At 61.8% G+C, this 112,201-nt stretch carries 103 protein-coding genes and 1 pseudogene (2 of these 104 running past the window's edge); 54 read left to right on the top strand and 50 right to left on the bottom strand.

Annotation, left to right across the window (positions count from 1 at the left end):
* Positions 1-490, top strand: the 3' portion of a protein-coding gene (locus J2887_RS03685) for a helix-turn-helix transcriptional regulator (RefSeq protein ID WP_227174129.1). Its footprint begins 26 nt before the window's first position; 490 of the gene's 516 nt are visible here — the last part of the coding sequence; its start codon lies off the left edge, out of view; its stop codon occupies positions 488-490.
* Between the two features lie 12 nt (positions 491-502).
* On the opposite strand, the gene fabB is transcribed toward J2887_RS03685, so the two are convergent.
* Both fabB and fabA read right to left on the bottom strand, forming a co-directional pair.
* Complete coding sequence (gene fabB / locus J2887_RS03690; RefSeq protein WP_227174131.1) at positions 503-1,714, bottom strand: beta-ketoacyl-ACP synthase I; 1,212 nt, start codon at positions 1,712-1,714, stop codon at positions 503-505.
* Positions 1,715-1,723: 9 nt separating this feature from the next.
* On the bottom strand, positions 1,724-2,251 hold the full coding sequence (gene fabA, locus J2887_RS03695) for a bifunctional 3-hydroxydecanoyl-ACP dehydratase/trans-2-decenoyl-ACP isomerase (protein WP_227174132.1): 528 nt from the start codon (positions 2,249-2,251) through the stop codon (positions 1,724-1,726).
* Between the two features lie 247 nt (positions 2,252-2,498).
* Between fabA and J2887_RS03700 the strand changes: the two genes are divergently transcribed.
* Complete coding sequence (locus J2887_RS03700; RefSeq protein ID WP_227174134.1) at positions 2,499-3,035, top strand: SRPBCC family protein; 537 nt, start codon at positions 2,499-2,501, stop codon at positions 3,033-3,035.
* An 8-nt stretch (positions 3,036-3,043) separates the two neighbouring features.
* On the opposite strand, the gene J2887_RS03705 is transcribed toward J2887_RS03700, so the two are convergent.
* A complete protein-coding gene (locus tag J2887_RS03705; RefSeq protein WP_227174135.1) occupies positions 3,044-4,228 on the bottom strand; it encodes an NnrS family protein in 1,185 nt (394 codons plus the stop codon).
* Positions 4,229-4,355: 127 nt separating this feature from the next.
* Here J2887_RS03705 and J2887_RS03710 point away from each other — a divergent pair, with 127 nt between their 5' ends.
* A complete protein-coding gene (locus J2887_RS03710; protein ID WP_227174136.1) occupies positions 4,356-4,733 on the top strand; it encodes a SirB2 family protein in 378 nt (125 codons plus the stop codon).
* A gap of 6 nt (positions 4,734-4,739) precedes the next feature.
* On the opposite strand, the gene J2887_RS03715 is transcribed toward J2887_RS03710, so the two are convergent.
* The 5 genes from J2887_RS03715 to J2887_RS03735 all read right to left on the bottom strand — a co-directional run bounded on the left by J2887_RS03715 (position 4,740) and on the right by J2887_RS03735 (position 10,167).
* Positions 4,740-6,452 carry a bifunctional protein-serine/threonine kinase/phosphatase gene (locus J2887_RS03715; RefSeq protein ID WP_227174138.1) on the bottom strand — a complete coding sequence of 571 codons (1,713 nt, stop codon included), beginning with the start codon at positions 6,450-6,452 and terminating at the stop codon, positions 4,740-4,742.
* Positions 6,449-7,918: a NarK family nitrate/nitrite MFS transporter gene (locus J2887_RS03720; RefSeq protein ID WP_227174140.1), complete on the bottom strand. Its 1,470-nt coding sequence runs from the start codon at positions 7,916-7,918 to the stop codon at positions 6,449-6,451. The genes J2887_RS03715 and J2887_RS03720 overlap by 4 nt, the downstream gene beginning before the upstream one ends.
* A 360-nt stretch (positions 7,919-8,278) precedes the next feature.
* Positions 8,279-9,106, bottom strand: coding sequence for an ion transporter (locus J2887_RS03725; protein WP_227174141.1), 828 nt, complete (start codon positions 9,104-9,106; stop codon positions 8,279-8,281).
* 82 nt (positions 9,107-9,188) lie between these two features.
* Positions 9,189-9,650, bottom strand: coding sequence for an EVE domain-containing protein (locus J2887_RS03730; protein WP_227174143.1), 462 nt, complete (start codon positions 9,648-9,650; stop codon positions 9,189-9,191).
* A gap of 70 nt (positions 9,651-9,720) precedes the next feature.
* Complete coding sequence (locus J2887_RS03735) at positions 9,721-10,167, bottom strand: hypothetical protein (protein WP_227174144.1); 447 nt, start codon at positions 10,165-10,167, stop codon at positions 9,721-9,723.
* 236 nt (positions 10,168-10,403) lie between these two features.
* Here J2887_RS03735 and J2887_RS03740 point away from each other — a divergent pair.
* The 3 genes and pseudogenes from J2887_RS03740 to J2887_RS03745 all read left to right on the top strand — a co-directional run.
* Positions 10,404-12,077: pseudogene (locus J2887_RS03740) on the top strand (ribonucleoside triphosphate reductase); the annotation flags it as partial.
* 46 nt (positions 12,078-12,123) lie between these two features.
* Complete coding sequence (gene nrdD / locus J2887_RS21705) at positions 12,124-12,264, top strand: anaerobic ribonucleoside-triphosphate reductase (RefSeq protein ID WP_267461610.1); 141 nt, start codon at positions 12,124-12,126, stop codon at positions 12,262-12,264.
* Complete coding sequence (locus J2887_RS03745) at positions 12,261-13,004, top strand: anaerobic ribonucleoside-triphosphate reductase activating protein (protein WP_227174146.1); 744 nt, start codon at positions 12,261-12,263, stop codon at positions 13,002-13,004. The genes nrdD and J2887_RS03745 overlap by 4 nt, the downstream gene beginning before the upstream one ends.
* 38 nt (positions 13,005-13,042) lie before the next feature.
* Here the strand turns inward: J2887_RS03745 and J2887_RS03750 are convergent, their stop codons facing one another.
* The gene (locus tag J2887_RS03750; protein WP_227174147.1) at positions 13,043-13,831 is read right to left on the bottom strand and encodes a lipase secretion chaperone; all 789 of its coding nucleotides are present in this window, start codon (positions 13,829-13,831) and stop codon (positions 13,043-13,045) included.
* Between the two features lie 332 nt (positions 13,832-14,163).
* Positions 14,164-15,126 (bottom strand): esterase/lipase family protein, encoded by a 963-nt coding sequence (locus J2887_RS03755; protein ID WP_227174148.1) that lies wholly within the window; start codon positions 15,124-15,126, stop codon positions 14,164-14,166.
* A 284-nt stretch (positions 15,127-15,410) separates the two neighbouring features.
* Here J2887_RS03755 and J2887_RS03760 point away from each other — a divergent pair, with 284 nt between their 5' ends.
* Positions 15,411-16,229 (top strand): helix-turn-helix domain-containing protein, encoded by an 819-nt coding sequence (locus tag J2887_RS03760; RefSeq protein ID WP_227174150.1) that lies wholly within the window; start codon positions 15,411-15,413, stop codon positions 16,227-16,229.
* 48 nt (positions 16,230-16,277) lie between these two features.
* Here the strand turns inward: J2887_RS03760 and J2887_RS03765 are convergent, their stop codons facing one another.
* The gene (locus J2887_RS03765; RefSeq protein ID WP_227174151.1) at positions 16,278-17,651 is read right to left on the bottom strand and encodes a nicotinate phosphoribosyltransferase; all 1,374 of its coding nucleotides are present in this window, start codon (positions 17,649-17,651) and stop codon (positions 16,278-16,280) included.
* A 156-nt stretch (positions 17,652-17,807) separates the two neighbouring features.
* Complete coding sequence (locus tag J2887_RS03770; RefSeq protein WP_227174153.1) at positions 17,808-18,866, bottom strand: bifunctional nicotinamide-nucleotide adenylyltransferase/Nudix hydroxylase; 1,059 nt, start codon at positions 18,864-18,866, stop codon at positions 17,808-17,810.
* Positions 18,867-18,984: 118 nt separating this feature from the next.
* Between J2887_RS03770 and J2887_RS03775 the strand changes: the two genes are divergently transcribed.
* Entirely contained in the window at positions 18,985-19,728 is a 744-nt protein-coding gene (locus J2887_RS03775) for an NUDIX hydrolase (protein WP_227174154.1), read from the top strand.
* Between the two features lie 4 nt (positions 19,729-19,732).
* Here the strand turns inward: J2887_RS03775 and J2887_RS03780 are convergent, their stop codons facing one another.
* A complete protein-coding gene (locus J2887_RS03780; RefSeq protein WP_227174155.1) occupies positions 19,733-20,644 on the bottom strand; it encodes a LysR family transcriptional regulator in 912 nt (303 codons plus the stop codon).
* A 169-nt stretch (positions 20,645-20,813) separates the two neighbouring features.
* Here J2887_RS03780 and J2887_RS03785 point away from each other — a divergent pair, with 169 nt between their 5' ends.
* Positions 20,814-21,455, top strand: coding sequence for an NAD(P)-dependent oxidoreductase (locus J2887_RS03785; RefSeq protein ID WP_227174157.1), 642 nt, complete (start codon positions 20,814-20,816; stop codon positions 21,453-21,455).
* Positions 21,456-21,539: 84 nt separating this feature from the next.
* Entirely contained in the window at positions 21,540-22,304 is a 765-nt protein-coding gene (locus J2887_RS03790) for a type 1 glutamine amidotransferase domain-containing protein (RefSeq protein WP_227174159.1), read from the top strand.
* 41 nt (positions 22,305-22,345) lie between these two features.
* Here the strand turns inward: J2887_RS03790 and J2887_RS03795 are convergent, their stop codons facing one another.
* The 3 genes from J2887_RS03795 to J2887_RS03805 form a co-directional block, all read right to left on the bottom strand.
* Positions 22,346-22,798 carry a hypothetical protein gene (locus J2887_RS03795; RefSeq protein WP_227174160.1) on the bottom strand — a complete coding sequence of 151 codons (453 nt, stop codon included), beginning with the start codon at positions 22,796-22,798 and terminating at the stop codon, positions 22,346-22,348.
* Positions 22,791-23,348, bottom strand: a complete 558-nt coding sequence (locus tag J2887_RS03800; protein ID WP_227174161.1) for a hypothetical protein — start codon at positions 23,346-23,348, stop codon at positions 22,791-22,793. The genes J2887_RS03795 and J2887_RS03800 overlap by 8 nt, the downstream gene beginning before the upstream one ends.
* 78 nt (positions 23,349-23,426) lie before the next feature.
* Positions 23,427-24,599: an MFS transporter gene (locus J2887_RS03805; protein WP_227174162.1), complete on the bottom strand. Its 1,173-nt coding sequence runs from the start codon at positions 24,597-24,599 to the stop codon at positions 23,427-23,429.
* Between the two features lie 127 nt (positions 24,600-24,726).
* On the opposite strand from J2887_RS03805, the gene J2887_RS03810 reads away from it, so the two are divergent.
* Positions 24,727-25,695: a LysR family transcriptional regulator gene (locus J2887_RS03810; protein WP_227174163.1), complete on the top strand. Its 969-nt coding sequence runs from the start codon at positions 24,727-24,729 to the stop codon at positions 25,693-25,695.
* 178 nt (positions 25,696-25,873) lie between these two features.
* A complete protein-coding gene (locus tag J2887_RS03815) occupies positions 25,874-26,638 on the top strand; it encodes a sterol desaturase family protein (protein ID WP_227174164.1) in 765 nt (254 codons plus the stop codon).
* Positions 26,639-26,775: 137 nt separating this feature from the next.
* On the opposite strand, the gene J2887_RS03820 is transcribed toward J2887_RS03815, so the two are convergent.
* From J2887_RS03820 to J2887_RS03830, 3 genes are all read right to left on the bottom strand, one after another.
* On the bottom strand, positions 26,776-27,804 hold the full coding sequence (locus tag J2887_RS03820; protein WP_227174166.1) for an IS630 family transposase: 1,029 nt from the start codon (positions 27,802-27,804) through the stop codon (positions 26,776-26,778).
* A gap of 155 nt (positions 27,805-27,959) precedes the next feature.
* The gene (locus J2887_RS03825) at positions 27,960-28,754 is read right to left on the bottom strand and encodes a hypothetical protein (protein ID WP_227174168.1); all 795 of its coding nucleotides are present in this window, start codon (positions 28,752-28,754) and stop codon (positions 27,960-27,962) included.
* Positions 28,751-30,040 (bottom strand): hypothetical protein, encoded by a 1,290-nt coding sequence (locus tag J2887_RS03830; protein WP_227174169.1) that lies wholly within the window; start codon positions 30,038-30,040, stop codon positions 28,751-28,753. Before J2887_RS03830 ends, J2887_RS03825 begins: the two co-directional genes overlap by 4 nt.
* Before the next feature lie 458 nt (positions 30,041-30,498).
* On the opposite strand from J2887_RS03830, the gene J2887_RS03835 reads away from it, so the two are divergent.
* Both J2887_RS03835 and J2887_RS03840 read left to right on the top strand, forming a co-directional pair.
* Positions 30,499-31,089 carry a Crp/Fnr family transcriptional regulator gene (locus J2887_RS03835; protein WP_227174170.1) on the top strand — a complete coding sequence of 197 codons (591 nt, stop codon included), beginning with the start codon at positions 30,499-30,501 and terminating at the stop codon, positions 31,087-31,089.
* Positions 31,090-31,161: 72 nt separating this feature from the next.
* Positions 31,162-31,608 (top strand): methyltransferase family protein, encoded by a 447-nt coding sequence (locus J2887_RS03840; protein ID WP_227174172.1) that lies wholly within the window; start codon positions 31,162-31,164, stop codon positions 31,606-31,608.
* A gap of 6 nt (positions 31,609-31,614) precedes the next feature.
* Here J2887_RS03840 and J2887_RS03845 read toward each other — a convergent pair whose 3' ends face one another.
* Complete coding sequence (locus J2887_RS03845) at positions 31,615-32,514, bottom strand: LysR family transcriptional regulator (RefSeq protein ID WP_227174173.1); 900 nt, start codon at positions 32,512-32,514, stop codon at positions 31,615-31,617.
* A 371-nt stretch (positions 32,515-32,885) separates the two neighbouring features.
* On the opposite strand from J2887_RS03845, the gene J2887_RS03850 reads away from it, so the two are divergent.
* The 3 genes from J2887_RS03850 (at position 32,886) to J2887_RS03860 (ending at position 36,405) form a co-directional block, all read left to right on the top strand.
* Entirely contained in the window at positions 32,886-33,785 is a 900-nt protein-coding gene (locus tag J2887_RS03850; protein WP_227174174.1) for an NmrA family NAD(P)-binding protein, read from the top strand.
* Between the two features lie 253 nt (positions 33,786-34,038).
* Positions 34,039-35,541, top strand: a complete 1,503-nt coding sequence (locus J2887_RS03855) for a tyrosinase family protein (RefSeq protein WP_227174175.1) — start codon at positions 34,039-34,041, stop codon at positions 35,539-35,541.
* 51 nt (positions 35,542-35,592) lie between these two features.
* The gene (locus J2887_RS03860) at positions 35,593-36,405 is read left to right on the top strand and encodes a DUF2182 domain-containing protein (RefSeq protein ID WP_227174177.1); all 813 of its coding nucleotides are present in this window, start codon (positions 35,593-35,595) and stop codon (positions 36,403-36,405) included.
* A gap of 106 nt (positions 36,406-36,511) precedes the next feature.
* Here J2887_RS03860 and J2887_RS03865 read toward each other — a convergent pair whose 3' ends face one another.
* The gene (locus J2887_RS03865) at positions 36,512-37,495 is read right to left on the bottom strand and encodes an Lrp/AsnC family transcriptional regulator (RefSeq protein ID WP_227174178.1); all 984 of its coding nucleotides are present in this window, start codon (positions 37,493-37,495) and stop codon (positions 36,512-36,514) included.
* A gap of 98 nt (positions 37,496-37,593) precedes the next feature.
* Between J2887_RS03865 and J2887_RS03870 the strand changes: the two genes are divergently transcribed.
* Positions 37,594-38,886, top strand: a complete 1,293-nt coding sequence (locus J2887_RS03870) for an MFS transporter (protein ID WP_227174179.1) — start codon at positions 37,594-37,596, stop codon at positions 38,884-38,886.
* 83 nt (positions 38,887-38,969) lie between these two features.
* Positions 38,970-40,382 (top strand): amidase, encoded by a 1,413-nt coding sequence (locus J2887_RS03875; RefSeq protein ID WP_227174180.1) that lies wholly within the window; start codon positions 38,970-38,972, stop codon positions 40,380-40,382.
* A 127-nt stretch (positions 40,383-40,509) separates the two neighbouring features.
* Here the strand turns inward: J2887_RS03875 and J2887_RS03880 are convergent, their stop codons facing one another.
* The 8 genes from J2887_RS03880 to J2887_RS03915 all read right to left on the bottom strand — a co-directional run bounded on the left by J2887_RS03880 (position 40,510) and on the right by J2887_RS03915 (position 51,426).
* Entirely contained in the window at positions 40,510-41,403 is an 894-nt protein-coding gene (locus tag J2887_RS03880) for a hydroxymethylglutaryl-CoA lyase (RefSeq protein WP_227174182.1), read from the bottom strand.
* Positions 41,400-43,415 (bottom strand): acetyl/propionyl/methylcrotonyl-CoA carboxylase subunit alpha, encoded by a 2,016-nt coding sequence (locus J2887_RS03885; RefSeq protein ID WP_227174184.1) that lies wholly within the window; start codon positions 43,413-43,415, stop codon positions 41,400-41,402. The genes J2887_RS03880 and J2887_RS03885 overlap by 4 nt, the downstream gene beginning before the upstream one ends.
* Before the next feature lie 3 nt (positions 43,416-43,418).
* Entirely contained in the window at positions 43,419-44,210 is a 792-nt protein-coding gene (locus tag J2887_RS03890) for an enoyl-CoA hydratase/isomerase family protein (protein ID WP_227174186.1), read from the bottom strand.
* 11 nt (positions 44,211-44,221) lie between these two features.
* Positions 44,222-45,829 carry a carboxyl transferase domain-containing protein gene (locus tag J2887_RS03895; protein ID WP_227174187.1) on the bottom strand — a complete coding sequence of 536 codons (1,608 nt, stop codon included), beginning with the start codon at positions 45,827-45,829 and terminating at the stop codon, positions 44,222-44,224.
* A gap of 17 nt (positions 45,830-45,846) precedes the next feature.
* Entirely contained in the window at positions 45,847-47,016 is a 1,170-nt protein-coding gene (locus J2887_RS03900) for an isovaleryl-CoA dehydrogenase (RefSeq protein ID WP_227174189.1), read from the bottom strand.
* A gap of 55 nt (positions 47,017-47,071) precedes the next feature.
* Positions 47,072-48,751: an AMP-binding protein gene (locus J2887_RS03905; protein ID WP_227174191.1), complete on the bottom strand. Its 1,680-nt coding sequence runs from the start codon at positions 48,749-48,751 to the stop codon at positions 47,072-47,074.
* An 86-nt stretch (positions 48,752-48,837) separates the two neighbouring features.
* A complete protein-coding gene (locus tag J2887_RS03910; RefSeq protein ID WP_227174193.1) occupies positions 48,838-49,251 on the bottom strand; it encodes a MerR family transcriptional regulator in 414 nt (137 codons plus the stop codon).
* A gap of 165 nt (positions 49,252-49,416) precedes the next feature.
* On the bottom strand, positions 49,417-51,426 hold the full coding sequence (locus tag J2887_RS03915; RefSeq protein WP_227174195.1) for a bifunctional 2',3'-cyclic-nucleotide 2'-phosphodiesterase/3'-nucleotidase: 2,010 nt from the start codon (positions 51,424-51,426) through the stop codon (positions 49,417-49,419).
* Positions 51,427-51,638: 212 nt separating this feature from the next.
* Between J2887_RS03915 and J2887_RS03920 the strand changes: the two genes are divergently transcribed.
* The gene (locus J2887_RS03920; RefSeq protein ID WP_227174197.1) at positions 51,639-52,556 is read left to right on the top strand and encodes an AEC family transporter; all 918 of its coding nucleotides are present in this window, start codon (positions 51,639-51,641) and stop codon (positions 52,554-52,556) included.
* 23 nt (positions 52,557-52,579) lie between these two features.
* Here the strand turns inward: J2887_RS03920 and J2887_RS03925 are convergent, their stop codons facing one another.
* Both J2887_RS03925 and cadR read right to left on the bottom strand, forming a co-directional pair.
* Entirely contained in the window at positions 52,580-53,212 is a 633-nt protein-coding gene (locus J2887_RS03925) for a cation transporter (protein WP_227174199.1), read from the bottom strand.
* A 122-nt stretch (positions 53,213-53,334) separates the two neighbouring features.
* Entirely contained in the window at positions 53,335-53,778 is a 444-nt protein-coding gene (cadR, locus tag J2887_RS03930; protein WP_227174201.1) for a Cd(II)/Pb(II)-responsive transcriptional regulator, read from the bottom strand.
* A gap of 119 nt (positions 53,779-53,897) precedes the next feature.
* Here cadR and J2887_RS03935 point away from each other — a divergent pair, with 119 nt between their 5' ends.
* The 8 genes from J2887_RS03935 to J2887_RS03970 all read left to right on the top strand — a co-directional run bounded on the left by J2887_RS03935 (position 53,898) and on the right by J2887_RS03970 (position 63,101).
* A complete protein-coding gene (locus J2887_RS03935; RefSeq protein ID WP_227174203.1) occupies positions 53,898-54,626 on the top strand; it encodes a UTRA domain-containing protein in 729 nt (242 codons plus the stop codon).
* 100 nt (positions 54,627-54,726) lie between these two features.
* Positions 54,727-55,959 carry an NAD(P)/FAD-dependent oxidoreductase gene (locus tag J2887_RS03940; RefSeq protein ID WP_227174205.1) on the top strand — a complete coding sequence of 411 codons (1,233 nt, stop codon included), beginning with the start codon at positions 54,727-54,729 and terminating at the stop codon, positions 55,957-55,959.
* A gap of 14 nt (positions 55,960-55,973) precedes the next feature.
* Complete coding sequence (locus tag J2887_RS03945) at positions 55,974-57,125, top strand: 2-aminoethylphosphonate--pyruvate transaminase (protein WP_227174207.1); 1,152 nt, start codon at positions 55,974-55,976, stop codon at positions 57,123-57,125.
* A 34-nt stretch (positions 57,126-57,159) separates the two neighbouring features.
* Positions 57,160-57,987: a phosphonoacetaldehyde hydrolase gene (gene phnX / locus J2887_RS03950; RefSeq protein ID WP_227174209.1), complete on the top strand. Its 828-nt coding sequence runs from the start codon at positions 57,160-57,162 to the stop codon at positions 57,985-57,987.
* Positions 57,988-58,177: 190 nt separating this feature from the next.
* Positions 58,178-59,191, top strand: coding sequence for a putative 2-aminoethylphosphonate ABC transporter substrate-binding protein (locus tag J2887_RS03955; RefSeq protein ID WP_227174210.1), 1,014 nt, complete (start codon positions 58,178-58,180; stop codon positions 59,189-59,191).
* A gap of 127 nt (positions 59,192-59,318) precedes the next feature.
* Entirely contained in the window at positions 59,319-60,389 is a 1,071-nt protein-coding gene (locus J2887_RS03960; protein WP_227174212.1) for a putative 2-aminoethylphosphonate ABC transporter ATP-binding protein, read from the top strand.
* A 44-nt stretch (positions 60,390-60,433) separates the two neighbouring features.
* Positions 60,434-62,173, top strand: coding sequence for a putative 2-aminoethylphosphonate ABC transporter permease subunit (locus J2887_RS03965; protein ID WP_227174214.1), 1,740 nt, complete (start codon positions 60,434-60,436; stop codon positions 62,171-62,173).
* A gap of 22 nt (positions 62,174-62,195) precedes the next feature.
* Positions 62,196-63,101 carry an EamA family transporter gene (locus J2887_RS03970; RefSeq protein ID WP_227174216.1) on the top strand — a complete coding sequence of 302 codons (906 nt, stop codon included), beginning with the start codon at positions 62,196-62,198 and terminating at the stop codon, positions 63,099-63,101.
* Positions 63,102-63,199: 98 nt separating this feature from the next.
* Here J2887_RS03970 and J2887_RS03975 read toward each other — a convergent pair whose 3' ends face one another.
* From J2887_RS03975 to J2887_RS03985, 3 genes are all read right to left on the bottom strand, one after another.
* Entirely contained in the window at positions 63,200-63,361 is a 162-nt protein-coding gene (locus J2887_RS03975; protein WP_227174218.1) for a hypothetical protein, read from the bottom strand.
* Positions 63,358-64,020 carry an HAD family hydrolase gene (locus tag J2887_RS03980; RefSeq protein ID WP_227174225.1) on the bottom strand — a complete coding sequence of 221 codons (663 nt, stop codon included), beginning with the start codon at positions 64,018-64,020 and terminating at the stop codon, positions 63,358-63,360. Before J2887_RS03980 ends, J2887_RS03975 begins: the two co-directional genes overlap by 4 nt.
* A gap of 211 nt (positions 64,021-64,231) precedes the next feature.
* A complete protein-coding gene (locus J2887_RS03985; protein ID WP_227174227.1) occupies positions 64,232-64,984 on the bottom strand; it encodes a hypothetical protein in 753 nt (250 codons plus the stop codon).
* Between the two features lie 155 nt (positions 64,985-65,139).
* Between J2887_RS03985 and rhuM the strand changes: the two genes are divergently transcribed.
* Both rhuM and J2887_RS03995 read left to right on the top strand, forming a co-directional pair.
* Positions 65,140-66,120: a RhuM family protein gene (gene rhuM, locus J2887_RS03990; protein ID WP_227174229.1), complete on the top strand. Its 981-nt coding sequence runs from the start codon at positions 65,140-65,142 to the stop codon at positions 66,118-66,120.
* 13 nt (positions 66,121-66,133) lie between these two features.
* The gene (locus J2887_RS03995) at positions 66,134-66,676 is read left to right on the top strand and encodes a DUF6933 domain-containing protein (RefSeq protein ID WP_227174231.1); all 543 of its coding nucleotides are present in this window, start codon (positions 66,134-66,136) and stop codon (positions 66,674-66,676) included.
* Positions 66,677-66,684: 8 nt separating this feature from the next.
* On the opposite strand, the gene J2887_RS04000 is transcribed toward J2887_RS03995, so the two are convergent.
* Complete coding sequence (locus J2887_RS04000; protein WP_227174233.1) at positions 66,685-67,209, bottom strand: helix-turn-helix transcriptional regulator; 525 nt, start codon at positions 67,207-67,209, stop codon at positions 66,685-66,687.
* Positions 67,210-67,746: 537 nt separating this feature from the next.
* Here J2887_RS04000 and J2887_RS04005 point away from each other — a divergent pair.
* Positions 67,747-68,088: a hypothetical protein gene (locus J2887_RS04005; RefSeq protein ID WP_227174235.1), complete on the top strand. Its 342-nt coding sequence runs from the start codon at positions 67,747-67,749 to the stop codon at positions 68,086-68,088.
* Between the two features lie 26 nt (positions 68,089-68,114).
* Positions 68,115-69,941, top strand: coding sequence for a DUF4153 domain-containing protein (locus tag J2887_RS04010; protein ID WP_227174237.1), 1,827 nt, complete (start codon positions 68,115-68,117; stop codon positions 69,939-69,941).
* On the opposite strand, the gene J2887_RS04015 is transcribed toward J2887_RS04010, so the two are convergent.
* Entirely contained in the window at positions 69,898-70,500 is a 603-nt protein-coding gene (locus J2887_RS04015) for a TetR/AcrR family transcriptional regulator (protein WP_227174239.1), read from the bottom strand. The genes J2887_RS04010 and J2887_RS04015 overlap by 44 nt on opposite strands.
* A gap of 247 nt (positions 70,501-70,747) precedes the next feature.
* On the opposite strand from J2887_RS04015, the gene J2887_RS04020 reads away from it, so the two are divergent.
* From J2887_RS04020 to J2887_RS04040, 5 genes are all read left to right on the top strand, one after another.
* Entirely contained in the window at positions 70,748-71,434 is a 687-nt protein-coding gene (locus J2887_RS04020) for a DUF4336 domain-containing protein (RefSeq protein ID WP_227174241.1), read from the top strand.
* Between the two features lie 153 nt (positions 71,435-71,587).
* Positions 71,588-72,247, top strand: a complete 660-nt coding sequence (trhA, locus tag J2887_RS04025; protein WP_227174243.1) for a PAQR family membrane homeostasis protein TrhA — start codon at positions 71,588-71,590, stop codon at positions 72,245-72,247.
* Positions 72,237-73,082: an NAD-dependent protein deacetylase gene (locus J2887_RS04030; RefSeq protein WP_227174245.1), complete on the top strand. Its 846-nt coding sequence runs from the start codon at positions 72,237-72,239 to the stop codon at positions 73,080-73,082. The genes trhA and J2887_RS04030 overlap by 11 nt, the downstream gene beginning before the upstream one ends.
* A 111-nt stretch (positions 73,083-73,193) precedes the next feature.
* Positions 73,194-73,988: a siderophore-interacting protein gene (locus J2887_RS04035; protein ID WP_227174247.1), complete on the top strand. Its 795-nt coding sequence runs from the start codon at positions 73,194-73,196 to the stop codon at positions 73,986-73,988.
* 88 nt (positions 73,989-74,076) lie between these two features.
* On the top strand, positions 74,077-74,541 hold the full coding sequence (locus tag J2887_RS04040; protein WP_227174255.1) for a DUF302 domain-containing protein: 465 nt from the start codon (positions 74,077-74,079) through the stop codon (positions 74,539-74,541).
* 41 nt (positions 74,542-74,582) lie between these two features.
* Here J2887_RS04040 and J2887_RS04045 read toward each other — a convergent pair whose 3' ends face one another.
* Complete coding sequence (locus J2887_RS04045; protein WP_227174257.1) at positions 74,583-75,002, bottom strand: universal stress protein; 420 nt, start codon at positions 75,000-75,002, stop codon at positions 74,583-74,585.
* Between the two features lie 188 nt (positions 75,003-75,190).
* On the opposite strand from J2887_RS04045, the gene yghU reads away from it, so the two are divergent.
* Complete coding sequence (gene yghU, locus J2887_RS04050; protein ID WP_227174259.1) at positions 75,191-76,057, top strand: glutathione-dependent disulfide-bond oxidoreductase; 867 nt, start codon at positions 75,191-75,193, stop codon at positions 76,055-76,057.
* Here the strand turns inward: yghU and J2887_RS04055 are convergent.
* From J2887_RS04055 to J2887_RS04070, 4 genes are read right to left on the bottom strand one after another with little or no spacing between them, the layout of a single operon-like run.
* Entirely contained in the window at positions 76,054-76,764 is a 711-nt protein-coding gene (locus J2887_RS04055; RefSeq protein ID WP_227174261.1) for a DUF2894 domain-containing protein, read from the bottom strand. The genes yghU and J2887_RS04055 overlap by 4 nt on opposite strands.
* The gene (locus J2887_RS04060; protein ID WP_227174262.1) at positions 76,757-77,482 is read right to left on the bottom strand and encodes an OmpA family protein; all 726 of its coding nucleotides are present in this window, start codon (positions 77,480-77,482) and stop codon (positions 76,757-76,759) included. The genes J2887_RS04055 and J2887_RS04060 overlap by 8 nt, the downstream gene beginning before the upstream one ends.
* The gene (locus J2887_RS04065; protein WP_227174264.1) at positions 77,482-79,779 is read right to left on the bottom strand and encodes a DUF802 domain-containing protein; all 2,298 of its coding nucleotides are present in this window, start codon (positions 79,777-79,779) and stop codon (positions 77,482-77,484) included. The genes J2887_RS04060 and J2887_RS04065 overlap by 1 nt, the downstream gene beginning before the upstream one ends.
* The gene (locus J2887_RS04070) at positions 79,776-80,459 is read right to left on the bottom strand and encodes a DUF3348 family protein (protein ID WP_227174266.1); all 684 of its coding nucleotides are present in this window, start codon (positions 80,457-80,459) and stop codon (positions 79,776-79,778) included. The genes J2887_RS04065 and J2887_RS04070 overlap by 4 nt, the downstream gene beginning before the upstream one ends.
* A 313-nt stretch (positions 80,460-80,772) precedes the next feature.
* Here J2887_RS04070 and J2887_RS04075 point away from each other — a divergent pair, with 313 nt between their 5' ends.
* Entirely contained in the window at positions 80,773-81,618 is an 846-nt protein-coding gene (locus J2887_RS04075; protein ID WP_227174268.1) for a CPBP family intramembrane glutamic endopeptidase, read from the top strand.
* A gap of 115 nt (positions 81,619-81,733) precedes the next feature.
* Positions 81,734-82,342: a transcriptional regulator BetI gene (gene betI, locus J2887_RS04080; RefSeq protein WP_227174270.1), complete on the top strand. Its 609-nt coding sequence runs from the start codon at positions 81,734-81,736 to the stop codon at positions 82,340-82,342.
* Positions 82,343-82,398: 56 nt separating this feature from the next.
* Here the strand turns inward: betI and J2887_RS04085 are convergent, their stop codons facing one another.
* On the bottom strand, positions 82,399-83,619 hold the full coding sequence (locus J2887_RS04085) for an MFS transporter (protein WP_227174272.1): 1,221 nt from the start codon (positions 83,617-83,619) through the stop codon (positions 82,399-82,401).
* Between the two features lie 250 nt (positions 83,620-83,869).
* Here J2887_RS04085 and J2887_RS04090 point away from each other — a divergent pair, with 250 nt between their 5' ends.
* Positions 83,870-85,291 carry an esterase-like activity of phytase family protein gene (locus J2887_RS04090; RefSeq protein WP_227174274.1) on the top strand — a complete coding sequence of 474 codons (1,422 nt, stop codon included), beginning with the start codon at positions 83,870-83,872 and terminating at the stop codon, positions 85,289-85,291.
* 351 nt (positions 85,292-85,642) lie between these two features.
* The gene (locus tag J2887_RS04095) at positions 85,643-87,307 is read left to right on the top strand and encodes an OFA family MFS transporter (RefSeq protein ID WP_227174276.1); all 1,665 of its coding nucleotides are present in this window, start codon (positions 85,643-85,645) and stop codon (positions 87,305-87,307) included.
* Between the two features lie 29 nt (positions 87,308-87,336).
* Here J2887_RS04095 and J2887_RS04100 read toward each other — a convergent pair whose 3' ends face one another.
* Positions 87,337-88,419 (bottom strand): substrate-binding domain-containing protein, encoded by a 1,083-nt coding sequence (locus J2887_RS04100; protein ID WP_227174278.1) that lies wholly within the window; start codon positions 88,417-88,419, stop codon positions 87,337-87,339.
* A gap of 202 nt (positions 88,420-88,621) precedes the next feature.
* Here J2887_RS04100 and J2887_RS04105 point away from each other — a divergent pair, with 202 nt between their 5' ends.
* From J2887_RS04105 to J2887_RS04120, 4 genes are all read left to right on the top strand, one after another.
* A complete protein-coding gene (locus J2887_RS04105; protein ID WP_227174279.1) occupies positions 88,622-89,158 on the top strand; it encodes a hypothetical protein in 537 nt (178 codons plus the stop codon).
* 52 nt (positions 89,159-89,210) lie between these two features.
* Positions 89,211-89,906 carry a hypothetical protein gene (locus tag J2887_RS04110; RefSeq protein ID WP_227174281.1) on the top strand — a complete coding sequence of 232 codons (696 nt, stop codon included), beginning with the start codon at positions 89,211-89,213 and terminating at the stop codon, positions 89,904-89,906.
* Between the two features lie 12 nt (positions 89,907-89,918).
* Complete coding sequence (locus J2887_RS04115) at positions 89,919-90,248, top strand: antibiotic biosynthesis monooxygenase family protein (protein ID WP_227174283.1); 330 nt, start codon at positions 89,919-89,921, stop codon at positions 90,246-90,248.
* Between the two features lie 141 nt (positions 90,249-90,389).
* On the top strand, positions 90,390-90,887 hold the full coding sequence (locus J2887_RS04120) for a DUF2059 domain-containing protein (protein ID WP_227174285.1): 498 nt from the start codon (positions 90,390-90,392) through the stop codon (positions 90,885-90,887).
* Between the two features lie 28 nt (positions 90,888-90,915).
* On the opposite strand, the gene J2887_RS04125 is transcribed toward J2887_RS04120, so the two are convergent.
* Positions 90,916-91,950, bottom strand: a complete 1,035-nt coding sequence (locus J2887_RS04125; protein ID WP_227174287.1) for a lipid A deacylase LpxR family protein — start codon at positions 91,948-91,950, stop codon at positions 90,916-90,918.
* Positions 91,951-91,989: 39 nt separating this feature from the next.
* Between J2887_RS04125 and J2887_RS04130 the strand changes: the two genes are divergently transcribed.
* The 4 genes from J2887_RS04130 (at position 91,990) to J2887_RS04145 (ending at position 97,771) form a co-directional block, all read left to right on the top strand.
* Entirely contained in the window at positions 91,990-92,439 is a 450-nt protein-coding gene (locus J2887_RS04130; RefSeq protein ID WP_227174289.1) for an N-acetyltransferase, read from the top strand.
* A gap of 26 nt (positions 92,440-92,465) precedes the next feature.
* Positions 92,466-95,258 (top strand): hypothetical protein, encoded by a 2,793-nt coding sequence (locus J2887_RS04135; RefSeq protein ID WP_227174291.1) that lies wholly within the window; start codon positions 92,466-92,468, stop codon positions 95,256-95,258.
* A 145-nt stretch (positions 95,259-95,403) separates the two neighbouring features.
* Positions 95,404-96,456: a hypothetical protein gene (locus J2887_RS04140; RefSeq protein WP_227174292.1), complete on the top strand. Its 1,053-nt coding sequence runs from the start codon at positions 95,404-95,406 to the stop codon at positions 96,454-96,456.
* A 271-nt stretch (positions 96,457-96,727) separates the two neighbouring features.
* Positions 96,728-97,771, top strand: coding sequence for a pre-peptidase C-terminal domain-containing protein (locus J2887_RS04145; protein ID WP_227174294.1), 1,044 nt, complete (start codon positions 96,728-96,730; stop codon positions 97,769-97,771).
* 202 nt (positions 97,772-97,973) lie between these two features.
* Here J2887_RS04145 and J2887_RS04150 read toward each other — a convergent pair whose 3' ends face one another.
* A complete protein-coding gene (locus J2887_RS04150; RefSeq protein WP_227174296.1) occupies positions 97,974-99,506 on the bottom strand; it encodes an FAD-binding domain-containing protein in 1,533 nt (510 codons plus the stop codon).
* Positions 99,503-99,646 carry a DUF2256 domain-containing protein gene (locus J2887_RS04155; protein ID WP_227174298.1) on the bottom strand — a complete coding sequence of 48 codons (144 nt, stop codon included), beginning with the start codon at positions 99,644-99,646 and terminating at the stop codon, positions 99,503-99,505. Before J2887_RS04155 ends, J2887_RS04150 begins: the two co-directional genes overlap by 4 nt.
* Before the next feature lie 148 nt (positions 99,647-99,794).
* On the opposite strand from J2887_RS04155, the gene J2887_RS04160 reads away from it, so the two are divergent.
* The gene (locus J2887_RS04160; protein ID WP_227174300.1) at positions 99,795-101,483 is read left to right on the top strand and encodes an HAD family hydrolase; all 1,689 of its coding nucleotides are present in this window, start codon (positions 99,795-99,797) and stop codon (positions 101,481-101,483) included.
* Position 101,484: 1 nt separating this feature from the next.
* Entirely contained in the window at positions 101,485-102,072 is a 588-nt protein-coding gene (locus tag J2887_RS04165) for a DUF2845 domain-containing protein (protein WP_227174302.1), read from the top strand.
* Positions 102,073-102,100: 28 nt separating this feature from the next.
* Here J2887_RS04165 and J2887_RS04170 read toward each other — a convergent pair whose 3' ends face one another.
* Positions 102,101-103,633 carry a cryptochrome/photolyase family protein gene (locus J2887_RS04170; protein ID WP_227174304.1) on the bottom strand — a complete coding sequence of 511 codons (1,533 nt, stop codon included), beginning with the start codon at positions 103,631-103,633 and terminating at the stop codon, positions 102,101-102,103.
* A 93-nt stretch (positions 103,634-103,726) separates the two neighbouring features.
* A complete protein-coding gene (locus tag J2887_RS04175) occupies positions 103,727-105,091 on the bottom strand; it encodes a phospholipase effector Tle1 domain-containing protein (protein WP_227174306.1) in 1,365 nt (454 codons plus the stop codon).
* A 326-nt stretch (positions 105,092-105,417) separates the two neighbouring features.
* Here J2887_RS04175 and hemN point away from each other — a divergent pair, with 326 nt between their 5' ends.
* Complete coding sequence (gene hemN / locus J2887_RS04180) at positions 105,418-106,839, top strand: oxygen-independent coproporphyrinogen III oxidase (RefSeq protein ID WP_228752841.1); 1,422 nt, start codon at positions 105,418-105,420, stop codon at positions 106,837-106,839.
* A gap of 35 nt (positions 106,840-106,874) precedes the next feature.
* Here the strand turns inward: hemN and J2887_RS04185 are convergent, their stop codons facing one another.
* Both J2887_RS04185 and J2887_RS04190 read right to left on the bottom strand, forming a co-directional pair.
* Entirely contained in the window at positions 106,875-108,890 is a 2,016-nt protein-coding gene (locus J2887_RS04185; protein WP_227174307.1) for a YncE family protein, read from the bottom strand.
* A gap of 161 nt (positions 108,891-109,051) precedes the next feature.
* The gene (locus tag J2887_RS04190; RefSeq protein ID WP_227174309.1) at positions 109,052-111,073 is read right to left on the bottom strand and encodes a methyl-accepting chemotaxis protein; all 2,022 of its coding nucleotides are present in this window, start codon (positions 111,071-111,073) and stop codon (positions 109,052-109,054) included.
* A 284-nt stretch (positions 111,074-111,357) separates the two neighbouring features.
* On the opposite strand from J2887_RS04190, the gene ubiU reads away from it, so the two are divergent.
* A protein-coding gene (gene ubiU, locus J2887_RS04195; protein WP_227174311.1) for a ubiquinone anaerobic biosynthesis protein UbiU crosses the window boundary here: on the top strand, positions 111,358-112,201 show its 5' portion. The gene runs 152 nt beyond the window's last position; 844 of the gene's 996 nt are visible here — the first part of the coding sequence; its start codon is at positions 111,358-111,360; its stop codon lies off the right edge, out of view.

Genomic DNA, 112,201 nt, shown 5'->3' on the forward strand with positions numbered 1-112,201 from the left:
GGCGGCCGCCATGATGGCTTATCTGGCGCGTGAAGATGGCAGCGGCGATCTCGACTCGCTGGCCGAGCTGGGCATGCTGACGTCGTATCCCGGTCAGGGCACGGCGCCCACCAGCGGTCAGTTAGAGCAGTTGTGGCAGTTGGTGCAGCTGCGATTGTCCCGCGCCAGTACCATCACTGCGCGGGTGCGGAAACTGATCCGCGCGCAGCTTGCCCGTGGGCGGATCGGTATGGACTCGGTGGCCTGTCAGCTCCACATCAGCCGCCATACCCTCTACCAGCGCCTGAAGGCCGAGAACCAGTGTTTTGCCGGACTGCTCGAGCAAGAGCGGCGGGAGCAGGCCATGCGTTACCTGGCGATGCCTGACCCGCCACTGGTGATTGTGGCGGAGCGGCTGGGGTTCTCGGAACTGAGCGCCTTCAGCCGCGCCTTCAAGCGCTGGGCCGGGCTGTCGCCGGCAGCGTACCGGGCCAGGATGCTGGCCGGCTGACTGAACGGGACACTAGCCCCGTTCAAACACCAGCGTGCCGTTGGTTCCGCCAAAGCCGAAGCTGTTGCTCATGACCCGCCGCAGCGGGGCATCGGTGACCGGCTGCCGCAGGATCGGGTAGCCCTCGGCGGCTGGGTCCAGCTCATCGATATGGGCCGATGGTGTCAGGAAACCGTGCTGCAGCATCAACAGGCTGTAGATTGCCTCATGGACACCGGCAGCGCCAAGGGCATGGCCACTCAGGGGCTTGGTGGAGCTGATCGGCGGCATGCGTTCACCGAAGACCGAGCGGATGGCCGCCAGCTCAGTGATGTCTCCGGCGGGTGTGCTGGTGCCATGGCTGTTGATGTAGTCAATGTCGCCCTCGACGTTGGCCAGCGCCTGGCGCATGCAGCGTTCGGCGCCCTCACCACTGGGAGCGACCATATCGGCACCGTCAGAGGTGGCACCGAAGCCTACCAGTTCCGCGAGGATGGTGGCGCCCCGGGCCTCGGCGTGTTCCAGGGCCTCCAGCGCCAGCACGCCGGCGCCACCTGAGATCACGAAACCGTCGCGGTGGCGGTCGTAGGTACGGGAGGCCCGGCTGGCCTGGTCGTTGTAGCGGGAAGACAGGGCGCCCATGGCGTCGAACAGCAGGCTCAGGGTCCAGTGGATATCCTCTCCGCCGCCGGCGAACATCACATCCTGGCGGCCCCAGGCAATCAGGTCCCGGGCATGACCAATGCAGTGGGCGCTGGTGGCGCAGGCCGAAGTGATGCCGTAGTTCACGCCACGAATGCCAAACGCTGTGGCCAGGTTGGCGTTGATGGTGCTGCCCATGGTGCGGGGGACCCGATAGGGGCCAACCCGACGCAACCCGCGATCCCGGTGAGTGTCCACGGCGTCGGTCAGTTCCACCGTGGAGGCGCCGCCGGTGCCCATGACAATGCCGGTACTGTCGGCGTGCAGGTGCTGGTCACCCAGTCCCGACTGGGTCAATGCTTCCCGCATGGCCAGGTAGCTGTAAGCGGAGGCGGGACACATGAACCGCATCAGCTTGCGATCAATGTGATCCGCCGGCTCCAGGTCGATCTGGCCGCAAACCTGGCTGCGCAACCCGGCATCCCTGGCCTGTTCACTGAATCCAATGCCACTGCGCACCTGGCGCAGGGCGTCTTCCACTTCGGCCAGGTTGCGGCCCAGGCTGGAGACAATGCCCATTCCGGTAACGACGACACGACGCATAACGCTTCCTCAGAACTGATCGGTATTGGTGAAGAGGCCAACCCGCAGGTCAGCGGCGGTGTAGATCTCACGGCCATCCACCAGCATGCGGCCGTCGGCAATGGCCATGGTGAGCTTGCGGCGGACTACCCGCTTGATGTCGAGTTGGTACTGCACCAGACGGGCTTCGGGGAGCACCTGGCCGAAGAAGCGTACTTCCCCGGCGCCCAGCGCCCGCCCACGGCCTTCGCCGCCACCCCAGGCAAGGAAGAACCCCAGCAGTTGCCAGAGTGCGTCCAGTCCCAGGCAACCGGGCATGACCGGGTCATCCTGAAAGTGGCAGCCGAAGAACCAGAGGTCGGGACGGATGTCGAGTTCCGCTTCCACCAGGCCCAGGCCATGAGAACCACCGTCGGCATTGATGTTCTGGATGCGGTCCATCATCAGCATGGGGCCGGTGGGCAGTCGCATGTCGCCGGTGAACAGCTCGCCCCGGCCACAGGCTTCCAGGGCGGCTTTGTCGAATTGATTGGGGCCGAGTTGATTGGGCTTGGACATACGGTGGTCTCCCGGGGAGGCAGGAATGTGTGATTTCGATGTATTCGACTCTAACCCGCGGCCCGCGCAACGCTGTTGACCGCTGGTGGCAGATTGTTGACCGCCGGTTGCTAATCAGAGGCTCTTCAAGGTTGTGGTGGTCACCGCTGCGGCTTTGACAGTGATCAAGGCGTAACCAGCGCTTTGCCCCGTAGGCTGCTTGCAACCCCTCCGGATGGACCGGTGGGCCGGGCAAGGAGACAGAACTGTGAAGGTGGTGAACGAGTGGGGCGCCCTGGTTTGGCGGGACGATGTCGTTGAAGTGGGCCTGCAACGACGGCTGGAGCATCCCCGTGGGCGGGTATGGGCGATGCTTACTGAGTCTGCTGAGCTGGCCCAGTGGCTGGCGCCAGGAAAGCTGGAAGGCGGCCAAGGGGGCCGGGCGCGGATCGATTTCGGGAACAGCGGTCGCCCGATCGATTCGATCATTCGGGTGTGGCAGCCTCCGGCACAGCTGGCCTATTCCTGGAGTGCCGGATCAGAGACCGAACGACCGCTACGCTGGCATCTCGCAGAGTGCGGCGATACCTGCACTGACCTCAGCCTGACGTTGCAGCTGCCGGATGATGACCTTCTGGCCATTGCCTGCGCCGGCTGGGACGCCCATCTGGAGATGCTCGCAGCGGCGCTGGAAGGTATTGCCATTCATTTCCCGCGGGACCGTTTTCAACAGGCCCGCTCCGCGTTCTCCGCCATGCGGGGGCTGGCTCTGGCGCCCCGCGCGACCGCTAATACCGGCGGCTGATTCGCGAGTCAGCCGGGTCGGCCATCGGCGCGCGGGCTGGCGAGGATGCCGCCGTAGCGCCACAGGAAGATTCCGAAGGCCAGGCACCACAGCAAGGTGGCGGTGCCAATGCCGGGGTGCCAGGGCAGCGTCCCCAGGGCGGTGAGTACCCGCAGCACCGCCGCCAGTTGCAGGGCCAGGAACGCGGTGACCAGGCCCCGGGGCAGGGTCAATGGCCGACCGGTATGGCCCAGGGCCACGCGGGCCATCACACCGAGAATCAGGCAGGCGATGGCCCCGGTACCGGCGGCATGGCTCCACGCATTACCTGGCCAGGCCAGCAACTGGTGGCCGGCAAACAGCGCCAGCGCCACCGGAACCCACAGAATGGACAGGTGCAGCACCCACAGCAACGGTTCGCCCCGGGTGCGCCAGCCCTGCCAGCCTGCCAGGCGGATCAGTGTCAGCAGTGCGGCGGGGATGGCCAGCACGCCACTGACGATGGCCAGGCCGGCCACGGTTGTGGCCAGCAGCGCCACCAGGTTGATCAGCACGGCACGGTCCAGCCAGGGCCTCATTTTCACCGCGTCGCCATCATCATGCTGCTGACGCAACCAGTTGCGGGTGAACGCGGGGGTGATGCGACCGCCGATGATGCCGATCAGCGCCAGCGCCATGATCAGTGCGCCATCGATGAACACCGGTTGCAGGGTGAGCACAAAGCCCGCCTGCATGGCCCACAGCAGGCCCAGCACCACAAGGATCATCAGTTGCCGCCACTGCCGGGTACGCCACACCCGCCAACCGGCATCGACCATGACCAGCGGCAGGAACGCCAGGTTCACGCCCTGCACCAGGGTGTCCGGCAGGTCGCCTCCAAAGCTGAGCAGCCCCCGGCCGGCAAGCCAGACCAGCCACAGTGCCAGCAGCCGGGCGCCATGGCTGCGTTCGGTCTGGGTCCAGACGCAGACCGCAGTCAGCAGGAAGCCGGCAATGGCCGCCGACAGGAAGCCAAACAGCATTTCATGTTGGTGCCAGTAGATGCCGGGCATGGCCAGGGGCGGTTGCCACTGGCCGGAGACGATCATCACCCACGCCGGTACGACCGCAATGGCCAGCAGCGTCAGTGACAGAAAAAAGACCCGGAACGGGTAGGCAAACAGTTGCCCCAGGCTGGGGGCAGTGTTGGCAATGGCGTGGGTATTGGTGGGCATGGCGGGCTCCCCGGCATCCGAATAACGAATTAAAATGTATTTTATATGAATGTTATTGGGCGGAACATACCCCAAACGTAGGCATTGTGCGTACAATTCCGCCAAACCCATAGATGATGAGAGAAATATGAGCCTTTACCTGGGGTTGAAACACCTCCACATGACCGCGGCCTATCTGACGTTGACCCTGTTCGTGCTCCGGCTGGTGCTCGATGCGGTCGGGCGTCCCGGCTGGCGTAACGGACCGCTGCGCTGGATTCCCCACGCCAACGATACGGTACTGCTGGCGGCGGCCATTGGCCTGCTGTTTGTGACTGGCTGGATGCCGTTCGTCCATCACTGGCTGACCGCCAAGGTCCTGCTGCTGTTGGGTTACATCGTGGCGGGTATCTTTGCCCTCAAGCCCCGGTTCAGCAAGCCGGTGCGGATGGTGGCGGCGCTGCTGGCGCTGGTGCAGGTGTCACTGATCTTCCACCTGGCGATGACCAAACCGCTGCAGTTCTGAACGGGGTCAGTCCAGCAGGATCAGGACCCACACCAGCAGTACGTTGATGGCCAGGGACAGCAGCGCCAGGAAACGCCAGCGATCCGGCGGCACCCGTTCCGCCAGGGGGCGGTGTGCGGACGCCGGCAGGTGGGGGTTGGGGTACTCCAAGTCGTGCAGGAACTCCGACAGCGCGGGGTAGCGATCCGCCGGTGCCCGTGCAACGGCTTTCTCCAGGCAGGCGTCAAGCCAGCCGGGTAGGTCTGGAAGGCGGTCCCGGGCGCTGCGGTATCGTTGGTGTCGGTGGCGCTCAGACTGGCCGCTGTCGCCATAGGGATGCTGACCGGTCAGCATCTCATAGGTGATTACCCCCAGGGCGAACCGGTCCGCCGCCGGCGTGCCGCGCTGTCCGGCGAGACACTCCGGCGCGGCGTAGCGGGCCGTGCCAGGGTACAGGGCCCGGTCCCAGGGTACGTCGATTTCCTCAATGCCCCGTATGTACACCGACCCAAGGTCAATGAGTTTCACCGTGCCTTCCCGGTCGATCACGATGTTCTCCGGCTTCAGGTCCTGGTGGACCATCTCCAGTCGATGCAGGGCGCGAAGCCCGCTGGCGATCTGGCGGACGATGGCGCGTACTTCGGCCGGCGCCGGTTTGGGGTGGTCATTCATCCACTCCCGCAGGGTGGGACCGTCGACGTACTCGGTCAGCGCATAGAGACACTGGCGCTCGGCGGGCGCCGGCAGCGCCTTTACCACATGGGGGCTGTTGATGCGTCGGCTGACCCAGATCTCGGTCAGGAAGCGGTCGATGTAGCTGGCGTCGTCCTGGTAGTTGGGCGATGGCGTCTTCAGGATGACCGGGGCACCGTCATCCTGCGGTGGTCTCGCCAGATAGACCTGGGTGCGGTTGCTGGCGTGAATCTCCCGCAGGATGCGGTAACCGTCAAGACTCTGGCCGGGCGCCAGTGGCGGCGGAAACGGCAGGGCCGAGAGCCGCTCATAGTGGGCCTCAAGATCTTCCGCTGGCAGGTGGTCCACCACAATCACCTGAGCGCTGAGGTTGTCGCGGCTGCCGTTGTCGTAGGCGGTGGTCACCAGCCATTCGGCGGCGGCTTCCGGGTCCTCGGCGCTGGCGCACTCGGCGAGTGCTCGGGGGCTGAGGCTGTCATGGGTGCCGTCGGTGGTCAGAATCAGCCGGTCCCCGGGGGCCAGGGTGAGACGCCGGGTATCGATCTCGATATTCGCCTCCACGCCCATGGCCCGGGCCAGCGCGGGCTTGTCAGCACCCACCAGGATGTGGTGGTCGCGGGTCAGGCAGTCCAGCTCGCCGTCCCGGAGCAGGTACACCCGGCTGTCGCCAACGTGAAACAGGTGGGCGCGGTTGTTCTTGACCACCACCGCACTGAACGTGCAAACCATACCGCGGGTGTCGCCGTGGCTGGCATAGCCACGGCCATGCAGCCAGCGGTTGAGGGCGCCCAGAACCCTGCCGGCAGCGGTTTCAACGCTCCACGAATCCGGGGTGCTGTAATAGTCGTTGAGGAACCCGGTGACACAGGTTTCCGCCGCCTCGCGACCGGCCTGGGAGGCACTGACACCGTCGGCAATCACGGCGCTGACCCCTTTCAGTGCCAGCGTCTCACCCTCCGGATAGCGGGCGCCCAGGCTGTCCTGATTTTCCTGCTTGCGGCCGGCCACGCTGTACTGGCCCAGCCGCAGACGCAAACCGTCGTTCATGACACCTCGATCATCCGAACGGTGCCGTCCGGCAGTACCTCGCTGGTCTGCGGGTCGGGCTCATCCATGAACAGCCCGACCAGCGCCAGGATCACCAGGGCAAATCCCCCCAGCACCACAAAGAACAGGGCCGGGGACACCAGGGACAGCACCAGCAGAAACACCACCCCGCCAACATTGCCGTAGGCGCCGGCCATGCCTGCCACCTGTCCGGTCAGCCGTCGTTTGACCAGGGGCACTGACGCATAGACCGCACCACAGCCGGCCTGCACGAACACCGAGCAGAACAGCACCAGGGCCACCGCAAGCACCAGCGGCCAGTCACCGGTGATCTGGCCCATCAGCAGGTAGCCCACGGCAATGCCGGCCAGGGTGATCAGGGTGGTGAGCTTGCGGCCCCAGCGGTCGGCGACATAGCCGCCGCCGGGGCGGCCCACCAGGTTCATCAGCGCGAAACTGCCCCCCAGCAGGCCGGCCAGAACCGGAGAAATGTCAAAAGTGTCAAGGAAGTACAGCGGCAGCATGGACACCACCGCCAGTTCCGAGCCAAAGCTGGCCATGTAGGTCAGGTTGAGCAGCGCCACCTGTTTGAAGGGGTAGCGGTCAAACGCCGGCACCGGCTGGCGGAAAATGTGGCCGTTAACCTGCCAGATGCGCAGGAACTGGCCCGCCATCATGATCGTGACCAGGGCGTAGAGCAGGTAACAGGTGGTGGTATCCAGCATGGCCAGGTTGGCCGGGCCGAGTTTCCAGACAATCAGGGCCAGGGCGATGAACAGCGGCAGGTTCATCAGCCCGTAGAGCACAAAATCCCCCCGGCTGGTGACCTCCATGGCGCCGCCTTTCTTGGGCTTGAAGTAGGTGGACCCTTTGGGGGTATCGCGGGCCAGCAGGTAGAACACGCCGGCGTAGAGGATGGCAATAACACCGGTGCAGGCGATGGCGTAGCGCCAGCCCGCGTCACCGCCGAACGCCAGGGCCAGGGCGGGCAGTGACAAGCTGGCAAAGGCGGCTCCGAAGTTGCCCCAGCCACCGTAGATACCTTCCGCCAGTCCCAGCTCCCGCGCCGGGTACCATTCGCTGATCAGACGAATGCCCACCACAAATCCGGCGCCAACAAAGCCCAGAAGGAAGCGGCTGATGGCCAGCTGCTGGAAGCTGGTGGCCATGGCAAAACCCAGGCAGATAACGCCGGACACCGCCAGCACCAGGGCATAGACCCGTCGTGGGCCGAGCGTGTCCACCAGCATGCCGATAAGGATGCGGGCCGGGATGGTGAGGGCGACATTGAGCAGCAGCAGGGTATTGACCTCGGCGTCGCTGAGGCCGAACTGCTCCCGCAGTGTGGCCATCAACGGGGCGTGGTTAAACCACACCAGAAAGCTGATAAAGAAGGCCATCCAGCTGAGGTGGAGGATGCGGGTTTTGCCCTGAAATGAGAGCAGTCGGAAGGACGGATCGGACATGAAGGGGACCTGTTCTGACGCGGTGGATGCAGTCCGCCGGGCCGACCTCCACCGGTGTGGCGCCATCGCGCAGGCAGTCTGGCTCTCCGTCAGGAAGCGTCAGGTGCGGGCAGGGGCGATCACAGCGGGGGAAGATCAGCAGTGACGTCATTGCCAGCAGCCGTATCGGACAGAAGTAAGACTCTGGCCCCGTCAAGCAAGGGGCGTACCAGTCGTCGACAGTGCAGGCACATGCCCGCTCAGGTCAGGTGGGTAGCGGGCATGGGCTACTGATGAGGTGTGGCGCGGGCTGGGGTGGGTGCACCATTCTCAGGCATTACGGTTGGATGCGACTGAAAATGGTGCGTTGATCGTGGCCGGTCAGGAGCGCTTCTGCTCGCGCATCATTTCGGTCAGTTCATTGAGCTGGGCCTGCATGGCCACCAACCGGCGGGCCATCTCGTCCCGCTCGTCGTGGGCCTTCTGGGCCTGTTTGGCATTCTGTTCCTCGCTCATGACTTCGAGGATGGCTCCCACCATCATGTTGAGGAAGACAAACGCGGTCAGGAAGATGAACGTCAGGTAGTACATCCAGCTTAGCGGGTAGACGTCCATGGTGGCGTACATCACATCGGTCCAGTCCTCAAAGGTGGCCACCCGGAACAGGGTAAGCATGGACACCGCTACATCGCCCCACAGGGTATCGTCGATATCAGCGAAGAACATCGCCCCCATGGCGGCATAGATGTAGAAAATGATGAACATCAGCAGGGCGATGTAGCCCATGCGGGGAATGGCCTTGAGCAGAGAATTGATCAGGAACCGAAGCTCAGGCACCACTGACACCAGTCGCAGCACCCGGAAAACCCGCAGTAGCCGGCCCAGCAGCACCGCTTCGGAGTTGTCCAGTGGGATCAGGCTGCCGATCACCACCAGGGTGTCGAACAGGTTCCAGCCATCCAGCAGGAAACGCTTCTTGTCGGGGTACACCGCGAAGCGGAACAGGATCTCCACCAGGAAAAACACGGTGATGCCGTTATCCAGAATCGTCAGTATGTCCGCGACCAGCGGTGGAATCTCATAGGTTTTGGCGCCGATGGTCAGCGCCGACAGAATGATGATGGTGATAACAGTGCCCTGGAACAGCCGGCTGGATTCAATCCGTCGCAGCTGTTCGAGGGCGGAAAATCGGCTCAGATCCGACGACATGGGCGTCTGGTACTCCTGCGGGTCACTGGGGAAGGCTTACGGTCGGGGTGTTATTGACCGGGTGGCAATTCTAGTGCCAAAGCTATCCGTTGGGTAGCGCCAGAATCGCCTGCCATTCCGCCTCACTGACCGGCATCACCGACAACCGGCTACCACGCCGGACCAGCGGCAGTTCTGCCAGTGCTGGCAGTGATTTGAGCCGGTCCAGGCTGATCAGTCTGGGGAGCCGGGAGACAAACTGCATGTCCACTGCCTGCCAGCGCGGTTTGTCGCGGGTGCTTTTGGGATCGTGATAGTGGGACTCGGGGTCGAACTGCAGGGGGTCTGGGTAGGCGGCCCGGACGACCCGCACGATGCCGGCAATACCGATGTGCTTGCAGCTGGAGTGATACAGGAACACCTCGTCCCCCTCGGCCATCTGTGCAAGGAAATTCCGGGCCTGATAATTGCGCACGCCGTCCCATGGAATGAAGCCAGCGGGATCGCGGGCGAAATCGTCGATGCCGCACTCGGAAGGTTCGGATTTGATCAGCCACTTTGCCATCTGGGGTCTCCTGAAAACGGCACTCGGGCCATTCTAGCAACACCGCCATGACGCCGGTATGGCGACCGGATTACCAGATCGCCAACAGGGCGCCCACCCCCAACACCGCTGCACCACCCACCTCGGCGACGATCAGCAACCCCATGAACATTGGCGTGACCCAGCCAGGCAGGTGCAGGCGCCCCAGGCGATGGGGTTTACGCAACTGGTTGCTGGTGTCATTGAGCAGCCCATGCACGATGTAGGTGACGATCGCGAAACCAAAGAACGCCAGCGCCGCCAACGCCGCGAGCGCATCCACCAGATCCGGGAACACACTGAGCCGAGCGAAGTACGCCAGCAGCAGGGCGGCGAAGGCATACATCAGCGAGCTGCGATGGGCGACGTTGACATAGACCGGAGCGCTGGCGTTGGCGCTGGTGGCCATGCAGCGATACTTCCAGATGCCGGTCAGCAGGCCGGTCATGAAGAACGCAAAGGCGGCGGTGATGCAGAGTTTCTCAGCCAGGGTCAGCATGGTGATTCCTTATTATTGGGAGCGGGTATGGTAACCCGGCGGAGGTGAGGAACCCTTCTCATCGGTGACGGAGTGTCACGGGCTGAGGAGCGAGTCGATGCGGTCGGTTTGAGAATTGTCAAAGTCTATGTTGTGTTCGATGGTATCTTAAGGCACAACATATAGTGTTTTTCGGAAGAGTATTGGCTGGAGACATAGGCATGAATCACCCCCGGGGCGGCAGTCTGGACACCGGAGCAACCATTCGCGAGTACCTGGACCGCAGTGACTGGCGGGTCAACGCCAACGCCAACCAGGGCTATTCTCTCGGCGGGCTGATCCTCAACACCGCGGGCAAGGTGGTTGCCAACTACTGGCTGAACGAGGTCTATTCACCGGAGATTGGTGAGGCCCATCGCCAGGCAGATCTGCATATCCACGACCTTGATATGCTCAGTGGCTACTGCGCGGGCTGGTCGCTGCGCCAGCTATTGCATGAGGGACTGAATGGCGTGCCCGGCAAGGTGGAGGCAGCGCCACCGAAACACCTGTCCAGTGCCATCGGCCAGATGGTCAACTTCCTGGGAACGCTGCAGAACGAATGGGCCGGCGCCCAGGCCTTCAGCTCCTTCGATACCTACCTGGCACCGTTCGTCCGCAAAGATCGGCTCTGTTATGCGGAAGTGCGCCAGGCCATGCAGGAGTTTGTCTACAACCTCAATGTGCCGTCCCGGTGGGGGACGCAGACGCCGTTCACCAATGTGACGTTTGACTGGGTCTGCCCGGAGGACCTGAAGGACCAGGTGCCGGTGATTGCCGGCGAGGAAATGCCTTTCCACTACGGCGAACTGCAGGCCGAGATGGACGTGATCAACCGGGCCTACATCGATGTGATGACGTCCGGCGACAGCAAGGGGCGGGTGTTCACCTTTCCCATCCCCACCTACAACATCACCCCAGAGTTTGATTGGAGCTCTGACAATGCCCACCGGCTGTTTGCCATGACGGCCCGTTACGGTTTGCCTTACTTCCAGAACTTCCTCAATTCGGACCTGGAGCCGAACATGGTGCGTTCCATGTGCTGTCGACTGCAGCTGGACTTGCGGGAGCTGCTGAAGCGGGGCAATGGGCTGTTCGGCTCGGCGGAGCAGACCGGTTCGCTGGGGGTGGTCACCATCAACTGCGCCCGCCTTGGTTATCTGTACGCCGGGCAGGAAGAGGCGCTGTTTGAGCGTCTGGATCAGTTGCTTGAACTGGCGCGGGAGAGCCTTGAACGCAAGCGCGAAGTGATTGCCCGGCTGATGGATGAAGGCCTGTTTCCCTATAGCCGGCGGTATCTGGGGACGCTGCGTAATCACTTCTCCACCATTGGCGTGAATGGGCTCAATGAAATGATCCGCAATTTCACTGCCGATCAGGACGACATCACCAGTGCTCAGGGACAGGCTTTTGCCCTGGCGTTGCTGGATCATGTCCGCCACCGCATGCAGGCATTCCAGGAACACACCGGCAACCTCTACAACCTGGAGGCAACACCGGCGGAGGGCACCACCTACCGGTTTGCCCGCGAGGACCGCAAGCGGTTTGCCGACATACTCCAGGCGGGCACGGCGGATGCCCCCTACTACACCAACTCCAGCCAGCTGCCGGTGGGTTACACCGACGACCCTTTTGAGGCGCTGGAGCTGCAGGATGCGCTGCAGACCCGATACACCGGCGGCACCGTGCTGCATCTGTACCTGCGTGAGCGTATCAGCGATGCCGACACCTGCGCCCGCTTTGTACGGCGGGTACTGGAGAACCACCGGCTGCCGTACATCACCGTGACGCCGACGTTCTCCATCTGCCCTATCCATGGCTATCTGGATGGCGAACACGAATTCTGCCCCCGCTGCGACGAGGCGTTGCTGGCGGAGCAGGCCCGGGCCTGATTGGCCCGCCCACCCAAACGATCCACCAAATCAAAGGAGTACCACCATGAACCAGAAACCTGAACCGTCCCGTCGTCAGCGCTGTGAAGTCTGGACCCGAGTCATGGGTTACCACCGCCCGGTCACCTCCTTCAACCACGGCAAGCGCTCGGAGCATCGTGAGCGGAAACCCTTCCGGGCGTCATGACGGCGCAGGATCTGGCCACGGCGGACGGCAAGCGCTCGTCCGCCGACGGCTTACGGCTCGGTGGGGTGGTGGCTTTTTCCACCGTCGACTACCCGGGACAACTGGCCGCCACGGTGTTTCTGCAGGGCTGTCCGTGGCGTTGTCACTACTGCCACAACCCGCACCTCATCTCCCGTCGAGCTAACGTTGGGGCGCCAGCTTGGACGGACGTGCGCCGATTGCTGCAACGACGACGGCATCGGCTGGAGGCGGTGGTGTTCAGCGGTGGCGAGCCACTGTCGCAGCGCGGCCTGGCTGCCGCCATGGCAGAGGTACAGCAGCTTGGCTTCCGGGTGGGAATGCACACCGGCGCCCCGGACGCCGATCGACTGCAACGGCTTTTGCCCTGGCTGGACTGGGTCGGCCTCGACATCAAGGCGCTGCCGGCCGGCTACCCTGCCATTACCACCAGCCGCAGCAGCGGTCCTGCCAGTTGGCGGGCGCTGTCGCTGTTGCTGCAACACGGTCTCGCCTTTGAATGTCGCACCACCTGGCACCCCGAGCTGCATTGCGCCGCCGACATCATCAAGCTGGGGGTATGCCTGGCGCAGCAGGGTGTATCCAACTATGCGATCCAGATTGCTGGAACCGATCAGTGCCTGAATCCACTGTTGGCCCGTCGCCGGCCCGGTCCGGCGGACCAGGATCAGGTCGTTCAGGCTTTGGCGCCTCTGTTTGAGTCTTTTCGCCTTCGGAGCTAATCAGAAACTCTCTCGTCCAATAGGGCGCCCGGGCCTGGTCATAGTTCGGGTGACAGCGCCCGAACCCTCAGGGCTTCGGTGGCGGAAAACCGCTGTTCGATCAGCTGATCGATAGCTGCCTGTTGGGCTGCCGGCGGCAGTTCGGACTGGCGCAGACGATTGCGATCGGCGACAAAGGTGTCCAGGCGTTGCCGCCAGTGCTGGCGCTCGCGATCAAGTTCGGCCAGCCGGGCGGCGGCGTTGTCGCCCAGGGTCTGGGCCCGGAGCTGATAGAGCTCGGCCGGGCTGGCGCCCTGGTCCCGAAGTTGACGGGTGTGTTGGTACAGCTCGGCGTGGCTGGTGACCCGCTGGCGGAGTTGGCGAAGTTCTGCCGGCAGCGAGTGCTCCAGGGCTGCCAGCGCCTGAGCTCGCTGGTCCTCTTGTAGGCCAGGGTGTTGAGCAATCTCCATGTAGGTCAGCAGATGTTCGTCCTGGCGGCTCTCCAGCGCGAAGAACGCGCCCTGTTCGTCGTCGTTGAATTGGGTGTCCCTCAGTGTCTGCAGGTGTTGCTGGCGCTGGCGGAGGGCCTCCAGATCAAATGCCCCTGTGGCCAGCCGCGGCGGTGTTGCTCCGGCAAGATCGTCCAGTGCCAGGCGGTAGTCGATGTAGCGTGTCAGCAGGTTCCGGGCCTGGGCAAGGGCCTGGGGCTGGTCACCCAGTTCGTCGGACAGGGCCTGCTGAATGCGTGTCATGACCAGTTCGAGCGGCTCGTCGGTCAGGCCGGCGAGGTAGAAATCAAACAGGCGTCGCACGTCGGGGGTTGGCCGCAGGTTGCCGTCGTTGTCCACCGCAAGCCGAAAGCGGGGCTGCGCATCAGCCAGGTGCGAGGGGAGTGGCGGCAGCGGCTGAGATGGTAATGACGGTAGTGAGGTGGAGGCTGGTATCCCTCCCGAAGCCCCAGTGCCCTGGCTGATCGATGGCACTGGCCTTTCGGCAAGAGGGTTGGAGGGTGATGGCATGTCGTCCGGTTTTGCGGTCGGTTGCAACAACAGGCCCAGGATCAAACCCAAGCTGGGGACCGTGAGCGCGAGTATCTGAATTCGGGGCGGCATTGGACGGCTCCTCTCCCCCGGCCGATTTCGCCGGGGGACTGTTTCTCACTGATGGTTCCGCAATGAACTCAGAGACCGGCCTGTTTCAGGCGTACTGCGTGATTGCGGAACAGGGTCTCGGGCCGGGTCTCGAACAGTGACACCAGACCCAGGACGTGGTTGTTCACATCAATGTGATTCATGGTGTAGTTGTCCTTGATCACCTGGCCAAAATGACTGGAGCAGCGGCCGGTGACGCCGTCGTTGGCCTCTTCGAAGGCCAGGCTGGTGGCGCCAAACAGGGCATCGGACAGGTCCAGGCCCGTTGTGAAGGTAGCGGTGCCACTCCAGGAGTAAAGCCGGATCGGGTGGCCATTGATGGTGACTTCCGCCGGCCCTTCGCCGCAGGCGGATTCTGGCACCCCGGCGGGGAACTGGGCATTGAAAGCAGCGGAACCGTCGCTGTTGAACTCGGCCAGCATGGCGTTGACATCGGCACGGTCATGGTGGTTGTCGGACAGCAGGTTGACCAGGTTGCCAACGGCGTTGGAGAAGGCCTCGAAGGTGATGCCCCGCAATGTACCTTCCGGTGCAATGCCTGTTGCCACATCCGCCAGCGGCGACCCTTTGTGGGGGGAGTGGGCGGTGGACACCGAGGCGACCAGGTCTGGACGGACATTCATGACATAGCGGGAGGTGAGGCCTCCCTGGCTGTGGCCAATCAGGTTGAACTTCTCAATCTGTCCGTTGGACGCCGCGCGGATCTCCTCGAGTTGCTCGATCAGTCGTTCACCGCGCATGGCGGAACTGTCGAAGGCGTTGATCCTGGGGATGAATACCGTCGCGCCCTCGGACTCCAGTGCGGCGGGAATGCGGTACCAGTAATCCACCCCTGCGATGGTGTCGAAGGCGAAGATGCCTGGCACCAGCGCGATCGGGTGACGGGTTTCGGCGTCGTTGCGATCAAACCAGTTACTGAAGAAACCGGCCTGGGCGGACAGGGTGGCAGTCATGCCGGCTGCGGCTGCAGCGGCGATCATTACTTTTCTCATGGTCTTCCCTTGTTCAATTGTTGTTGTTTGGTGTGGCCACCGGCTGATCCTATGTTGCTGTGTCAGCTGGCGGGCGGATGGTGACTGCCGGACGGGAAGGCCCGATACCATCAGTGAGCGATACCATAGGGCAGGGGCGAAGCGGGCTTCTTGTAAGAACTGATAACGGTTACCCGCAGTGATCGGAAACGTGGCTCAGGTCACGAATGTGCATGAACGCTGGCTGCAGGGTGTCGGGTTTCGGCTAAGCTCGGCACACTGGTCCAACAACGATAAAACCGACTATGACGATGGCCCACCCATCGCCCGACTGCGCCCTCTACCTCTGGCCACGGCGGACCGTGTACGTGGGGCGTCTGGCCCGGCCCATAGAGTTCAACCTGGCAGCCGCTTCACTGACCGTCGCGCTGGACGGGTTGCTGCAGTACCAGACTCCGGACATGCCCGGTCCGGGCTATTGCACCAGCCTGTTACTGAAGCCCGGGGAGCGGGTACGGGTCGATGCTGGCGACCGGCTTATTGGCACCTGCTACTTGGATGCGCTGGGACAGGATCATGCCCTGCTCGAACCCCGTATGCTTGAGTGCAACGCCGGTGTCTGTCAGCGGGTGCCTGGAGAGCAAGAGTTCCAGCGTTTGTTCCGGCAAATGCTTGACCCGGGCATTGCTGCCAGCGAAGGGTTCCGCACTCTGGAGACGCTGATCAACCCGGGCGCCATCCCCTATCCAGTGGTGGATGACCGGGTTGCCCGGGTGGTGTCGCTGATTCACCAGTCCGTGGCACAGAACTGCCCGGTCACCGAACTCGCCGGGGCCGTCAATCTGTCTGCCCCACGACTGGTACAGCTCTTCCGCCAGCAGGTGGGGGTGCCGATCCGACGCTACCGCCAATGGCACCGGCTGTTCGTCACCGCGATACGGGTGGCCCGGGGCTGGTCACTGACCGAAGCCGCACTGGAAGCGGGGTTCACCGATTCCGCGCATCTGTCTCATACTTTCCGAGCCATCATCGGCCTGCGCCCATCCGATATCTTCACGGCTTTGGCCAGAGCCAGGTTGGTGGTGGATGAGGGTATCGACAAAGACCTGGAGGCCTCGGTTTGAGTCCGGCCATCTTTGGTCTTCAGAGGCGCCCTCTACTTCGGAGCAGGCTCAGGAACGTGCACGCTGGCAGACGGTGTGCCAGTCCACCGCATTGACCAGATCACCGTTGCGGAACACTGTCCTGAGTTCGTTGCTGCGTCCTGCCAATGCCTCCGCTCGCACCGTGCTGAAACAGTCACCGTCGCGAATCAGCGCCAGGCGCCCCCGCTTGGAGCGTTTGCCCGGGTCGGTGATCGGGTCTTTGTAGATGTCCCGCCATTGTTCGCCGACCTGGATGGCCGAGGCCTTCATGGCGAACTTCTGGGTATCCCGGTTGAGTTTCTGCAGCAGTTCGGCGCCCATGCCGAAGGCGATGTTGTCGGCACTCAGGCCTCTGGCCGTCATGGCGGCAAGGATGGCGGCGATACTGTCGGTATTGATGCCATCGCCCTGGATCACCCGCACAAACGGCGGTAATACCCGATAGCCTTTGTGGTTGGTGGTAAAGCCGAATCGGGCCATCAGCCGTTCAATGACTTCGGGAACAATCGCCACCGGCTCGCCGGAATCCGGCCGCACCACAAGCGTGCCGCCATTTTGGATGACCTGCTCCCTCAGGGTGTCGCCCCAGAGATTGTCGATAGCGTTCCACAGGTCATAGGAGTCGCTGACCACGGCCACCGTACGACCATCTCCGCCAAACTGTTCCAGCATGTTGGCGTAGGCGGCGGCCTCGCCGTCCCGGCCCCAACTGGTCATGGTGCTGTGCTCTGCCGCCGGGATTGAGAAACCGGCCATGTCGGCCTGGTAATAGCGCCGCGCTGCGACAATCGCCGACAGGTTATCCGTTCCGGCAAAACTCAGCAGGTGGGCCATGCCGCCGAGTGCAGCGGTTTCTTCCGAGCTGGTACCGCGGGCTCCGAAATCGTGCAGTTTGAAGTCGAGACCGTCCAGGCTGTCACTGGTCTGAGTCATGACGCTTTCGATAATGTCTCGACAGGCTCTGGCACGGGTGGCCACGGTGGTGGGGTACCACACAGCGCGCAGCAGGGCGGTCTCAATATAGCTGCTGAGCCAGGCGCAGTTGGGGTCGGTGTTGACCACCTGAGCCAGTACATTGCCCGTCGGGACCACTGTTCCCTCCGGCGCCGCTTCAATCTCGATCGGTAAATAGCCCTGGTAGGCATCGCGGATGTACTCCCAGCCAGTCCGGTTGAACGGTACGCCGTGGGCACGGCAGAGGGTGTCGGCTTCATCAATGTCGGCGGTGGTGATCGGCCGGCTGAGGTACTCCTTCAGGAACGCCTGCAGGCCAAAGAACACGGTTTCAGGGTAGGCGCCACCCCGGGATTCGATGTAGCTGGAGATGAAGCGGGTATCCGCCGGGTATTGCAGGAAGTGTGAGGTCTTGTAGGAATCGGTGTTCAGAATCAGGTTACGCATGACGGAAATCCTCCAGTCAGTGGTGTTCGGCGCTGGTCTATCCGGCGCCGTTGGCAGCGCTCCGCTGCACGGGTTTGTTTGCTGCCCGATGAAGCTATATTGGCCTAGGGCCACTAATTAGGTCAAGCTTTATTTCCCTGAGTTGTCCGGTGGCCGTCAGGCGGCCCCGATCAGGTCCTGGATAATGAAGTAGTGGTCTTCAAACATGGTTTGGGGATCGAGTTCCGCCAGTGGCACCCAGCGCGCCGTGCGGGCGTCGTCGCCGCCTTTTACCCTGGGCAGCTCTGCCTGAGGCGCCAATTCAAAGTAGAAACCATGGGTGATGGTGCGGCCCCGAGCGGAACGGTATGGGTCGTCGTACACCCGTTGTTGGCGGATAGAGCCTTTCAGCACCGGTGCTGGCACCTTGAGACGGGTTTCTTCCCGTAACTCTCGCAGGCAGGCGTCCAGCAGGCGCTCACCGGGGTCGACAAAGCCGCCGGGCAGCGCCCAGAGCCCCTTGCCCGGATTGGCCCGGCGTTCCACCAGCAGGATATGACCGGACTGCACCACCGCGCCGTCCACGGTCACAAACGTAGGTTCGTATGGTGCTGATTCCCAGGCCGACTGGTACTTGCGAACAAACGCCAGTTCATCCCGCACCTGCTGGTAGCCCGGATTGGTGCTGGCAAAGTCTGCCAGCCAGGCGACCACTTCCGGAGGCAGTACACCGCTGTCACGCAGTTGCGGCAGCAGAGTTGCCGGTTCATCGCTGAAGAATCGCTCCCGTAAAGGGGTTGCGCTGATGTTCTCAAGGTTGTCCACCGACAGGCTGGACCACTGCGGAAACAGGTTCAGGTAGAAGCCGGTGGCGTCCTTCCTGTGGCCGATCAGTGCGGTTTTCATTGCCCGGTGGGGGGTGGTGTAGTGGGCGGTGGCCAGGCCGGCGACGGTGGCCTGGACGTTCCGCACCCAGACCTCATCGTTGTAGGGCGCGTCCATCAGCGGCAGGCACAGCAGGCGGCTGTTTTCCTCGCTGGTGAGACAGGCTCTCACCATCTGCTCCCGCTCCTGATGGGTCCAGGGATTGCGGGCATTGCGGGCCTGCCAGGCGGAGCCGATCAGCAGAATCAGTTTGTCAGCCTGCTCCAGACCGGAGCGGATAACGTGAAGGTGACCGCTGTGCAGGGGTTGAAAACGACCAATAAACACCGTGAAATCGAAAGCACGTTGCATGCAGCAAGCTCCTTGCTGGTGAATCTTGCGGCCGGTCTGTCCGGCCGTCTTGGTTTCCAGTTCTGGGCTGGAACTGTGTTATTGTTGGCATAAAGCCACTAAATTGCAAGGGGAGCCCATGGCCAACAGCGACAGCATGGATGAACAACACTACCTGGCGAACTACCAGGCTGGTGACTATTCAAGCCCATTGGTGACGGTGGATGTCGCCATCTTCACTCTGATTGAGGGCCAGCTTCATGTGTTGCTGGTGCAGCGGGGCAACCATCCGGCCCAAGGCCGCTGGGCGTTGCCCGGTGGCTTTATCAACACCGACAGTGACCTGGATCTCAGTGAGGCGGCCGGCCGCAAGCTGCATGAGAAAACCGGCATCAATGCCCCCTACCTGGAACAAGTCTGCACCAGTGGCGACGCCAGCAGAGACCCCCGTGGCTGGTCGGTCACCGTGCTGTATATGGCTCTGATGGCTCACGCTCCCACTGCGGAATTCGTCGAGACCGTGACCGACGCCCGTTGGTGGCCGTTGCCATCGGCTCAGCAACAGGACCTTGCCTTCGACCACAACCACCTGCTGGAGGCCGCCCGCAAACGGCTCAGCAGCAAGACTGCCTATACGGTACTGCCCATCCACACCCTGGATGCACCGTTCACCCTGACCCAATTACAGCAGGCCTTCGAGGAAGTGCTTGGCACACCACTGGAGAAGAAGTCCTTCCGTCGCCGCATCCTCAGTGCCGACATCCTGGAGGAGTCCGGTGAAGCCCCGCCGCCCGGAGGCCGCGGCCGTCCTGCTGCGTTATTCCGCCCCAAAGCCGGTCTGGAAGATCATGCCTTTGTGCGGGTGGTGGGGGAGGGAAGGTAATCCTTCACTCATCCCAATACGGTTCATCCCCTCCCAGGTACTCCAGCGCAAACTCCAGGAACACTCTTACCTTCGCCGGTAGATATTGGCGCTCGGGAAACACCGCATAGAGGGTGTGGTCAGGGATGCGGTGGTTCGGGAACAGGTCAACCAACTGCCCCGATTTAACCAGGGGGCCGGCGACAAAGGTTGGCAGCCGGCCGACACCGATGCCTTCGAGGACGGCGGCAAGGATCGCTTCGCTGTTGTTGACGCGATAGCTGCCGGTCACTTCGACGGTTTCTGCCGTTCCATCGTGCTCAAATGTCCAGACATTGGCGTCCCGGGAGTAGCTGAACAGAATGCAGTTGTGTTCGGTCAGGTCGGCTGGGGTGCGTGGCAGTGGGTGCTCCTGACCGTAATCCGGTGATGCAAAGACGGCCTGTCTCAATGGCGCCAGCTTGCGGGCCACAAGTGCCGAATCCGGCAGCCCACCGAAGCTGCTCCGGATGGCAATGTCGATGCCATCGGCAACCAGGTCCACAGGGCGGTCGTCCATCATCAGCTCGATATCGAGCTTGGGGTAACGCTTCAGGAGCTTGGGGATCAGCGGGGCAATGTGGAGCCGTCCAAAGGACATCGGGCTGCTGATCTTCAGTTTACCCTGAGGTTCCCCCTGCAGCTGTGCAACAGCGTCCTCCGCCTGACTCGCTGCCCGTAATGCCTGTTCCGCGTGTTCGAAATAACGTTCCCCGGCTTCCGTCAGGCTGAGCTTGCGTGTGGTCCGGTAGAGCAGGCGAACGCCAAGCTCCTGTTCGAGCTGGTTGATGCGTTTGCTCACCGCCGACTTGGAAACACCGAGTGCGCGCGCCGCCGCTGAAAACCCACCGCCCTTCACCACCGCAACAAAGGCTGGAATGGCCCCGAATCCGTTCATCAATTCGCTCTATTGTGGAGTCTAATTCAACAGTTATTTTCCATTCTAGTGGATTATCCGTTTCTGGGAAACGGGATAAAGTTCTCTGCGTCAACCAACGGGCCCGTTGCGGGCCGTAAAGGTGGCGTAGAGCGCCACCTCGAAATCATATTCAAAAGGAGTTCCTCCAATGAAAATTACCGTACTGGGTGCCGCAGGAAACGTAGGTCGTCGGGTTGTCGCGGAGGCGCTTGCCCGAGGGCATGAGGTGTCAGCGGTTGTTCGTGATGCCCGGACTTTTGAGGCGTTGCCGGAGGCTGCCATTGCCAAGGCGGGCGATGCTACCGACCCGTTTGACGTTGCCAGGCTGACGGCGGGCCAGGATGTTGTCGTTAACGCGACCCGGCCGCCGGCGGGTGATCGCGAACGAGTGTTTGAGTTCACCCGTTCGCTGATGGCCGGGGTTGCCCGGAGCAAGGTTCGGCTGATTGTGGTCGGTGGTGCTGCAACCCTGACCGTGCCCGGGACGGGCGGTCGAACGGTGATGGAAGATGCGAGCTACTTGCCGGTCTCAGCTCGACACATTGGTCGGGCCAGTGCCGATCAGCAGGAGGCCTGCCAGACAGAAAGCACGGTGGACTGGGTTTACCTCAGCCCGCCTGCAAACCTGGTTGCCGGCGAGCGGACCGGTCAATACCGCCTGGGCACGGACGAACTGGTCGTTGATTCCGATGGCAACTCCAGTATCTCCATTGAGGATTTGGCTGTCGCCCTGATCGACGAGGCGGAAGCCCCTCGACATCACCAGCAACGATTCACGGTCGCCTACTGATTGCCAGGCAGAGCGACGTCAGAGGCTCTTTTTTGATCTCTATCGACCTGTTTGTGAACTTGTACCTGATCACCGGAGTGAACCATGAAGCACCTAATCAGTATTGCCCTGCTGTTTGTTGCCCTGCTTACCACCAACCTTGCCCATGCCGGAGGCTCAGACAAAGACCCGGAAAAGATACTCATTGTTCTGACCAGCCATACCGAACTGGGGAATACCGGCAAGAAAACGGGGTTCTGGTTGCCGGAACTTACCCACCCCTACTACGAGTTTACTGAGGCCGGCTACACCGTGGATGTTGCCAGTATTGAAGGCGGCATGGCTCCGGTCGATGCCAAGGCGTTCAGAGAAGAAGATGAGTTCCATCAGGTATTCCTGAATGACGCGGAGTTAATGGCAAAAGTGATTCGCAGCATTCCGTTGGCGGAGGTTGATCCGGAGGACTATCGCGCTGTTATGTTTGCCGGAGGCTCTGGGCCGATGTGGGACTTTCCCGAAAACGACGACATCAGCCGTATCTCTGCTGCAATCTATGAGAACCAGGGTGTTGTGTCTGCGGTATGTCACGGCAATGCTGCGCTGGTCAATCTGCGACTGTCCAGTGGTGAGTTGCTGGTGGCGGGCAAGCGCGTTGCTGCATTCACCAATGAGGAAGAGGCTTCGTTGGGCACGACCGATGTGGTTCCCTTCCTGCTGCAGGACGAGCTGGTCGAACGTGGCGCCACTCATGTCTATGGCGCAGCCTGGGAAGAAAACGTGGTTGTTGATGGCCGTCTGGTGACTGGCCAGAACCCGGCTTCCGCCCAGAAGGCTGCGCAGAATGTCATTCAGATGCTCCAAGGTAGCTAGCGATTCCTGTCGGATTTGGCTGTCGGTACCTCACTATAGTGTCACTTGGGCTTCGGGGGAGCAGAGGGCGCGGCAGCGTGGCTGACAGCCTGGCTGGCCCCCCGTTGCATTCGGTAGTGCCCATAAAACAGCCCCAGACTGATCAGCGCCGGCAAGGTCACCCCGGCAAAATCCACCAGCAGGTACTCGGGTCCACACAGGCCGGTGGCGACTTCCAGAACATGAAAGATCGCGTGACCGACCAGCCAGGTGGTGGGGAGCGCCCATAGCAGCAGCCGAGGTCGGGCGTTGAGGGCGCCGTAGGCAAACGCCACGCCCATCAGCAGGTACTGGATGCCGATGTCTCGCACAAAGTGCTGATTGAACGAGCCTCGCACCGGTACGCCGGGCACGGTCCAGTACCAGGTTTCGGGCGCCACCAGCATGAACATACCGTTGGCGAACAGGGCCAGCCCGAGGATAAACGCTATTACGGTGATCAGTTGCTTAACCATGTTGCGCCTCCGCTGAGCGGGTTGGAGCCAATGTCTGGTCGTTGACCTGGACACGGCTGCAGGTGTGTCCGTACCCCAGGGTGTATTTCAGTGCGGGGTAGACCCGGGATGAACTGATGCTGTAGGCGATGGCGATCAGGCCTTTGCTGCCCCACAGGGCGCGGATCTGCTCCCGCAGCTCATCCGCTTCCGGGTTGTGGGCCAGTACCAGCTCAGTAAAGCGGGCCACCAGGGCGGTGCTTTCCGGCAGGTTGTCCAGGTCCATGTCCACCATGGCGCGCACCCGATCCGGGCTCACCTTGGCTTCCAGCGCCATGTTTACCACCAGCTGCGTGCAGGGGCCGCAATCGTCCCAGATGATCGCCCTCACCCTGGCGGCAAACAGCGGTTCCGCAGGGACGTTTGCCGAATGGGTCGCCATCATCTGAAAGCCCAGGTATTTCAGGAACGCGGACAGGTCGGTCTGCAGGATTTCCTGCATGTAGCGAACGTCATAGTCGTATCGCCGGTGCATGGCCATCAGCATCTTGTTCAAGAGATATCGGATCATGTTGCTACCTTCTGTGACGTGGGGTTGAAGTAGAGGGTGATGTAAGGAGTGACGAATCAGGGGGGGGGGTGTGACCGGCTATGGCGAAAGCGGTACGGCGCCCATCGGAGTGTCCTGGGCCTGAACAGGCCGTATCAGCAACACAAAGCTCATCAAGAAAATGCCTGCACAGCTGTAGAGCATGACCGAAAAGCTGTCGCGCTCGAGCAGGCTGGCAGCGAGCAGGGGACCGGACGCCATTCCGACGTAAGCGGTGAGTCCGGCCATGGCCGAAAGTCGCCCGGTGCGGTCCATGTCTGCGGTAACCGCCAGTAGAAACGACTGCACTGCGGGCCAGGCGAAAAACAGCAGCGCCATCGCCGCAACATAGAGGACGGTGTGTTGGGCGTAGTCCAGCAGAACAGCTGCAACCATCGACATCGCCAGACCGGTGGTCACCCAGAACAGGCGCCCAAAACGTTTGCCACTGATCACCGGCAGCATGGCGCCCAACAGCCCCAGCAAGCCGGTCGCGGCGATGTACTGGCTGACCGACTCGGCCGCCATGCCCGCATCACGACCGATCAGTCCCACGTAAGCCCAGATCCCGCTGGCCGCTACCTGGTAGCCGAGGATGGCCAGCAGCAGTAGCGTCGTATTGGCTGGCAAGGGGGAGGATGGTTCGGTTGAACTGCTATCGAGCCGCAGGGTGGGCAGGAACGGCAGCAACATCAGGCTTAGAGCCGCCAGGGTCGCCATCACGTAGAACACGGCGTGGGCGCCAAGGGCGATTTCCAGCCCAGGCAGCAGGTAGATAACCATGGAGCCCAGGCTGAACTGCACGAACATCAGCAGGCCGAATGCCCGGTCGGGATCGTTCAATCGCGCCAGCACCGCAAGCCCGATGCCGACACAGAGCCCGCCCAGCACACCGGCGCCAAAGCGCCAGCCGAGCAGCAACGGGTAGGACTGCACCCAGGCGGTGGCCAGGTCAACCATGGCCAGCAGCGTCAGGAAGGTCAGCATGGCGTATTGCCATCGCACCCGGTGTATCAGGGCAATCGCAATGGCACTGCCCAGCAAGCCGCCGTAACCGTTGAGCGCAACGATCTGCCCGGCCTGGGCGTCACTGAAGCCGATGTTTCCCGCGAGTGCATTAACGACGCCGGGCAGGAAGTTGATGTAGGCAAGGCCTGCCATAGCAACAAATGCCAGAAGGCAGTAGGCCAGTGTGCCGGTGGTGGCTATGGGATTGGGATCATGATGTTTCAACGGTTTTCCCCAGACAGGTACGTGGTTGGCTAACGAATTCTAGGCACCTGAAAGCTCGAGAAAATCGGCCTGTCACCCCAAACAGTCGTGAATAATGTTCATGATTCTTTGTTGCTATACTGGTCTGATGGACAAGTTACGGTCACTGGAAATTTTTATCGCCACCTGTGATGGCGGCAGTTTCGCGGCAGCAGCCAGGCTGTGTGGCAGCGATCCGTCCACCGTCAGCAAAGCCATTGGCCGCCTGGAAGCCCAGTTGGGGCTGACACTGTTCCAGCGTTCAACCCGGCAACTGCGGATTACCGCCGCTGGCGAGCGTTACGCCAGCACCGTGCGCAAGATGATGCAGGACCTCTCGGGTTGTGAAGAAGAGCTCAAGCAGATCAACCGCTCGCCCAGCGGCACCCTGCGTATCAGTTCCGCCGTCTGCTACGGCCACCTCTATCTGCGTCCCTTGTTGCGGGCGTTCTGCCTTCAGTATCCGGACATCCGTCTGGAGCTTGAAATCAATGACCTGCATGCAGACATCATCGACAACGACATCGATGTGGCACTGCGAACCGGCTATGTGAAGGACAGCCGCCTGGTAGCCCGACGACTTAGCCCGATGGACTTCCTGGTCTGCGCGTCGCCCCGGTATCTGGAGGAGTGCGGTATACCCCGTCGTCGCGAAGATTTTCACTTCCATTCCTGGATTGGTTTTCGCATCAAGGAGACCCAGCAGCTACAGCCAATCTTCCTGCCCGATGAGACCGGGGACTACCAGCCCTATGAACTGGAACGCCGCTATCTCACCGATGATGGTGAAGCCATGGCGTACATGTGCGCCGACGGTCTTGGCTTTGCCCAGTTGCCGCACTTCCTCGCCAAGGACGGGCTGGACAGCGGTGCCCTGGTGTCGCTGTACCCCTACTACCGGCCCCCGGAGCCTGGCAGCGGTGTGTTTGCCATCTATCCCAAGCGTGACTACCTGCCGGCCAAAGTCCGGGTGTTCATCGATTTTCTGACTGATGCATTGGCAGCGCGGGGAGAGGATGCCAACCATACCTGGGCGGAGAGCTGGGAGCCGGTTGTAGGAATGCCAAAGCACGCCTGATAGGGCGTTGGTGCAGGTGGATACATGCAGGCGAATACGCCTGCCGACGGGGTTGTGAACGATAAAGTCGTTTCTATCGATACTTAAGGTAGTGCTCGGTACAACCTTTCCTCAAAAACTTCAAACAGATCGCCGAAAGCCTAGACTTCTCTTCTGGTGATATTCATAGGGGACAGGGATGCTTGAGGTTATCGTCATTGTGTTTGTGGCGTGCTTTGTTTTGGAGCGAATCATACCGGGATGGCGGCTGCCGAAAATCCGTAGCTGGCCCTGGCGGGTCGTGCTGGTGAATGCCATCCAGCTGGGGGTGGTTCTGTTGGCGGGGGTTACCTGGGAAACGTGGTTATCCGGGGCTTCGGTGGTCTCACTCTCCCATTACCTGTCGCCATTGGCTGGCGGTGCTCTGGCCTACTTTATCGCTACATTTGTGTTCTACTGGTGGCATCGCTGGCGCCATGAGTCAGACGTGCTTTGGCGCTTCTTTCACCAGATTCACCACAGCCCCAGACGGCTTGAGGTCATCACGTCGTTCTACAAGCACCCCGGCGAAATGGTGGTGAACTCCATCATCGGTAGTCTGCTCGTCTACGCGTTTCTGGGCCTGTCCGTTGAAGCGGGCGCTATCTACACCTTCTTTACTGCCATTGGTGAGTTCTTCTACCACACCAACGTCAGAACGCCCCGCTGGATCGGCTACGTATTCCAGAGGCCAGAGATGCATCGGATTCACCATCAGTTCGGTCGTCACAAGAACAACTATGGCGATATCGTATGGTGGGATATGCTCTTCGGCACCTATGAGAACCCGGAAACCTGGGACGGCAAGTGTGGCTTCACTCCCGAACGGGAAGAGCGCCTGTTTGAAATGTTGTGTTATCGGGATGTTCATAAAAGTCGCCCAGCGAATGGGACGAAAAAGGCTTTTTGGGGAAGGGCCGGGTGATAGTGTTACCCTGCCTTGTTTACGAGGCCTCTTATCAGGCGGTCTGAAACTATGCTTCACTGGCACCCTTCGTCAGAATCCGCTTTTCTGGCATGAGAGCTAGCTAAGCTACTAATCCGAAATAAAGTAAGCGAACATTACGCCGAGATATAAGCCAGGTCCGGATGCCCGAAAAATGACTTCAAGAGCTTTGGTAATTTCTGCAATCGCCGTAGTTGCCGATAAACGATAGCTCGGAGCTGCTCCTTGTTGTTGATGACTTTCTTGCCCACATGGTGATACTTGATGTAGCCCCAGACAGACTCGTCCGGGTTCAGTTCGGGGGAGTAAGGCGGCAAGAAAAACAATCGGAGCCTGCCATCGAGATTGTCCACGTACTCTCTGACCTTGCGGGCATGATGGACTGGGTGGTTGTCCAAAATCAGGAACACGGGTTTGTCAGCATCCCGAACCAAAGCTTTGAGAAAACCGATAAACACCTCGGCATTCATGGTGCCCTGCAGCGTTTTAAAGCGCAGCTCTCCACGAGGCGAAATGGCAGAAATCAGGTTTAGACTGAAGCGGCTTCCAGTCCCTCGTATGAGGGGAGTTTCGCCCGCAGGGGCCCAGGTTGTGCCACTGTGATAATCAGAGCGAATGGTGGCCTCATCTCCGAAGAAGATGGTGGCTCCTGCCTTCTTGGCCTCTTTTTGAATCTCTGGATAGGTTTCTTTCTTCCATTGTTCCACTGCTTTCGGGTTTTGCTGGTAGGCCCTATGCAGCGGTTTCTGAGGTGTCAAACCGAGGTTCCGGAGTAGGCGCCCAACAGACACATCGCTCAGGCGTACATTGAACTCCCGGCGGATCAGTTCACGCACGCGAGCCCGGGTCCACAACGCAAACTCGAACTTCAGTTGATCCGGCGTGAATGAGGTGATCCAAGTGTAGAGTTCACGAATCTGGTCTCCGGTCAGCTTCTTCGGTCGGCCTGAAATCTGCTTCGCCTTGAGGGCATCAAAGCCGCCTTCACGATAGGCCGCCAGCCACTCATAGATCCGCGCCCGGCTCATGCCCAGAGCCTTGATGACCACTTCAGGACTCTCTCCATCCATCACACGTTGCACGGCGCGAATGCGGAGGGCTTCCAATGTCTTGTGGTCGAGTTTACGACCGTCTTCGTGGCGCATGAGGGGAGATATCCGATAAGCTTGGTGAATAGGGACTGCATTATAAATGATGTTCGCTTACTTTCGCATTCATTAGTATTGCGGGGTGCTGTTTTATGCCGCCGCTATGGACCACAATCGGCCGGCTATCTATCACAGCGCTGAATGCTTTTTCTTCAGGGCTTTGCGGAAAGGCTTCGATACTTAACCCTTGTACCCGTCATAACCCGGTCTATATCTTTCAGCGCTGTTTTCAGCCAGTAAGTTTCAGAGTCAGGAGTCCTCCGAACGAAACTGAAACCTACCGTTAAGATGTTTTTTGCGTTAACCATAGTGCAGTAGAAAATGGCTTTTGGCTGTCCCTTGAACTTTGGCTCCCAAGTAAATCGTACCCAATCCGTTTCTGCAATCCGCTTCAATTTGAAGTCTGAAGGAAGAGTTAACGTACGTGACTTGATGAATGCGGTGATACCCCGCTCATGAAGCTCAATGGGGCCATTGCGTTTCTCAAAGATCTCGTAGGCCTCTCGCCGCACCTCTGCATTTGGACCACCTTCACTTTCAAAGTAAGCCTCGTAATCCTGAGTCAAGTATTCCTTTAATTCCTCAATATTTTCGGTGTCGAGGGATAGGTCGCCTTTCACCCGTTCAATCTTCCATGTTTGAGTTACAACTACGTAGGGCTCCTGACCACAGCGCCACCAGGGGCCGCCGTACATCCAGTTGGCTGCATTCAAGACTATTCGGCTGTGCCCGGTGCGTGATTCCGAGGCCTTTTCCAGCAATTCCAGTGGCGGGGAGTCCAAATTAACCCGCGTCGGGGGAACCTTTGAACCAGGGCCATCAATAGGGCTGCGAGTAGCCAGAAATTCAATGGTAGCTGTCCCGCAATCTACTTCGTATAGACTGGAATCACCAAAATCCGGCCCCCCTCGCAATACGGGAAGGCTTCGCTGAATGAGTTGCCTCACGTAGATTCTACCTTTGCAATGTAGCGTTTCACGTGTCGGGCGTAGTCATGATTACCCGTAACTAATAGCTGGTGATGATAAGTCTCAATCCCGAGATAAGGAAGCGTGTGGGGACTGGCAAGTGAATCATCACCCAGCACCAGCTTTCTAAATTTAATTGATCGGGCGAGTCCACTTCTGCTCAGGTCATTGCCACCAGCGATATTTGGTACCATATCAAAGGGGTTATTGCGCACAGCCAGCACCTCAATACCTGCCTGAGTGCAAACCATCTTGGCGTTGGAAATACTGCAGCCGGCACCATGCAGGCTGATTTTATGGCAATTAAGGGAGCCGCCGTAAATACTATTATGCAAGCCCACTGCACGAGCAAAAATGATGGCGCCCTGGCTATGGGCGACCCAGTGGGTGGAATGTCCTCGTTGTTGAGTTTCTCGAAGTACTGCCGCCAAATGGGAAACATTGGCACTATAGCTATTCCGCCCAAATCTGACGCTGGGATTCAGGAACCGCTTGTCAGTAGTACACTCATAAAAGTCCTCTCCGCCTCCCTCAGATGGATTGTGGAAAAGAGTGTACTCTTTCGGTGCGTCGGCCCGGTAAGCTACATCCACATGCGTCCCCATCAGCCAAGAAGCTTTCACCAAGTCATTCTGCATTCCGTTAACAGCAGCATGCCTTGTTTCAATTCGATGCACCGGGCGTTGTTTTTCGGTCTCCCAAGCTGTAGCTAATACCTCTTGGATTCCACGATCTGGCTTAGCCTCAAATCGGGCATCACTTTTCCGGTCAATACGGTAAAGGGCATTGCGTTCCATCGCCGCAACGGGTTGAGGTGCCATCAGTTCGAAATCGTAAAAAATGTCATCAACCAGAATACAGTTCTCAAGCACCGAAAATCTAATCAGATAGTGGTAGCCCTTAAAAGGATACCGCTGTTTTTTCAGTCGCATAAAACCATTATGGCGGTGATGGGACAGGTCTGGAGCATTGGGATTTTCACTGAGGCTGAGTATCTCTTCCGACACCTTCTCACGGTCATAATCGTTCAGGCTGCGCAACATCCGGCAGGCTTGATCCGTGAGCATGACTTTCTGGCATAACTTGCGATGACGCCTATCCTGGCCGGACAGTCGGCTTGGCGTGGTCCCACGGTGCAACGCTGCCGTTTTGCCTGGTCGACCGAACAAACTGGCAATTTCCGGGTATTGCAAAGCTTCTTCCCAAGAGATCCGTTGGCGGGAGGTTTCGAGTAGTGAGGTATTTTGAATGCGTTCAAATGACATAAACGTTCCTTCGTTTATTTTATGGATAGATCACCGAACTCCAGTTTTCAGCGACTAGCTCAACTTGGGGATACTACGAGTTCCGGGATGTGGGCGCAACGGCGCTTGCTTGGAAGTGTGTCCGTCTCCAAAAAGTAAAAAATAAGAGCTTTCAGGTGGGTGTCATTAATCGTGTGAAGAACCACAGGCACTGGTCTCAACCTATGCCTATGAGCTGGCCTATTATCTGACAGCAAACTGCAAAGAGCCGCCCCCTGGCGGCTGGAAGTTGTGGGAGCCGGCTAAGGATCTGATCGCCGCCTATGTGGGAGGTCGTTTTTGATAAAATAATATTTTATTTTCAGTGTGTTATATTAGGTTTTTGCCCGGGGTTGGCGTACCCAGAGCCTAGGCTGCTTGCCCCAGCCGGAGTTACTCAATGCCTTGGTCATTTTTATGATTTTTAGAGATCATACGGTATGGCTCATGATCAGAACTCCCCGTTTAATTGCCTGCTAACAGGAATCACACCATTTGAGCCCTGTGACCTGGAATTGGCACGCCCAGATTTCTCGTTTCACACCTACACCCCTGGCGAATGCATCTTCTCCAGCGGTGATGTTGTCCGGCACGTCTACTTCGTGATGGAGGGTATCGGGCGCTATTTCTACATCGATGCGGGTGGCAAGGAGCGGAACAAGTCGCTGGTTCGGGCTGGTGGTGCTTTTGCCAGTATCAGCAGCTGTGTCAGTGATATGCCGAGCCCCTTTTTCACCCAGGCTATTACCCGTTGTACGACCGCATCAATCGAGTACCGCGCCCTGATAGAGCTGTCCCAAGGTAACCGTAACTGGGCAGATTTCGTTCGCAAGCTGTATGAGAATCTGGTTCTGAAAAAGGAGAAGCGTGAGGCGGCTTTCCTGCTGTTGAGTGCCAGGGAACGGTATGAGCAGTTTCTGGCAGAGTTTGCTGAGGATTGCGAGCAGGTTCCACTGCGGCAGGTGGCGATGTATCTCGGGGTGACGGACGTGACGTTGTCGCGGATACGACGGGAGATGGGCTTAACCTAGGTTAAGGTACCTGAGGCTGTACGGAGGTACTTTGGCGCTCCACTCAATGGCGAGTTGTTCTGGAGCGTTATCATGAGAAAGCTGTTGCCACCGGTCCTTTTCCTGGTCTTTGTGATTGCGATGGCCCTGTTGTGCTGGAGTATGGGGTTCTCTCATCCCATTGGCTTCCCCTATAACCTGGCCGGGCTGGTTGTCGCCGCCGCAGGGCTGGCTTTGTCGATAGCGGGCAAAAACCTGTTCAAACGGCGACACACCAACATACTGACCTTCAATGAACCGGATGTTCTGGTTACCGAGGGTGTGTTCGGGCACACGCGAAACCCCATGTATCTCGGCTTTGCCATCGCTCTGATTGGCTTTGCGATACTGCTGGGTGGCGCAGCTTCCTCTTTCCTGCTGGCAGGGCTGTTTGTGCTCATCACCGACCGGTGGTACATCGCGTTTGAAGAGAACGCCATGCGCCGACGGTTCGGAGCGGAATACGACGAGTATTGCCGGCGTGTGCGGCGGTGGGTCTAGGACGTCTCACAACGCCTGAGCGATGTCGACAATCAGCTGACGAAGCCATTGATGGGCCGGGTCGTAGTGCTGTCGCTCGTGCCAGATGAGAGATGGCGTCATGGGCTCAATGTGGATCGGCGCCTCAAGGATCTCAATGGCCGTCGACTGAGCCAATCGAATAGCCAGTTTGCGTGGCATTGTCAGGATCAGATCACTTTCCGCGATGATCGTCGGGGCAACCAGAAAGTGTGGTGTTCGCACCGCGATTCTCCGGGTGAGACCATGTTTCGACAGGGCCTCGTCAACACTACTCCCGCCTTGCCCCGTGATGATAACCGCCAGATGCGACAGCGCTGCGAAGTTACGCAGGTTCAGCCCCTTGGCGATCACCGGGTGGCCCTGGCGAACGACGCACACAAAATCCTCATGATAGAGCGGGCGGCAGTGGAACCTTGCCGGCAGGTCTCGAAATGACCCGATGGCCAGATCGGCGCCTCCCTGGGCGATCAGTGCCACGTTATCTCCCGACGGAGGGGGTATCACCAAGTCTATCCCTGGCGCGAGTACTGCAAGCTTGGATGTCAGCGTCGGCATCAACAGCAGTGCCAGGTGATCGGCACTCGCGATGGTGACGCGGCCGGAGGCGGTTGCGGGATCGAACTCGGTGGGTGCAACAATGGCCCGGGCGTCATCCAGCAGTTTCGTCACCGACTCCGACAGAGCCATCGCTCGCGGTGTCAGTTCCCACCCGGTTGCCGTTCGCACGAGCAGTCGATCGTTCAGCAACCGCCGCAGCCGCCCCAGGCCCCGGCTCGCAGCTGGTTGGCTGAGCCCGAGCCGTTGGCCGGCGCGCGTCACGCTGCCTTCCTTGAGGAGGGCGTCAAACAGCTTCAGCAGGTTCAGGTCGACCTTAGCGATATCCATTTATGGTATGCCCGATATAGTTTGTATGCATTTTTCATATGTCGGCGAAGTCTATAGGGTTTCTGACATCGAATCCATCAAGGTCGAAGGAGCCTCTGATTAACTCCGGATCACCTCTGGCCTTCAGAGCGGTTCACACTCAAGGCGCGGCTTTGCAGGAAGGCTGGCTGCCTTTCAAAAAGTCGCAACACCGAGTGTGGATCGCTCTGAAGGCCCCGAAGGGCGCGTTCTGAGGGCTGCATCTGCGGCGTTGCGGCCCTTGCCAAGGGCTGCGGCCATTACCTGCGGATCGCGCCTTGCAGCTGCAGCCCTCAGATCGCGCAGAGGCGATTCGGAGTTAATCAGAGGCTCCTTAACATCAGGAGAAGACGATGAGCCAAACCGAATTGTATGTTGTGACGGGTGCCACCGGCCGTACCGGCGCCGCTGCGGCCAGTGCCTTACTGAGCGCTGGGAGGCGGGTGCGGGTTGTTGTGCGGGATGAATCAAAAGGGGCGTACTGGAGCGCACGTGGTGCGGAAGTGGCTGTTGCCGAGTTTGCCGATCACGAGTCTCTGGTCCGGGCGCTGTCTGGCGCCGATGGGGCCTATATCGTCAGTCCGCCGCAGTATGCCTCGGATGAGCTGTTCTCGCAGGCCGAGATCATGGCCCGCGCCATCGCCAAGGCGGCGACAGACGCCAGTTTGCCGAAGCTGGTGGCGCTGTCCTCCATTGGCGCGGAGCAACCAGACGGTACCGGCTGGATTGCCATGAATCGCGGGCTCGAGCACCACCTGGGCGGCACCGGTTTGCCCGTCGCCTTTCTGCGGGCGGCCTACTTCATGGAGAACTGGCAACCTCTGGTGAAGGTGGCTGTGGCACAGGGCCAGCTGCCCAGCTTTCTTGCACCGTTGGAGCGGGCCATCGCGATGATTGCGACCGATGACATCGGACGAATCGCCGCAGACGTGCTGACAGAAACCTGGAATGGCGAGCGGCTCATTAACCTGGAAGGCCCTGCCAGGTATGCGCCTTGTGACGTCGCCAACCACCTCTCCAAGTCACTGGGGAAGCCGATAACGGCTGCGGCAATACCGCAAACGGATTGGGCGCAATCCGTATCGGGGCAGGGCTTCTCAGTACCGGCCGTCGATGGGTTTGTCGAGATGACTCAGGGACTTAACTCTGGACACATTGGCTTTAATGATCAACCAAACGCAGAGCATCGCCGGGGCGTTGTGAGGCTTGGCGAGGTCATTGACTCAATGCTTGATCATCCGGGGCGTACGTAACTCGTTGATGTTGATTAACCTTCAAGGAACCGCTGATGAACTCGGAATCGCCTGTGCGAGATCGGCGGGCGGTAAGGTGCCAGGTGGCGGACCTTGGCACAGGCCGCCACTTGAAGCCGGCGGGTTATGGACTAGTTTGAAAGTTACACCCTACGTCAGCAGGTAGTGGCTCAGTAGGTCCGCGAATTAACCAGACGGAACACTGGTCGATGGTCGCGACGTCAATGTCATGTCGAGTTAAGGAGAACCTGTCATGTCGAGCAGACTACGTACCAACCTAGTTGGCCAATCCACTACCAACCCAGCCGACCCCATCTACTGGTATGAAAAAGCCGTCAGCCGGATGCGGGGGCGAGATATATCCGATCCCAAAAGCTGGGGGTGGTGGGCGGCCGTCCACCAGTATTATTTTGAGTCCCCTTTCTGGCACGTCACTTACGACGATGACAAACCCTGGGTTACCGGGCTGGAGAACGGTATCAGGCCCGGTGATCTGGAGTTTCTGGGCAAGTGCCCGCACGGATCGTTCTATTTTCTGGCCTGGCACAGGCAGTACCTGCTGGCGTTCGAAAATGTGATTCGTTCTGTGCTCAGTGAGCTGCCTGGCGCACCGGACAACTGGGCCTTGCCCTACTGGGACTACACCACATCCGGTACCGAGAATATGGTCATCCCGGAGTCGTTTCAGGATCAGAGTACAGCGCTGTATTTTCCGGGCAGGCATCACAACAATCTGGATTTCTATGCAGGCACTGTCGAGAGTGTCAGCGATGAGCCTTTCTTTGAGTTCGGTGGAAGTCAATCTGGCAGTGGCGGCTCACTGGAGGGCACTCCGCACAATGTCATTCACAATGGCGTTGGCGGGGCGATGGGGGATACCAGAACGGCAGGCCTTGACCCGATCTTCTATCTCCATCACGCCAACATCGATCGACTCTGGGCAATCTGGACCGAGCTTGGCGGTGAGGTGCTGATTGATGACCGGGTTCCCTATCCGGGTATCGAATATGCTTTCAAGTGGTTCCATAACGGCGGCCTCAAGGACGTCAGCCTGTTGTTGGAGGATTTTTCCAGCACCAGGGATATTGTGATCCGTGCGCCTGATTCGAGTGTGATCGAAACGATCAGCTATGAGTATGCACCGGCAAGCGGTTTGTCCCGGTTCATACAGGACGTTCAGGATAACCGGGCTCCGGAAGCCAGTGTCGCGGCCCTGACTTCTGGTAAGGATGTGAAACCGATGGCTGTCAGAAAATCCAGTGACATCAATACCCTGATCGTCGGCAATGTGAACAGGCCGATGACGATTTCTGATCAACCAAAGGCCGAAACCCTGCAGGTCCTCGAGGAAAAATCCTTCCGTAATACCCTGAGCCTGTGTCAGGCGAGCAATACTGCCACTCAGATCAGGGGGGCCAAGGTAAAGCTGGAAGGTGTGGTCACAGACGGAATTCCCATCAACTATCGGGTGACGTTGTATGAACACGATGCTGGCGGGCAGAAAACGGGGAATCAGTGGGAGTTGGGCGTGGTTTCCTTTTTCGGCTCTACGCTGTTGAACGGCAAAACCCAGCTGTTTGACGGTGCGCCAATGTCCACCACCGTTCGTGTACCCAAGCAACACATCGTTGATATCTGCCAGCACTTGCTGGCCAATGGCCACCTGACAGTGCAGTTGGAACCGGACGGTGAAACGACAGGTTGTGGCGTCGTGACCATCCAGAAGATTTCACTGGAATTCCATTCCGTGGCCTGACGCCGGCGGGCGCCGCCTGAGTAGGCTGCGCCCGCTGCCTGGGAGTCTGTTATGGCTTTTCTCGCCAAATTTCCGTTGTTGTCCCGTTGCCAGCCCGGCTGGATGGCCTCGGTTCTGACGACCCTTGGAATCGATCTGGACTACATCGGTAAGTTCAGGGTCAGTGCTGGGCTGTTTGTCGCTCTGTTTGTTGCTGCTTGGGGATCGCTGGCGTATGTGGCGTTTGCCAGCAACATGCATGTCATGTCTGGCCACGCACCTGAGCACGCCAGTCATGGCGGCGTACTGAGCCTGATGTTGATGGTGCCGGCCATGATGCTGCCGATGATTGCCGGGCACCTGCTTCATATCGCCCGCTCATTGAATCCCCGGCATCGCCTCCCGGCCATGAGCTTCTTTTTTGTCTGTTACACTGGCGGTTGGGTCCTCCTGCTGATGGGCGCACTCTGGTTGGCCTCTGCACTGTCATCGGCTGTGGCGGCCCCTTTCGTTCTGCTTGATTGGCTGGCCATTGCCCTGTTTATTGCCGCTGGATTCTGGGGAAAACACCCTGCCAACAAGGCGTTCAGGAATCGCTGTGGCCGCTATGGCGTTGTGCATGTCACCGGCTTCAAGGTGTATCGCAGTATGGCAAGCTATGCCGGAGAGGTTTGGCTCCGGTGTGTGCTTGAGTGTGGTCTGGTGATGGTGGCCATGGTGCTCATGGTTGGACACAGCTTACTGCTGATGGTGCTGATGACGGCGCTGCTGCTTACTGATCGCTATCTTGTGGTTAGCAAGAACAGGAGTGTGAGTGACGGCTGGATCGCCATTGGCGTCTGGCTGTTGGTGTCGCAGGTCACCGGGGCTCCCCACCCGTTTTGAGATGAGGCGGACTCCAGGGCAACGTACCCGTCAGGGGCTTGCCCGAGCACGGGATTTCGTTCTAACGTTCTCTGGATTGCCCCTCAGTGACTGCCAGAAACCGCCCCTATTCAACCATCAGGCCCTTACGAGCTCTGCCGGCCCTCTTATAGGCCTTCAGAACGGTGTTGACCTCGCATGAGACAATCCCTTCTAACGCACCAATTCGGGACGTTGAAACTGTCCAAAGGTCATGGATGTCACGGCACAAGACATGCCAAAACAGTTGCAGATGCCCACTTGTGCCGAACAGGCAGCGTGTATGTTTATCCCTTGCCAATTCGTTCGCAATGCTGTCTGTCATGCCAGGCCGAGTCTGTAACGACAGGATTGCTTCAACCTCGTACCCAACCAATTGAGGCTCAAGCTCGACTCGAAAGGTCAGAGCCTGAGATTCAACCAGCCCACTAAGCAGCCGTTGTGCCTTTGGCTCACTTACTCCACACGTCTCTGCAAGATGGCTCAGGTTTGCCCTTCCATCCATCATCAATGCTTCCTGAAGTCGCATTTCTTCGTCGTTGAGACGAATGGGACAGGTTTGCACAGGTTCAATTGGTAGAGAGCCATCAATACGCCAGCGACTCGCACGCCGGAACGACCTTAGCACGACTCGTGACTGCACCTGCTTTACGCCTGGTACCAGGGGCAACTCTTTCACGACCATGTCTGACAGCGCTCCCACACTGCTCAGATTGAGTTCGGTGAAAATGTCGAACTCGCCCGTTGTTGCCATCACCACCCGGGCTTGAGTCAGCTGCGTCAGATGTTCAGCAACTTCCTCCTGGCGCCCGTCGGCCACCTGAATCCAGGCATGCAACACTGGACCGCTGCCCATAACTACCGGGTCAAGCTCTCCGATGACTCTGATATAGCCGCTCTCCATCAGGCGTTGGAGGCGACGGGAGAGTGTTCGCTCCGTTACGCCAGAACTTGCGCTCAGGTCTCGCCAGGTACCGCGGGGGTTGGCTTGCAGAGCGATCAGGCATGCTAGATCTGTTTCATCCAGGGCTTTCTGTCCATTTTCTGTGTTTTTTGTTGTTGACGAGTCCATAATTTAAAAATAACCTCGTTTCCGTGTCGATAAAAGTGAATATTTTGGACTCGGGTGTCCAAATACAACTATAAAGCCAAAGTCGAAGGCCCAAGCCAATGAATGAAATGACCGAAAATCTTCAGGCAGCAAAGCCCCAAGTCTCTACCGCACGTAAAATTGCTGCAGGCAGCATTGGCAATGCGGTGGAATGGTTCGATTGGACCATCTACGCCTCGTTTGCTGTCTTCTTTTCAACGCAGTTTTTTCCGGAAACGGACGCAACGGCGTCGCTGCTGGCAACGTTCGCCATTTTCGCAGTTGGATTCTTCATCCGTCCAATCGGCGGTTGGGCCCTGGGAATCTATTCTGACCGCTACGGTCGTAAGTCGGCGCTGGGAGCTACGGTCATGCTGATGGCCGGCGGCTCGCTGCTGATCGGTATTGCTCCCACCTATGAGCAGATCGGCTTGATGGCGCCGGTGATACTGGTGATCGCTAGGTTGATGCAAGGGTTGTCGTTGGGAGGGGAATACGCCTCAGCCTCGACGTATCTTGCTGAGCTGGCCCCGGATAAACGCCGTGGCCTGTTCTCCAGCTTTGTATTTTTCAGCTCCGCAGCCGGCATTCTGACCGCTTCGTTGATTGGCTGGGCATTGACCTCGTACCTCACGGAGGAGCAGATGCGCGAGTTTGGTTGGCGTATCCCGTTTCTCGTGGGTGCTCTGGGCGGCGTTGCCGGAATTTGGTTACGCATGTCTGTGCCGGAATCCGATTCCTCTAAGCCGAAGGACGACAGTGCTATTGTTAAGCAACCGCTGCGTACTCTGCTGCGAGACTACCCTCGCGAAACCCTGCGGATCGTTGGTTTCTCTATCCTGAGTACGTTCGCCTTCTACCTGTTTGTGGTTTACGTTCCCACTTATGCCATCCGTGCTCTGGACGCCCAAGCTTCGACCGCATTTGGCGCCAATACCGTGGCAATGATCGTCTTTATGCTGGTCCACCCTTTGTTCGGCATGCTTTCAGACAAATTCGGGCGTCGGCCACAGCTGATTGTATTTGGCCTGGGTTACCTGGTGTTCTTCTATCCGATCATTACCAGCATGCAGCCGACGTTCTCTTCGATCCTGATGGTCGAGCTGTTCGGGCTGCTGCTTTACGCACTGTATACCTCGATCGCGCCCGCGATCATGTCTGAGCAGTTCCGCAGCAACGTTCGTGCCGTTGGTATCGGCGCACCCTACAACCTGATGGTGGCCTTGCTTGGTGGCACCACACCGTACCTGCTGACCTGGTTGCAGAGTAATGGTCAAGAACACTGGTTCTTCTATTACGTACTCACCGGTGCTGCACTGTCCCTGCTGACCTTCGTCAGGATGCCTGAAACAGCAGGCAAGCCACTGAAATAGGGCCGGTGTAATCAACGCCACGATACCCCGTTAGCGATGGCCGATGGGGTATCCCTCGAAAAAAAACACAGAACCCGGAAACTATGCAAGACCAACCCAAAAGCCTGCATTTTCAGACCGCCCTGCAGATCGCTCACTTGATTGAGACGCGGCGGACCACCTCACGTGCCGTGACCAGTTACTTTCTTGACCGAATTGCCCGTGGCAGCGCCCTGAATGCGTTCACTGAGGTATTCACGGAAGAGGCCCTGGCGCGCGCCGATGAGGCCGATAGAGCACTTGATGAGGGGCGGGTGTTGAGTCCGTTGCATGGCGTGCCTGTCGCCATCAAGGACAATATCGAAGTTTCCGGCACCCCGGCTTCTGCCGGCTCGTTAAGCCGTTTAGCCTGTGTCAGTTCCGTGACCAGTGCCGCCGTTAAGCGTTTGCTGGAGGCCGGTATGGTTATCGTGGGTAAAACTCAAATGACTGAGTTTGCCTTCGGGTTGTCCGGGCAGAACCCGACTCGCGGTACACCCAGGAACCCCTGGGATTCCGCACTGCATCGCGCCCCGGGAGGATCATCCTCTGGGGCGGGCGTTGCGGTTGCTGCCGGGCTGGTCCCGATCGCTGTGGGAGGAGATACCGGTGGCTCGATTCGCGCACCGGCTGCGTTGAATCACTTGGTTGGATTCAAGCCTTCCGGGGGCCTGATCTCTGCGGATGGTGTAGTGCCTCTTGCGCCAAGCCTGGACGTGCTGGGCCCCATCTCCCGAACCGTTGACGATGCCAGCGCCCTCACTGCCATTCTCAGCAGTGTGGATGCTGACTACGAGTTGAGCGCGCCGGCGAAGTCAGGGCAAGGCCTGACATCTGTCGGGACGACAAAGGTGTTTGTTCTGGACGAAGCGGCCTTTCCGGCTGCGATGACCGCGGATGCCCACCGCGTTTGGAGAGGGGTGCTGGACAATCTTGGTGATGCAGGCTGGGAGCTTGAGGAATGGAGTCCCGGGGATGGACTGGGTATAGGGGAGCTTTCTGAGCGTAACTCGTTAATTATTGGCTACGAAGGCTATCGAGAGCATGGCCACCTGGCAAGTGATCCGGCACAGCCGCTTTGGGACGTTGTGCGTAATCGGATTCTTGCCGGTGGTGATATTAGTCATGAGGCATATGAAGCAGCAGTTGCACAGCGAACCAAAGCCGCCAGGGCATTGACGCAGAGTATTGGCCCGTCAGGCGTCCTGCTAATGCCCGTAAGTGGTCATGGTGCTTTGCCCCTGGATGATGAGGACTGCCGTCATGCCAGCATCGGTCAGTTCAGCCGTGCGGCAAACTACCTCGACTTTCCCGCAATTGCTCTACCAGCAGGATTCGATGATGCCGGCATGCCAATTGGTGTGCAGTTGCTGTCGCCGATTAGATCGGACGCACGGTTGTTGCTTCTGGCGCGCGCCATGGCGCCAAGCATTCGGCTTGAACAACGCGCCCCCGAACTTGGGTTCTGGGGGCTTTAGTTGGGATCTTGTTGGTCCATTGGGGGAGGGCGGCGCGATCATAACTGGTCGGTGATCAGTGAGTTGAACCTGGCGAAAGCACAGGATCCCAGAGCGATCCCTTCCATGGGAACGCTTTGGTTTCGGATTACGCCTTGAACGTCTTGCCAACCCTCGACGGGTTATCCCTTTCCAGGAAATCGCAGATTTCATTTCCCACCACTGCCAGGGCTTCAAGGTCGATGCCGGTGTCGAAACCTTCACCGTCCAGCAGGTACAGCACATCTTCGGTGGCGACGTTGCCAGTGGCACCATTGGCATAAGGGCAACCGCCGAGGCCGGCGACGGCGCTGTCGAAGATGCGGATGCCCCGCTCCAGCGAGGCGTAGATGTTGGCCACGGCCTGGCCACGGGTGTCGTGGCAATGCAGGGCCAGCTTGTTCACCGGCAGGAGCGGTAGCACTGCATCCAGCAGCGCATGAATCTCTTTGGGGCGGGCGACGCCGATGGTGTCGCCCAGGGAAATTTCATCGGCCCCCAGGGCCAGCAGCTGTTCCACCACCGGTGCCACTTGGGATGGCTGGATGGCGCCCTCATAGGGGCATCCGACCACGCAGGAGACGTAGGCGCGCAGACGTTTGCCGGCAGCCTTGGCACCTTCCGCAACCGGCCGGAAGCGTTCGATGCTTTCCGCGATGGTGCAGTTGATGTTGCGCTGGGTGAAGCTTTCCGAGGCGGCGGTGAAGACCGCGCAGACATCGGCATCGGCCGCCAGGGCGCCCTCCAGGCCTTTCTGGTTCGGTGTCAGCACTTCCACCGACAGGCCGTCACGGCGTTTGATACCGGCAATGACCTGGTCGGTGTTGGCCATTTGCGGTACCCACTTGGGGGACACGAAACTGCCGGCCTCGATGCGATCAAGGCCGGTGCCGGCGAGGGCGTTAAACCAGCGGGCGCGGACGTCCGCCGGTACCGGGGTGGCCTCGTTCTGGAGGCCGTCCCGCAGTCCCATTTCCACCAGGGTGACGAACTCCCGGCTCATGACGCCTCCTCAGCTTCGAACTCCACCAGCACCTGACCGGAGCCGACGTTGTCGCCCTCGTTGCAGTGTACAGCGGCGATGGTGCCTTTGACCGGTGCGCGCAGGGTGTGTTCCATTTTCATCGCCTCAAGCGCGACCAGCGAGGTGCCTGCGTCGACGGTGTCGCCGGGCTGGCAGGTAACCGCAGTGATGCGGCCATGCATCGGCGCCTTGAGCTGGCCGTCGCCCGCGGCATCACCGGCCTGCTCCTCGGGATGGTTGACCAGCGCTTCCCAGTGGACGGCGTTAGCAAAGACTCCCAGGCGCTCGCCGTGGGCAGCCCAGCCCAGCTTCACGGTACGGCCATTGAGGCGGACAATGACGCCGTCGCTATCCGGGTCATCCCGCCAGTTGAGTGCGATGGAGCGGTCTTCGCTGTCCAGTTGCACCTTGCCGTGGCCGGTGGATTCCAGCCAGTAGTGCAGAGTGTCGTCCTCGCTGCCGATGCGCAGTTCACAGCGCTGACTGCAGGGCCCGCCCAGGCGGTAGCTGTCGCCGGCGGTCCACGGAGAGGTCCAGCGGGAGGCGGCTTCGTCCAGCAGCGCGGAGTTGGTGGCGCGGTACCAGGCCAGCCAGCTCAGTGCCATCTGTTCGCGATGATCGAACGCCTGTTTGGCCAGTGAGTCGGCCTGCTGTTCGATGAAATGGGTGGTCAGCTGGCCCTCGGCAAACTCGGTGTGTTCCAGCACCCGACAGACATAGTCGATGTTCAGGGTCACACCCAGGGCCCGGTAGTGTGCGAGGGCGTCCACCAAGCGCTGGCGGGCCTCGTCACGGGTGTGGCCATAGGCGATGACCTTGGCCAGCATGGGGTCGTACCAGGGGGTGATCTCCTGCCCCTGGCACACGCCCGAATCCACCCGCACCCCCGGCAGGTTGTCCGGCTCGCTCAGGCTGAACAGGGTTCCGGTGACCGGCAGAAAGTCGTTGTCCGGGTCTTCGGCGTACACCCGGGCTTCCATGGCATGGCCGCTGTAGTGCAGGGCGTCCTGGCTCCAGGGCAGGGTTTCGCCCTGGGCCACCTTGAGCTGCCATTCCACCAGATCGAGGCCGGTGATCAGCTCGGTGACCGGGTGTTCCACCTGAAGCCGGGTATTCATTTCCATGAAGTAGAAACCGGCGCCGGGTTCGTAGAGAAACTCGACGGTACCGGCACCGACGTAGCCGATGGCCTCACCGCAGCGAACCGCGGCTTCGCCCATCTCCCGGCGGACGTCGTCCGGAATGTTGGGCGCGGGTGCCTCCTCAATGATTTTCTGGTGACGACGCTGCACCGAGCAGTCGCGATCAAACAGGTAGCGGCCGTTGCCGTGCTTGTCGAACATCACCTGGACTTCGACGTGGCGCGGGTTCTCCAGGTAGCGCTCAATCAACAGATGAGGATCGCCAAAGCTTGAGGTGGCCTCACGCTGGGCGGCCGCCACGGCGTCGTCCACTTCCGCCAGCGAACGCACCACCCGCATGCCCTTGCCTCCACCACCGGCACTGGCTTTGATCAGCAGCGGGAATCCGGTGTGCTCGGCCTCCTGGCGGAACCTGTCGGCGCTCTGGTCATCGCCGTGATAGCCCGGCACCAGGGGCACGCCGGCTTTCTCCATCAGCGCCTTGGCGGCACTCTTGGAACCCATGGCGGCGATTGAGGCGGCAGGCGGACCAACGAAGTGGATGCCTTCGGCCTCGCAGCGTTCTGCCAGTTCGGTGTTTTCGGACAGAAAACCGTACCCCGGGTGGATGGCGTTGGCGCCGGTCTTGCGGGCCGCGTCGAGGATGTGATCGACCTTGAGATAGCTCTCAGAGGCGGCTGCCGGACCAATGCAGACCGCCTCGTCGGCGAAGTCGACAAACGGCGCCCGGGCGTCGGCCTCGGAGTAAACCGCAACGCAGCGAATGCCCATGGTCTGTGCGGTCTTCATGACGCGCAGGGCGATCTCGCCCCGGTTGGCAACCAGCAGAGTGTGAATGTGTTGAGTCATGGTTTACTCCTGAATCCAGCTCGGTGCGCGCTTCTCCAGGAAGGCGCTCAGCCCTTCCTGACCTTCGTCGCTGGTGCGCAGGTGGGCAATCAGGTCCGCGGTGTAGCGGATCAGCTCTTCGTCCGGCTGGTTGTGGCCGGTACGGGCAATCAGTTCTTTGCAGGCGCCAAGGGCCTGAGGGCTGTTCTTCAGCAGCCGGTCCACCAGTCGGTTGACGGTATCGTCGAGAGACTCGGCGGTCACGGTCTCGTGGACCAGCCCCAGATCGACGGCCCGGGTGGCGGAGATTTCCTCGGCGGTGAGGAAATAGCGCCGGGCCTGGCGGGCACCCAGTACCCGGATGACGTAGGGGCCGATGGCCGCCGGTGCCAGTCCGAGGCGGACCTCGCTGAGGCAGAAACGGGCATCGTCGGAGGCAATGGCGATGTCACAGGCGCTCACCAGACCCACGGCGCCGCCAAAGGCCGCTCCCTGTACCCGCGCGATGGTCGGTTTGGGGGACAGGTCGATGGCCTTGAGCATGCCGGCCAGGGCGCGGGCGTCTTCCCGGTTCTCGTCCGCGCTCAGGGTGGCGGTGTGTTTCATCCAGTTGAGGTCGGCCCCGGCGGAGAAGTGCTTGCCATCGCCGGCCAGCACAATCACCCGGCAGGCGGGATCTTCTGACGCCAGCTTCACCGCGTCGGTGAGGGCGCGGATGATGTCGGCATCGAAGGCGTTGCGCTTGTCCGGCCGGTTGAGGGTAATTCGTGTCACACCCCGGGCATCGGTTTCGTAACGTACGGCGTTGTCACTCATGGTTGCCTCCATCACATTCTGAAGATGCCGAAGCGGGTGTCTTCGGGCGGTGCATTGAGCGCGGCAGACAGACTCAGGCCCAGCACCCGGCGGGTGTCAGCCGGATCGATGATGCCGTCGTCCCACAGCCGCGCACTGGCGTAGTAGGGGCTGGACTGGCGTTCGAACTGGTCGATCACCGGCTGCTTGAAGGCTTGCTCCTCGTCGTCGGACCAGCTCTCGCCGCGGCGTTCGATGCCGGTGCGTTTGACGTCCGCCAGCACACCGGCGGCCTGCTCGCCACCCATCACTGCGATACGGGCGTTGGGCCACATGAACATGAAACGGGGCTTGTAGGCGCGGCCACACATGCCGTAGTTGCCGGCCCCGAAACTGCCACCGATCACCACGGTGAGTTTGGGCACCCGGGCGCAGGCCACCGCGGTCACCATCTTGGCGCCGTGCTTGGCAATGCCTTCGTGTTCGGCGTCTTTGCCCACCATGAAGCCGGTGATGTTCTGCAGGAAGATCAGTGGAATGCCCCGCTGGCTGCACAGCTCAATAAAGTGGGCGCCTTTCTGGGCGGATTCCGAGAACAAGATGCCGTTGTTGGCGACGATGCCCACCGGCATGCCGTACAGGTGGCCGAAACCACAGATCAGCGATTTGCCGTAGTTGGCCTTGAACTCGTCAAACTCCGAGCCGTCCACCAGCCGGGCGATCACTTCCTTGACGTCGTAGGGCGTACGCAGGTCACTGGGGATCAGGCCGTACAGGTCCTCGGCCGGGTACAGCGGCTCCACCGGCTCCCGCAGGGCCATGTGGTCCGGGCGTTTGTAGTTGAGGTTGGCGATGCAGCGGCGGGCCCGCTCCAGCGCTTCCGCCTCGGTGTTGGCGTAGTGGTCGGCCACCCCGGAGATGCCGGTGTGGACGTCGGCGCCACCCAGGTCTTCGGCACTGACGGTCTCGCCGGTCGCCGCTTTGACCAGCGGCGGGCCGGCCAGGAAGATCGAGCTCTGGCCTTTGACCATGATGCTCTCATCCGCCATGGCCGGCACGTAGGCGCCGCCGGCGGTACACAGTCCCAGCACCACGGCGATCTGGGCAATGCCCTTGGATGACATGTTGGCCTGGCGATAGAAGATGTGGCCAAAGTGCTCGGCATCCGGGAAGACTTCGTCCTGCTGGGGCAGGTTGGCACCGCCGGAATCCACCAGGTAGATGCACGGCAGGTGATTCTCCTCGGCGATGGTCTGGGCGCGGATGTGCTTCTTCACCGTCAACGGGTAGTAGGTTCCCCCCTTCACCGTGGAGTCGTTGGCCACGATCATGCACTCGACGCCGTGGACCCGGCCGATACCGGCGACCACACCGGCGGCGGGTACCTTGTCGTCGTAGACGTCTTCCGCGGCGAAGGCGCCGATCTCAAGGAACGGCGAGCCGGGGTCCAGCACCCGCTGGATGCGGTCCCGGGGCAGCAGTTTGCCGCGGTCGGTGTGGCGCTTCTGGGCCTTTTCACCACCGCCCTGGGCGATGGTGTCGTGGCGGTTGCGAAGTTCTTCCACCAGGGCCTGCATGTGTTCGCGGCGCTGGCGGAATTCCTCGGAATTCGGTTGAACCTGGGTATGGAGAATAGCCATGTGTAACGCCTCTACCCTTAACGGGATTCCTTGAACAGTTCGCGGCCGATCAGCATGCGGCGGATTTCCTGGGTGCCGGCGCCGATTTCATAGAGCTTGGCGTCCCGCAGCAGGCGGCCGGTGGCGTAGTCGTTGATGTAGCCGTTGCCGCCGAGGATCTGGATCGCTTCCAGGGCCATCTTGGTGGCGCGCTCGGAGGTGTAGAGAATGGCGCCGGCGGCGTCCTTGCGGGTGGTCTCACCACGGTCGCAGGCCTGGGCCACGGCGTAGAGGTAAGAGCGGGAGGCCGCCAGCTCGGTGTACATGTCCGCCAGTTTGCCCTGGATCAGCTGGAATTCGCCGATGGGCTGATCGAACTGTTTGCGCTCGTGAACGTAGGGCACCACGATGTCCATGCAGGCCTGCATGATGCCGACCGGACCACCGGAGAGCACCACCCGCTCGTAATCGAGGCCGGACATCAGCACCTTAACGCCTTGGTTCTCGCCCCCCAGGATGTTCTCTTCAGGAATCTCCACGTCTTCGAAGATCAGCTCGCAGGTGTTGGAACCGCGCATGCCCAGCTTGTCCAGCTTGGGCCCACGGGAGAAGCCCTTCCAGTCCCGCTCGACGATGAACGCGGTGATGCCGTGCGGGCCCTTGGAAACATCGGTCTTGGCGTAGATCACGTAGGTGTTGGCATCGGGGCCGTTGGTGATCCACATCTTGCTGCCATTGAGGATGTAGCGGTCGCCTTTCTTGTCGGCCCGCAGCTTCATGCTGACCACGTCGGAACCGGCGTTGGGCTCACTCATGGCCAGCGCACCGATGTGCTCACCGCTTACCAGCTTGGGCAGGTACTTGGCCTTCTGCTCGGCGGTGCCGTTGCGGTGGATCTGGTTGACGCACAGGTTGGAGTGGGCGCCGTAGCTCAGGCCAATGCTGGCGGACGCGCGGCTGATTTCCTCCACCGCGATCACGTGAGCCAGGTAGCCCATCTCGCTGCCGCCATACTCCTCGCTCACAGTCATCCCCAGCAGCCCCATCTCACCGAGGCGTGGCCACAGGTCGTTGGGGAACTGGTTGTCCTTGTCGGTCTTCTCGGCGATGGGGGCGATGTGGTCTGTGGCAAAGGCGTTGACCTGATCCCGCAGCATGTCGGGAGTTTCGCCGAGGTTGAAGTTGAGGGAGGTGTATTGGCTTTTCATCTGTGTGCTCCGTGGGCCCGCCCGAAAGGGGCGGGCATCTTGTTGTTGGCTTGAATTACAGGCTCAGCTCTTCGATGCTGATTTCCCGCATCTTGAATTTCTGGATCTTGCCGGTCACCGTCATCGGGAATTCGTCCACCAGGCGGAAGTAGCGCGGTACTTTGTAGTGGGCGATGTTGGCCTTGCAGAACGCCCGCAGGTCGTCCTCGCTGACGTCCTGACCCTCCACCAGCTTGATCCAGGCCATCACTTCCTCGCCGAAGCGGTCATCGGGGACGCCGATGACCTGGGCGTCAGAGACGGCCGGGTGGGTGTAGAGAAACTCTTCGATTTCCCGTGGGTAGATGTTCTCGCCGCCGCGGATGATCATGTCTTTCATCCGGCCGACGATGGCGACGTAGCCCTCGTCGTCCATGGTGGCCAGGTCACCGGTGTGCATCCAGCGGGTGGCGTCGATGGCTTTGGCGGTGGCTTCCTGGTTGTTCCAGTAGCCCAGCATCACGCTGTAGCCACGGGTGCAGAGTTCGCCCTTTTCACCGCGGGGCATGATGGCGCCGGTGGCCGGATCGACAATCTTCACCTCCAGGTGGGGGTGGATGGTGCCGACGGTGGTGACCCGCTTCTCCAGTGGCGCGGTGGGCTCGGTCTGCAGGCTCACCGGGCTGGTTTCGGTCATGCCGTAGCAGATGGTGACGTCCCGCATGTTCATCTTCTCGATGACCTGCTTCATCACTTCCACCGGGCAGTTGGAGCCGGCCATGATGCCGGTGCGCAGGGTGGACAGATCAAAGCTGGCGAACTCCGGGTGTTCCAGTTCGGCAATGAACATGGTGGGCACGCCGTACAGCGCGGTGGCTTTTTCCCGCACTACTGCCTTCAGGGTGGCTTCCGGCTCGAAGCCCTCCGAGGGGTAGATCATCGCCGCGCCGTGGGTGATGCAGCCGAGGTTGCCCATCACCATGCCGAAGCAGTGGTACAGCGGCACCGGAATCACCAGCCGGTCCTGCTCGCTGAAGTTCATCCGCCGGGCCACGAACAGCCCGTTGTTGAGGATGTTGTGGTGGGACAGGGTGGCACCCTTGGGCGCACCGGTGGTGCCGGAGGTGTACTGGATGTTGATGGCGTCGTCGAACTGCAGATCCTGCTGACGGCTCTGGTAATCCGCTTCACTGGTGCTTTCGGCCAGGGCCAGCAGGTCCTGCCAGTGCAGCATGCCCGGGGCTTTGTGATCGGCGTCCAGGCAGATCACGTTCTTCAGGTTCGGCAGCTTGTCGCTGCTGAGGTCACCCTGGCGCTCATCGGCCAGCGCCGGTGCCAGCTCGGTGGTCATGGCGACATAGTCGGAGGTCTTGAACTGGCCCTGCAGGATCAGCGTGGAGGTGCCGGAGTGACGCAGGGCGTACTCGACCTCGTGGAGGCGGTAGCTGGGATTGATGTTCACCAGGATGGCGCCGATCTTGGCGGTGGCAAACTGGGTAATGCACCACTCGGCGCAGTTGGGGGACCAGATGCCGACCCGGTCACCCTTGCCGACGCCAAGCCCCATCAGGGCGCGGGCGCACTCGTCCACCGCCGCCTGGAGTTCGCGGTAGCTGTAGCGCAGGTCCTGGTGATGGACGATGAGGGCGTCGCTGTCGGGCACCCGTTCCACCGTCTGGTCGAACGCTTCGCCAATGGTCATCCCCAGCAGGGGCGTTTCACTGATTCCACTGATGTAACTGTTGTGTGTTGCCATAACCCACCTTGCTTTTGTGTTTGTATCGGTAAGTTGGAGCGTCGTTGGTTGGGGCTATTATTGTTTTTGGCGCCTGACCTGACCGGTCAGTTGCCTCCCTCCGGCTCGGGCTCCAGGTCCTTTAGCGCTTCCAGGCAGCGGTCCTCTGCTGCGTCCAGTTCGTTCTTCATCACCTCGATATCCGCCAGCTGTTGCAGCAGGGCGTCGCGGCTCTGCTGGATCTTGCGGCGCAGGGCGTGCAACTGCGGGACGTTATCGGAGGACGGGTCGTACATCTCGATCAGTTCACGGGATTCCGCCAGGCTGAAGCCCAGGCGTTTACCCCGCAGAATCAGCTTGAGCTTGACCCGGTCCTGGTCACTGTAGATCCGGGTCTGGCCATTGCGCTCCGGCTCCAGCATGCCCGCTTCCTCATAGAACCGGATGGTGCGGGTGGTGATGTCGAACTCGCGGGCGAGTTCGCTGATGGAGAAGGTGCGCGGTTGACTGCGTTGATTCATTGGTCGTGCCCAAGTTGACGTTAACGTAAAGGTAACGCTGGGCGATTGGGGCGTCAATGCCTGGTGGTGGAATATTGGACAAAAGTGGGATAGGGCGTTCTAGGCGGGTAATGCGGAGAGGGGAACGGGAGGCCAGAGGCGGCCTCCCGGTGCTGCGGTCAGCCTTCAGGGCTGTTGCAGGTTAAGCTCGTAAACGGCCTCGTTGGCGTCGTTCACTTCAAGGAACACGGCTTCCGGCGCCTTGCTGGCGACAAAACCCTGGGTGCGCTGGGTGTTGGGCACCCGGAATACGATCTCCAGGTCGGTGGCGCTGGTGATCGGAGCGAACGACCAGTTGCCATCGGCGGTCGGGGTGACCGGGCTGTTGGTGCGGATGTAGTTGGCCAGCACGTCCCGGTTGGTGTCCGGTGAGTTGATCACGATGTGATCGGCGCCGGTACCGGGGAACACACCGCTGTTGGCGCGGTAGTTGTTGGTGGCAATCAGGAACTGCTGGTCGGCGGTGACCGGGCTGCCCTGGTAGCTCAGGCCGAGCACACGCTGGGCGCTGTCGTTGATGATCTGGCAGTCACGGTCATAACGGGGCGGCTGGGTCACGTCGATCTGGTAGCTGACCCCATCAATAACGTCGAAGTTGTAGGTGGGGAAACCGCTGAAGTTGACCAGTTCCTGACGCTCACTGGAACCCGTGTCGATCTGGAAAAACTGGGACGCGGAGCACTCCAGCCACTGCTGCAGTTCGGCGCCATTGACCTTCACCGCCATCAGGGTGTTGGGGTAGAGGTAGAGATCGGCGGCATTTTTCACTTTCAGCTCACCCTGGGGTACCACGGTGAAACTGCCTTCGTCAGCGCAGACGCCGTCGCGGTCGCAGGCCTTGAAGGGCGCGGCGGCGGACAGTACCGGCAGGCCGTCCAGGTTGACGTCGCCCTGGATAGCGGCTTCAACGTAGGCTTTCTGGGCATCGCTGACGATCTGGATCGAGGGGTCATCCTTCACCACCGCCAGGAAGCTGTAGATATCGTCGGTGGATTCGCCGATGGCCTGGTTCATGAAATCGATGGTGGCCTGGTGGTCGACAACTACCTGGGCCATCAGGTTGGCATCCGGCTCCACCAGGGGGGTGTTGTCGGCGAAGATTGGCCGCGCCTCGACGTCACTGGTGCGGACGCTCCACTGGTCGTCGTCGGTGTTGTAGGCCAGGGTCAGGTCAATGATGCCCAGGTGACTGCCCCAGTAGCCGGGCATGACCGCGGGCACACCCTTGATGGTGCCACGCTCCAGATCCACGCCGTCGGTGTCACTGAAGCTGCTGGACGGGAATACCAGGTGGCTGTGGCCGAACAGAATGGCGTCAATTCCCTCGACATCTGCCAGGTACCAACTGCTGTTCTCCGCCTTGTTGGCAGGGTCGTAAGCCAGGGTGCTGATACCGGAGTGGGGAATGGCGATGACCAGATCCGCGCCGTTGGCACGCATTTCAGGTACGTAGCGCTCCGCCATGGCGCGGATGTCTTTGGCAATCACCTGGCCTTCCAGGTTGGCTTTGTCCCACTGCATGATCTGGGGCGGGACAAAGCCGATGAAGCCGACGGTCAGCTCATGGCTGTTGCCATCCCGGTCGGTAACGGACTTGGTCACCAGATGGTAGGGGTCGAAATAGGGCTGATCGTTGTCCGGGTTGCTGTCACCATCGTCGGCGAAGATGTTGGCGCTGATGTACGGGAAGGTGGCGTCGTTGACGCTCTCTGCCAGGAACTCCAGACCGTAGTTGAACTCATGGTTGCCGTAGTTGGCAACATCGTAGCCCATCTGGTTCATTACCTTGTACACCGGGTGGATCTCGCCGGCGGTGATGCCGACGTTGGCGCGCCAGTCGCCCATCGGGCTGCCCTGGATCAGGTCGCCATTGTCGACCAGTACGCTGTTGCCGGCGTGGGCCAGCTCAGCCCGGGCCTGGTTGACCAGGGTGGCGGTGCGAACCAGGCCCACCTTGGGATCGGTTTTGTCGCCGTAGTAGCTGTAGTCCATCACATTGGCGTGGATGTCGGTGGTTTCCATGACCCGCAGGTCGACCGTTGCGACCTTGGCATCGTCGTCATCGCTGCCGCAGCCAGCCAGGGTCAGGGAGGTGATTGCCGACGCCAACAGCAATGCACGGGTGGGGGTGTACATAGGGTCCGCTCCTTAATGGGTCCGTAAAGCGACTCACTGTCGCGGTTGTCGATGACCGGGTCATGAAACTCCGGTGACGGTGGGGTGACAGTGTCCGGAAAAGTGTTTCATAAAGAGTGGGTTGGGTAGGTATAAACCCGTATCCGGGGAGGGCTTGCTTCTGCCCCTCCCGGGGCGCTGATAGACTGTCAGGCTTTGCCCGGAGACCTCTCATGGCCGCAGCACTGGCGCTTCTGTACAAAATGATGCCCCTCTACATCACCGTAGCTCTGGGCTGGGTGGCCGGCCGTTACCTGGAGGCCAGTGGACGTCACATCGCCGGCATCATGCTGTACATCGTCACGCCCTCGGTGGTGTTTTCCGGGGTGATGAGCGCGCCGCTTTCGGCGGAGGTGATCCTGCTGCCGTTTCTGACCTTTGGCCTCAGTACCCTGGTGGCGCTGATACACCTGGCCATCGCGAGGCGCTGGGTTGGTGATGAAAGCGCCAACATCATTCCCCTGGCAACAGGCACCGGTAACACCGGCTATTTTGGTATCCCGGTGGCTCTGCTGCTGTTTGGCCAGGAAGGCTTGGGGCTATACATCGTGGCGATGCTGGGCACCACACTGTTCGAAACGTCGGTAGGGTTCTATCTGGCAGCGCGGGGGCGCCAGGGAGTGAAGGATTGCCTGTTGCGGGTGGCCAGGCTGCCGTCGGTCTATGCCTTCGCCCTGGCGGTGGTGCTGAACCTTTCCGGTGTCACCATTCCGCAGGTGTTCGAGCCGCTGTTCGACAACCTGCGCGGGGCCTACAGCATCTTCGGGATGATGATCATCGGGATGGGGATTGTCAGCTTCCGGGGGCTGGCGGGTAATTGGCGCTTCACCGGACTGGCCTTCTTCGGCAAATTCCTGGTGTGGCCGGCAGTGGCGTTGTCGCTGTGGTGGCTCGATGCCAACGTCTTCGGGCTCTACAGCGAGGCGGTGCACCGGGCGATGTTCCTGGTCTCGATCACACCGATTGCGGCCAATACCGTGGTTATCGCCACCCTGCTGGATACCGCCCCCCGCCAGGCGGCGGGGACGGCGTTGCTCAGCACGCTGTTTGCGTTGCTGTTTATTCCGGTGATGGTGGCGATTGTGCTGTAGCCAGGTTTCTCGGCCGAGCTTGGTCAGGAAGTGCAGGCCCGGGCTTCGGCGATGTCGCTGCGGGCGTGGCCAACCACCGCGAGACCGGAATGGATGGCCAGTCCGCCCATGATGGCGGCGACGATCAGATCCGGCCAGGCGGTGCCGGTACCAAAGACTCCGACCGCAGCCAGCATGACCGCCAGGTTGCCGAGGGCATCGTTACGGCTACACAACCAGACCGAACGCATGTTGGCATCGCCGGTGCGATGGGCGTACAGCAACAGGGCTACCGCGATGTTGGCCACCATCGCCAGCGCGCCCACCATACCCATGGTCATGGCTTCAGGGGTGGCGCCGCTGCTGAGATTCCAGAATGCCTTGCCAAGAACGGCAACGCCAAACACCACCATGGTGACGCCTTTCACCAGCGCAGCACGCCCCCGCCACAGCAGCCCCATCGACAACACATACAGCGACAGCATGTAGTTGGCCGAGTCGGCGAAGAAATCCACCGCATCGGCCAGCAGGGCCACCGAGCCTGAGGTCAGACTGGCGGCAAACTCCAGCAGGAACATGCCCAGGTTGACCCACAGCGCGATCCACAGCGCGCGGCGGAACCTCGGGTCCACAGCCTGGCTGGCGTGGGTGTCGGACGAACAGCAATGACCGGCCATAACGAACTCCCTCATTAAGTGTTATTGGCCCGCCGGGGGGGGACTCCCCAGGGGCTCATATCTGCAATGGAGTCATTAAAAAGCCTGTAGCTGCTACAGGGTCAAGGGCCGGTTTCGACAAATCAGTGGGAGCCGGGAATATGGTTATCCCGGTCCAGCCCCGGATCGTTGCTGCTGGACTGCTTGAGCCGGTCGATGATGCCGCACTCACTGACCTGGCCCTCGTTGGCACAGGCGGCCCGCAAGCGCTGCATTTCCTGTTGCAGGGCCTGGAGTTCGGTGATGCGCTGCTGGATGTGTTCGAGGTGATGCTCCAGTAAGCGGTCGACCTGCTGGCAGCCCGCTTCCGGCTGGTTCATCAGTTCGATCAGCCGACGGATTTCATCCTGGGCCATGTCCAGGTTGCGGCAGCGACGAATGAAGCTGAGCCGGCGCACATGGTCGTCGGTGTAGCGCCGGTAGCCGCTGTCTTCCCGCTGCGGTTCGGCCAGCAGACCGATCTTTTCGTAGTAGCGGATGGTTTCGACCGGCACACCGGTCTGTTTCGATACCTGGCCAATTTTCATGGGATTTCCTTTCAGGCTCCTTGGGGCGGGTGCGCTACGAAAAGCTTAGCGGCTTTGTCATACTGGCGTCACCCGGGCGGAGTAGGGTGCACGGTTTTGTCGGTCAGAGGAGTCATACAATGGAAGCACGAGCAAATGGAGAGGGCTCCACGCCGCTGTACCTGAGAGTCCGGGACCAGCTCGCCAACCAGATCGAGGCCGGCCTGCTGGCGGCCAATACTCGCCTGCCGTCGGAGCGGGTGCTGGCGGAAAGCCATGGTACCACCCGGGTCACCACCCGTCTGGCCCTGGCCCAGTTGGAGGCGGAGGGGCGCATCTACCGCTCCAACCGCCGTGGCTGGTTCGTGTCACCGCCGCGGCTGGTGTACAACCCTACCCAGGATTACAGCTTCTCCGACAACGTGACCTCACAGGGCCGCACGCCGGCCACCGAAACCCTGGAAGTCACCACCACCGAAGTGGCCCCCTGGCTTGCCAACAAAACCGGCCTGGCCGTGGGCGATGCCATCGTCAGGTTGCGTCGGCGGCGGCAGGTGGATGGCCGCCCGGTGCTGGTGGAGAACATCTACCTCAACCCCAAGCGCCTGCCCGGCATTGAGCAGTACGATTTCAACCGTTCGCTGTGGAAGCTGCTGCGGGAGAAGTACAGCGTCGAGCTGCAGGGCAAGCGCATTGAAATGTTTCCCACCGCACTGGTGGACCCGCAGGCGGAAGCCCTGGGGGTTAATGCCGGTACCGCCGGGTTGTATGTGACCCGGCGCAGCCACGACGCCGACGGAGTCTTCGTGGAGTTCGATGAGGAGTTCTGGTTGCACGACACCCTCAGCATCCAGGTGGAAGTGCAGTGACCTCCTCGCCGCGCTGAAAAGCCGGATTGTCATCGAGCGTTCATAAAACCGTCACAGTTCCTCGCCAAACTGGTCTATACCAGATGAGCGAGGAAATCCCATGTTCGCAAACCCTCATCCGGATGTGGCCATCATCGGTGGCGGCATCCTTGGATGCGCCATAGCCCGCTACCTCAGCCGTCAGCCGGGCGTCTCGGTGACGGTCATCGAGCGTCACGGTCTGGGTGAGCAGACCACCAGCCAGGCGGCGGCGCTGCTGACCCGTATCCGTCCCTACCGGGAACTCACCGCGATGGCGATGGAAACCTTCCACGCCATTGACGAGCTGGGTGAACAGACTGGTGAGCCGCTGCCCCTGCGTCGCGTGGGCAGTCTGCAGGTGGCGGCGGAGTCCGCGGGGCAGCAGCAGATTGAGCGAACAGCAGCGCGTGCCGCCGACGTTGGCGTGGTGGCTGAACGGCTTGACGCCGACACTGCCCAGCGGCAGGCGCCCTGGCTGTCCCTGAGTGGCGACACCGCGGCGCTGTGGCTGCCGGATGACGGCTACATCGAACCCTACACCCTGTGCCAGGCCTATGCCGCCGACGCCCGCCGCCATGGCGTCAGTTTCCGCCTGCGCCAGACTGTGGCTGAACTGCTCCAGACCGGCAATCGGGTGACTGGAGTACGTCTGGCCAGTGGCGAGACCGTGACTGCTGGTCTGGTGATCGATGCCGCCGGACCCTGGAGCACGGCGCTGGCCCGCCAGGTGGGGGTTCACCTGGGCATGGCGCCGGTGCGTTCCCATTACTGGATTTCCGCCGCCCATCCCGCCATCCCCGCGGATGGCCCGATGACCATCCTGCCGGACAGTGGCGCCTATGCCCGCCCCGAAGTGGGCGGACTGCTGTTCGGACTGCGCGATCCCCAGGCGGTGACCGCCCATCCCGGCCAACTGCCGGCCAGCCTGCAGGATTTCTGTTTCGACCAGGACCCGAACGGCGACAACGCCCTTGAAGCGGGGTACCACGCCCTGCGCCAACAGTTGCCGCTGGTGGACGAGCTGCCCTTGGCCCATTACGTCAGTAACGTTTCCAGCTACACCCCGGATGGATTCTACCTGCTGGGCGCCATGCCGACCGTCGAAGGCTTCATGGCCGCCACCGGTTGTTCCGGCGCCGGTATTGGCATGTCTGGCGGCATTGGCCGGCTGGTGGCGGAGCTGGCTACCGGCCAGACGCCGTTCGTGGACCCCGACCGGTTCCGGCTGGACCGGTTTGGCAGCATTGATTCCTACCACCCTGACTTCATCCAGCGCTGCGCTGAGGCGCGAGCCCGCAAGCGCACCGGCTAGACACGGAGACCACCATGACTGATCAAGATCCTTACCTGCTGACCCCGGGTCCCCTCACCACCAGCACCACCGTAAAGCAGGCCATGCTGCGGGACTGGGGCTCCTGGGACGGCAACTTCAACGCCATGACTGCCGACATCTGCCAGCGTTTGCTGGCGGTGGCCGGCGGCGAGGACAGCCACGTCTGTGTGCCGATGCAGGGCAGCGGCACCTTCGCGGTGGAGGCCACCCTGGGCACGGTGATTCCGCCCGGGAGTCGCACCCTGGTGCTGATGAATGGCGCTTACGGCCAGCGCATCGGCAAGATCCTGAGCACCCTGGGGCGGTCGTTCCTGGCCATCGACAAGGGCGATTACCACCCGCCCCGTGGCGAGGAGGTGGCGGCCGCACTCACCGAGAACCCGGACATCGACCAGGTGGTGGTGGTTCACTGCGAGACCAGCTCCGGCATCCTCAACCCCATCGACGAGATCGCCGAGGTCTGCCGCCAGGCCGGCAAGCGTCTGATCATTGACAGCATGAGCGCGTTCGGCGCCTTGCCGGTGAGCGTCGCCGAGCTGCCCTGTGCCGCTCTGGTGTCCTCAGCCAACAAGTGTTTTGAGGGGGTGCCCGGCTTCGGCTTTGCCATCATTGAGCGGAACCTGCTGGCCGCTTCCGCCGGCCAGTGTCACAGCCTGTCACTGGACCTTTATGAGCAGTGGCAGTACATGCAGAAAACCGGTCAGTGGCGCTATACCCCGCCAACCCATGTGGTGGCGGCGTTCCAGCAGGCGATGAAGGAACATCAGGCCGAAGGCGGTGTCGCCGGTCGACTGGCCCGCTACACCCGCAACCGCGACCGACTGGTGGCCGGCATGCGGGAGTTGGGCTTCCAGACCCTGCTGGTGGATCAGTGGCTGTCACCGATCATCACCACCTTCCTGTCGCCGGACAGCGCGGCGTTTGAGTTTGGCCGTTTCTACGACGCCATCAAGGCCCGGGGGTTTGTGATTTACCCGGGCAAGCTCACGGTGGCGGACAGCTTCCGCATTGGCTGCATCGGTCAGCTCCACGACGAACAGATCGATGCGGTGATCGCCGCCATCGCCGAAGTGTGCCAGGAGCTGGGACTGACCCTGCCCGTACCGGCGCCCGCCGAGGCCCCCGACAACCTGCAATCCGCCTGACCTTTTACCGCCTGACCCTTTACAGGAGAGACCCATGTACACCTACACCCGTTGTTATACCGGACCGCTGCAGGCGGTCATCATGGACCTGGCCGGTACCTGTGTGGACTTCGGTTCGCTGGCACCGATCCAGGCCTTCCTGAACCTGTTCGAGGCCGAGGGTATCGAGCTGAGCGAAGCCGAGGCCCGGGAGCCCATGGGCACCGAGAAACGCGAGCACATCCGCCAGTTGCTGGCGATGCCGCGCATTCGCAAACAGTGGCAGGCACGGTTTGACAAGACTCCCGATGCTGCCGACATCGATCGCCTCTACCAGGCCTTCCTGCCGTTGCAGACCGCCGCCATTGTCGAGCGCGCCACTCTGATTCCCGGTGCGCTGGCGCTGCAGGAGCGGTTACGGGAAGACGGCATCCGCCTGGGGGTCAACACCGGCTACAGCCGCGAAATGGTGGAGGTCATGCTGCCGGAGCTGAAGGCCCAGGGATTTGAGCCGCAGAGCGTGGTGGTGGCCACCGAGGTGCCTCAGGGCCGCCCGGCACCACACATGAGCCTGAAGAATGCCATCGAGCTGGGGGTGACCGCGGTGCAGGCCTGCGTCAAGGTCGACGACACCGTCACCGGCATCGAAGAGGGCCTGAATGCGGGCATGTGGACCGTGGCCGTGGTGGCGTCCGGCAACGCCGTGGGGCTGAGTGAAGAGCAGCTGGCGGAGTTGGCGGACGACGAACGGGGGGCTCTGCTGGCCCGCGGGCGTCGCGCCATGGCCCCGTCAGCGGCTCACTATGTGATTGATTCCATTGCGGACCTGCCGGATGTGCTGGCGGATATCGATCATCGTCTGGCCGCCGGCGAGTGCCCCTGAGGAGCGGGCTGGCGCGCTTTCCGGTGACCCTGGAAGGCGCGCTGCCCTGTCATTGAAAACGTCACATTGCTGTCACGTCTTTGCAATGAAATATGCCTAAGGTGGATGACGATCCTAACTGGTATAGACCAATAGCAATTGGCAGCCACAGCCTGACTCATCCACTGAATGCCTGATCAAGGAGACTGACGTGAAACACCTGAAGAAAGCCCTCGCCGTTGCCACCTGCGCCCTGGCCATGAACGCCAGCGCCGAGACCGAACTGACCGTATACACCGCGGTTGAGGCCGAAGACCTGCGCAAGTATGCCGAGCGCTTCAATGAGGATCATCCGGACATCAAGATCAACTGGGTCCGGGACTCCACCGGTGTGGTCACCGCCCGTCTGTTGGCCGAGAAAGAAAACCCCCGCGCCGACGTGGTCTGGGGCCTGGCGGGCACCAGCCTGCTGCTGCTGAAGAACGAGGGCATGCTGCAGCCGTACGCGCCGGAAGGCCTGGACCAGCTGTCTCCGAAGTTCCGTGACCGTGACGAGACTCCGTCCTGGGTCGGCATGGACGCCTGGATGGCGGCCATCTGCGTCAACACGATTGAAGCCGAGAATAACGATCTGCCGATGCCCACCAGCTGGCAGGACCTGACCAACCCGGTGTACCAGGGCCACGTGGTGATGCCGAACCCGAACTCCTCCGGCACCGGTTTCCTCGACGTGTCTGCCTGGCTGCAAATGATGGGCGAGGACCAGGGCTGGAGCTTCATGGACGGCCTGCACCAGAACATCAGCCGTTACACCCACTCCGGCTCCAAGCCCTGCAAGATGGCCGCCTCCGGTGAGACCGCGATCGGGGTTTCGTTCGCCTTCCGTGGTGCCCGCCTGAAAGAGCAGGGCGCGCCGCTGGAACTGGTGTTCCCGGAGGAGGGCCTGGGCTGGGAAGTGGAAGCCACCGCCATCGTCAAGGGCACCGACAAGCTCGACGCGGCCCAGACCCTGGTGGACTGGTCGGTTAGCCGCAAGGCCATGGAAATGTACAACGAAGGCTACGCCATCGTCGGGATGCCCGGTGTGGCACAGCCGATCGAGTATTTCCCAGCCAACGCCGACGACCTGATCATCGACAACGACTTTGCCTGGGCTGCCGGCAACCGCGAAGCCATCCTGGCCGAGTGGGCGCGTCGCTACGACGGCAAGTCCGAAGCCAAGTAATGGGGCGCCGTCAGCCTGACTGACGGGCCAAGAACCGGTCGCTGGCCGGGCTCCCTTTCCGGTACGTCGGGGAGTCCGGTTGGCGACCTGCCTGTATGGAAAAACTGGAAGCCGCGAGGTGTTCACCATGAACCAGACAACCCAAGGAAGCCGCCTGGAAATCCAGGGCGTGAACAAGTTCTTCGGCGATTTTTGCGCCCTTGAGAACATCGACCTCACCATCGAACCCGGTGAGTTGGTGTGTTTCCTGGGTCCGTCCGGCTGTGGCAAGACCACGCTGCTTCGCATCATCGCCGGCCTGGAACAGCAGAGTGCCGGACACCTGAGCCAGGGCGACGTCGACATCTCCCTGAAGCCGCCCCGGGACCGGGACTTTGGCATAGTGTTTCAGTCCTACGCGCTGTTTCCCAACATGACCGTCAGCGACAACATCGCCTACGGCCTGCGCAGCATCGGCATGGCCAAGGCCCGGATTCGCAGCCGGGTCGATGAGCTGCTGACCGTGATCGGGCTGGAAGATCATGCCCGCAAGTACCCGGCGCAACTGTCCGGTGGCCAGCAGCAGCGGGTGGCCCTGGCGCGCGCGCTGGCACCGTCGCCAGGCCTGTTGCTGCTGGACGAGCCGCTGTCTGCCCTGGACGCCCAGGTCCGGCACCACCTGCGCAGTGAGATCCGCAATCTGCAGAAGCAGCTGGGCGTTACCACCATCATGGTTACCCACGACCAGGAAGAGGCCCTGGCAATGGCCGATCGCGTGGTGGTGATGAACAACGGTGTGATCGAGCAGGTCGGCACCCCGCTGGAAATCTACCAGCAGCCGGCGTCGGCGTTCGTGGCCTCATTCATTGGCGCGATGAATTTCATCGACAGTGCCGCGGTGAATGGTCAACGGGTGCGGGTTGGCAGCCGTGAGCTGGAACTGGTGCGGCCGATGCCCGAAAGCCAGGACTGTGTACGGCTGGCGATCCGGCCGGAAGACGTGCACCTGCTGCCGGCCGGCGATGGCGACTGGGAAGGCCAGGTGGAGTCGATGGACTACCTTGGCGCCTTCATCCGCACCCACATCCGCCTGGCGGACCTTGAGCGGTTGCTGGTGGTGGATGTTGACCCGCGCTCGGCGCGACAGCTGAACCTGGCCAATGGCGCCAGCGTGTGCCTGCAGCTGCCATCCGACGCCCTGCATTGTTTTGCCGCCTGAACCGGCGGCTCTGATCCCTTTGGCAACACCCGGTAAGCACCACCATGATTGATTCCCCGACCTTGCCCCAAGGGGCCTCCAACGTAACCTCTTCGCCGTCACCGCTGGCGGGCCTGCGGCAGCGGCTGTCCGGCCGCTGGCTGTTTGCGACCCTGCTGCTGGCCGGCGGTGCCGTGCTGTCGCTGCTGGTTCTGGCACCGCTGTATTCACTGCTGTCCAAGAGTGTGGAAAACAAGGACGGCGACTTCGTCGGCCTGGCCAACTTCGCCCATTACCTCAGCTCCGGCGGCATCGAGTCGGCGTTCGTCAACTCCCTGTGGGTGGCCGCTCTGAGCACCGTGATTGTGGTGTTCCTGGCCTTTATGGCGGCCTGGGCACTGACCCGTACCCGGCTGCCACTGACCGGCTGGGTCCGTGGCGTGCTGGTGCTGCCGATTCTGGCGCCCTCACTGCTGCCGGCCATCAGCCTGGTGTACCTGTTCGGTAACCAGGGTGTACTGAAAAGCTGGCTGTTTGGCGCGGAGATCTACGGCCCCATCGGTATCATCATGGGCTCCTGTTTCTGGACCTTTCCCCATGCCCTGATGATCCTGCTGACGGCCATGGACAACGCCGATGGCCGCCACTACGAGGCAGCAACGGCCCTCAAGGCGAGCCCCTGGCGGACCTTCTGGACCGTGACCGTGCCGGGTGCCCGCTACGGTCTGGTGAGCGCGGCCTTTGTGGTGTTCACCCTGGTGATCACCGATTTCGGGGTACCCAAGGTCATCGGTGGTCAGTTCGACGTGCTCGCCACCGACATCTACAAGCAGGTGATTGGCCAGCAACGCTTCGAGATGGGCGCGGTGGTCAGCGTGCTGTTGCTGTTGCCGGCGATGCTGGCGTTCGTTGCCGACCGCTATGTCCAGCGCAAGCAGTCGGCCAGCTTTACCGCCCGTTCGGTGCCCTACAAGCCCAGCCACAACCGCCGGCGCGATGCCTTCGGCGCGCTGATGCTGGCGCCGACGGTGGTGTTTATCCTCACCATCATCGGCATGGCGGTGTACGCCTCGTTTGTCACCTTCTGGCCCTACAACCTGGAACTGAGTCTCAACAACTACCAGTTTGGCCGTATGGATGGCGGCGGTTGGGGGGCGTACCTCAACAGTCTGCAGATGGCTCTTGGCACCATGGTGCTGGGTACCGCGCTGGTGTTCTTCAATGCCTGGCTGGTGGAGCGTACGCCACAGCCGAAGCTGCTCACCGGGGTGTTCCAGATGCTGTCGCTGCTGCCGCTGGCCGTGCCGGGGCTGGTACTGGGGTTGTCCTACATCTTCTTTTTCAACCACCCGGACAACCCGCTCAACGTGATTTACGGCTCACTGCTGATACTGGTGCTGTGCACCGTCAGCCACTTCTACGCAGTGTCCCACCTCACCGCGATCACAGCCCTGAAGCAGCTCGATCAGGAGTTCGAGGCGGTGGGGGAGTCGCTCAAGGCATCCCGCTGGCGGGTGCTGTTTACCGTGACGTTGCCACTGTGCCTGCCGGCCATCCTCGACGTGGCGCTGTACCTGTTCGTCAACGCCATGACCACGGTCTCGGCGGTGGTGTTCCTGTACGGCCACGATACCCAGCTGGCCTCGGTAGCGGTGCTGGCCATGGATGAGGCGGGCGATATTGCCCCTGCCGCCGCCATGGCGATTCTGATTACCCTGACCTGTGCCGGCGCAAAGCTGATCCAGAGTGGTCTGCGGCTGTGGGTGGACCGGTCCACCAGGGCCTGGCGTCAGGGGGCGGAATGACGCCGCGCCCGGGTGGTCGGCGATGACACCGGCCGCCATCGTCATTGTTCTGGTGTCGGCCCTGGCCCATGCGGGCTGGAACCTGTTCGGCAAGAAGGTCAGCCCCAGCGGTGCCTTTTTCTGGTACGCCAACGCCTGGGGCGTGCTGGTGGCCCTGCCATTGCTGTGGTGCTATCAGCCGGTGATCGCACGGCTGGATGCGGGCCTGTGGTGGCTGGTGTTGCTGACAGGCTTGTTCCAGGCCACCTACCTCAGTGCCCTGGCCGCGGCCTATCGTTTTGGCGAGCTGTCGGTGGTGTACCCGCTGGCGCGGTCGTCTCCCTTGCTGATCCTGCTGGTGGGAGCCCTGTTCCTGGGCACCGCCGAGCGTATCACCGCCGCTGCGGTGGTGGGCATCGTGCTGATCGTGGCAGGCTGCATGGTGCTGCCAATGCAGCGGTTCCGGGATTTCAGTTTTGCCAACTACCGTAACCTGGCGACACTGTTTGCGCTGCTGGCAGCGGCCAGCACGGCCGGCTACTCCATCGTCGACGACACCGCCACCGCCCGCATGCGCAGCTTGCTCGAAGGGCTGGTGCTGGATGCCGAAGTGGCGGTGGTGTTCGTGATCCTGCAGGCGGCCTCGGCCCTGTCCTGGCTCAGTTTGGGACTGGCGTTGCAACGGCGGGAGCGGCAGCAGTTCCGGCAGTTGGCCTTGCGCTGGCGCAGCACCCTGGCCGCCGGTGTGCTGATGTTGGGTACCTACGCTCTGGTGGTGTGGGCCATGGCCTACGCCGACGATGTCAGCTACGTGGTGGCATTCCGCCAGATCAGCATTCCCATCGGTGTGGCGCTGGGCTGGTACTTCCTCAACGAGCCCCTGCACCCTCCCAAAATCATCGGCGTGTTGGTAATCCTGGCCGGGCTGATGCTGGTCGTGCTGGGTTGAACTCGTTGGGCTAAAGGCGCAGGGCGGTCCGCACTGAGCAGAGACTGCCGGCGTAAGCCGGTGCTGCGGTGACCTGACGATCGGTTCGGCAACGCCGGTCAGCGCGCCTGGGGCCGGAGCCACACTACCCGGCCCGGTAGTCGGCCGGGCAGCGGGGTGGTACGGCCGGAGGGCAGTGGGGATGTGGGCTGGGAAGTCAGGCGCCGGTAGGCGCCGTAGTGCAACTGGGCATGAGCCAGATTGAGGAATCTCAGAGTCATAAGGGTGCCGGTTCGTCCATGTAAATCGGCCAGTCGTGTGCCTGGGCGTGTGCCCTGAGCACCGGGTCCGGATTGACCGCCACCGGGTGATCCACGTGGTTGAGCAGTGGCAGGTCGTTGTGGGAATCAGAGTAGAACCATACCGGCTGGGGTGCAATGCCCCGACGTGCCAGCCACTGGTCCAGGGCGGTGACTTTGCCATCGCGAAAGGGCCGGCGGGGGCCAATGGTGCCGGCCAGATTGTCCTGCTGCCACTGTACCTGCACACCGATGCCCTCACCAATGCCGAGGTGACGGGCGATGGGCTGCACCAGGTGCTCACCGGTGGCGGAGATGATCAGCACTTCATGGCCCTGGGCCTTGTGCCACTCGACCTTCGAGCGGCCGACCGGCAGCACCCGGGGGGCGATCTCCTGCTCGACGAACTGCGATACCAGGTCCTCCAACTGCGCCCGGCTCCAACCCCGGAGCGGCGCCAGACTGAACTCCATGTAGTCCTGAAGATCCATCTCTCCGGCATGGTAGGCGGCCATAAAGGCCTCGTCCCGGGCCTCGGCATCCGCGGTGGTATCAATGCCCTGATGCCGCAGAAAATAGGTGAACAGCTGCGAACTGTCGCCACGGATCAGGGTTTCGTCGAGATCAAAAACGGCAAGCATGTAACACTCCTTTTGGTATACACCAGATTGTGCGACAGCTGTGTTACCGGGATGTGACAGGGGGGTGGTGGTGCTGGGATTGATCCCGTCCGGTCCTGGGGCAACAATGCCGGTCTGAAGATCTGCAGCGGTCTTAACCTGCCTATTTAGGACGAGGTTTCTTGCCGAGCAAGCCCGCCAGCCGTAATCAGGTCACGGCTGGCGGACGCAGTCAGTACTGCATGTCGGGATGCCGTTCTACAAGCCACCAGAAATAGTCGACTGTAAAGGGAATGTTGCTTCGAATCCGGAAGGCGCTGACCCCCTCAACTCCCTCTGGAAAAGGCGGAGATGGGGCATGCACCTTATCTGGTGCCATTCTCATTCCTACTGTCAGGCCACCCTCGTAAAGCCGGATGTTGCTTCTGGATACGACACGAATCTCTGATCCATTCTCAGCAACCAACACGACCTCCGGCACAACCAGCTCATTTTCGGCGTTGCGTAGATCAAAGAAATGCTCTGGGTCATTCGAGAGCGCATCCTCGTGCGCGCTGTTGGAACTGAACTCTTCTGGGTCGACGACGATATGGAGGCCCTGTTGAAACGCTTCACGATTGATCCTAAGTGGTTGGTCTAGCTCAATAACCTGCCACTCTGGACTCGCTTCGATCGGTCCTGGAATCTTCTGGTTTTCGGGGAAATCGTTTTGAGCCCCACAGCCCTGGAGACTGATGCAGATGGCAACAATCGCGATCAATAGCAGTCGCATATCTGGACGCCAAGTTGATTTCACCAACAAACTGAACCGTGCGGAGCTCGCGCAAAGCCTCCCGCTTGGGCCCAATACTCGCGGCACCAGCCCTGTCGTAAACGTTACTGACTTGTATTGTATCCCGGTTTGCAACAACCGCTCTGTGTTCGGCGGTTGCGCTACGATCAGGGGCGATTCGGCGTGAATCGAAGAAGCTTTCAGTGTTTTCATAAGAGTCCATTCTGAGTAACAGTCCGGCCTGCCTGACCAAACCGGATTTTTGCCGACCTGGCATCCTACAGCACCGGTACCTGGCTGGCGGAAACACCGAGTATGGTGACAATGCTTGGGAGTTTAAAATCTGTCTTGGATCCCATGGAGGCGATATGACTGACATTATGATCTTCGAAACTGATAACCAGCAGGTTGAGGTCCGCTTGCAAGGTAACACGCTCTGGGTCAGCCAGAGCCAGATGGCGGAGCTGTTCGCTACGTCAGTCGATAACATCAGTTTGCACCTGAAGAATGTCTATAAAGACGGAGAGTTGGAAGAAGGTCCAACTACCGAGGATTTCTCGGTAGTTCGCCAGGAGGGCAAGCGACAGGTTCGTCGGCAACTGAAACATTATAACCTGGACGCCATCATCTCGGTGGGCTATCGCGTTAACTCGACGCAAGCTACCCGCTTCAGGCAGTGGTCAACCCGGGTTCTCCGAGAGTATCTGACCCAAGGATACGCACTCGACAAAGCTAGGTTCGAAAAGAACGCCGCCGAACTTGAACAAGCCCTGGCATTGATCCAGAAAGCCGCCCAGAGTCCGGAATTGTCCGGCGACGCTGGGCGCGGGCTGGTGGACATCGTTTCCCGCTACACCCAGACCTTTCTCTGGCTGCAACGCTATGACGAGGGGCTTCTGGAGGAACCGGCGGGGGAGCGCGGCGGTGCCTTGCCCAGTGAGGTCGAGGCCATGGCTGCGCTGAGTGACTTGAAACAGCAGCTCATTGCCCGGGGCGAAGCCACAGATCTGTTTGCCCGGGTCCGGGATACAGGCCTGGGCGCGATTTTTGGCAATCTGGACCAAACCGTGTTTGGCGAGCCGGCTTATCCTTCCGTGGAGAGCAAGGCCGCGCACCTGCTGTACTTTGTGGTCAAGAACCATCCCTTTTCAGACGGCAACAAGCGCAGCGGCGCCTTCCTGTTTGTGGACTTTCTGCATCGCAACGGTCGTTTGCTGGACGACAACGGCCAGCCCGTCATCAACGACACTGGACTTGCCGCCTTGACCTTGCTGGTGGCTGAGTCCGACCCGAAACAGAAGGATGTGCTGATCCGGCTGATCATGAACATGCTCAGCCAGTCATCCTGACAACAGGCCAACCATGATCCATCTTCACTGCACCAAAAAACTTCTCGCCAAACTGCCTCTGAACAATGCCGGCAGGCTGAACAGCAAACGACCACTGCCCCACGCCGCCAACGACGAAGCCGAGAGCCTGCTCAGTGGCTGGCACGCCAACCTGCTCACCATCCAGCGCCGCAACTGTGTGCTGTTTATCCACGACGCCACCCGCTTCCCGGTGCTAGCCACATGCCTGACCAAACCGGATTTCGCCGATTTGGACTGGTGGTTTCAGGATGCCCTGATGAACACCCTGCTCAAGGCGGGGGCCAATGACGCTCAGATGGAAGCCGCTGCGGGTGCGCTCGGGCCGTTAGTGTGCGATACGGATTGCGACCGCTCCGTGCAGGGCACGATGAACCAGATGAAGCAGGATCTGGAATACCTGATCTGGCACGACAACCTGTCGATTGCCGACCTGGCACCCTACGGCTCCGGCGTCTGGCTGGCGGAGCGACCGTGTACGGTGAAGGGTAAGGGATTTATCTGGCCGAAAAAGGCGATGTTGGAGTTGCTGGGGTAGTGGTGGGCTCAGGGAGTTTCCTGAAGCAGTTCCTCTAGCTCAGGATTAACTCGCCTGGACTCCCTCGCCAGGTTGACCCCCATACTGGCCTTGGCCACCTGGACCAGCGAATCTTTGACCGGGCGATACTTGCGTTGAATAAACCATTCCAGCACATCGGCCAAATGCCAGATGGCGGATTTTCCCTCATGCAGAGGCAGCGGAAAGGACGCCAGATGGGTCTGGACCAGCTTGCGCATGTTCTGGCGGCTGAAGTCCAGCAGGCGGGCAATGTCGGAAATGCCCACCAGATCCGGGCCGGCTTCTACCAAACGAGCCTCCGGAATGGCCTTGCGTACATCCTTCAGGGCGCTGACCAGGGCGGCTTCGGCAGAGCTGGCTTCGCGGGTAAAGTTCAGGACCAGCCGGCCCGTTTGGCCCAGGCCGAGGATGGCGTCGTCGCAGCCGGCTTCAAACAGACGCTCTTCCAGTTGCTCAGGCTCAATAGTCTCTGGAATCGCAAACTTCAGCGTAAATTCATAGTCGGTTGTCATTGCTCACTTTCTCCCTCTTGGTCGCCGCCGGTGCAGTTTGAGGTGGACCCAGGCGCGCCCTGATCGGGGCTCAATTCTCCAGCCCTGCGCTTCTGCATGTGTCAGGGGGCAGCTTCGATATCCTTATCGGTGTGGCGCTTCCTGCTCATGAACCTTCCCTGTTGTTTGGAACAGTTTGAACTTTAGGTTGTCACCTGACAACCATTAGTGGTGACGTTGGGAACTAAAAGTTTTTGGGCGAATAGCCTCTGTCAGCCAACATCTACCTGCCGGTAAAGAAACAGGATAGTCAGCAAAATCTTTATAAAATCCGTTAACATCGATTCATCGACTGTCCAATAGGAACACCGTCGTTTGCAGTAGGGGCGTGGCATGTCAAAGTTTACTGAGCAAAGGCGGGGACAGGCCAACATCGCACTGCTTGATCATGAGATCTTCGTGCAGGCGGAAAACTTCAAGGCCCATCGGACGTCCGCGGCCAGCGGTTGAGCTGCAACCGAAATACCTCGCTTCCAGAACACCAGGAGCCATATCACCATGCCCAGTCACGACCTGGCGGGTCTCCGCCAACGCCTGCTCTCAGACACCATGCCACGCTGGCGGGTCTGGCTGTCCTGCGGCGCTCTTTTCCTGCTGAGTACCGGGACGGTGCTGGGGTTCTGGTACGCCTTTGCGACCTTGCCGGGGATGGCGTGTTACGAGGGATTTGTGTATCTGGCGGGGTTCTGGCTGCTGGCCCAGTGGCTGATAATCGGGTATCTGGCCGGCTACCGACCGGTGCCGGCCTTTGCCCGGTGGGGGCTGACGTTCACCTTGCTGGTGGCCAACGCCTGGTTCGGGCTGCTGGTGTTCTCATTGCGTCCCTGCGCGGCGAGCTGACGACAATCAATCAGGAGAGGACAGGGATGACGGATACCACGAATACCTCAACGGGGGAGGTGGGACGGCTGGGATGGATTCTGTTGGCCCTGGCCCAGGGCACCATGCTGTATGCGCTGTACCTGAGCACCACCGAGGCAGTCTGGCCGGCCACCGACCTGCGTTGGCTGTATGGACTTTACGCGGTGGCCCTCGGGCTGCCGGGCTTCTTCTACCTGGGACTGGAGCGCTGGCGGGATCGCCGCAACCTCTGGCCATTGCTGGGGCTGACCCCGGTACTGTTCTGGGTCGGTGCGCACATCGGCTGGCAGGACAGTGGCGAGCTGGGGGCGGCAGCGTCCCTGGCTTTGGTGGTGTTTATCCTGGCCCTGTTCTTCCGCTGCTGGTGTCTGGGGCCGGACGCGACTGGCCGGGTGTTTCGGTTTGAGCGAATGCTGGCGCTGTCCTGGCAGCAGTGTCTGGTGCTGGCTCTGTTGGGACTGTTCCTGCTGGTGTTCTGGCTGCTGCTCGTGCTGTGTGCGGCGTTGTTCAATGCGGTGGGAGTATCGTGGGTTGAGTCATTGTTCGAGGAGGCCTGGTTCATCCACCCGGTCTCTGCTCTGATTGTCGGCTGGGGGCTGGCACTGATTCGCGAACGGGTGACGCTGTTGGCGGCTATTCGCAGTGTCTGTGATGGGCTGATTCGTGCTCTGTTGCCGCTGGCGGCGCTGATTCACGTGCTTTTCCTGGCCGCCTTGCCCTTTGTGGGTCTGGAACAGGTATGGCAAACCGGCCATGCCTCGGCGTTGATGATGTCGCTGACCCTGGTTGTGCTGTTTGGCTTTAATGCGGTTTTTACCGCAGACGATGGCCGCCTGCCGTACCCGCAGGAGCTGAACCGGGCGGTACTGATCGCGGTGGCACTGCTGCCGGTGTACTCGGTACTGGCGGCCTGGTCGCTGTCAGTGCGTGTTGAGCAGTACGGTCTCTCTGTTGACCGGCTTTGGGCCGCCGTCCTGCAGGTGCTGATTGCCGGGTTTACCCTGGGCTATGCTCTGCTGCTGATGTGGCGTCGGGCGCGGGCGCTTACGGCCATGCATGCGTTGAATCGGGGCATGGCCCTGGTGGTGGTGCTGGTGTTGCTGGCCGTCAACACTCCCATCGCAGACCTTCGCGCCTGGGCGGCATCCAGTCAGAGCGAGCGACTGCTCTCCGGCGAGGTGTCGGGGGAGGTGTTTGACTTTGACTACCTGCGCTTTGATCTGGGTACCTATGGCCTGCAAGCGCTGCAGCGCCTGCAGTCAGCGCCGGAGCTGGCGGATGACGATGCGACCCTGGCCAGGCTTGAGGCTTCGCTGGGCAAAGAGTCCCGCTGGGCACCCGTGCTCCGGGTGGATGGCAGCGATATAGCCGAAGTCGCTGGCATCGTGACGGTGATCCCGCAAGGTGCTCAGGTGCCCGATGCGATCCTGGCGCAGCTGGCTGAGTTCAGCCCGTTCTGTCTGCACGTCGGGTCCGATTGCCAACTGGTGAAGGTTGCCGGCCCCAGGGGCGAGCTGTGGTTTGAAATGTCCAATGGGGCTGACACGCGCTGGCTTGGTAACGTGTTTGGGCTTCGTAATGGTAAGGGTGTGATGCTGGGAGAGCAGTTCTGGATCGGTTGCCGCGATAGGGGCGACGCCCGCTCCTTGCGGCCGGAGCAACTGAGCCTGGTGCCGGGCTCGGTACTGTTGTTCGGTGACGGCGACTGTGCCCTGCAGGTGAAGCCAACACCTGATTACCTGCGGGAGCTGTTGCCAGCCGTCCCACCATCAACGGCGGAGAGCGAGGCTAGTTCCCGGGGTGGGTCTGCAACCCCCGGATCAGCAGGGTGACCATCTCATCCAGGCTTTGCCGGCCGCTGCGTTCGTCAATTTTGCCACAGACCTCCAGCATGATGGCGCCGTGGACGCCGGCCCAAAGGGTGCGCACCGTGGCTTCCGGGTCGGCACTGACCCGGAACCGGCGTTCCGCCATTCCCTGTTTAACCATGTCAGCGAACAGCTGGAAGGCGGGGGAGCGGGCAAGCAGGCCGAACAGGTCGGCCTCAATGGCGGCAGACGATGTCGATGCCAGGAACAGCGCCCGGTCCGAACAGGCCAGTTCGCGGTAGAGCCGGGCGGCCTGGCGTAACAGGGCATCGCTGGGCAATCCGGGAGCGGACGCCATCAGCCGGTGTTGCCACTCTTCCACCCAGCTTTGATACAGCGCCCGCACCAGGTCCCGCTGCGAACCGATCAGTGATTCGATGGCCCCGGCTTCAATATCCAGCTCCCTGGCCAGGCGTTGCGGGGTCAGTTCGTCCAGGCCGTCGCGTCGGACGATATCCCGGGCGGTTTGCAGGCATTGCTGGCGGCGGGCAGGTGAACAATCACCGGAGGGTTGTTGGTTCATCGGCAGGTACCTTTTTTACATCCTGGGCACATGGGCATTCTGGACATGGATGGCCCGGGGAAAGCGTCTTCACAAAGCCTAGCACGGTTTGTGGGCGGTCTGACCTGGCGTTGCTCACCCTTGTGTGTGAACCGCTCTGTAGGCCAGAGGTGATCCGGAGATGATCCGAGGCGCCCTTGGTGCTGGCGCCGGGTCGGGGCATGATGGAAACTCTGGATTGCCCAACCTGACCATGAAAGGAGTCTCTGTGAACTACCTGGCCGATAACCTGTGGATCTTTGAAGGCGAAACCGTTCCCTTTTACGCCATGCCGTACCAGACCCGGATGACGGTGGTGCGGTTGGCTTCCGGGCAGCTCTGGCTGCACAGCCCGATCCGGCTGACGGAGGCGTTGCAGCAGCAACTGGCGCCATTGGGCGAGGTGGCGTTTCTGATCGCCCCGAACCACCTTCATCACCTGTTCCTTGGCGACTGGCAGGCGGCCTATCCGGACGCTCGCAGTTACGGTACCCGGGAAGTGATGGCGAAGCGGGAAGACCTGCACTTTGACGGCGAGCTGACGGATTCCGCCGACTTCCCCTGGTCTCAGGAACTGGATCAGTTGATGTTCACCGGCTCCAAGGTGATGGAAGAATGTGTGTTCTTCCATCGCCCTAGCGCCACGATGATCGTCACCGACCTGGTGGAGAACATCGATCCGCAGATCTTCAAACCCTGGCAGCGTGGTCTGGCAGGGTTGGCCGGGGTGTTGGCGCCCAACGGCAAGATGCCACTGGACTGGCGGATGACGTTCCTGTTCAAGAAAGCCCAGACCCGGGAACACCTGCGCCGCATGCTGGCCTGGCAACCCCAGCGACTGATTATGGCCCATGGCAAGATTATTGACCGGGAGGCTGGCGACTTTCTGGCGCGGTCCTTCCGTTGGGCGACCTGAGGGCTGTCGATCCACGCCATCATGGAACTGACATTCGCCGCCGGTATAAACTGATAGACCATTTTTGCGCCTGTTTTCCGCCACGGAGAACAGGCTTCGCTGATCGGGATGACGGTTACTTTGCTGGTGCCAGGGTCCCTGGGAGGAGTGTCCGTGTCTGAACTAGCCGTGGACCGACGCACGGTCCGGGAACAGTCTGCCGTTGAGGAGTTTCTCAACTCCGTCACCCACGGAATCGGGGCGTTGGTCGCGCTGTCGGCGGCCACAGTCCTGATCACCCTGGCCAGTCTTGATGGTGATCCCTGGCGCATCGTCGGCGTCTCGATCTATGGTGGCTGTCTGTTCCTGCTGTACCTGGCGTCCACCCTGTACCACGGCATCCGCCACGAACGGGCCAAGCCGATCCTCAACATCATTGATCACTGCAGTATCTATCTGCTGATCGCCGGCACCTACACGCCCTTCCTGCTGGTCAATCTGCGCGGGCCCTGGGGCTGGTCGCTGTTCGCGGTGATCTGGGGCCTGGCGTTGGCGGGCATCCTGCTCAAGGCCACCCGACCCAGCCGTTACGAAACCGCCCACCTGCTGAACTACCTGGTGATGGGCTGGCTGATTGTGGTGGCCTACCAGGAGTTGCTAACCAGCTTTTCCGAGTTTGGTCTGACCATGATTGTCGCCGGTGGCGTGTCCTATTCCGTGGGGGTGATTTTCTTCGTCCTGGACCGTTACCCGTTCATGCACGCCATCTGGCACCTGTTTGTGCTCGGCGGCAGCACCTGTCACTACATTGCGGTGTTCAGCGATGTGCTCTGAGGTTCCGGCGGCCCCCCAGGTGGCGACTTTGGCCAGCAAGGCCCTGGCGGAGTTTCTGGCACATCATCCGCGGCTGTTTGTGCTCACCGGCGCTGGCGTCAGTACCGGTTCCGGCATTCCGGATTATCGCGATCACAATGGTCAGTGGAAACGACGGCCACCGGTGCAACACCAGGCCTTCATGACCGACGCCGCCGTGCGCCAGCGGTACTGGGCCCGCAGCCTGGTGGGCTGGCCGGTCATCCGCAATGCCCAGCCCAACGCCGCTCATCAGGCGTTGGCTGCCCTGGACGGTCAGTGGGGATTCACTACCCTGGTCACCCAGAACGTGGATCGCCTGCACCAGCGGGCGGGCAGCCAGCGGGTGGTGGATCTTCACGGCCGCGCTGATGAGGTGGTTTGCATGGGATGCCAGTGGCGGGGCAGCCGGGACCAAGTCCATCGCTGGTGTGAAGATCTGAACCCGGCGTTTGCCGGCTTGTCAGCGGCGCCGGCGCCGGATGGCGATGCCGACCTGGAGGTTGCCACCGAGCATTTTGAAGTGGCGGACTGTCCCTGCTGCGGCGGCATTCTCAAGCCGGACGTGGTGTTCTTCGGTGACTTCGTCCCCGGCGAGCGGGTGGCCACCGCGCTGGATACCCTGCGACAGAGCGACGGCCTGCTGGTGATTGGTTCCTCGCTGATGGTTTACTCGGGGTTCCGCTTCTGCCGCTACTCCAGCGAATGGGGCAAGCCCATTGCCACCCTCAACCTCGGGCGCACCCGCGCCGACGAGTTGGCCGCTCTGAGTCTGCGGGCACCGATCGCCGAGACCCTGATCCCGTTGGCGGGCTGAAACCGGCCGTTCCTGAAAGGTAGGGACATACCACGACCATTAACTGATAATCATTCCTGATTGATTGGTGAAGTGGTAGCATTATGCCACCAAATTGACAGGGAGATACCCATGCCCAGCCCAACCTTCCGCGAAGTCAGCGTCAACCGCGCCTGGTCACTGACCCCCAATATGCAACGGGTCGAATTGGTGGGGGAGTCGCTGCTGGAATTCCCCGATGGACTGGATGGCGGCTACATCAAGCTGACGTTTGACCAGCAGGGGCAGCCGATGGACGACCCCGCCGCCCTGGAGGCGCTGGGATGGCAGCAGGCCAAGCTCCGTACCTACACCATTCGCCGGTTTGATCGTGCCCGCCAGATGATCACCGTTGATTTCGTATTGCACGGCGATCACGGCGAGCCGGGACCGGCCTCCGGCTGGGCCAGCCGGTGCCAGCCGGGCGACCGCATTCTGATCGCCGGCCCGGGACCTGCCCGCCGCGTGGGCAGCAAGCCGGCCTGGTGTTTTATTGCCGGCGACATGACCGCCTTGCCGGCCATCAGTGCCAACCTCGAGCAACTGCCCGAAGACAGCCGCGGCTACGCGGTGATCGAGATCAATCACCAGGACGATCGTCAGGCCCTCGAGAAGCCGGCGGGCGTGGAGCTGATCTGGGTGGTGAAATCCGACACCGAGAACCTGGAATCCCGGGTCCGCGAACTGCCCTGGCTGGAGGACGGTGCGCCGGCGGTCTGGGTGGCCTGTGAGTTTTCCACCATGCGCCGGCTGCGCCAGTACTTCAGCCCGGACCGGGGCATTGAGCGGCGCCAGCGCTACGTCAGCAGCTACTGGCGTGAAGGGCGCTCCGAGGACCAGCACAAGGTGGACAAGCAGGCCGACGCCAAGGCGGCGGGGGAGGCCTGATTGCCTGAGGCCAAGTCAGAGGCCGACGTGGCTTGAGCGACTGAGCTAGACTTGGGCTTTCTGGATGGAACTGAAAGGAGAACTGCCCATGTTGTCACGTCGTTCGATAGCGCCATTACTTGCCCTGGTACTGGCTTCTGTGTCGTTGGGTGCCCAGGCCGCCGATGGGCTGGTACGGGTGGCCAGCGAACACAGCGTGGCCGAGACGGCTGATCGTCTGGTAACGAACCTGGAGGCCCGGGGTATGACGGTGTTTGATCGCATCGACCATCGTGCCGGCGCCGAGGGTGTCGGGCTGACTCTGCCGCCGACCGAGGTAGTGGTGTTTGGCAATCCCAAGGCTGGCACGCCGCTGATGCACTGTGCGCCCTCCGTCGCGATCGATCTGCCGCTCAAGGCCCTGGTGTGGCAGGACGCCGATGGCAACGTCTGGCTGGGCTACAACGACCCTGCCTATCTGGCGGAACGTCACAACATTGAAGGCTGCGACGCGGTTCTCGCCAAGATGACCCAAGCGCTGGCCAACTTCGCCCGGCAGGCGACAACGGATTAGCGGCGTCTAACGCCCCACCTGCGCATTCACCAAGCGGCGCCTCAGCGCACCACGAACATCGATACGTCGCTGTGTCGTAGCAGGGTGGCACCATTGGATCGCAGGATGTGCAGCCGGTCAGCCACGCCTGGTGGGTGTGAGGCCATCACCACCAGATCGGCGCCGGTCTGTTCGATCGCGGTCAGCAGGTCGTCATCCAGCTCCACGGCGGTGTCCGGCGATTCGATGAACAGGGTCTCGGTTGCGATGGCATGCTGGTCCCCCTGCTCGCGGGCGAACTCTTGCAGCTTTGTTTTCAGCTCTTCGCTGTTGTGGGCAGCGGGGGACGGCGTGCTGTTGCTGACGGTGATGTAGCACAGTGTGGCCTGGTAATGACGGGCAATGTCGACGGCGGTGCTCAGGGCTTTGGACAGTTTGTCGAGGTGGTTCAGATCCACCGGAACCAGAATCTTCTTGTACATGTCGGTCTCCCTTGATGCGTGGCATCGGCCTTTACCAATGCAGACACCCCTCAGTGTAGGCAATCCCCGACGCTTGCGTGGCGTTCGCCATTGGATTCCATCGGCGTCGGCCCCATATCTCCGTTCAGTGAGTCAACCGTCCGGGCTGCAGGCCCGGGTTGTAAACGACACCCCAAAGGAGTCCTGACATGTCCGAAGGCAGTTACGTACCACCCCGGGTCTGGCAATGGGAAGCCGGTAACGGCGGCGAATTCGCCAGCATCAACCGGCCCATCGCCGGAGCCACCCACGAGCGTGAACTTCCGGTGGGACGGCATCCGCTGCAGCTCTATTCCCTGGCCACGCCCAACGGCGTCAAGGTCACGATAATGCTGGAGGAATTGCTGGCACTGGGGTTCGAGGGGGCCGAGTACGACGCGCATCTGATCCGCATTCTGGACGGTGATCAGTTCGGCAGTGGGTTTGTGGCGGTGAACCCGAACTCCAAGATCCCTGCGATGGTGGATCACAGTGTCAATCCGCCGCAGCGGGTGTTCGAGTCCGGCGCCATTCTGCTGTACTTGGCCGAGAAGTTTGGTGCCCTGCTGCCGCAGGACCCGGCAAAACGCACGGAGTGCATGTCCTGGCTGTTCTGGCAGATGGCCAGTGCGCCCATCCTGGGCGGTGGGTTTGGTCACTTCTACGCTTATGCGCCGGAGAAGTACGAGTACCCGATCGACCGCTACACCATGGAAGTGAAGCGACAGCTGGACGTGCTGGACCGTCATCTGGCCGCTCACCGTTACCTGGCGGGGGACGAGTACAGCATTGCCGACATTGCCGTCTGGCCCTGGTACGGTGCCCTGGTTCGCAATGCACTGTATGACGCCGGCGAGTTCCTGGACGTTGCGTCCTATACTCATGTCCAGCGCTGGGCGGAGGACATTGCCCAGCGTCCGGCGGTGCAGCGTGGCCGGATGGTTAATCGCACCTGGGGCGATCCAGCCGAGCAGTTGCATGAGCGTCACGATGCCAGTGATTTCGAGTTACGCACCCAGGACAAGCTGGCAGTTTAAGGCGCCTTGCGCCCCATTTTCTCCAGTGCCAGTAAGGTGTCCACATAGCCGGCAAACCGCTGCAGGTAGTCCGGCGACAGGGTCTGCAGGTCGCGGATGGCGCGGCTGACCAGTCGGTGGGGGTTCATGGGGCCAGCGTCGGCCGGGGTGCGTTCGATGGCATCGCGGATTCGCTGCTCCAGGGCCTGATGGCCCTGGGCCTGACGCATCTGGGTCATCGCCCGAAGCGGTTTGGGCTGGTCGCTATTTGCCGCCGAGTTGGTGGTGCCGTCGGCCTGAGACGGTGCCATGCCCATCAGGCTGGCCAGGGGCGATGGCTTCACCTCCGGTACCGGGGTGGCTGCGACGTTGAGCTCCGCCACCAGGCTGCTCAGTGGCGATAACCGCCGGGTTGCAGGCCCGGACTCTGTCTTCTCCCTGTTCTCCGTTTCCGCTTTCCCATTCTCTCTCGCCGCAGCGGCTGTGGCGAGGTTTTGCCGTTGCTGTTCAACGTCGCACTGGCAGTCCCGCACGGCCTGTAGCAGGCGCTCGCTGGCCGCTGCCTGGTGCAGGTTCCGCCGCTCCAGCCGTTGGTACAATGCCTCCAGATAGCGCAGTCGTACCGGCACCAAGTGCTGGGCGTCGCTGGCCTTCAGCGCCGTGAGCTGGTGGCGGGCGCGGGCGAGGGCAGAGGCCTGTGGCGCGTCGGTGGGCGGAGTGTCAGCCATCACCGCCACCATCCACGGTTTCCTGACCCGGTGCTGCCGGTGGCGTTTCCGGGGACGGTTCGGTTTGCGGTTGGGCGGCACTTGACCGGGGCACGGTGCTGATCTCCACCCGCCGGTTGCGGGCACGGGCCTCGGCATCGTCGTTGGGTACCGCCGGGTGGTGTGGGCCGAACGCGGCGGCAAACACCCGGTCATTGGGCAGCCCCTGGTCAATCAGGGTTCGGGTGACGGTCAGCGCGCGCTGGGCCGACAGGCCCCAGTTGTCCTGGTAGCGCCGGTTGCCCCGGTGAATGGGCAGGTCATCGGTAAAGCCACTGACCATCAGCAGTTCGTCGTGCTCGTCCAGGTAGGCCTGCAGGGGCTGGACCAGTGAGTGCAGCAGGTCGGCGCCATCGGCCTGCAGCTGATCGGAGTTGAGCTCGAACAGCACGCTGCCGCTGATGCCGATGCGGCCGTCACGGAACGTCACCTGGCCCCGGGCCAGCGGTGTTGCTAGGGCCTCTTCCAGCGCCATGCGGCGCTCTTCCTCGGCCAGTCGGCGCTGCTCCTCGGCAATCCGTCGTTGCTTTTCCTCCGCCAGGGACTGGCTGAGCTCCAGCTGAACCCCAATCACCCAGACCAGGATCAGCACCAGAATGCCCACCAGTGCCGCCATCAGGTCGGAGAAGATCGCCCAGACCGGCGTGGCCTGACCGTCGCTGTCTTGAAGCTCGTCCATCAGCTGGCTCCGGCGGTCTCGTTCTGGTCGCGCTGCAGGGCGGCCACGGCGTCGATGACCTCCTGCTGGGAGCTGAGGCTGAGGTCAATCACTTCCCGGGCCTGGGCGACGTAATAGGCCAGTTGCTCATCGTGGCGGCTGGTGGCCGCCTCCAGCGCCTGCCGGACCTCACCGAGGCGACTGACCAGTTGCTCGTTGGCACTGCCGAACAGCTCCACCGCGTGGTGGAAGGCCTCGCTGAGTGCGCCCACTTCCTCACTGCTGCCGGCCATGTCCTGACTGATCCGGCCCAACTGCTCGCCCTGGTTCTGGATCAGCTGATCAAAGCGCTCACCGAGGTTGGTGAGGGTGTCGCCGGCACCGCTGACCAGACGCTCGATAGCCTGGCGTTGGCCCTCGGTGGCCTGACGCTGGCTTTCCAGCAGGCCGTCGAGTTCGCTGACCAGGCGCTGGCGTTCTTCCAGCAACTGGTTCTCACGCTCGCTGTTGCGAATCATCTCGGCCTTGAGTTGCTGGATGGCATCCGCTGCCGCCTTCGGGGTCTCCGAGGCGGTTTCGATCAGCCGGGTCATTGGGGCCTCCAGGGCGGTGCCCAGCTCACCCAGGTGGCGGCCAACGGTTGCTTCCAGGGCGTGCAACCGCTGCACGGCGGCATCGCTGCGTTCGCTTTCCTGGGCATGGAGCTGACTGAGCTGTTCGGTCAGGGTGGTGACCAGAGCGTCCAGCCCCTGCCGCTGGTTGGCCACCAGCTGATCGGCGTCCTGCGCGAAGCGCTGCTGGTGGCTTTCCAGCGCGGTCTGCAGGGTGGCAGCGAGGGCGTTGCTGCTTCGCTGTTGTTGCGCCAGTCCCTGCTGCCAGTGTTCCGCGGTCTGGACCGAGGCCTGTTGCAGGCGCTCGCCCAGCTCACCCAGCTGCGCGCGGCTTTGCTCCAGCAGCGCCTGTTGGCTCTGTTGCAGGTCGGTGAGCCACTGCTGCATCTGTTCCGCCTGCTGCTGCTGGCGTTGTTGTCCGTTCTCCAACAGAGCCTGCTGCTGCTCGGCTGCGGCCTGTTGCTGGCGGTCCAGGGTTTGCCGCCAGTTCTCGGCAGCGGTGGTGGTGGCTTCGCTGAACGCCTCGCTCAGGCTGGCCATCTGTGCCGCGCTGTCGGCGTGACGTTGCTGCTGTTGCTGGTCGATCCGCGCCAGCAGCTGCTCGGTGGTGGCCTGGAATTGTTGCTGCTGGCGGTCCAGAGCGCTCTGCCAGCTTTCGGTGGTGCGGGCCTGGGCCTGGGCCTGCTGCTCAATGCCCTGACGCCATTGCTCCGCGGCCTGATTACTGGCGCTTTGCAGGGTGTCTGTGAGCCGGGTCAGCTGCTGCCCGGTGGTGTCAGACCAGCGTTGATGCAGGTCGCCGGCCTGCTCGCTGAGGGCGGCCATGGTGTCGCGGACCATCGGCTCGATGCGTTCGGCGGTAAGCTGACCACTGCGTTCCAGGGCTTGCTGTAGCGACTGCGCGACCGAGTCTGCCAGCGTCTGGTAGTGATCGCCCACGGTGTTGTGGAATTCCTGCTGGTTGCTGGTCAGGGTCTGACCGAGCTGGTCCCCCAGCTGCTCCATGCGGCTGGTCATGGCCTGCATGGCCGAGACCATCTCCGGCCAGGCCTGGGCCTGACTCTCAAGGGCCTGGTAGGCCTGTTGGCGTTGGTGGTCGAGCGACAGGTGGTGCAGTTGCTGCTGCAGTGTGTGGTCGAGCTGGCGGGAGAGCTGGGCCCGGTCGCGACGGCTCAGGGTGGCAGCCAGTCCCAGCATGGCAGAACCGGCGACGCCGGCAATGGAGGTGCCGAACGCCAGGCTGAGACCGGCGATGGGCGCCGCCAGCGCGCCACGAATCACGCTCAGCTCGGTGCTGCCGCCGAGAGCCGAGGCGGCACCGTTAAGGGTGACAATCATGCCGGCAAAGGTGCCCAGTAACCCCAGCATCACCAATAGCCCTGACAGGTAAGGCGTCAGTTGCGGGCCGGGCAGGGCGGCGGAATGGCCGTCCAGCCGGCGCCGGACAGTGTGCTGGATGGCCTGGGGCAGATCGGCAAGCCACTCATCAAGCTGGTCCCGCTGCGCCGGTGGCTGGCGCAGGCATTCGGCGAGCTGGCGACTGCTGCGGCGAAAGCCCACCAGCTCGGCAAAGCCCAAACCATAGACCGCGGCGATGATGACGGTCACCGTGAGTGCCAGCGGGTCGGAATCACGAAAGCCCAGTCCGATCCAGGTCACCACGGCGGCACCAAGAACGAACGCGAGGGCGAAGAACAATCGACTCATGGGGTATTGCTTACCTCGTTGTGAAACGCCTCCAGCAGACCGAGTGTGGGTTCCAGCCGAACATCCAGTTCGGCGAGTAACAGGCCCTGCGCTTCCTCGCAGTACTGATGGAACCAGCCTCCGGCATCGGTTGCCGGTGCCTCGGTGGCGGAGGTCTGTAGGGCCTGGAAGCGCTGCTCCAGGACCCGGGGAATGTTGGCAAAGCCCTGGCTGGTGAAAGCCGCCAGGGTATGATCGAACACGGCATCCAGCTCGCCCAGCTTGGCCAGCGCCGGTCCCTGGTCGGCCAGCGCCGAGCGGACTTTGCTCCGGAACTGGCGACTGGCGGCGGCCAGTTCGCGCTGGCGGGCGAGATAGGCCTCCTGCAACGGTGCAAAGGCCGGAGCGCTGCGGTCGGCGTCTTCGCCGTACTGCTGAATCTTGGCGGTCAGGGTTCGGCGGATACGGGCCAGTTCCTGACACAGCCGCTCCAGCGTAGCGGTGCCGCCGAGGCCACCCGAGCGCCTACGGAAGGCCAGGGCGGCCTCCAGGTTCATGGTATCTCCGAGCCCGAACAACCGCCCCAGCCGCTCGGACAGACACGGCAACCGGTCGTCCCCCACAGGCGCGCCGGCATCCGCCAGCAGCTGCAACAGCCGGACACGGGAAGGCGACATTCTGGAAGCTGGGGCTTGGGTCATCGGGTGCGGGTCACCGCTGTGGTTCTGTGGCCGTATCGGGTCCCTGGCAATCAGGGGGCCGATATTCTAATCGCTATTGGCGGTCGATGATAATGGCGATCCCCCTTTCAGGCCCGACTGGCCGGATGCCGGCAGCTTTGGCGATTGCGGATCGCCTGATATTCCGAGACGTTGCGGTGAAAGGTACGATGTTTCCTCTGATATCATTACCTTTCGTCAATCCAGAATTGCCTCTGGTCCAGAGGGCGTACCCGGCCTTCAGGTTCCGGGTATGGTGGGAATCTGATCCCGTGGATCAAGAGTAGGGAACGCTATGCTGCCATTCGCTTCGCTTTGCGCCCTGCTGCTGGTTGCCTCCGGCCTGAGCCTGCATCGCTGGCCCCGGTATCTGGGGGCGTTGCTGGTGCTGCTGGTGGCGGTACTGGTGGAGTATGTGACGCCGGTGTTCGCCGGGTACCTGCTGGGTTATCTGGTGCTGACCGCGTGGATGGCGGAGTGGCCGGTGCGGCGCTGGGTCCGTTACCTGCGCTATGGCCTCTGGTTTGCTGCCAGTGTGCCGCTGGTGATTCACCAGGCGCCAGGGTACGACGGCCTGCTGTTAGCCGAACAGGTCACGCTGAAGCCCGACAGTATCGCCACCGACCTGTACTTCAACCATGACAAGATCTGGGTGGCCTGGTCGCTACTGGCATGGCTGCCGCTGTTTCGCCAGAGCATTACGCCGCGGCGTCGATTCGTGGCGGTATTGACGCCGCTGTTGCTGGTGCTTGGCCTGGGGCTGGTCATGCTGTCGGCCATGGCATTGGGGCTGGTGCAGTGGCGGCCTGGATGGTCGGTGTGGTTCTGGGTGTTCGCGTTGACCAACCTGTTGAACACCTGCCTGGCGGAGGAGCTGCTGTTCCGGGGCATTGTGTTGCGTCAGCTGCTGATCCGCTTTGGCTGGATCATCGCCCTTGGTTTGTCGGGCCTGTTGTTCGGGTTGGTGCATTTTCCGGGGGGCTGGGCCTATGTGCTGGTGGCCACGCTGGCCGGCGTGCTTTATGGCCTGGCGTACCTGTGGACCGGTCGATTGCTCTGGGCGGTGATGGTGCACTGGTTGCTGAATCTGGCCCACCTGGTGCTGTTTACCTACCCCATGGCGGCCGGTTATGGAGGGTGACGGCGGCCATGGCGCATCGCGAATAGTACGGATGGTGAACGGAAATGGTTGATTCGCGGCCGCCAATTTTGCAGTCTTGCCCTTTTTGCCACCGCCGGTTGGGAATGGAACAGACATGCCGATTGTTGGAGTCAGGGATACACGCAGGCAGCAGCTGATTGATGCCACCATGGCGTCAATCGCCGAGCTGGGCATGCAGAACACCACCATTGTCAGCATCAGCAAGCGTGCCGGAATGTCGTCGGGGATCATCAGCCACTACTTCGGTGGCAAACAGGGGCTGATCGAAGCGGCCTTGCGCTACCTGCTGGACCAGTTGGGCCGGGAGTTCCGTGAGCGCATCGTTCGCACCGACGGGTCCGCACTGCAGCGGCTGGACTGCATTGTCGAGTCCAACTTCTCTGAATTTCAGCGTTCCGATCTGGCGGCCAAGACCTGGCTCAGCTTCTGGGCCCGCTCGATGCACGAGCCCGGCCTGCAGCGATTGCAGCAGATCAACAACGCCCGCCTCTACAGTAACCTGCGGTACGCCTTTTCCATGGCCCTGCCACCAGCGCCGGCAACTGCCGCGGCGCGTCAGACTGCGGCGATGATTGATGGCTTCTGGCTACGAAGCGCTCTGAGCCTGGACCCGGAAGAGAGCTTCGAAGCCGGCGAGACCCTCTGCAAGCGCTTTGTGCGCAACCTGTTGGCGGAAGGCGAGCAGGCCGCGGCTTCGGCCTAGAGCGCTTTGGCGCTGATCAGTGGCTCAGTAGGTCAGCGAATTAACCGCACGGGATACTAGCCGTTCGCGGCGTCCGGGCAGGTGTCCTCGCGGTTGGCTCCACCCAGTTGGCGCCAGGCAGCAAAGAAGATCAGCAGTCCCACCACCGAGGTGGCCGCGCCGACATAACCGGTGATTTGCCAGCCCAGCCCGGCGGTGATCGCCAGCCCGCCCAGCCAGGGCCCCAGGGCGTTGGCGACGTTGAATGCGGCATGGTGGGACGCCGCGGCCAGGGTCTGGGCGCCGGTGGCCACGTCCATCAGGTGGGTCTGCAATGAGGGCCCCAGCGCCACCATCAGGGCCACCAGGAAACACACCACCAGCAACAGCGGCAGTGACTCCGACGCCGCTGGAAACAGCATCAGCATCGCCGCACTGAACATCAGTATGGCGCCCACCGCCCGGAACTGCAGCCGGTCAAACAGCCAACCGCCCAGCAGATTGCCAACGAAGCCTCCGAGACCAAACACCGCCAGTGCCACCGGAATCCACACCGGTTCCACCCGGGTCACTTCCAGCAGGGTTGGGGCGAGGTAACTGAACACGGTGAACATGCCGGCAAAGCCGATGGCGCCAATGGCCAGGGCAAACCAGATGGCCGGTTTGTTGAAGGCGCGGATCTCACTCAGCGGGCTGTGGCGAGCCTCGTCGCGGTCCAGTGGCAGGAACGCAATCACCAGCGCCATGGTCAGCAGCGACACCCCGCCGACAAAGGCAAAGGCGTATCGCCAGTCCAGATACTGGCCCAGCACGGTGGCCAGGGGGTTGCCCAGCAACAGGGCCAGGGTCAGCCCCATCATCACCCGGCTTACCGCCTTGGCCCGCTGACTGGCCGGCACCAGCGATGCTGCCACCAGAGCGGCCACGCCAAAGTAGGCGCCGTGGGGGAGGCCAGCGATAAACCGGAACAACAGCAGGGAGTCGTACCCGCTGGCCAGGGCGCTGGCGAGGTTGCCCAGGGCGTAGAACCCCATCAGCAGGATCAGCAGGTGGCGCCGGAACAGGCGGGCGCCAAGGATGGCGAGAATGGGAGCGCCCACCACAACCCCCAGGGCGTAGGCACTGATCAAATGGCCCACCTGGGGTTCGGTGACGCCCAGATCCTGGGCGACGTTGGGCATCAGCCCCATGATGGCGAACTCGCCGGTGCCGATGCCGAAGCCGCCCATGGCCAGGGCGAACTCGATCAGGAACAGTTTGAGCCTTGAATGGGTCGGGATCGCGTTGGCAGTGGACATAAGGCTCCTGGGAGTCGATGGGTGGAACACCGAAAACGCAGCGATTCCGTTTCCGATATGAGGCGGGCGATTGTGGCGGTTGGCCGACCAATCCGCCATAGGCGATTGTGGCGATAGAGCCCTGACCACGAATTGTCATGTTGGTTCGATAGTCTGCGGCCTCCCCGGCCTGTGCCCGCCGCTGGCTTCACCTGCGGTACTCCATCCGGTGCCGGCTCGGGGCCTGCCTCACGTGACAAGGAATCAAACAATGAACAGAACTACACTGCTCCTGGCCTCCCTGCTGACGTCCACACTGCTGGTGGGTTGCAGTGACGACGATGATGGCACCACCCCGGCGGCGGTCTTCGACAGTTTTCCCGCTGAAGGGGCGCTGTTGCCCTTCCAGGTGTTACGGGATGACCTGATCGACGGCAAAACCCAGCAGAGTTTTGAGGTTCGCAATGGCGGCTTCGGGTCGGCGATGACGGCCCATCCCTCAAGTCCGACCCGCTTCTATGCCCTGACCGACCGCGGCCCCAACGCCTCGTTTACCGGCGATCACGGCAAGGGCAAGGTGTTCCCCACGCCTGACTACACCCCGCGTATCGGGCTGTTTGAGGTTCAATCGGATGGTGTGGTGACGCATCTGAACAGCATCCTGCTGAAGCGGCCGGACGGCAGTCACATCACCGGACTGCCCAACACCTCCGCGCTGGGTGGTACCGGCGAGACGCCTTACCACGCCAGTGGTGCTCCCGTGCTGGTGGATGACAGTCAGCCCTACGACGAGACCACCAACCCCCTGCGGCTGGATGACTATGGCCTGGATGGGGAAGGCCTGGTGGCTCTCTCCGATGGCACCTTCTGGGTCAGTGACGAGTACGGCCCGCACATGGTGCATTTTGATGCCGAGGGCCGGGAGATCGGTCGTATCAACCCGTTCGCCGATGACAGCCGGGTCAGCCTGAACCTGCCGGCGGAGTTTGCCAACCGCCGCGCCAACCGGGGTATGGAAGGTCTGGCGGTAACGCCGGATGAGACCACCCTGGTGGGGATCATGCAGTCGACTATGTACAACCCGGGCAGTGCGGTGAAGGATCTGGACATCACCCGTCTCGTCACCGTGAATCTGGAGACCGGCGCCATTGGCCAGTACCTTTACCGCCAGCAGAAAACCCAGAACTCCAACTCAGAAATCCTCGCCCTCAGCGATACCGAGTTTCTGGTGCTGGAGCGTGACGGCAGCTTCCTCTACGGTGGCCCCAATGGCGCGGGCGCTGCCAAGCCGGATGCCCAGAAGCAGGTGTACCGGATTGACCTGTCCAGCGGTACCAACCTGGAAACCATCGCCCTCAACGGTGACCTAGCTCAGAATCCGGCGCTGGGGCTGACCCTGGCAGGCAAAACCCTGGAGGAAGTGGTGCTGGAACAGGGCTGGGGGGCGCTGACCGCCGCCGGTATTGTGCCGGTGAGCAAGTCCCTGGTGGTGGATATGGTGGCTGAGGTGAACTATCCCCACGACAAGATGGAAGGCCTGTGGCTGATCGATAACCAGCGCCTCGGGGTGCTGAACGACGACGATTTCGCCACCTGGTCCAGCGGCGGCGTGCTGGAGCAGAAAATGCTTGATGCCAATACTGTGGATGGCAATCGCCTCTACATCATCAACGCCGACCTGTCGGTGGATTGATTCCGCGGCCTCGGTGTTCAGACCGGGGCCACTTTCCTGCCGTTTTCCTGCGTCTTGCCGGCGATCATTCTTTGGTACTGGGCCAAAAGTACCGCTGCCGGCCCCCACACGCACATTGATCCGCACCGCTGATTCCTGCCCGACGGGGTTTACCGGTGCCCGGGCCACGCTGTCATCATTCTCTTTTAATCTATGAATGAATTTTCATAATACCTTCGGCTAGTTGTGACCGATACCGTCATTGACTCAAATCAATGTCGCTATTGGGCGTTTGTGGTTATGCACCTTCATTCATAACTTGGGCGCCAACATCAGAACGTACAACACAGATAACAAGAACGGAGTTCGCTTATGGATGGGGTAGCAGGAGATCGTGTCTACGACGGTGACGAAGCCGAGCCGAAACCGGGTTTTTTCAACCGTGAAAACACCATCGCCGGACCGGGCTTCAATCGTTGGCTGGCGCCAACCTCGGCGCTGGCGATTCACCTCTGTATCGGGATGGCATACGGCTTTTCGGTATTCTGGCTGCCAATGTCGAATTTGATCGCAGGGGCAGATACCGCCGCCTGCGCTGACATCGGCTTCTTCCAGGCACTGACGACCACCACCTGCAACTGGACCGTGTCCCAGGTGACCTACACCTTCGGTATCTTCATCGGCATGCTGGGGATATCCGCCGCGCTCTGGGGCGCCTGGCTGGAACATGCCGGCCCCCGCAAGGCCGGGGCCATCGCGGCGCTGTGCTGGGGTGGTGGTCTGGTGCTGGGCGGGGTCGGCGTCATGACCCATCAGCTGTGGCTGTTGTACCTCGGTTGCGGTGTGCTGGGGGGCATTGGTCAGGGCCTGGGTTACATCACCCCGGTATCGACGCTGATCAAATGGTTCCCGGATCGTCGTGGCATGGCCACCGGCTTTGCCATCATGGGCTACGGCGGCGGCGCCATGGTAGGCGCGCCGCTGGCGGTATGGCTTATGGACTATTTTGGCCAGAACGGCGGCACCGGCGTTGCCAGCACCCTGATTGTGATGGGGGTGGTCTATTTTCTTGCCATGGGCGCCGGTGCGCTCAGTTTCCGGGTACCACCCAATGGCTGGAAACCGGAGGGTTGGCAGGCCCCGGTCAGCAGCAACGCCAATGGCATGATTACTCACGGCCATGTCCATCTCAATGTGGCGTGGCGTACCCGTCAGTTCTGGCTGATCTGGGGAGTGCTGTTCCTCAACGTCACGGCGGGCATCGCGGTGATCTCCATGGCCAGCCCGATGCTGCAGGATGTGTTCGGCGGGGCCCTGGTGGGTCTGGATGACACCTCCGGTGGCCTCACCGCAGCGCAGCAAGCGGCAGTGGTGGCGGCTGCGGCCGGCCTGGTGGGGCTGATCAGCCTGTTCAACAGTGTTGGTCGGCTGTTCTGGGCGTCGCTGTCTGACAAGATTGGCCGCAAGAACACCTACTACACCTTCTTTGTGTTGGGCATTGCCATGTACTGTCTGCTGCCGACCTGGGGTCACCTGGGCATGGCGGGGCTGTTCGTGATTTCGATCTGCGTCATCCTCAGCATGTATGGCGGCGGCTTTGCCACCGTGCCGGCCTATCTGGCGGACATCTTTGGCACCCAGATGGTCGGCGCCATCCACGGTCGGCTGCTGACCGCCTGGACCGCCGCCGGTCTGGTGGGCCCGGTCATCATTGCGATGATCCGCGAAGGCCAACTGGAGGCCGGGGTCGAACCCGCATTGGTCTATGACCGCACCCTCTACATCATGGCCGGCCTGCTGTTACTGGGGCTGATCTGTAACAGTCTGGTGAAACCGGTAGACCACTCACTGCACATGAGCGATGAGGATCTCGCCCGGGAGCGCGCTCTGCAGAAGGACAGCGGTGTCGCTGCCAACGCTGCAGATGCAGCTCGGGGGCGCTTCGGTGCGACCGGGGTGATGGCCTGGCTGGCGGTGGGTATCCCCTTCCTGATCGGGCTCTACATCGCCCTGGCCAAGGCCGCTGCGCTGTTCTGACAAGTGGGTCAGCCCGTCGGTGCGCGGCATCAGCCAGACGGGCTTTCACCTAACAGCGCCTCGAACGTGGTGACCTCGCCGGGGCGGTCTGGCTGGTAACCGGGAACCTGGCCAATACGGGCAACCACGGCCTCTGATGCCATCAATGCCCGCAGCCGAGTCAGTCCCGGTTGCTCCAGCCGGTCCTGGTGGCACACCAGCAGATAGTGTTCCCGGGCCAGTTGCCGATACCGCAGACCAAACTGGGCTGCGGCGGCCTCCACTCCGAATCCCACATCCGCCATACCGGCGGCCACGAAGGCCGCAACGGCGGTGTGGGTAAACTCCTGTTGTGGTGACAGGTTCAGGTCGGCTTCGGCCAGTCCCTGATGCTGCAGCAATCGATTGAACAGCACCCGGGTGCCGGAGTGGTGATCTCGGCCAATGAAACGCAGTTGCCGCTTGACCAGGTCGGTGAGATGGCGCACCGGTGGGGTGGTGTCCGGCCGCATCATCAGACCTTCGCTTCGGGTGACAAACCGGATCAGCCGCAGTGGCCGTCCGGCCAGCAGGTGGTGATAGTGGGCCAGGGTGTCCTGTGCCAACGCCGGATCGGTGGGGAAATGCAGGCTGGCCACGTCGCAGTCACCCCGGTTAAGGGCTGACAGCGCTTCTTCCGGGTTCCGGTACTGCAGGTTCACCGACAACTGATCGCTGAACTCCGTCAGCAGGGCAACGGCGTAGCCGTGGCTGGCGTGCAGTCGCAACACCGTTTCGGCATTGGCCCGCAGGTGCTGGATCTGGTCATTGAGTTCGGCGGCCATGCTGTCCAGCTGGGGACCAAGCCGGGCCTTGACCCGGTGCTCGGCCCAAAGCAGCGTTTCGCCCAGCTCGGAGAGGGTCGTGCCGCGGCCCTTACGCATGTTCACCAGGGACAGTCCGAACACCTCCCCAGCCCGGTTCAGCAGGTTCCAGCCGTGACGATAGGAAATCCCGGTCCGCCGTGCCGCATCGGTGAGTTTTCCGGTGTCACGAATGCCTGCCAGCAAACGAAACAGGGTTGGTTCAAGCAGGTCGCCCTGCTCGCTCTGGAACAGCCAGGCGGGCGCGATGGTCAGTTTGTTGTTGTTCATTGGGAGGGATCGCCGATTGCTGAAAACCCCTATCTCATCAAATGGTCCGAGTGATTGCCATGGGTCTTTGGTGCCTGTCGATAAACGGAAAAATCCGGCATGGATTTATCGAACTGTCGACCTTGCCCGGCCATTGGCTCGCGGTTCTGCTAAAACAGCCGATCCAGAAAAATATAGATTGAGATGGTTTCTGAGGTTGAGAATGAGACGTGTTTTACATTCGTTGACGCTGCTTGGCCTGGTGTTTGTGGCCAGCTCCCTTTCTGCCCGCGAGCTTGTGGTGGGCGATACCGGCATCACCTTTCAGGCGCCGGATGAATTCAAGGTGCTGTCGTCGGAGGTGATGGCGGCGAAGTGGCCCAATCGCCGGGCTCCGCGCTGGGCCGTAGGCAACCGGACCGGTGGAACCACCATTGCCTACGACCTGAAACCCCATGACATTTCCCAGGCCTCCGCGGACCAGCTGATTGGGGTGTTCAGCCAGCTGTTCAGCCGGGTGGTACCCGGCATCGTCTGGCAGCAGCGCCGGACGCTGGATATTGATGGTCGCCAGTGGGTGCATCTGGAGTTCACCTCCAATGCTATCGATACCGATATCCACAACAGCCTGCTGGCGACCAGTTATGGCGACCAGATGCTGGTGTTCAATTTCAACTCCACCCGGGAAGAGATCAAGCAATACCGGGAAGCCTTGGAGGCCAGCATGATGACTATCTCTTTGCCGCCAGCGGGTCTGTGAGCGGTCTTTTGCAGGCAGTTCTCCGATAACGTTCCACCGTACAGGATGTATGATGACGGATACCGTTCCCCCCAAGGCTTCCCCCGCCGATGTTGCCCTCACCGATGTGGCCGCGCACCTGACCCGAGAGCCAATGCTTGGGCAGGTATCGAAACCGGTAAACCGCCAGAACCTGTCGGCGTCGGCGATTGACTGGAAACCGCTGCAGCGCGGTGGCGCCAACTTCCGTACCCATTGTCTGCACGACGTTGCGCCGGATCGGCTGGAGTTCCGGGCCAGTGGCGGACTGCGGCGGTTCTGTCTGGTGTTTATTGTGGCCGGTCTGGCCCTGTCCGGGCTGTTTGTGAGTGAGCAGTTGGCGGCCGGGCCCCGCATCGACCAGTGGTTGCCGGTGTTGTTCCCGCTGCTGTTCGTTCTGGCCGGCGTGGTGATGTGGTGGCTGGCTGGCCAGCGACGGGTGTTTGATCTCACGCAGGGCTATTACTGGCGGGGGAAAGGCAGGGTGACCGGGCCCGAGGCGTTGAACAAACAGAAAGATGTGGTTGCCCTGGCGGAGATTCGGGCACTGCAGTTACTGGAGGAACGGGTTCACAGCGATGGCGCTTCCTATTACAGCTTCGAACTCAATCTGGTTCTGGCGGGAGGGCGCCGGATCAATGTGATCGACCACGGCAGTCGTGCCTCGGTGGTAAAGGATGTCACTTTACTTGGCCAGCGGTTGGGTGTACCGGTGTGGGATCGCAGCTGAACTGAGCGTGAGATGAAGTACCTGTTCGAAATCCGCGTGGCCGAAGGCCATACCGCAGAAGAGTACGCCGACGCTTGGGTGCGGGCGTCGCGCATCATCCAGCAGGCACCGGGTGCCCGGGGAACGGAACTGCATCGCAAGATCGGTGACCCCCAGGTGCTGATCGCCATCGCCTACTGGGACAGCAAGGCGGACCGGGATGCCATGTCGGCAAAAAAGGACACGGACGTGGCGGCGATCCTCGCCAGCGTTGCGTCTTTTGTGGAGATTCACCGGCTGGGAGAGTTCGAGGACCCTGAGTGGACGGTGCTGCCACCGGGACAGGACACAAGAACAAAGTAACCGCTCGGGACATCCGCAGAGCGGTCCGGTCAGGCTCGCCGGGCGCTCGCTTGCGTTTTCAGGGGGGCCGGGGCACAGTGTCGCCCTTTGATTCTGAGTGAACTCAGTGCCCCCCCAGGAAAGCAACCAAGGAGACTGGTTATGAACACCCTTCGCGCCACCGCCCTCGCCCTGTCGATCAGCCTGTCCGGAGCCGCCTTTGCCGATACCGATGGTCAACGGGAGACCGTGGAGAGACTGCTGGATCTGATGGACATGCCGGCGATGATGGATGGTATCGATGCGCAGCTGGATCAGATGGCGCCGCAACTGGGCCAGCAGATGGGGGTGCCGCCCTCGGAGCAGGCGCTGTTTAACGAGTTCATGTCTGACTTCATGGCGCTCAAGCGCAAGGAAATGACCTGGGAACGGATGAAGGAGCCCATGGTCGACATCTACCTGCGCCACTACACCGAGCAGGAGCTTCAGGACATGCTGGCGTTTTACAGCAGCGAGACCGGACAGTCCGTGGTGGCCAAAATGCCCCAGGTGGTTGGTGAGAGCATGCAGGTCTCCCAGCAGTTGATGCGGGACTTCCTGCCCAAAGTACGGGCCCTGGCGGAGTCCTACAAGAAGCGTCGCCAGAGCACCGACGAGTAGTCGCGGGCTCTCTGGCCACGGACGTGCTCTACAGCCGCCAGGTGACCGCCACACTGCCGTAGGAGAACGCCTCCTTGTGGGTGTCCTCCTCGCCGGTGTTGGCCCGCACGATCAGCGAAATCTGAAAGCCGGGGCTGTGCCAGTCGACGCCGACCCCGGCCTGCCCGACCCAGGGGGCCTGTTCCAGGTCGTAGGGGCCATCCTCGTGGTCCAGGTAGGAATAAGGCACATACTCCACACCGATTCCGATAAACGCGGACCAGCCTGAGCCCGCCATATCCAGGGCGCCAGGCAGGCCGATGCTGGGGGAGGCACCGGAGTAATCGGGAATGAAGTTTACCGGCAAGTGCCGGCCCATCCGCCAGATCAGCGCGGCGGTGCCATTGGTGCGGAAGCCGGACAGCTCGGTACCCACAACCCAGGCCATTTCGTTCTCGACCTGGCCACCGCTGCGGAACAGGGTGCGTCCATGGTAGGCGTGAATGCCCACCAGCAGGTTGCTGCCGAGCTGGTTGTCCCAGCCCCGGGGCTGGGTACTGCCGGTGATCTTGTGTACCCACTTCTGGGCCTGCTCTGCGCCACTGCCCGGGCCCACGACCCCCGCACCGATGCCGTAGCCGGTGATGCGTTCCCGATTCCAGCTCCACAGGGTGGTTTCCAGCCCCAGAAAACCGGCGTAGGGCAGGTCATCGTACTGGGGCTCGCTGGTGGCAATGTTCTCTGGCGTCAGCATCATCTGGCGAAGACTGGTCGCCAGTGCATGCTGTGTGCCGGCTGCACCGATGCCGGGCAGCCATTGGAGACGATCTCGCAGTGATCGGGCCAGTGTGCTGCGCTGGCCTTCTGGCGCCTCGGCCCGGTCGGTGAGGTAGGAAAGCCGTAGACCGTTGGTGTAGCCGCGGTCGCTGCCGGTCAGCAGATCGTTGTCCCAGGACAGGTTGACGACGTCGGACTGGGCCGGCTGCATCACCCCCAGGCCGAGGGTCGCGCACAGAACATAGCCTGCATTGGGTAAAGAGCAGTATCGGGAAAAACGGTATCGGGAAAAACAGCGTGGGGACAAACAGGTCTCCTCGATCCACAACACGGTAAAGAATCGAACATGATACGACCATTTCGCGAACAAGACATGATGGCGGTGCTGGATATCTGGCTGGCGGCATCCATCCAGGCCCATGACTTCATTGAACCGGCGTTCTGGCAGGCCCAGGTGGAGGCCATGCGTGAGCAGTACCTGCCGGCCTCGGAAACCTGGGTCTGGTGTCACGACAACAACGTCGTCGGCGGTTTTCTCAGTCTCAATGGCGACACCCTGGCAGCGTTGTTTGTGGCGCCGGAGGCCCAGGGGCAGGGCATCGGCCAGTCGCTGCTTGCGATGGCCCGGGAGCAGCGGCCAACCCTGGAGCTGACGGTCTACAGCGCCAACGCGAACGCTGTGTCGTTCTACCGGCGCCAGGGATTCACCGTCACCGGCGAGGCTCCCGATGCCCACACCGGCGCGCCGGAACTGACCATGGTCTGGCATCGTGAACCGCAAGTGACGTCTGGATAATGGCGCCGGCATAGGAGGGAAAGGCAATGCGAGTGGATTGTGGCCAGTGTGGCACAACCCAGAGTCCGGGCTGGCAGGCTGGCATGCTGTGCCAGGCGTGCGGTGGTGTGGTGCGCCCGGAAGTAAGGTGTGCCTGGTGCTGTGAATGGACCCCGGAAGCGAATTTCTGCCGCCATTGTGGCGCCGGGACCGTATCCCGGGAGCACTTTGGTGTGGCCCGGATGCTGAAGGCCGCGGGCGTGGACCGGCTCAGTCTTGCGGATCGGGTACGGGCGCTGACGCCGGCCCAGCAAGAGGATTACCAGCGTTGCTACCTGCCACATCAGGCATTGCTGGAGCGGCAGCTGCGGACAATGGCCTGGATCGACCAGTGGTTGTTGGGCAGCCACGAGGTGGAGCTCGCCAATACCCTGGTGCCACTGATGCCGTTTGACGACGACACTCGAGAGGCGTTGGAACTAACGCCCCAGCCGGATCTTCAGTGCGACTATGAAACCCTGCTGCTGATGGTTCGCGATGCCCGTATTCCGCTGCTGAGCCACTATGCCCGCCGTGCCGTGTTCAAGGTTGCGTCGGCGTCGTTCGTGCGCAAGTTCGGACAGGACTGGTTGTGGCAGTGCCTCCACGAACTGGGTGATGCCACGGCGATGGACCTGGAAACCCTGGATGTCTTTGCCGAGCCATTGCTGGTGCTCTGGGGCCAGCCTGCGTTGCCCTGGCCTCCCGAGATCACGGAACCGTTGCTTCGCAGCTGCGAGGTGTTGCCTTATCACCCCCTGTCTGCGCGTCAGCGCCTCACTCTGGCGGCGGTGATTGCCCGCTGTCGGGCCAGCGGGGTGGCTGTTGATTCGTCGCTTTCGGCGTTGCTGGACGATATCGACGGATTTCTTGCCAGTGATGATCGCCGGCTGCGGCTGATGGCTGCCTTGACCCTGGGCCACTCGCCAGTGATTGCACAGATGGCATCGGCACATGACGACCCGCTCACCGCGGCGGCAGGCTGCTGGTTGGCGGACCATGACCTGGAAAGGCTGGCATCAGTGCTGGCCGACGCAGACCCTGCGCTGGTGGCGCTGTGGTGTCGGCGACTGGTGATCCGGCCCCGGCACTGGCCTGACACGTTGAACCAGGCGCTGCTGTCCCGGCTGGCCCAGTCCCGGGAGCCCGCGCTAAGGCAGGAGCTGGTGACCGCCTTGCTGGCGCCTGGCGCCAGGGCCGAGGTCATCGCGCAATTGGTCAGTGAAGCTCGCCAGTGTCGTGATCAGGCACTGGTGGCGAACCTGCTGCGACAGCACTGGCGCGAGGCGGACACCCTGTGGCCGTTGCTGGCGGAGGAACTATGGCATCCAGAGTTGGCCGAGGTGTTACTGGACCTTGCGGAGGACCGCTGTTTTCCGGCCGGATTACTCAAACGGTTACTGACCGGTGATGCGCTGACGAGTGCCGGGCGGATCACGCTGGCGACACGGCAACTGCAGGCCAGCGGTCGTTCCGGCTCCGAAGGGCTGGCACCGGCGCAGGCAGAGTGCCTGCTGCTACTGGCGACTGACCACCTGGAGGCCGGAGAGGGTGATAGGGTTGCCTCCTGGCTGGTGCGATTGCTGCTGGAGCATCACGATTCGGTGGTGACGGTGCTTGAGACCCGGTCTGAACTGGCCGAGTGTCTGGCCCGGGCCCTGGCCGACGAGGGCTCGTCGGCTCTTGGGCGCCACGCCATGAGTGACACCCTGGCACAGGCGCTGCTGGGTTCCCGCAGCCAGCCGTCGCCATTCTACCGGGCCTGGCGTGGTCAGCAGGACGGCCTCCCGGCATTGGCCTGTGCCGCTGCCCGACAACTGGGCTATCACCATGACTACCCGGAGGGCTTCCACCAGGCCCTGCTGTTGCAACTGGCCCGGGCTGGTGACGGCCCAGGCTCCGAGGACTGGGTGTTACTCGCCGACCTGCTGCGGGTCCCGACAGCGGACGCCACTTGTCTGGCCCGGCTACTGGCGCTGGCCCTGTCAGGCGCGGCTGGTACGCCGCTGGCTCCCCTGGAACTGGTGCAGGCTTCCAGCTCTGATCCGGAGCACTTGGCCGAACGTCTGCCGCCACTGGATTGCGAGGACTGGGGGACCGGACTGGTCCGTGCCCTGATACAGGGTGAACCGGTCGATGACGGGGTAGAAATGCTGCTGAGTGCCAGTGCCCTGGCGGTGGCTCGCGATGGAGAACGCTGGTTGTCCGGTCAGGGCGGGGCACTGGCCAATGCGGTACTGACGGCCCTGAACCGGGGCTGCCCCGGGTCCTGGCAACTGACCCTGCCGCGCCTTTTGGAGGCGCTGGCTGAGCATCTGGCGCTGTCGTCGGAGACACCGCACCCGGGGGTTCAGGGCGATTTGCCTCCCGCTGTTGAAACGGCGCTGTCAGCAGATGCTGTCACGGCCCTGGTGCAATGGCTGACCCCTGCTGGTCGAGATGCTGGCGACGATGGGGATACGGGTAACTGCGACGGTGTGGTTGACTGCAAGGATGCGGTTGCCACTGAAGAGTGGGACGCGCCGGGCGTCGATGTCGACACTGACAAAGGTGAAGGTACGGACGATGCTGCTGGCAATGACGTGGCAGTGGCGCAGACCCTGGCTGGCCTGGAACAGGCCCTGGCGGCTGCCAGAACCGCTGCTGAGGGGCAGCCTCCGGAAGTGGCGGAAGCCATCCTGGCGGCAACCCGGGAAGGGCTGGAGCCGGGCATTGCCATGGTGTTGCCGATGTTGTCGGCCTTGCCCCTGGAGCATCAGATGGCCTATCTGGACCGTATCCAGCAACTGCGGAGTCAGTAACGGCATCTTCCATACTGTCTGAGTGACTGGTTGAGGTTGCCTGGCCAAAAGTGGCTGACCCGTTGATACCTGTCTACTCTTGAGACATCGGACGCGGTAATCGTCGGAGGCGTACGTTCGCCTTCGGTGACCTCAGGAGGGTGCAATGACAAGTCTGTCCCGGTGGCTTTGGATTGTGCTGGCGGCAACGCTGGCAGTGGGTTGTGGCGGCGGTGGTTCTTCCGGTGGCGATGACCCTCCCGGGGACGACACCCCGGGTGACGGTGGTGGCGATGGCGGTGGCGACCCGGGCGACGGCGAGCCCGGCATCGCCAGCGAGCGTATTGCCACGGTGCGTTATGACCTGGATAACAATGGCGTGTTTGAAGGCGTACGCCAGTTCAGTTACGACACCGAGGGGCGTCTGGTCCGGGAACAATACACCTACACCGACGACGGTGAGGAAGATGCGGATTTCGTCTCGTTTTCCCTGTCCAGCGATGACGATGCCAACTCGGTACTTGAGTACAGCTACGGCACCGATGGTAGGCTTGAGAGCATTCGCCAGACCCAGGCCGACGGTCGTTACATCGACACGACCTACGACTGGAACGACGATGGCTGGCTCAACACCAGCACCCAGATGATCTACAGTGCTGCTGGCGCTCTGCAGTTCGCCACCCAGCAGCATCTGGAGCATAACGGTAGCCGCCTGGTGAAGGTCGAGGAGTACCTGCCCAACGAGCCGGACCCGGAAAGTACCATTACCTTTTTCTACGATGGCAGCGATCCCCTGCCGGTTGCCAGTGAGGATTCCCGCAGCGATGTGCGGACCGACATCACCTGGACCGGATTCGGCAAACCGGATGCCTTTGCCCGCAGTGGCCTCAACTCCGACCTGACCAGCTCCACGGACCTCATCTATGACGCTCAGGAACGCCTAGTGGAACGCCGGTTTACCAGCAGTATCAATCCGTCGGTGAACTTTTACACCTGGTTTTTTGAATACAGTGGTGACCAGGACCGGCCCAGTGTCCAGCTGATCGACATGCAGTCTGATGGCACCATTGAGGCGCGGCTGGAATTCGAGACCGAAACCGCCATCTGCCAGCAGGTGGTTGCCTTCCTTTGGGGCGCCGAGAGCGCGGAGGAGCCCGACGAACTGGCGCCCTACGTACCGGGAACCGGTTACGTGCACATCAGCCAGTGTGTTGAATAGGTCCTGCCAGCACCTCTGGCGTACCTGAGCGGTCTTCTCTGGGAGGCGTTCAGGTACGCCAGGTTTCTCTGTTTACTCTCCCCTGGTAATTTCAACAAACATTCTCCGTCCCGCCCGGTTTAACGTTATGATATTGCCGGCAAGCGGGTGCTCCCGACAGTGCCGCCGTGTGGCTGGCGGTGTGGGCATCCGGCGCGGTACGGCTGCGCGTGTGGAACGGATGCCCCGGTATCCGGCTGTTGTTAAACCTCAGGACGATAAAGGTTTTGTGATGAAAAAGAATGTTTCTTCCCTGGTTCTTGGTGGCGTGGCGGTGACGCTGCTGGCTGGTTGTCAGGCTCTGCAGGGCCCCTCTGCCGGTGGTGTAGGTACCCAGGCTGCAGTGAGTGCACCGGGCAAACTGGTGGTGGGTGAGCGCGCCCGTGGCGAGCTGACCACCCAGAGCGGCCTCAACCTCAAGGACGGTAGCCGTTATGCCCAGTTCAACCTGAACCTGGACGCCGATGAGCTGGTGGAAATCGAGCTGGACGGCAGCGTGGTTGGTTCCCTGGCGCTCTACAACAGCCAGAATGAGCTGATGGCCAATGCCTCGCCGCTGTATTTCAAAGTGGAAGATGCCGGCCAGTACACTCTGGTGGTAAGCGGTGCTGACGCCAACACCTACGGTCCCTTCAGCCTGAACTCCCGCACCCTGGAGCTGAACCAGGTGTCTAGTCTGGTGCCGGAAGACAGCATCAGCGACTGGATGACCGACGGTGGTAACAGCTACACCCTGACCATCACCGAAGCCGGCGGTTACCAGATCGACATGACGTCGGACGTTGTCGACGCCATGCTGATCCTGGAAGGCCCCGGTGGCTACGAGTCCCAGGATGACGATGGCGGTGAAGGCTACAACGCCCGCCTTGGGGATATTCTGGAACCGGGCGAATACACCTTGACCGCAACGTCCTACGACGCCACGCCGGGCCTGTACGATCTGTCTGTCTCCAAGATGGATGTGGACCTGACGGAAATGACCGGTGGTCCGATTGACGTTCCGACCGAAGTGACTGGCTGGATGCGTTCCGGTCCGGACATCTTCACCTTCACTGTGGAAGAGGAAGGCCTGTACCAGATCGACATGCGTTCTGACACGTTGGACTCACTGCTGACCCTGGAAGGCCCCAACGGTTTCTCCACTGAAGACGACGATGGTGGCAGCAACTACAACGCCCAGATCACCACGCGTCTGGCGCCGGGTGACTACCACATCACCGCCAGCAGCTACGACGACAGCCGGGGCATCTACACCCTGTCTGTGATCCGTCGCTGAGGCTGGTCTGATCTTGCGACCCGGACCACCTCTGGTGCCCGGGTCGCCTCTCCGAACCTACGCCTTTCTTCTGCTCCTACCCCTACCCCTTTTATCTGTTCCTGCCCCGCCTCTTCTACACTTTCGCTTTCTCAACACACTCGCTTTCTCAACACACTCGCTTTCTCCACACCCTCGATGGTTCCCAAGCCTAAAACGATGATCAGTCATCGAATAACGACAACTGCTGTGCCATTGCTGGCGGCTGGCGGTCTTTGATCAGCGGGCGAGGGCGTGACTGTTTCGGTCCCTTGCGGCTGCCATGTCGGCTCAGCACGCGTCGAGTCTCATCATTGGTCAGCCGTTGCTGACGGAATTGGCCAATGGCCTGGCGCGCCTGGCGGGCGGCAAGCTGGTGGTCGCAGATGGGCTTCGGGTAAGCCTGGCTGCCATAGCGTTGCTGTTGGTTGTGACTCAGCAGCCAGGGGGTGTGGATCAGATCATCCGGTAACCCCGACAGTTCCGGTAACCATTGCCGCAGGAACTGACCGTGTGGGTCCAGCTGCTTGCTTTGGCGTACCGGATCGTAGATCCGCAAGGCGTTGATGCCGGTCAGGCCTCCTTGCATCTGCACCTGTGGGTAGTGGATACCGGGTTCAAAATCGGTGAACAGCCGCGCCAGGTGGAGGGCGGGCTGGCGCCAGTGCAACCACAGCTGATAACTGGCCACCGCCATCACCATCGCGCGCAGCCGGAAATTGATCCAGCCGGTATGGGCCAGCGCCCGCATGGTGGCATCCACCAGCGGCCAGCCGGTCATGCCCTGTTGCCAGCGCTGTAACCGCTCCGGGTCATCGGGCGCGGATTTCAGGTGTTCCAGATCCCGGTGTACTGCCCGGAACTCCAGCTCCGGCTCGTCTTCCAGTTTCTGGATAAAGTGGCAGTGCCAATGCAGCCGTGACCGAAAACGGGTCAGGCTGCGCTGCTTTCGTGGCAACGCCACACCGGCGTCGCCTGCCTGTTTCGATTGCTGGTAAAGCCGCCGCAGACTGACGGTGCCGTACGCCAGGTGCGGACTGAGCCGGGAACAACTGCTGACGGCCGTATTGGGGCTGGAGATCCGGTACTGGTACCCAAGGCAGCGCTGGCTCAGGAAACTGTCGAGCAACCGTTGCCCGTGATGGCTGCCACCGGGCTGTCGCTCCGGGCAGGGCGTATTCCAGCGGCAGGTCGGTTCACGCCAGCGGCTTTCGGGCAGGGTGGATGGCGGTGCCGGCAGGCTGGGCGGAGGGGACAGGCAATCTGCCATCATGCGCTGGCGCCAGTGGTGATCCCAGTCATCCCGATTGGCCAGACGGCGCACCACGCCGAACTGATGCCACTCCGACAGGGTCACACCGTGACTCTGACACCAGCCGGCCACGGCGATGTCCCGCTCAAACGTCCAGCGGCCGCCGGTTTCCTGGTGGCAGAACAGGCGCTGGATGCCGCACCGCCGATGCAGGTCTGCCAGCGCATCGGGGACGCTTCCATAGTGGAGGTACAGGCGGTTGCCGCGCTGGCGAAGCTGATGGTCCAGCTCCCGCAAGCTCTCTGCAATAAAGCGCCAGTGCCGTTCGCTGGTGTCGTCCAGTTGCCAGTACCCGGGCTCCACCACGTACAGGGCGATCACCGGCTGCGCCAGCGCGGCGGCGGCCGACAGCGGACCGTGATCGTCCAGTCGCAGGTCCCGCTTGAACCACACCACCGTCGTCATTGTATCGACCTTCTGGCCCGACGGCAGCGCTCACTGCAGTAACGTACCTGCGGCCAGTCGCGGGCCCACTTGCGGCGCCAGCGAAACGGACGCCGACAAACCGGACACTGTTTTTCGGGAAGTTGGGATTTTTTGTGCATTGCCGACTCTTGGGTTTTACTGACAGTACGGCTGGTGCTGCCTGCTGGATTGGCTCAAACCGTAACGGGCTGGTTTGGGCCTCCCTTGAGGTGGTGGGGCAGGGGACTGGCCGGGCGATGCTCAGCGGAAACAGGAGAGACGTGGAACATGGCCCGATTTTCCGATTCGCTGCCGGTGCCGGCAGTGTTGATGTTCGACTGGCATGGCACCCTGGTGGATACCAGCGATGCCATGTTCAGCGCGATGGAGGACATGCTGCCCCAACTGGAGGAGCTGGGGCTGGTGGAACGGCTGTTGCCGGAATCCAAGTGCATGACCGCGGAGGATGCCCGTCTGGTGCGTTACATTCGGGTCTACCGCCGATTGCACCCACGCATCCTGGCTGAGCGGCGAGTGTCCCGGACCGACATCTTCAATGCCATTTTCGGTGACGACCGGGACGCCCGGCTGATTGCCCACGACGCCTACAACCAGTGCTACCGCAAGTACTTCGGTCAGGTGAAGCCCTTTCAGTCCGGCGTGTACGAGTATCTGGTGGCCTGCAAGGAACTGGGTATCCGGCTTGCGGTAGCCACCAACCGCAACCGTGAGTTTCTCGATACCGAGATTGCGACCGTCGACGACGGGCGCTGGCAGGGCCTGTTTGACACCACGGTGTGCGCCGATGACGTTACCCACTACAAACCCGATCCGGAAGTCATGCTCAGGGCCTTGGACAATCTCGGTCTGGCGGCCGATCAGCACGCCTGGTACATCGGTGACAGTTACGTCGACATGATTACCGCAGCCCGCGCCGGGGTGACCCGGGTGTTCTACAACGGCGCCTGCTGGGATCAGGATCGCATTGAAAGCTGGTTCAGCTACCGCGACACCCCCCACGCCATCCTCGACAGCTTTGAAGACCTGATGGACGGCCTGGCGCTGCTTGAGCGTGGCCATCCGGGGGCGCTCAATGGCTCGGTGGCGCGTTTACGGCCCCCCGCCCACCCGCCGCCGACGCCACCGGAGCCGCGCATTGAAGCCGACTGGCACCCGGCGGTGGCGAAACTGATTCGGCCGTCGGTGATCCTGTTCGATTGGCATGCCACCCTGGTGGACACCCTCGATGCCATGTACCACGCCGTGGATGACATGCTGCCGGAGTTCCATGCGCTGGCCCTGATGAACCGGATGGTTGCGCCGGAGGACAGCAAAACCCCGGAGGATGCCCGCCTGGTGGCGTACGTGCGGGAATTCGCGGCCTTGCACCCCAAGGTCAAGGCTGACCGGAAGATCTCCCGCACCGACATATTCGAGGTGCTGTTTGGTGAAGATCAGGAGGCCAAGCAGATTGCCCATCAGGCGTTCAATCGCCACTACCGCAATCACTTCGGCACGGTGACGCCGTTTGAGCCCAAGGTCAGCGACATGCTGGCGGCCCTGCGTCGCCATGGCATTCAGGTGGGGCTGATCACCAACCGGGACCGGGAGTTCTTTGAGCAGGAACTGGCTGCGGTGGAGGGGCATGGCTGGGTGCATCTGTTCGACACCACCGTGTGTGGCGACGACACGCCATTGCGCAAGCCCCACCCCGACCAACTGCAACTGGCTGCGGCCAATCTGGAGTACCCGGCCGACCCCTGTGTCTGGTACGTGGGGGACAGTACCACTGACATCATCGCTGCCAAGCGGGCAGGGATGACCGGAGTGTTCTTCAACGGCGCCCAGTGGGATCTGCCCTGGCTCAACAAAATCTTCCCCGGTACCCACCAGCACCCTCACAAACCGGATGTGGTGGTGAACGACTTCTCCGAGTTCTGGGCCCTGGTGCTGGCGTGCGAGGTGGGGCCGCCCTGACATGATGACCCCACGCCCTGATCCGAAGAAGTGGATGACCTTGGTGCTGACCTGTCTGCTGATGGGGCCTGCCCTGGCCCACGCCGCCATTCGCTGTGGTACCTCGCTGGTGGATCTGGGGGACTGGCCGGTGGAGGTGCGGGACCGCTGTGGTGAGCCGGACTATGTCGCGGTTTATCCCACCCGGGCGGTGCCAGGGCTGGGGGTCACCCAGACGGTGGAACACTGGTATTACAATCCTGGCCCCCAGCGTCTGATCCGTCGTCTGGAGTTTCGCAATGGCAGCCTGCAACGGGTTAGAACCCTGGGCTACGGTTTTTACCCCGATCCCCGCGCCCGCTGTGATAGCCGTGCCCTCAGGGAAGGGCTGAGTGAATTTGAGCTGGTAAGCCGCTGTGGCGAGCCGGTCTCGGAGCGGTTGTTCTGGCAGCCGTTTGATCTGTCCAGCCTGGCCGATCCGGTGCCGGGGATTTCGATCATGCCGGTGAAGGAATGGCTCTATGGCTTTGGCAAGCATCGCTTCCGCCGGATCGTGATTCTTCGGGACGGTCTGGTGGTGGAGGTCCGTACCGGCAACAAGCCACGGTAATGTGTCAGGCGCGCCTGACCGCACGCGATCAAAGCTGTTCCAGGTGGTCCAGCAGCCAGTCACCCCGGGCCAGTATCGCCTGGCGCCGTTCCGGCTTTTGCCGGTCCCAGTTGCGGTACATCATCGTCATGCGTGGATTGCCGGCAAACTGGTCACGGTGACGGTCGAGGAAGTGCCAGTACAGGGCATTGAACGGACAAGCCCGGTCGCTGGTGCTGTCGGCCACCCGGTAGTGGCACTGCTGGCAGTGGTCTGACATTCGCTGAATGTACTTGCCGCTGGCCGCGTAGGGCTTGGAGCCCAGGTAGCCGCCATCGGCGTGCATCACCATACCCAGGGTGTTGGGCAGTTCCACCCAGTCATAGGCATCCACGTAGACCGCCAGGTACCAGTCGCAGATGTCCGCCGGCGCAATGCCGCTGAGCAGGGCAAAGTTGCCGGTGACCATCAGGCGCTGGATATGGTGGGCATAGCCGTTACGGCGGGTGGCGTCGATGGCCCGGTGCAGGCAGCGCATGCGGGTGTCCCCGGTCCAGTAGAACCAGGGCAGTGGGCGCTGGTTGCCGAGCCTGTTGAGTTGCGCATAATCCGGCATGGTGAGCCAGTAAAGGCCACGGACAAACTCCCGCCAGCCGAGAATCTGGCGCACAAACCCTTCGGCGGCATTGAGTGGCACCTGGCCGCGCTGATAGGCCTGGCAGGCGGCGTCGCACACCTCCTGAGGGGTAAGCAGGCCGCAGTTGATGTAGGGCGACAGCACCGAGTGGAACAGCCAGTCCTCCTGGTCCGACATGGCGTCCTGGTAATCGCCGAAACATGGCAGCGCGAAGTCGATGAAATGTGCCAGCGCCTCCCGGGCCTGATCGCGGGTGACCGCGAAGTGAAAGTTGTCACTGCTGCCAAAGTGGCCGGAGAAGTGGGTCTCCACCAGATCGATCACCTCACGGGTGATGGTGTCCGGCTCCACCCGGAAGGGCGCCGGCGCGGGGGGCTTGCCGGTCCATTTCTTGCGATTGTCACTGTCGTAATTCCACTGGCCGCCTTCGGGCCCGCCGTCGGCGGTCATCAGCAGACCGGTGTGGCGCCGCATTTCCCGGTAGAAATACTCCATCCGTAACTGTTTGCGGCCCTCGGCCCAGCGGGCGAACGTCTGCTGGCTGGCAAAGAAGCGGGTGTCAGGCCGGATTTCCACCGCCACCTTGAGGCGCTGGTGCCACTGGCGGATGGCCTGATCGAGTCGCCATTCGCCGCATTCGGTGGTGATCAGGCGCTCAGGCGCATGCTCGGTGACCCTGGCGGCGACAACCTCCTCCAGGGTCTGGTGCTGGTTGTCGGGGTGGTAGGGCTGGTAGTCGACCTGCCAGCCGGCCTGGCGAAGCTCGTCGGCAAAGTGGCGCATGGCGCTGAACAGCAGGATCAGTTTCTTGCGGTGGTGGTTGGTGTAGCTGGCCTCCTGGTGGACTTCGGCCATCACCACCCGGTCCCGGGTGGGGTCGCCGTCGCAGAGGGCGGACAGGCCGTGGCTGAGCTGATCGCCGAGGATCAGAATCAGGTTGCGCATGGTTGGGTCCTGGCGGTGTCGGGGTTTGGTTACCCCCGGTTTACGTCACACCGCCAGTGCTGGATCTCGCCCACAGCGGTTGGCTGAACCGAATCAGGCCGCCTTCACGAACGCCAGCCCATGCTCGTCGCCCTGATGCCAGACACAGACCGCATCCGCCGGATCAAACAGGTCACTGGCGATCTGGACCCGGTCGCCTTCCTTAATGGCCTGCTCGGTGCGAATGCGCACGCCACCACCGGGGCTGAAGTCCAGCAATTGGCAGCTCATTGGCTGGGCGCCCTGACTGACCGCCAGCTCTGCCTCAACCGGCCCCACCTGGTGGCGCCTGGATTGTCGACGGTCTTCGCCCCTCGACGGGATCGCATCGCTGGCGGGAGCATCGGTTGCCGCGGCGGCGGGCTGGGAGGCCGTGGCAATGCCGCTGGCGGTTTCAACCCGGGATGGCATGCCTTCGAGTTCCGGAAAGTCAGGGTTGCGGGGCAGGTAATGGCCGCTGCGGACCAGTCGTTCCACCGAGTGATGAATGGAAACGTTCAGGGGTGGGTCGGCGGGATCGCCATAGACCGCCCGGATGCCTTTCTCGAAGCGCAGCATCTCCAGCAGACGGTAGCCGGTGCTGAAGGAGTTGTGGGCGGGCATGGCCGGGTCCGGGTCGGTGAGACCGGCAAGGTAGGTGGCGTCAAAATCCAGTCCCAGGGTGCGGGCCTTATCCGCCATCCACAACAGGGCAATGTCCGACAGACCAGCTTCCTTGTAGCCACCGCCAATGTCGGAATGGACTCCGCGGAACCAGCACTGCTCCACCGTCTGGTCGCCGTTGATCTGCCCGGTCCACAGGTCGGGCGCGAACGGGCCACGCTGCTCGTCCAGCGCCAGTGCCTGGTAGGCGTGTTTGACCTGGGGACTGAGGTGGGTGTTGAAGAACCCCACCCAATGGCTGGTGAGGTTCTTCAGCAGCGGCGTGGGAGCGCCCATGGCGCCGACGGTATCCCAGACCCCAATCATGCGAATGTCGGGACGGACATTCTCATCGTAGATGCTGTTGGGGCGTTGTTCCGGTGGGGTGCGGTAGTAGCGGTAGGCCTTGGGCAGGGTTTCCAGCTCGCTCTTCTCCATCAGCCCGACGGCGTGGACGAAACCGGCCACGGCCCGGGCGGTGTAGGCACCGCGGCTGAAGCCAAAGCAGTAGATCTCATCTTCGTGGCTGTAGTTGTGAACCAGAAAACGGTAGCAATCCAGTACGTTTTTGGCGACCCCCTTGCCGAAGGCACCACCCAGCAGGCGGTCCACCCGGCTGCCGGTGCCGACGCCCTCGTCATAGAACACCACCTGTTCGGTGCCATCGGGGCCGGTGGGCCGAATGCTGCGGACCAGCTTGACCACGTTGGTGGGGTCGATGTCGGGCTGGTTCCAGGTTCCATCGCAGCAGAGGATGATCCGTTTCTTTGAGCGCATGGCGCGGCCTCCTGTTGTGCTCCAGGCGCCCCTGACCTCTGTGGGAACGGTACCTCCGTGCAACGGTATCCGGCGTTGGCGGGTTGAGGGGCTGCCTTGTTGTTTTGCCCTCGGACATATCAAACCACGATAACAGCGCCACTTGGGGGAATTCCGGTAGCGGGGCGGGCAGACCCGGTGAGGACCTGCCAGCCGATGAACACCCCGCCGGTGTTTTCCAGACAGTATAGACGACCGCAGTTTCCACGGTGGGTTTGATGTTGGTCAAAGGTCAAACCCGCGACCGCCGCTAGACTATGACTTTGTGATCTGTGCGAGAGGTGGTCATGGCAGTTGAAGCGGTACAGTGGGATACAGCGACAGGGATCGGCGAGGCATTGGTTTGGGACGACGCGCTGATCCGGCGCTACGATCTCAGCGGTCCGCGGTACACCTCGTACCCCACGGCCGTGGAGTTCCAGTCCGGGTTCGGGGATGAGGACATGGTCCAGGCGGCCCTGCGCAGCCGTCAGAAGGGTGGACCCTTGTCTCTCTACACCCACCTGCCGTTCTGTGCCCATCTGTGCTACTACTGCGCCTGTAACAAGGTTATTACCAAACGCTACGACCGGGCCATGCCCTACGTCGAGCGGCTGCTCCGGGAAGCGGAGCTGCAGGCGCCGCTGTTTGGCCCCGATCGCACGGTCACCCAATTGCACTGGGGCGGTGGTACCCCTACCTTCCTGCCCCGGGATGCCATGCGTCACTTGATGCAGGGCTACGCCGAGCGCTTCCGGCTGGCGGACGATGACCAGCGGGATTTCAGCATTGAGATTGATCCGCGGGAAGTGGCCGACGATACCCTGTCGACCCTGCGGGAGCTGGGCTTCAACCGCATCAGCCTGGGCGTGCAGGACGTCAATCCGAAGGTCCAGAAGGCCGTCAACCGCATTCAGCCACGGGCGATGACCGAGGCGGTGCTGGACGAGGCCCGTCGGCTGGGCTTCGGCTCGATCAACCTGGATCTGATCTACGGTCTGCCGTACCAGACGCCGGAGAGTTTCGCCGAGACCCTCGACAGTGTTATTGAGTTGTCTCCTGACCGGTTGTCGGTGTTCAGCTACGCCCATCTGCCGGAGCGTTTCTATCCCCAGACGCGGATTGCCAACGACACCTTGCCGACGCCGGCGCAGAAGCTGACGATCCTCCACAACACCATCCGGCGGCTGCTGGAGGCGGGGTACGAGTACATCGGTATGGATCATTTCGCCAAGCCCGACGACAGCCTCGCGGTTGCCCAGCGGGAAGGCCGTCTGCATCGCAACTTCCAGGGTTACACCACCCACGCGGAATGCGATCTGGTGTCGCTTGGGGTGTCTGCCATCGGCCAGACTGACGACGCCTACTTTCAGAACAACCACGACCTGCCGGCCTGGGAGGAGTCCATCGACAACGGCCAGCTGGCCATCACCCGTGGTGTGAATCTGAGCTGGGACGACCAGATCCGTCGCTGGGTCATCGGCGAGCTGATCTGCCACTTCGGACTGGATCGGGACCGCTTCCAGCAACAATGGGCGCTGGACTTCGATCACTACTTCGCCGATGAACTGAAACGCCTGCAGCCGATGATACGTGACGGCCTGGTGGCGGATACCGGCACCAGCCTGCTGGTGCTGCCGGCCGGGCGGCTGCTGATTCGAGCGATCTGCCAGCTGTTTGATCGCTATCGCAAGGAAGGCGCCAGCCAGCGATTCTCCCGCATCATCTGACGCCTCTCGCTAAGGCATAACCCGGCCGGGGGCTGTCAGCGGTCCTGCATCAGCACGACTGACTCCGGCGCGGTGGCATTGAGTCGCACACTGGGGGCGACGTTGCCCTGCAGACTGTCATCGGTCAGGAAGTCGCGCCACAGCTGCAACTGGCCGTTGATCTTTTCCGCTACGTACAGATCCTGGCCGTCGAAGGCGATGTCCACCGGATTGCCCAGCCCGGTCAGGTCGCTGCCGTCGCCAGGGTTGGCGATGCGTTTGCCGACCATCACCGTGCCATTGGCGATGGACGCGCCGGGCAGGGTCATCAGCGCACCATCGTTACTCTCAGCCCCGGAACCCACGTCCGACACGATCAGGGTGTCGCTGGCGGCATGGTAACGGATGCCGTGGAGATTGGTGGCCGCCGGTTCCGGCATCAGAATACGGTCTGGTCCGGCGCTGCCCAGGCGACTGGAAAAATCATCGTAGGCAGCGACGGTGCCGTTGGTGAGCGCGACGTAGAGCGTGTCGCCACTGGCATCGTAGTCACTGTCCCAGGGCGCCACGTCTCCGGTACTGACTACCCGGGGAGTGGCGTTGCCACTGTCACAGGCGCTGAACACCAGGATTTCCGCCCCGGCCTGTTCCGCTACGATTACCAGCCCCAGGTCGTCCGCCAGCTCCACGCCCTTGGGCGACATCAGCCGGGTATTGCTGCCGGTGATCAGTCGATCCCGTGACAGGCTGAACCCCATCCGTTCCTCCACCGCACCTATCACCGCCAGGCCGCTGTTTGCGGTGGTGCCGTCGTCGTAGCTGAGGTAGGCGTTACCATCACGATCCAGAGTGACGTTTTCGGCGCTGGCCAATGCACTGCTGAAAGCAAGTGCCAGATTACTCTCAAGCCCCTTGTCCACAGTGAACAGCTGCCCGGAGGTCGCCGAGCCCACGGCCGGGTTGCTGGTCACCAGCACCTCGTAATCGGTGCCAGGATCACTGACATCAGTGGCACCGGGCATCGGCATCATGGTGGGCATTATGGCAAGGGATTCCGGTGCCGGGGTGTCCAGCACATGGTCCGGGGCGACGTTGCCACCAGAGGCCTGAAACAGGTTGTGGATGGTCAGCAGGGCGCCGCCGCCATTGGCTTTCTCGGCGATGCGCAGGTGGGGGCCATGGAGTTGCAGGTCCACCGGGTTACCCAGCCGGGTGTTGTTGCCCTTGAAGGTGATGGCGGCAGTGACGGTGCCGTTGGCGGTGCTGGCGTTATTGATGACATAAAGCTTGCCGTCGTCTGGCGAGCTGGCCTGGCCAACGTCAGACACTATCAGGCGATCGCTGGCGGCGTCGTAGTCAATGCCGTGGAGATTGACGGAAGTCTCGTTATCGCCGTCGATGATCGAAAATGTGCGGCTGGCGCCACCAATACCGAGGGTGTCTTCGAAGTCGTCGAACACGGCGACCGAGCCATCCACCTGGGCCACGAACAGGCGATCACCATCAGCATCGTAGTGTACATCCCAGGCATTGGCGGCCAGGGCCACGGTGGCGACCGGGGCATCGTTACCGGCGGCTGAGGCACCGATGACCAGCAGGTTGCTGGCGGTGTTGTTGGCTACCACCACCAGTCCCTGTTCGGCCAGATAGGCCATGCCCTTGGGCTTGAGCAGGGTGGTGTTGGCCCCGGTCAGTTGGAAGCTGGGGTCATCGCTACTGCGCTTGGCGGCGTTGCAGGCGGTGACTACACGGCCGGTGTCCATCAGATCACCGGCCTGGATGAGGTGGCCGGCGTGGGTGACCAGTACGCCTTCGTTGGCACCAGTGGTGTAGCTGTTCAGCAGCGCGAGATCCCGGTCACGCACCCGCACGGTGGTATCGCCGTCACCGCTGTTACTGGCGATGTACAGGGTCGCCGCCGGGAAGGTCACCGCCGGAGTATCGTTATCGTCGCTGTCGAAGACGCAGCCTGTTGTCAGCACCAGTGAACCCAGAAGGGCAACGGTCAGCGGATGGGGTTGAAAGCGTTTGCAGCAACTATGGCTCCATTGGGAAAAACGTGGTTGTGTCATGATCCATTCCTCGTGTTCTCGTTTGTAATGGCAAACAGCCCCCCGGAAAGCGCCAGAGAGGGTGGGCTCATTGAGGAGTACTCGCGAGAAACGGGTTTGGAGGCAGAGCGGGCGAAAAAAAGTTGAACCGGTGACGGTCGGCCGCCGTCACCGGTCCGTACTCAGGCCTGGGCCGGCACCTTGAAGTCGTTGGCCAGGTCCTGCAGCTGGCGTGACAACCGGGCCTGTTCACCGGTCACCTGGGTGATCTCCTGGGAGCCGGTGAAGGTCAGGTTTGCGGCCTCGCGAACCTGTTCCATGCTGCCGGCCAGTTCCCGGGTGACGGCTACCTGCTCCTCCGAAGCGGTAGCAATCTGGTTGGCCATATCGGCGATGGCGGAGACGTCATTGAGGATGTCAGCGAAGGTCTGCTCCAGGTTCGAGGCCTGTTCGCTGGTCTCATTGGCCAGCCGGTGGCTGGTGGCGATGGATTGGCCGGCATTGCTGGTGATGTCCCTGAAACCGCCGACAATGTCCTCGATCTTGGTGGTGGACTCGTGGGTCTGCCGGGCCAGCGCCCGCACCTCGTCGGCCACTACGGCAAAGCCGCGCCCGTGCTCTCCGGCCCGCGCCGCTTCAATGGCGGCGTTCAGTGCCAGCAGGTTGGTCTGCTCCGCCACCTGACGGATGACTTCAACCACCTCGCTGATGGACTGGCTACGCTTCTCCAGGGTATCGATTACCGCATTCACCTCCTGCACCGAGCGCGCCAGGCTGTGAATCCGCGCCATGCTCTCTTGCAGCACCCGGTCGCCGTCCCGGCTCTTTTCCCGGGCCCGCTGGGCGGCATCCGCCACCTGTTGGGTATTGCGGGAGATGTCTTCCGAGGTGGCGGTCATCTCTTCGGTGGCGGCGGCCACCTGTTCGATCTGCTGCTGTTGCTGGCGGACCTGGGCCGCGCTCTGGTCGGCGGTGGAGCTGGTCTGCTCAGTTGAGGTCGCCAGTTGGATGCTGGCCTTGTCGATCTGCAGCAGGGCCTGGCCAAAGCGCTGGAACAGCTCGTTGATGGCGGTGCCTATGGCCCCCATTTCATCCCGGCTGGCCACGTCGATGGGCCGGGTCAGATCTTTCTGGTCCATGGCAAAGCGGATGCCGGACAGCAGTTGACCAACCTGACGATTGATGGTGCGGATGGTCAGCAGCATCAGCACCAGCACCGCCAGTACCGCCGCAGCAGCCAGCACCGAGGCGGTGAGCAGGTTATTGCGGGCGCTTGCAAGGCTCTGGTCAGCCAGTTGGCGGACGTTGTCCAGCAGCACCTGGCGGTCGGTGTTCATGACTTCAATTCGCTCGGTGGTGGTGTCGAACCAGCCCGCGGCGGTGAGTTGGGTCAGGCCGGCGGCGTTGGCAAACAGAGTCTGGCGCTGACGGGCCAGTTCCTGGCTGGCGGGAAGGGTGTCGAGTTTTGCAATGGTGTCCCGCAGTGGGGAGTCCGAGGGCAGCATCGACTGTACGCTGGTGAGGTACGCCTGTTGTCGTCCTGCCAGTTCGGCCACCTGTTGCAGTCGAGCCAGATCAAAGCGGCCACTGCGAATCAGCGAGGCGCCGCCGGCCCGTTCGCGACCGGCGTATTCGGCGGCCTCGGCAAGGGCGAAGTAGGCATTGACCTGACGTGCCAGCTCACCGGTGCTGGCACGGCGCACGATCAGCGGAATACGGTTGATCATGCCCATAATCAGCCCGGTGTAACGACGACCGGACTCGCTGGCGGCAATTGATCTCTGATCCACCTGCTGGCGGAGGTTGGGCAGATCTTTCAGTTGCTGTTCGACCTCCCGAATACTGGTGTTGACGGCGCGGTCAAACTCCGCTTCGGCGAGCAGGGCGCGGATGCTGTTGTTGTATTCCTGCAGGCGAAGGTCGGTCTCCTGGCGTTGGCGGTCCAGGTTCTGCTTGGCCTGGCGGGCCAGATCACCGCTGCTGGCAAAGGCAACGGCCGAGCGACCCCGTTCCTTCTGCAGTGCGGCAATCAGCGGGTCGGCCAGGCCAACCAGGCGGACCCGGTCGTCCAGTTGCTGCATTTTGGACAGTTCGTCCCGGGAAGTGAGAATGTTGTTGATAGCGAAGTACAGGATCACCAGCAGGGCGGGCAGTACCAGAAGGATGAGCTTGCCCTGCATGGAGAGGTGGTTGAGCGCTTTCATGGTGGGCCTCGTCAATGAGTTCACACGGTACTTCCATTCTTCTTCAGTCTAGCAGTTGCCGGTATTCGCGCGATGGAGTAGCTGAGGAGGTAGAGCCAGCCTCTGTAACATGCTGTCAGCAAACGTTAATCGCCGGAGTCGTCAGCAGAAAATCGGTCAATAGGGAATTGAACGTGGAGTACCACGGCGGTGGTAGCGGCTATCCGGGGACGGTCTGACAAAGGTCAAGGTGACCCTGGTGGGAGGCGGGTAAGGTGTCGGCTTTGCCCGCTGCGGAGGATGTCATGGAGCTTGTTTGTCCCGCCGGTAGTCTGCCGGCTCTCAAGACCGCCGTCGACCACGGTGCCAATGCGGTGTACATCGGCTTTCGCGACAGCACCAACGCCCGCCAGTTCAGCGGCCTCAACTTCAATGACCAGCGGGCGGCGGAGGGTATCGACTACGCTCACCGTCACGGCGCCCGCGTCTTCTGCGCTATCAACACCTATCCTCAGCCCGATGGCTGGCGCCAGTGGACGGCCGCGGTGGACCGCGCCGCCCGCCTGGGGGTGGATGCCCTGATCATCGCCGACATGGGGCTGCTGGCCTACGCCGCTGACCGCTACCCGGACCTGTCCCGCCACCTGTCGGTGCAGGGCTCGGCCACCAGCTACGAAGCACTGCGCTTCTACAAGGAAACCTTTGGTATCCGCCGGGCGGTGCTGCCGCGGGTGCTGTCGGTGGACCAGGTCCGGCACGTCGCCCGAGCCAGTCCGGTGGAGCTGGAGGTCTTTGCGTTCGGCAGCCTGTGCATCATGGCGGAGGGGCGCTGTTATCTGTCGTCCTACCTCACCGATGAGTCTCCCAACACCCGGGGTGCCTGTTCGCCGGCCAAGGCGGTACGGTGGCAGGAGTCGGCCCAGGGGCTGGAATCCCGCCTCAATGAGGTGATGATCGACTGCTACGGCGATGGCGAAGCGGCCGGCTATCCGACCCTGTGTAAGGGCCGGTTTGAGGTCGAAGGCAGCGTCTATCACGCCATCGAGGAACCGGTCAGTCTCAATACCATGGACCTGTTGCCGGAACTGGCGGCCATGGGCATTACTGCCGTCAAGATCGAAGGCCGCCAGCGTAGCCCGGCCTACATCC

The sequence above is a fragment of the Marinobacter sp. CA1 genome, assembly GCF_020546665.1.
In the GTDB taxonomy this organism is placed as follows: Bacteria; Pseudomonadota; Gammaproteobacteria; order Pseudomonadales; family Oleiphilaceae; genus Marinobacter; species Marinobacter xestospongiae.

What these genes read in the sequence shown, in the direction of transcription:
- J2887_RS03895 (WP_227174187.1), bottom strand. Translation starts at nt 45,829, where the DNA reads ATGGCTATTCTCCATACCCAGGTTCAACCGAATTCCGAGGAATTCCGC.
- J2887_RS04105 (WP_227174279.1), top strand. Translation starts at nt 88,622, where the DNA reads ATGAGACGTGTTTTACATTCGTTGACGCTGCTTGGCCTGGTGTTTGTG.
- J2887_RS03995 (WP_227174231.1), top strand. Translation starts at nt 66,134, where the DNA reads ATGATCCATCTTCACTGCACCAAAAAACTTCTCGCCAAACTGCCTCTG.
- J2887_RS03720 (WP_227174140.1), bottom strand. Translation starts at nt 7,918, where the DNA reads ATGTCCGATCCGTCCTTCCGACTGCTCTCATTTCAGGGCAAAACCCGC.
- J2887_RS03770 (WP_227174153.1), bottom strand. Translation starts at nt 18,866, where the DNA reads ATGCAACGTGCTTTCGATTTCACGGTGTTTATTGGTCGTTTTCAACCC.
- J2887_RS04145 (WP_227174294.1), top strand. Translation starts at nt 96,728, where the DNA reads ATGAAAAAGAATGTTTCTTCCCTGGTTCTTGGTGGCGTGGCGGTGACG.
- J2887_RS04115 (WP_227174283.1), top strand. Translation starts at nt 89,919, where the DNA reads ATGAAGTACCTGTTCGAAATCCGCGTGGCCGAAGGCCATACCGCAGAA.
- J2887_RS04085 (WP_227174272.1), bottom strand. Translation starts at nt 83,619, where the DNA reads ATGTCCACTGCCAACGCGATCCCGACCCATTCAAGGCTCAAACTGTTC.
- J2887_RS03960 (WP_227174212.1), top strand. Translation starts at nt 59,319, where the DNA reads ATGAACCAGACAACCCAAGGAAGCCGCCTGGAAATCCAGGGCGTGAAC.
- J2887_RS03745 (WP_227174146.1), top strand. Translation starts at nt 12,261, where the DNA reads ATGACGGCGCAGGATCTGGCCACGGCGGACGGCAAGCGCTCGTCCGCC.
- J2887_RS04140 (WP_227174292.1), top strand. Translation starts at nt 95,404, where the DNA reads ATGACAAGTCTGTCCCGGTGGCTTTGGATTGTGCTGGCGGCAACGCTG.
- fabB (WP_227174131.1), bottom strand. Translation starts at nt 1,714, where the DNA reads ATGCGTCGTGTCGTCGTTACCGGAATGGGCATTGTCTCCAGCCTGGGC.
- J2887_RS03885 (WP_227174184.1), bottom strand. Translation starts at nt 43,415, where the DNA reads ATGACTCAACACATTCACACTCTGCTGGTTGCCAACCGGGGCGAGATC.
- J2887_RS03860 (WP_227174177.1), top strand. Translation starts at nt 35,593, where the DNA reads ATGGCTTTTCTCGCCAAATTTCCGTTGTTGTCCCGTTGCCAGCCCGGC.
- J2887_RS03815 (WP_227174164.1), top strand. Translation starts at nt 25,874, where the DNA reads ATGCTTGAGGTTATCGTCATTGTGTTTGTGGCGTGCTTTGTTTTGGAG.
- rhuM (WP_227174229.1), top strand. Translation starts at nt 65,140, where the DNA reads ATGACTGACATTATGATCTTCGAAACTGATAACCAGCAGGTTGAGGTC.
- J2887_RS04100 (WP_227174278.1), bottom strand. Translation starts at nt 88,419, where the DNA reads ATGAACAACAACAAACTGACCATCGCGCCCGCCTGGCTGTTCCAGAGC.
- J2887_RS04075 (WP_227174268.1), top strand. Translation starts at nt 80,773, where the DNA reads ATGCTGCCATTCGCTTCGCTTTGCGCCCTGCTGCTGGTTGCCTCCGGC.
- J2887_RS03785 (WP_227174157.1), top strand. Translation starts at nt 20,814, where the DNA reads ATGAAAATTACCGTACTGGGTGCCGCAGGAAACGTAGGTCGTCGGGTT.
- J2887_RS03910 (WP_227174193.1), bottom strand. Translation starts at nt 49,251, where the DNA reads ATGAATCAACGCAGTCAACCGCGCACCTTCTCCATCAGCGAACTCGCC.
- J2887_RS03980 (WP_227174225.1), bottom strand. Translation starts at nt 64,020, where the DNA reads ATGCTTGCCGTTTTTGATCTCGACGAAACCCTGATCCGTGGCGACAGT.
- J2887_RS03890 (WP_227174186.1), bottom strand. Translation starts at nt 44,210, where the DNA reads ATGAGTGACAACGCCGTACGTTACGAAACCGATGCCCGGGGTGTGACA.
- J2887_RS04175 (WP_227174306.1), bottom strand. Translation starts at nt 105,091, where the DNA reads ATGCGCTCAAAGAAACGGATCATCCTCTGCTGCGATGGAACCTGGAAC.
- J2887_RS04070 (WP_227174266.1), bottom strand. Translation starts at nt 80,459, where the DNA reads ATGACCCAAGCCCCAGCTTCCAGAATGTCGCCTTCCCGTGTCCGGCTG.
- J2887_RS03820 (WP_227174166.1), bottom strand. Translation starts at nt 27,804, where the DNA reads ATGCGCCACGAAGACGGTCGTAAACTCGACCACAAGACATTGGAAGCC.
- J2887_RS03725 (WP_227174141.1), bottom strand. Translation starts at nt 9,106, where the DNA reads ATGTCGTCGGATCTGAGCCGATTTTCCGCCCTCGAACAGCTGCGACGG.
- cadR (WP_227174201.1), bottom strand. Translation starts at nt 53,778, where the DNA reads ATGAAAATTGGCCAGGTATCGAAACAGACCGGTGTGCCGGTCGAAACC.
- J2887_RS03900 (WP_227174189.1), bottom strand. Translation starts at nt 47,016, where the DNA reads ATGAAAAGCCAATACACCTCCCTCAACTTCAACCTCGGCGAAACTCCC.
- J2887_RS03715 (WP_227174138.1), bottom strand. Translation starts at nt 6,452, where the DNA reads ATGAACGACGGTTTGCGTCTGCGGCTGGGCCAGTACAGCGTGGCCGGC.
- J2887_RS04015 (WP_227174239.1), bottom strand. Translation starts at nt 70,500, where the DNA reads ATGAACCAACAACCCTCCGGTGATTGTTCACCTGCCCGCCGCCAGCAA.
- J2887_RS04170 (WP_227174304.1), bottom strand. Translation starts at nt 103,633, where the DNA reads ATGCGCAACCTGATTCTGATCCTCGGCGATCAGCTCAGCCACGGCCTG.
- nrdD (WP_267461610.1), top strand. Translation starts at nt 12,124, where the DNA reads ATGAACCAGAAACCTGAACCGTCCCGTCGTCAGCGCTGTGAAGTCTGG.
- J2887_RS03730 (WP_227174143.1), bottom strand. Translation starts at nt 9,650, where the DNA reads ATGGCAAAGTGGCTGATCAAATCCGAACCTTCCGAGTGCGGCATCGAC.
- J2887_RS03800 (WP_227174161.1), bottom strand. Translation starts at nt 23,348, where the DNA reads ATGATCCGATATCTCTTGAACAAGATGCTGATGGCCATGCACCGGCGA.
- J2887_RS03810 (WP_227174163.1), top strand. Translation starts at nt 24,727, where the DNA reads ATGGACAAGTTACGGTCACTGGAAATTTTTATCGCCACCTGTGATGGC.
- J2887_RS04190 (WP_227174309.1), bottom strand. Translation starts at nt 111,073, where the DNA reads ATGAAAGCGCTCAACCACCTCTCCATGCAGGGCAAGCTCATCCTTCTG.
- J2887_RS03925 (WP_227174199.1), bottom strand. Translation starts at nt 53,212, where the DNA reads ATGGCCGGTCATTGCTGTTCGTCCGACACCCACGCCAGCCAGGCTGTG.
- phnX (WP_227174209.1), top strand. Translation starts at nt 57,160, where the DNA reads ATGTACACCTACACCCGTTGTTATACCGGACCGCTGCAGGCGGTCATC.
- J2887_RS04165 (WP_227174302.1), top strand. Translation starts at nt 101,485, where the DNA reads ATGATGACCCCACGCCCTGATCCGAAGAAGTGGATGACCTTGGTGCTG.
- J2887_RS03710 (WP_227174136.1), top strand. Translation starts at nt 4,356, where the DNA reads ATGAGCCTTTACCTGGGGTTGAAACACCTCCACATGACCGCGGCCTAT.
- betI (WP_227174270.1), top strand. Translation starts at nt 81,734, where the DNA reads ATGCCGATTGTTGGAGTCAGGGATACACGCAGGCAGCAGCTGATTGAT.
- J2887_RS03835 (WP_227174170.1), top strand. Translation starts at nt 30,499, where the DNA reads ATGGCTCATGATCAGAACTCCCCGTTTAATTGCCTGCTAACAGGAATC.
- J2887_RS04065 (WP_227174264.1), bottom strand. Translation starts at nt 79,779, where the DNA reads ATGAGTCGATTGTTCTTCGCCCTCGCGTTCGTTCTTGGTGCCGCCGTG.
- J2887_RS03760 (WP_227174150.1), top strand. Translation starts at nt 15,411, where the DNA reads ATGACGATGGCCCACCCATCGCCCGACTGCGCCCTCTACCTCTGGCCA.
- J2887_RS03875 (WP_227174180.1), top strand. Translation starts at nt 38,970, where the DNA reads ATGCAAGACCAACCCAAAAGCCTGCATTTTCAGACCGCCCTGCAGATC.
- J2887_RS03915 (WP_227174195.1), bottom strand. Translation starts at nt 51,426, where the DNA reads ATGTACACCCCCACCCGTGCATTGCTGTTGGCGTCGGCAATCACCTCC.
- J2887_RS03965 (WP_227174214.1), top strand. Translation starts at nt 60,434, where the DNA reads ATGATTGATTCCCCGACCTTGCCCCAAGGGGCCTCCAACGTAACCTCT.
- J2887_RS04045 (WP_227174257.1), bottom strand. Translation starts at nt 75,002, where the DNA reads ATGTACAAGAAGATTCTGGTTCCGGTGGATCTGAACCACCTCGACAAA.
- J2887_RS03830 (WP_227174169.1), bottom strand. Translation starts at nt 30,040, where the DNA reads ATGTCATTTGAACGCATTCAAAATACCTCACTACTCGAAACCTCCCGC.
- J2887_RS04090 (WP_227174274.1), top strand. Translation starts at nt 83,870, where the DNA reads ATGAACAGAACTACACTGCTCCTGGCCTCCCTGCTGACGTCCACACTG.
- J2887_RS03935 (WP_227174203.1), top strand. Translation starts at nt 53,898, where the DNA reads ATGGAAGCACGAGCAAATGGAGAGGGCTCCACGCCGCTGTACCTGAGA.
- J2887_RS03735 (WP_227174144.1), bottom strand. Translation starts at nt 10,167, where the DNA reads ATGCTGACCCTGGCTGAGAAACTCTGCATCACCGCCGCCTTTGCGTTC.
- fabA (WP_227174132.1), bottom strand. Translation starts at nt 2,251, where the DNA reads ATGTCCAAGCCCAATCAACTCGGCCCCAATCAATTCGACAAAGCCGCC.
- J2887_RS03840 (WP_227174172.1), top strand. Translation starts at nt 31,162, where the DNA reads ATGAGAAAGCTGTTGCCACCGGTCCTTTTCCTGGTCTTTGTGATTGCG.
- J2887_RS04120 (WP_227174285.1), top strand. Translation starts at nt 90,390, where the DNA reads ATGAACACCCTTCGCGCCACCGCCCTCGCCCTGTCGATCAGCCTGTCC.
- J2887_RS04110 (WP_227174281.1), top strand. Translation starts at nt 89,211, where the DNA reads ATGACGGATACCGTTCCCCCCAAGGCTTCCCCCGCCGATGTTGCCCTC.
- J2887_RS04095 (WP_227174276.1), top strand. Translation starts at nt 85,643, where the DNA reads ATGGATGGGGTAGCAGGAGATCGTGTCTACGACGGTGACGAAGCCGAG.
- J2887_RS04060 (WP_227174262.1), bottom strand. Translation starts at nt 77,482, where the DNA reads ATGGACGAGCTTCAAGACAGCGACGGTCAGGCCACGCCGGTCTGGGCG.
- J2887_RS03945 (WP_227174207.1), top strand. Translation starts at nt 55,974, where the DNA reads ATGACTGATCAAGATCCTTACCTGCTGACCCCGGGTCCCCTCACCACC.
- J2887_RS04030 (WP_227174245.1), top strand. Translation starts at nt 72,237, where the DNA reads ATGTGCTCTGAGGTTCCGGCGGCCCCCCAGGTGGCGACTTTGGCCAGC.
- J2887_RS03870 (WP_227174179.1), top strand. Translation starts at nt 37,594, where the DNA reads ATGAATGAAATGACCGAAAATCTTCAGGCAGCAAAGCCCCAAGTCTCT.
- J2887_RS03765 (WP_227174151.1), bottom strand. Translation starts at nt 17,651, where the DNA reads ATGCGTAACCTGATTCTGAACACCGATTCCTACAAGACCTCACACTTC.
- J2887_RS04160 (WP_227174300.1), top strand. Translation starts at nt 99,795, where the DNA reads ATGGCCCGATTTTCCGATTCGCTGCCGGTGCCGGCAGTGTTGATGTTC.
- J2887_RS03755 (WP_227174148.1), bottom strand. Translation starts at nt 15,126, where the DNA reads ATGAGAAAAGTAATGATCGCCGCTGCAGCCGCAGCCGGCATGACTGCC.
- J2887_RS04150 (WP_227174296.1), bottom strand. Translation starts at nt 99,506, where the DNA reads ATGACGACGGTGGTGTGGTTCAAGCGGGACCTGCGACTGGACGATCAC.
- J2887_RS03850 (WP_227174174.1), top strand. Translation starts at nt 32,886, where the DNA reads ATGAGCCAAACCGAATTGTATGTTGTGACGGGTGCCACCGGCCGTACC.
- J2887_RS03865 (WP_227174178.1), bottom strand. Translation starts at nt 37,495, where the DNA reads ATGGACTCGTCAACAACAAAAAACACAGAAAATGGACAGAAAGCCCTG.
- J2887_RS04040 (WP_227174255.1), top strand. Translation starts at nt 74,077, where the DNA reads ATGTTGTCACGTCGTTCGATAGCGCCATTACTTGCCCTGGTACTGGCT.
- J2887_RS03985 (WP_227174227.1), bottom strand. Translation starts at nt 64,984, where the DNA reads ATGAAAACACTGAAAGCTTCTTCGATTCACGCCGAATCGCCCCTGATC.
- J2887_RS03920 (WP_227174197.1), top strand. Translation starts at nt 51,639, where the DNA reads ATGGCCGCAGCACTGGCGCTTCTGTACAAAATGATGCCCCTCTACATC.
- J2887_RS04185 (WP_227174307.1), bottom strand. Translation starts at nt 108,890, where the DNA reads ATGACACAACCACGTTTTTCCCAATGGAGCCATAGTTGCTGCAAACGC.
- J2887_RS04010 (WP_227174237.1), top strand. Translation starts at nt 68,115, where the DNA reads ATGACGGATACCACGAATACCTCAACGGGGGAGGTGGGACGGCTGGGA.
- J2887_RS03780 (WP_227174155.1), bottom strand. Translation starts at nt 20,644, where the DNA reads ATGAACGGATTCGGGGCCATTCCAGCCTTTGTTGCGGTGGTGAAGGGC.
- J2887_RS04055 (WP_227174261.1), bottom strand. Translation starts at nt 76,764, where the DNA reads ATGGCTGACACTCCGCCCACCGACGCGCCACAGGCCTCTGCCCTCGCC.
- J2887_RS03790 (WP_227174159.1), top strand. Translation starts at nt 21,540, where the DNA reads ATGAAGCACCTAATCAGTATTGCCCTGCTGTTTGTTGCCCTGCTTACC.
- J2887_RS04005 (WP_227174235.1), top strand. Translation starts at nt 67,747, where the DNA reads ATGCCCAGTCACGACCTGGCGGGTCTCCGCCAACGCCTGCTCTCAGAC.
- J2887_RS04035 (WP_227174247.1), top strand. Translation starts at nt 73,194, where the DNA reads ATGCCCAGCCCAACCTTCCGCGAAGTCAGCGTCAACCGCGCCTGGTCA.
- J2887_RS03975 (WP_227174218.1), bottom strand. Translation starts at nt 63,361, where the DNA reads ATGACTCTGAGATTCCTCAATCTGGCTCATGCCCAGTTGCACTACGGC.
- J2887_RS03970 (WP_227174216.1), top strand. Translation starts at nt 62,196, where the DNA reads ATGACACCGGCCGCCATCGTCATTGTTCTGGTGTCGGCCCTGGCCCAT.
- J2887_RS03855 (WP_227174175.1), top strand. Translation starts at nt 34,039, where the DNA reads ATGTCGAGCAGACTACGTACCAACCTAGTTGGCCAATCCACTACCAAC.
- J2887_RS04130 (WP_227174289.1), top strand. Translation starts at nt 91,990, where the DNA reads ATGATACGACCATTTCGCGAACAAGACATGATGGCGGTGCTGGATATC.
- J2887_RS03905 (WP_227174191.1), bottom strand. Translation starts at nt 48,751, where the DNA reads ATGGCAACACACAACAGTTACATCAGTGGAATCAGTGAAACGCCCCTG.
- hemN (WP_228752841.1), top strand. Translation starts at nt 105,418, where the DNA reads ATGGCAGTTGAAGCGGTACAGTGGGATACAGCGACAGGGATCGGCGAG.
- J2887_RS03845 (WP_227174173.1), bottom strand. Translation starts at nt 32,514, where the DNA reads ATGGATATCGCTAAGGTCGACCTGAACCTGCTGAAGCTGTTTGACGCC.
- J2887_RS03940 (WP_227174205.1), top strand. Translation starts at nt 54,727, where the DNA reads ATGTTCGCAAACCCTCATCCGGATGTGGCCATCATCGGTGGCGGCATC.
- yghU (WP_227174259.1), top strand. Translation starts at nt 75,191, where the DNA reads ATGTCCGAAGGCAGTTACGTACCACCCCGGGTCTGGCAATGGGAAGCC.
- J2887_RS03775 (WP_227174154.1), top strand. Translation starts at nt 18,985, where the DNA reads ATGGCCAACAGCGACAGCATGGATGAACAACACTACCTGGCGAACTAC.
- J2887_RS04000 (WP_227174233.1), bottom strand. Translation starts at nt 67,209, where the DNA reads ATGACAACCGACTATGAATTTACGCTGAAGTTTGCGATTCCAGAGACT.
- J2887_RS03705 (WP_227174135.1), bottom strand. Translation starts at nt 4,228, where the DNA reads ATGCCCACCAATACCCACGCCATTGCCAACACTGCCCCCAGCCTGGGG.
- J2887_RS04135 (WP_227174291.1), top strand. Translation starts at nt 92,466, where the DNA reads ATGCGAGTGGATTGTGGCCAGTGTGGCACAACCCAGAGTCCGGGCTGG.
- J2887_RS04155 (WP_227174298.1), bottom strand. Translation starts at nt 99,646, where the DNA reads ATGCACAAAAAATCCCAACTTCCCGAAAAACAGTGTCCGGTTTGTCGG.
- J2887_RS03795 (WP_227174160.1), bottom strand. Translation starts at nt 22,798, where the DNA reads ATGGTTAAGCAACTGATCACCGTAATAGCGTTTATCCTCGGGCTGGCC.
- J2887_RS03880 (WP_227174182.1), bottom strand. Translation starts at nt 41,403, where the DNA reads ATGAGCCGGGAGTTCGTCACCCTGGTGGAAATGGGACTGCGGGACGGC.